The sequence below is a fragment of the Vibrio sp. S/42/10 genome (assembly GCF_029890535.1).
Taxonomy (GTDB): Bacteria; Pseudomonadota; Gammaproteobacteria; order Enterobacterales; family Vibrionaceae; genus Vibrio; species Vibrio cyclitrophicus.
The window spans coordinates 115,344-230,686 of the sequence record NZ_JAKMZC010000002.1 but is presented as its reverse complement, the minus strand read 5'-3'; the positions used below and the strand labels follow the sequence as shown (position 1 = coordinate 230,686).

Annotated in this window: 96 protein-coding genes and 3 pseudogenes (1 of these 99 only partly in view); 54 read left to right on the top strand and 45 right to left on the bottom strand. The window is 44.0% G+C overall.

The window, feature by feature from the left end:
* Window positions 1–82 precede the first annotated feature (82 nt).
* Entirely contained in the window at window positions 83–2,536 is a 2,454-nt protein-coding gene (locus L8S15_RS03370; RefSeq protein WP_280571999.1) for a glycogen/starch/alpha-glucan phosphorylase, read from the bottom strand.
* Between the two features lie 569 nt (window positions 2,537–3,105).
* On the opposite strand from L8S15_RS03370, the gene malT reads away from it, so the two are divergent.
* The 7 genes and pseudogenes from malT (at window position 3,106) to sstT (ending at window position 10,887) form a co-directional block, all read left to right on the top strand.
* Complete coding sequence (malT, locus tag L8S15_RS03365) at window positions 3,106–5,814, top strand: HTH-type transcriptional regulator MalT (protein WP_010431616.1); 2,709 nt, start codon at window positions 3,106–3,108, stop codon at window positions 5,812–5,814.
* 546 nt (window positions 5,815–6,360) lie between these two features.
* Window positions 6,361–7,281 (top strand): DUF368 domain-containing protein, encoded by a 921-nt coding sequence (locus L8S15_RS03360; protein ID WP_010431618.1) that lies wholly within the window; start codon window positions 6,361–6,363, stop codon window positions 7,279–7,281.
* Between the two features lie 204 nt (window positions 7,282–7,485).
* Window positions 7,486–7,926 (top strand): hypothetical protein, encoded by a 441-nt coding sequence (locus tag L8S15_RS03355; RefSeq protein ID WP_010431620.1) that lies wholly within the window; start codon window positions 7,486–7,488, stop codon window positions 7,924–7,926.
* On the top strand, window positions 7,923–8,519 hold the full coding sequence (locus L8S15_RS03350; RefSeq protein WP_010431623.1) for an SCO family protein: 597 nt from the start codon (window positions 7,923–7,925) through the stop codon (window positions 8,517–8,519). Before L8S15_RS03355 ends, L8S15_RS03350 begins: the two co-directional genes overlap by 4 nt.
* 87 nt (window positions 8,520–8,606) lie before the next feature.
* Window positions 8,607–9,065, top strand: a complete 459-nt coding sequence (locus L8S15_RS03345; protein ID WP_010431625.1) for a copper chaperone PCu(A)C — start codon at window positions 8,607–8,609, stop codon at window positions 9,063–9,065.
* Window positions 9,066–9,160: 95 nt separating this feature from the next.
* Window positions 9,161–9,291 (top strand): annotated as a pseudogene (locus L8S15_RS21825) (GTPase RsgA); the annotation flags it as partial.
* 381 nt (window positions 9,292–9,672) lie between these two features.
* Window positions 9,673–10,887, top strand: a complete 1,215-nt coding sequence (sstT, locus tag L8S15_RS03340; RefSeq protein WP_010431627.1) for a serine/threonine transporter SstT — start codon at window positions 9,673–9,675, stop codon at window positions 10,885–10,887.
* A gap of 191 nt (window positions 10,888–11,078) precedes the next feature.
* Here the strand turns inward: sstT and L8S15_RS03335 are convergent, their stop codons facing one another.
* From L8S15_RS03335 to L8S15_RS03325, 3 genes are all read right to left on the bottom strand, one after another.
* Window positions 11,079–12,329 carry a tetratricopeptide repeat protein gene (locus L8S15_RS03335; RefSeq protein ID WP_016784328.1) on the bottom strand — a complete coding sequence of 417 codons (1,251 nt, stop codon included), beginning with the start codon at window positions 12,327–12,329 and terminating at the stop codon, window positions 11,079–11,081.
* A 319-nt stretch (window positions 12,330–12,648) separates the two neighbouring features.
* A complete protein-coding gene (locus tag L8S15_RS03330) occupies window positions 12,649–13,251 on the bottom strand; it encodes a response regulator (RefSeq protein WP_016784329.1) in 603 nt (200 codons plus the stop codon).
* An 11-nt stretch (window positions 13,252–13,262) separates the two neighbouring features.
* Window positions 13,263–15,134: a sensor histidine kinase gene (locus tag L8S15_RS03325; protein ID WP_016787346.1), complete on the bottom strand. Its 1,872-nt coding sequence runs from the start codon at window positions 15,132–15,134 to the stop codon at window positions 13,263–13,265.
* 221 nt (window positions 15,135–15,355) lie between these two features.
* Here L8S15_RS03325 and dsrO point away from each other — a divergent pair, with 221 nt between their 5' ends.
* The 5 genes from dsrO (at window position 15,356) to L8S15_RS03300 (ending at window position 22,563) form a co-directional block, all read left to right on the top strand.
* Complete coding sequence (gene dsrO, locus L8S15_RS03320) at window positions 15,356–16,192, top strand: sulfate reduction electron transfer complex DsrMKJOP subunit DsrO (protein ID WP_280571997.1); 837 nt, start codon at window positions 15,356–15,358, stop codon at window positions 16,190–16,192.
* Window positions 16,189–17,337 carry an NrfD/PsrC family molybdoenzyme membrane anchor subunit gene (nrfD, locus tag L8S15_RS03315; RefSeq protein ID WP_016795950.1) on the top strand — a complete coding sequence of 383 codons (1,149 nt, stop codon included), beginning with the start codon at window positions 16,189–16,191 and terminating at the stop codon, window positions 17,335–17,337. Before dsrO ends, nrfD begins: the two co-directional genes overlap by 4 nt.
* A gap of 14 nt (window positions 17,338–17,351) precedes the next feature.
* Window positions 17,352–20,444 carry a tetrathionate reductase subunit A gene (locus L8S15_RS03310; RefSeq protein WP_016767383.1) on the top strand — a complete coding sequence of 1,031 codons (3,093 nt, stop codon included), beginning with the start codon at window positions 17,352–17,354 and terminating at the stop codon, window positions 20,442–20,444.
* 412 nt (window positions 20,445–20,856) lie between these two features.
* A complete protein-coding gene (locus tag L8S15_RS03305; protein ID WP_280571996.1) occupies window positions 20,857–21,492 on the top strand; it encodes a c-type cytochrome in 636 nt (211 codons plus the stop codon).
* A gap of 9 nt (window positions 21,493–21,501) precedes the next feature.
* Complete coding sequence (locus L8S15_RS03300) at window positions 21,502–22,563, top strand: c-type cytochrome (protein ID WP_016767382.1); 1,062 nt, start codon at window positions 21,502–21,504, stop codon at window positions 22,561–22,563.
* Between the two features lie 185 nt (window positions 22,564–22,748).
* On the opposite strand, the gene L8S15_RS03295 is transcribed toward L8S15_RS03300, so the two are convergent.
* Window positions 22,749–23,678, bottom strand: coding sequence for a LysR family transcriptional regulator (locus L8S15_RS03295; protein WP_016767381.1), 930 nt, complete (start codon window positions 23,676–23,678; stop codon window positions 22,749–22,751).
* Window positions 23,679–23,704: 26 nt separating this feature from the next.
* Window positions 23,705–24,145, bottom strand: a complete 441-nt coding sequence (locus tag L8S15_RS03290; RefSeq protein WP_010431662.1) for an Lrp/AsnC family transcriptional regulator — start codon at window positions 24,143–24,145, stop codon at window positions 23,705–23,707.
* A gap of 141 nt (window positions 24,146–24,286) precedes the next feature.
* Between L8S15_RS03290 and L8S15_RS03285 the strand changes: the two genes are divergently transcribed.
* A complete protein-coding gene (locus L8S15_RS03285) occupies window positions 24,287–24,871 on the top strand; it encodes a LysE family translocator (protein ID WP_280571995.1) in 585 nt (194 codons plus the stop codon).
* 52 nt (window positions 24,872–24,923) lie between these two features.
* Here L8S15_RS03285 and L8S15_RS03280 read toward each other — a convergent pair whose 3' ends face one another.
* Window positions 24,924–25,313 (bottom strand): DUF1294 domain-containing protein, encoded by a 390-nt coding sequence (locus L8S15_RS03280; protein ID WP_280571994.1) that lies wholly within the window; start codon window positions 25,311–25,313, stop codon window positions 24,924–24,926.
* Window positions 25,314–25,469: 156 nt separating this feature from the next.
* Between L8S15_RS03280 and L8S15_RS03275 the strand changes: the two genes are divergently transcribed.
* Both L8S15_RS03275 and pulA read left to right on the top strand, forming a co-directional pair.
* Window positions 25,470–27,260, top strand: a complete 1,791-nt coding sequence (locus tag L8S15_RS03275; protein ID WP_280571993.1) for an alpha-amylase family glycosyl hydrolase — start codon at window positions 25,470–25,472, stop codon at window positions 27,258–27,260.
* Between the two features lie 385 nt (window positions 27,261–27,645).
* A complete protein-coding gene (gene pulA, locus L8S15_RS03270; RefSeq protein ID WP_280572029.1) occupies window positions 27,646–31,287 on the top strand; it encodes a pullulanase-type alpha-1,6-glucosidase in 3,642 nt (1,213 codons plus the stop codon).
* A gap of 590 nt (window positions 31,288–31,877) precedes the next feature.
* On the opposite strand, the gene L8S15_RS03265 is transcribed toward pulA, so the two are convergent.
* Window positions 31,878–32,705 carry a MalM family protein gene (locus L8S15_RS03265; RefSeq protein ID WP_010431676.1) on the bottom strand — a complete coding sequence of 276 codons (828 nt, stop codon included), beginning with the start codon at window positions 32,703–32,705 and terminating at the stop codon, window positions 31,878–31,880.
* Window positions 32,706–32,867: 162 nt separating this feature from the next.
* Complete coding sequence (lamB, locus tag L8S15_RS03260) at window positions 32,868–34,076, bottom strand: maltoporin LamB (RefSeq protein WP_010431678.1); 1,209 nt, start codon at window positions 34,074–34,076, stop codon at window positions 32,868–32,870.
* Window positions 34,077–34,510: 434 nt separating this feature from the next.
* Here lamB and glgX point away from each other — a divergent pair, with 434 nt between their 5' ends.
* The 3 genes from glgX to L8S15_RS03245 all read left to right on the top strand — a co-directional run bounded on the left by glgX (window position 34,511) and on the right by L8S15_RS03245 (window position 39,343).
* Window positions 34,511–36,505 carry a glycogen debranching protein GlgX gene (glgX, locus tag L8S15_RS03255; RefSeq protein WP_016786361.1) on the top strand — a complete coding sequence of 665 codons (1,995 nt, stop codon included), beginning with the start codon at window positions 34,511–34,513 and terminating at the stop codon, window positions 36,503–36,505.
* Between the two features lie 230 nt (window positions 36,506–36,735).
* Window positions 36,736–38,478, top strand: coding sequence for a diguanylate cyclase (locus L8S15_RS03250; protein ID WP_280571992.1), 1,743 nt, complete (start codon window positions 36,736–36,738; stop codon window positions 38,476–38,478).
* 142 nt (window positions 38,479–38,620) lie between these two features.
* Window positions 38,621–39,343 carry a tRNA (adenine(22)-N(1))-methyltransferase TrmK gene (locus L8S15_RS03245; protein ID WP_010431701.1) on the top strand — a complete coding sequence of 241 codons (723 nt, stop codon included), beginning with the start codon at window positions 38,621–38,623 and terminating at the stop codon, window positions 39,341–39,343.
* Between the two features lie 110 nt (window positions 39,344–39,453).
* On the opposite strand, the gene L8S15_RS03240 is transcribed toward L8S15_RS03245, so the two are convergent.
* Window positions 39,454–40,398 (bottom strand): acyltransferase, encoded by a 945-nt coding sequence (locus L8S15_RS03240; RefSeq protein WP_016784343.1) that lies wholly within the window; start codon window positions 40,396–40,398, stop codon window positions 39,454–39,456.
* A gap of 330 nt (window positions 40,399–40,728) precedes the next feature.
* Here L8S15_RS03240 and L8S15_RS03235 point away from each other — a divergent pair, with 330 nt between their 5' ends.
* From L8S15_RS03235 to L8S15_RS03225, 3 genes are all read left to right on the top strand, one after another.
* Entirely contained in the window at window positions 40,729–41,538 is an 810-nt protein-coding gene (locus L8S15_RS03235) for a ferredoxin--NADP reductase (protein ID WP_016795957.1), read from the top strand.
* A gap of 79 nt (window positions 41,539–41,617) precedes the next feature.
* A complete protein-coding gene (locus tag L8S15_RS03230; protein ID WP_010431713.1) occupies window positions 41,618–41,950 on the top strand; it encodes a DUF1971 domain-containing protein in 333 nt (110 codons plus the stop codon).
* 221 nt (window positions 41,951–42,171) lie between these two features.
* Window positions 42,172–43,167 (top strand): 2-hydroxyacid dehydrogenase, encoded by a 996-nt coding sequence (locus L8S15_RS03225; protein ID WP_010431715.1) that lies wholly within the window; start codon window positions 42,172–42,174, stop codon window positions 43,165–43,167.
* 132 nt (window positions 43,168–43,299) lie between these two features.
* Here L8S15_RS03225 and L8S15_RS03220 read toward each other — a convergent pair whose 3' ends face one another.
* The 8 genes from L8S15_RS03220 to ltnD all read right to left on the bottom strand — a co-directional run bounded on the left by L8S15_RS03220 (window position 43,300) and on the right by ltnD (window position 52,636).
* Complete coding sequence (locus L8S15_RS03220) at window positions 43,300–44,172, bottom strand: patatin family protein (protein ID WP_010431719.1); 873 nt, start codon at window positions 44,170–44,172, stop codon at window positions 43,300–43,302.
* A gap of 182 nt (window positions 44,173–44,354) precedes the next feature.
* Entirely contained in the window at window positions 44,355–45,806 is a 1,452-nt protein-coding gene (locus tag L8S15_RS03215; RefSeq protein WP_010431722.1) for a catalase, read from the bottom strand.
* 287 nt (window positions 45,807–46,093) lie between these two features.
* Complete coding sequence (locus L8S15_RS03210; RefSeq protein WP_280571991.1) at window positions 46,094–47,281, bottom strand: glycerate kinase; 1,188 nt, start codon at window positions 47,279–47,281, stop codon at window positions 46,094–46,096.
* 113 nt (window positions 47,282–47,394) lie between these two features.
* Window positions 47,395–48,849: an SLC13 family permease gene (locus L8S15_RS03205; RefSeq protein ID WP_010431730.1), complete on the bottom strand. Its 1,455-nt coding sequence runs from the start codon at window positions 48,847–48,849 to the stop codon at window positions 47,395–47,397.
* A gap of 178 nt (window positions 48,850–49,027) precedes the next feature.
* Window positions 49,028–49,804 carry a 2-oxo-tetronate isomerase gene (otnI, locus tag L8S15_RS03200; RefSeq protein ID WP_280571990.1) on the bottom strand — a complete coding sequence of 259 codons (777 nt, stop codon included), beginning with the start codon at window positions 49,802–49,804 and terminating at the stop codon, window positions 49,028–49,030.
* The gene (locus tag L8S15_RS03195; protein ID WP_016784348.1) at window positions 49,804–50,451 is read right to left on the bottom strand and encodes an aldolase; all 648 of its coding nucleotides are present in this window, start codon (window positions 50,449–50,451) and stop codon (window positions 49,804–49,806) included. The genes otnI and L8S15_RS03195 overlap by 1 nt, the downstream gene beginning before the upstream one ends.
* An 11-nt stretch (window positions 50,452–50,462) precedes the next feature.
* Window positions 50,463–51,719, bottom strand: coding sequence for a 3-oxo-tetronate kinase (otnK, locus tag L8S15_RS03190; RefSeq protein WP_016797877.1), 1,257 nt, complete (start codon window positions 51,717–51,719; stop codon window positions 50,463–50,465).
* A 2-nt stretch (window positions 51,720–51,721) separates the two neighbouring features.
* Complete coding sequence (gene ltnD / locus L8S15_RS03185; protein WP_010431740.1) at window positions 51,722–52,636, bottom strand: L-threonate dehydrogenase; 915 nt, start codon at window positions 52,634–52,636, stop codon at window positions 51,722–51,724.
* Between the two features lie 280 nt (window positions 52,637–52,916).
* On the opposite strand from ltnD, the gene L8S15_RS03180 reads away from it, so the two are divergent.
* Both L8S15_RS03180 and L8S15_RS03175 read left to right on the top strand, forming a co-directional pair.
* A complete protein-coding gene (locus L8S15_RS03180; RefSeq protein WP_010431743.1) occupies window positions 52,917–53,675 on the top strand; it encodes a DeoR/GlpR family DNA-binding transcription regulator in 759 nt (252 codons plus the stop codon).
* A gap of 179 nt (window positions 53,676–53,854) precedes the next feature.
* Window positions 53,855–54,070 (top strand): hypothetical protein, encoded by a 216-nt coding sequence (locus L8S15_RS03175; RefSeq protein WP_016767370.1) that lies wholly within the window; start codon window positions 53,855–53,857, stop codon window positions 54,068–54,070.
* Between the two features lie 309 nt (window positions 54,071–54,379).
* On the opposite strand, the gene L8S15_RS03170 is transcribed toward L8S15_RS03175, so the two are convergent.
* From L8S15_RS03170 to L8S15_RS03160, 3 genes are all read right to left on the bottom strand, one after another.
* Window positions 54,380–54,718: a hypothetical protein gene (locus L8S15_RS03170; protein WP_010431750.1), complete on the bottom strand. Its 339-nt coding sequence runs from the start codon at window positions 54,716–54,718 to the stop codon at window positions 54,380–54,382.
* A gap of 198 nt (window positions 54,719–54,916) precedes the next feature.
* Entirely contained in the window at window positions 54,917–55,891 is a 975-nt protein-coding gene (locus L8S15_RS03165; protein ID WP_016797875.1) for a Gfo/Idh/MocA family oxidoreductase, read from the bottom strand.
* A 3-nt stretch (window positions 55,892–55,894) separates the two neighbouring features.
* Window positions 55,895–56,218 carry an antibiotic biosynthesis monooxygenase gene (locus L8S15_RS03160; RefSeq protein WP_010431757.1) on the bottom strand — a complete coding sequence of 108 codons (324 nt, stop codon included), beginning with the start codon at window positions 56,216–56,218 and terminating at the stop codon, window positions 55,895–55,897.
* A 106-nt stretch (window positions 56,219–56,324) separates the two neighbouring features.
* On the opposite strand from L8S15_RS03160, the gene L8S15_RS03155 reads away from it, so the two are divergent.
* Complete coding sequence (locus tag L8S15_RS03155; protein ID WP_016767368.1) at window positions 56,325–57,263, top strand: LysR substrate-binding domain-containing protein; 939 nt, start codon at window positions 56,325–56,327, stop codon at window positions 57,261–57,263.
* Between the two features lie 45 nt (window positions 57,264–57,308).
* Here the strand turns inward: L8S15_RS03155 and L8S15_RS03150 are convergent, their stop codons facing one another.
* The 4 genes from L8S15_RS03150 to L8S15_RS03135 form a co-directional block, all read right to left on the bottom strand.
* Window positions 57,309–58,535 carry a crosslink repair DNA glycosylase YcaQ family protein gene (locus tag L8S15_RS03150; RefSeq protein WP_280571989.1) on the bottom strand — a complete coding sequence of 409 codons (1,227 nt, stop codon included), beginning with the start codon at window positions 58,533–58,535 and terminating at the stop codon, window positions 57,309–57,311.
* A 34-nt stretch (window positions 58,536–58,569) separates the two neighbouring features.
* Window positions 58,570–59,217 carry a DsbA family oxidoreductase gene (locus tag L8S15_RS03145; RefSeq protein ID WP_010431765.1) on the bottom strand — a complete coding sequence of 216 codons (648 nt, stop codon included), beginning with the start codon at window positions 59,215–59,217 and terminating at the stop codon, window positions 58,570–58,572.
* A 180-nt stretch (window positions 59,218–59,397) separates the two neighbouring features.
* Window positions 59,398–60,195 (bottom strand): Cof-type HAD-IIB family hydrolase, encoded by a 798-nt coding sequence (locus tag L8S15_RS03140; protein ID WP_016797872.1) that lies wholly within the window; start codon window positions 60,193–60,195, stop codon window positions 59,398–59,400.
* Window positions 60,196–60,273: 78 nt separating this feature from the next.
* A complete protein-coding gene (locus L8S15_RS03135; protein ID WP_016789949.1) occupies window positions 60,274–60,846 on the bottom strand; it encodes a TetR/AcrR family transcriptional regulator in 573 nt (190 codons plus the stop codon).
* 140 nt (window positions 60,847–60,986) lie between these two features.
* Here L8S15_RS03135 and L8S15_RS03130 point away from each other — a divergent pair, with 140 nt between their 5' ends.
* From L8S15_RS03130 to arsB, 3 genes are all read left to right on the top strand, one after another.
* Window positions 60,987–61,511, top strand: a complete 525-nt coding sequence (locus tag L8S15_RS03130) for an HPP family protein (RefSeq protein ID WP_016789950.1) — start codon at window positions 60,987–60,989, stop codon at window positions 61,509–61,511.
* A 134-nt stretch (window positions 61,512–61,645) separates the two neighbouring features.
* Window positions 61,646–61,987 carry a winged helix-turn-helix domain-containing protein gene (locus L8S15_RS03125; protein WP_016767364.1) on the top strand — a complete coding sequence of 114 codons (342 nt, stop codon included), beginning with the start codon at window positions 61,646–61,648 and terminating at the stop codon, window positions 61,985–61,987.
* A 104-nt stretch (window positions 61,988–62,091) separates the two neighbouring features.
* Window positions 62,092–63,147, top strand: a complete 1,056-nt coding sequence (gene arsB / locus L8S15_RS03120; RefSeq protein ID WP_016797870.1) for an ACR3 family arsenite efflux transporter — start codon at window positions 62,092–62,094, stop codon at window positions 63,145–63,147.
* A gap of 90 nt (window positions 63,148–63,237) precedes the next feature.
* On the opposite strand, the gene L8S15_RS03115 is transcribed toward arsB, so the two are convergent.
* On the bottom strand, window positions 63,238–64,125 hold the full coding sequence (locus L8S15_RS03115; RefSeq protein ID WP_010431782.1) for a LysR family transcriptional regulator: 888 nt from the start codon (window positions 64,123–64,125) through the stop codon (window positions 63,238–63,240).
* A 126-nt stretch (window positions 64,126–64,251) separates the two neighbouring features.
* Between L8S15_RS03115 and L8S15_RS03110 the strand changes: the two genes are divergently transcribed.
* The 6 genes from L8S15_RS03110 to L8S15_RS03085 all read left to right on the top strand — a co-directional run bounded on the left by L8S15_RS03110 (window position 64,252) and on the right by L8S15_RS03085 (window position 71,617).
* Window positions 64,252–64,683: a PACE efflux transporter gene (locus tag L8S15_RS03110; RefSeq protein WP_010431783.1), complete on the top strand. Its 432-nt coding sequence runs from the start codon at window positions 64,252–64,254 to the stop codon at window positions 64,681–64,683.
* Window positions 64,684–65,180: 497 nt separating this feature from the next.
* The gene (locus tag L8S15_RS03105; protein WP_010431784.1) at window positions 65,181–66,032 is read left to right on the top strand and encodes an MIP/aquaporin family protein; all 852 of its coding nucleotides are present in this window, start codon (window positions 65,181–65,183) and stop codon (window positions 66,030–66,032) included.
* A gap of 59 nt (window positions 66,033–66,091) precedes the next feature.
* Window positions 66,092–67,618: a glycerol kinase GlpK gene (gene glpK / locus L8S15_RS03100; RefSeq protein ID WP_016767362.1), complete on the top strand. Its 1,527-nt coding sequence runs from the start codon at window positions 66,092–66,094 to the stop codon at window positions 67,616–67,618.
* A 276-nt stretch (window positions 67,619–67,894) separates the two neighbouring features.
* A complete protein-coding gene (locus tag L8S15_RS03095; protein WP_010431787.1) occupies window positions 67,895–68,680 on the top strand; it encodes a DeoR/GlpR family transcriptional regulator in 786 nt (261 codons plus the stop codon).
* Window positions 68,681–68,949: 269 nt separating this feature from the next.
* Window positions 68,950–70,509 (top strand): glycerol-3-phosphate dehydrogenase, encoded by a 1,560-nt coding sequence (glpD, locus tag L8S15_RS03090; RefSeq protein ID WP_016786363.1) that lies wholly within the window; start codon window positions 68,950–68,952, stop codon window positions 70,507–70,509.
* Window positions 70,510–70,807: 298 nt separating this feature from the next.
* Entirely contained in the window at window positions 70,808–71,617 is an 810-nt protein-coding gene (locus L8S15_RS03085; protein WP_010431792.1) for an SDR family NAD(P)-dependent oxidoreductase, read from the top strand.
* A gap of 103 nt (window positions 71,618–71,720) precedes the next feature.
* On the opposite strand, the gene L8S15_RS03080 is transcribed toward L8S15_RS03085, so the two are convergent.
* From L8S15_RS03080 to L8S15_RS03065, 4 genes are all read right to left on the bottom strand, one after another.
* Entirely contained in the window at window positions 71,721–72,617 is an 897-nt protein-coding gene (locus L8S15_RS03080; protein WP_010431794.1) for a LysR family transcriptional regulator, read from the bottom strand.
* Between the two features lie 163 nt (window positions 72,618–72,780).
* Window positions 72,781–73,017 (bottom strand): YdcH family protein, encoded by a 237-nt coding sequence (locus tag L8S15_RS03075; RefSeq protein WP_010431796.1) that lies wholly within the window; start codon window positions 73,015–73,017, stop codon window positions 72,781–72,783.
* A gap of 596 nt (window positions 73,018–73,613) precedes the next feature.
* Window positions 73,614–74,309 carry an aspartate/glutamate racemase family protein gene (locus tag L8S15_RS03070; RefSeq protein ID WP_010431798.1) on the bottom strand — a complete coding sequence of 232 codons (696 nt, stop codon included), beginning with the start codon at window positions 74,307–74,309 and terminating at the stop codon, window positions 73,614–73,616.
* 223 nt (window positions 74,310–74,532) lie between these two features.
* Window positions 74,533–75,516: an HAD family hydrolase gene (locus tag L8S15_RS03065; protein ID WP_022571084.1), complete on the bottom strand. Its 984-nt coding sequence runs from the start codon at window positions 75,514–75,516 to the stop codon at window positions 74,533–74,535.
* Window positions 75,517–75,757: 241 nt separating this feature from the next.
* Here L8S15_RS03065 and nfsA point away from each other — a divergent pair, with 241 nt between their 5' ends.
* Window positions 75,758–76,480: an oxygen-insensitive NADPH nitroreductase gene (gene nfsA, locus L8S15_RS03060; protein WP_010431802.1), complete on the top strand. Its 723-nt coding sequence runs from the start codon at window positions 75,758–75,760 to the stop codon at window positions 76,478–76,480.
* Between the two features lie 89 nt (window positions 76,481–76,569).
* Here the strand turns inward: nfsA and L8S15_RS03055 are convergent, their stop codons facing one another.
* Together L8S15_RS03055 and L8S15_RS03050 are read right to left on the bottom strand one after the other, a co-directional pair.
* On the bottom strand, window positions 76,570–78,102 hold the full coding sequence (locus L8S15_RS03055) for a phospholipase D family protein (protein WP_280571987.1): 1,533 nt from the start codon (window positions 78,100–78,102) through the stop codon (window positions 76,570–76,572).
* A 137-nt stretch (window positions 78,103–78,239) separates the two neighbouring features.
* Window positions 78,240–78,518: a hypothetical protein gene (locus tag L8S15_RS03050; RefSeq protein ID WP_016797867.1), complete on the bottom strand. Its 279-nt coding sequence runs from the start codon at window positions 78,516–78,518 to the stop codon at window positions 78,240–78,242.
* Window positions 78,519–78,611: 93 nt separating this feature from the next.
* On the opposite strand from L8S15_RS03050, the gene L8S15_RS03045 reads away from it, so the two are divergent.
* Together L8S15_RS03045 and L8S15_RS03040 are read left to right on the top strand one after the other, a co-directional pair.
* Entirely contained in the window at window positions 78,612–79,109 is a 498-nt protein-coding gene (locus L8S15_RS03045) for a hypothetical protein (RefSeq protein ID WP_010431818.1), read from the top strand.
* A gap of 204 nt (window positions 79,110–79,313) precedes the next feature.
* On the top strand, window positions 79,314–79,604 hold the full coding sequence (locus tag L8S15_RS03040) for a putative quinol monooxygenase (RefSeq protein WP_010431820.1): 291 nt from the start codon (window positions 79,314–79,316) through the stop codon (window positions 79,602–79,604).
* Window positions 79,605–79,730: 126 nt separating this feature from the next.
* Here the strand turns inward: L8S15_RS03040 and L8S15_RS03035 are convergent, their stop codons facing one another.
* Entirely contained in the window at window positions 79,731–80,612 is an 882-nt protein-coding gene (locus L8S15_RS03035; RefSeq protein WP_280571985.1) for a LysR family transcriptional regulator, read from the bottom strand.
* A 281-nt stretch (window positions 80,613–80,893) separates the two neighbouring features.
* On the opposite strand from L8S15_RS03035, the gene L8S15_RS03030 reads away from it, so the two are divergent.
* The 8 genes from L8S15_RS03030 (at window position 80,894) to L8S15_RS02995 (ending at window position 90,136) form a co-directional block, all read left to right on the top strand.
* Complete coding sequence (locus L8S15_RS03030; protein WP_010431827.1) at window positions 80,894–82,078, top strand: MFS transporter; 1,185 nt, start codon at window positions 80,894–80,896, stop codon at window positions 82,076–82,078.
* 387 nt (window positions 82,079–82,465) lie between these two features.
* Entirely contained in the window at window positions 82,466–83,224 is a 759-nt protein-coding gene (locus L8S15_RS03025; RefSeq protein WP_010431830.1) for a helix-turn-helix transcriptional regulator, read from the top strand.
* A 31-nt stretch (window positions 83,225–83,255) separates the two neighbouring features.
* Window positions 83,256–83,900: a response regulator transcription factor gene (locus tag L8S15_RS03020; RefSeq protein ID WP_010431833.1), complete on the top strand. Its 645-nt coding sequence runs from the start codon at window positions 83,256–83,258 to the stop codon at window positions 83,898–83,900.
* A gap of 122 nt (window positions 83,901–84,022) precedes the next feature.
* Window positions 84,023–84,694 (top strand): hypothetical protein, encoded by a 672-nt coding sequence (locus L8S15_RS03015; RefSeq protein ID WP_010431836.1) that lies wholly within the window; start codon window positions 84,023–84,025, stop codon window positions 84,692–84,694.
* A gap of 52 nt (window positions 84,695–84,746) precedes the next feature.
* Window positions 84,747–85,421 carry a fimbria/pilus periplasmic chaperone gene (locus tag L8S15_RS03010; protein ID WP_010431845.1) on the top strand — a complete coding sequence of 225 codons (675 nt, stop codon included), beginning with the start codon at window positions 84,747–84,749 and terminating at the stop codon, window positions 85,419–85,421.
* A 43-nt stretch (window positions 85,422–85,464) separates the two neighbouring features.
* Entirely contained in the window at window positions 85,465–87,903 is a 2,439-nt protein-coding gene (locus L8S15_RS03005) for a pilus assembly protein PapC (RefSeq protein ID WP_280571984.1), read from the top strand.
* Window positions 87,872–88,741, top strand: a complete 870-nt coding sequence (locus tag L8S15_RS03000; RefSeq protein ID WP_010431851.1) for a hypothetical protein — start codon at window positions 87,872–87,874, stop codon at window positions 88,739–88,741. Before L8S15_RS03005 ends, L8S15_RS03000 begins: the two co-directional genes overlap by 32 nt.
* A 36-nt stretch (window positions 88,742–88,777) precedes the next feature.
* Window positions 88,778–90,136, top strand: coding sequence for a diguanylate cyclase (locus tag L8S15_RS02995; protein ID WP_280571983.1), 1,359 nt, complete (start codon window positions 88,778–88,780; stop codon window positions 90,134–90,136).
* Window positions 90,137–90,299: 163 nt separating this feature from the next.
* Here L8S15_RS02995 and L8S15_RS02990 read toward each other — a convergent pair whose 3' ends face one another.
* The 5 genes from L8S15_RS02990 to L8S15_RS02970 form a co-directional block, all read right to left on the bottom strand.
* Window positions 90,300–90,860 (bottom strand): sugar O-acetyltransferase, encoded by a 561-nt coding sequence (locus L8S15_RS02990; RefSeq protein WP_016767351.1) that lies wholly within the window; start codon window positions 90,858–90,860, stop codon window positions 90,300–90,302.
* A gap of 203 nt (window positions 90,861–91,063) precedes the next feature.
* Window positions 91,064–92,062, bottom strand: a complete 999-nt coding sequence (locus tag L8S15_RS02985) for a LacI family DNA-binding transcriptional regulator (protein WP_280571982.1) — start codon at window positions 92,060–92,062, stop codon at window positions 91,064–91,066.
* 107 nt (window positions 92,063–92,169) lie between these two features.
* On the bottom strand, window positions 92,170–93,609 hold the full coding sequence (locus L8S15_RS02980) for a 6-phospho-beta-glucosidase (protein ID WP_010431861.1): 1,440 nt from the start codon (window positions 93,607–93,609) through the stop codon (window positions 92,170–92,172).
* 171 nt (window positions 93,610–93,780) lie between these two features.
* A complete protein-coding gene (locus L8S15_RS02975) occupies window positions 93,781–94,305 on the bottom strand; it encodes a hypothetical protein (RefSeq protein ID WP_280571981.1) in 525 nt (174 codons plus the stop codon).
* Between the two features lie 51 nt (window positions 94,306–94,356).
* Window positions 94,357–94,746 (bottom strand): VOC family protein, encoded by a 390-nt coding sequence (locus tag L8S15_RS02970; protein WP_010431863.1) that lies wholly within the window; start codon window positions 94,744–94,746, stop codon window positions 94,357–94,359.
* A gap of 254 nt (window positions 94,747–95,000) precedes the next feature.
* Between L8S15_RS02970 and L8S15_RS02965 the strand changes: the two genes are divergently transcribed.
* Window positions 95,001–95,843, top strand: coding sequence for a DMT family transporter (locus L8S15_RS02965; protein ID WP_010431864.1), 843 nt, complete (start codon window positions 95,001–95,003; stop codon window positions 95,841–95,843).
* 86 nt (window positions 95,844–95,929) lie between these two features.
* On the opposite strand, the gene L8S15_RS02960 is transcribed toward L8S15_RS02965, so the two are convergent.
* Complete coding sequence (locus L8S15_RS02960) at window positions 95,930–96,832, bottom strand: LysR family transcriptional regulator (protein ID WP_280571980.1); 903 nt, start codon at window positions 96,830–96,832, stop codon at window positions 95,930–95,932.
* A 197-nt stretch (window positions 96,833–97,029) separates the two neighbouring features.
* On the opposite strand from L8S15_RS02960, the pseudogene L8S15_RS02955 reads away from it, so the two are divergent.
* Window positions 97,030–99,102: pseudogene (locus L8S15_RS02955) on the top strand (alkyl sulfatase dimerization domain-containing protein).
* 324 nt (window positions 99,103–99,426) lie between these two features.
* Entirely contained in the window at window positions 99,427–100,245 is an 819-nt protein-coding gene (locus L8S15_RS02950) for an SDR family NAD(P)-dependent oxidoreductase (RefSeq protein WP_010431869.1), read from the top strand.
* Window positions 100,246–100,393: 148 nt separating this feature from the next.
* On the opposite strand, the pseudogene L8S15_RS02945 reads toward L8S15_RS02950, so the two are convergent.
* A pseudogene (locus L8S15_RS02945) lies at window positions 100,394–101,096 on the bottom strand (lipoate--protein ligase).
* A gap of 242 nt (window positions 101,097–101,338) precedes the next feature.
* On the opposite strand from L8S15_RS02945, the gene L8S15_RS02940 reads away from it, so the two are divergent.
* The 4 genes from L8S15_RS02940 to L8S15_RS02925 all read left to right on the top strand — a co-directional run bounded on the left by L8S15_RS02940 (window position 101,339) and on the right by L8S15_RS02925 (window position 105,469).
* Entirely contained in the window at window positions 101,339–102,238 is a 900-nt protein-coding gene (locus tag L8S15_RS02940) for a homocysteine S-methyltransferase family protein (protein WP_050613091.1), read from the top strand.
* A gap of 115 nt (window positions 102,239–102,353) precedes the next feature.
* The gene (locus L8S15_RS02935) at window positions 102,354–103,364 is read left to right on the top strand and encodes a Gfo/Idh/MocA family oxidoreductase (RefSeq protein WP_016787427.1); all 1,011 of its coding nucleotides are present in this window, start codon (window positions 102,354–102,356) and stop codon (window positions 103,362–103,364) included.
* Between the two features lie 10 nt (window positions 103,365–103,374).
* Window positions 103,375–104,883, top strand: coding sequence for an SgrR family transcriptional regulator (locus L8S15_RS02930; protein ID WP_280571979.1), 1,509 nt, complete (start codon window positions 103,375–103,377; stop codon window positions 104,881–104,883).
* Window positions 104,884–105,070: 187 nt separating this feature from the next.
* On the top strand, window positions 105,071–105,469 hold the full coding sequence (locus L8S15_RS02925; RefSeq protein ID WP_016784374.1) for a DUF1090 domain-containing protein: 399 nt from the start codon (window positions 105,071–105,073) through the stop codon (window positions 105,467–105,469).
* Window positions 105,470–105,579: 110 nt separating this feature from the next.
* Here the strand turns inward: L8S15_RS02925 and L8S15_RS02920 are convergent, their stop codons facing one another.
* The 5 genes from L8S15_RS02920 to L8S15_RS02900 all read right to left on the bottom strand — a co-directional run bounded on the left by L8S15_RS02920 (window position 105,580) and on the right by L8S15_RS02900 (window position 111,231).
* Window positions 105,580–106,695 carry an HDOD domain-containing protein gene (locus tag L8S15_RS02920; RefSeq protein ID WP_016784375.1) on the bottom strand — a complete coding sequence of 372 codons (1,116 nt, stop codon included), beginning with the start codon at window positions 106,693–106,695 and terminating at the stop codon, window positions 105,580–105,582.
* Between the two features lie 241 nt (window positions 106,696–106,936).
* Window positions 106,937–107,992, bottom strand: a complete 1,056-nt coding sequence (locus tag L8S15_RS02915; RefSeq protein WP_010431911.1) for an alcohol dehydrogenase family protein — start codon at window positions 107,990–107,992, stop codon at window positions 106,937–106,939.
* Complete coding sequence (locus tag L8S15_RS02910; RefSeq protein ID WP_010431914.1) at window positions 107,989–108,507, bottom strand: TetR/AcrR family transcriptional regulator; 519 nt, start codon at window positions 108,505–108,507, stop codon at window positions 107,989–107,991. The genes L8S15_RS02915 and L8S15_RS02910 overlap by 4 nt, the downstream gene beginning before the upstream one ends.
* 199 nt (window positions 108,508–108,706) lie before the next feature.
* Window positions 108,707–110,161 (bottom strand): glutathione synthase, encoded by a 1,455-nt coding sequence (locus tag L8S15_RS02905; RefSeq protein ID WP_016789960.1) that lies wholly within the window; start codon window positions 110,159–110,161, stop codon window positions 108,707–108,709.
* 122 nt (window positions 110,162–110,283) lie between these two features.
* Entirely contained in the window at window positions 110,284–111,231 is a 948-nt protein-coding gene (locus L8S15_RS02900; protein WP_010431921.1) for a LysR substrate-binding domain-containing protein, read from the bottom strand.
* A gap of 120 nt (window positions 111,232–111,351) precedes the next feature.
* Between L8S15_RS02900 and add the strand changes: the two genes are divergently transcribed.
* From add to L8S15_RS02885, 3 genes are all read left to right on the top strand, one after another.
* Window positions 111,352–112,350: an adenosine deaminase gene (gene add / locus L8S15_RS02895; RefSeq protein ID WP_010431924.1), complete on the top strand. Its 999-nt coding sequence runs from the start codon at window positions 111,352–111,354 to the stop codon at window positions 112,348–112,350.
* Window positions 112,351–112,503: 153 nt separating this feature from the next.
* Window positions 112,504–113,067 carry a sugar O-acetyltransferase gene (locus L8S15_RS02890; RefSeq protein WP_010431927.1) on the top strand — a complete coding sequence of 188 codons (564 nt, stop codon included), beginning with the start codon at window positions 112,504–112,506 and terminating at the stop codon, window positions 113,065–113,067.
* 188 nt (window positions 113,068–113,255) lie between these two features.
* On the top strand, window positions 113,256–115,343 hold the 5' portion of the coding sequence (locus L8S15_RS02885) for a hypothetical protein (protein ID WP_280571978.1). 162 nt of this gene lie beyond the right edge of the window; only the first 2,088 of its 2,250 coding nucleotides appear in the window; it begins with the start codon at window positions 113,256–113,258; its stop codon lies off the right edge, out of view.

Below are 115,343 nucleotides of genomic sequence, written 5' to 3'. Positions count from 1 at the left end.
TAAGCCGTTAATTTGAAACTACTGGCTTGTGCACAAGTCAATTGAGCCAAGGCAGAAACTGCCTTGGCTGCTTTTGGGTTTATTAACGGTTAACCGCTTCAAGTTTCCAAATATTATTCACGTAGTCGCGGATTGAGCGGTCTGATGTGAACTTACCAACCAATGCTGTGTTAAGAATTGCTTTCTTAGCCCAACCGGCTTGGTCTTTGTACTGCTTGCCCATGTCTTCATGTGCTTTCACATAAGATGCGAAGTCAGCAAGACATAGGTATGGGTCACCACCGTCTAGCAGGCTATCAAACGTTGCACGCAGGAGGCCTGGTTGACCTGGAGAGAACTCATCGCCTGTCAGTAGGTCTAGAGAAGCTTTCAGTAGTGGGTCAGCATTGTAGTAGTCGTAAGGGTTATAACCTTGAGCTTGCAACGCCACAACACCATCAACGTCTAGGCCGAAGATGTAGATATTTTCATCGCCAACTTCTTCACGAATCTCAACGTTTGCACCATCCATCGTACCGATAGTTAGAGCACCGTTTAGAGCCATCTTCATGTTGCCCGTACCTGATGCTTCTTTACCAGCTAATGAAATTTGCTGAGAAACGTCTGCTGCTGGAATGATGATTTCAGCCATGCTCACTCGGTAGTCAGGGATGAATACCACTTTCAACTTGTTGCCGATACGAGGATCGTTGTTAATCTTCTCTGCAATCTTGTTAACCGCAAAGATGATTTCTTTGGCTAGGTGATAACCTGGAGCTGCTTTCGCTGCGAAGAAACATACACGTGGCTCACACTCGAAACCAGGTTCGTTTAGAATACGGTGGTACAGAGATAGAATGTGTAGCAAGTCTAGGTGCTGACGCTTGTATTCGTGTAGACGCTTGATTTGCACGTCGAAGATAGCGTTAGTATCTAGCTCGATACCCATGTTTTCTTGAACCCAATCAGCAAGACGCTGTTTGTTTTCTTTCTTAACAGCCATGAATTCTTTTTGGAATTTCGCGTCTGTTGCAAACTTAGCGATGCCTTCTAGCTGCTCAAGTTTTGCAGGCCACTCAGTACCGATCTTACCTGTGATTAACGTAGATAGACCTGGGTTACAGAACTTCAACCAACGACGTGGCGTGATGCCGTTCGTTACGTTAGTCAATTTGCCAGGGAAGATTTCGTTGAACTCAGGGAACAAGTCTTTCTTAACCAGTTGTGAGTGAAGTGCAGCTACACCGTTTACTTTGTAAGAACCAATCACACATAGGTTTGCCATGCGAACCATACGGTGGAAACCTTCTTGAATGATAGAAAGCTTCGCTTGTTTCTCACCATCACCAGGCCACATCTTGCGAACTTCTTGCATGAAGCGGTGGTTAATTTCAAAAATAATTTCCATGTGACGTGGAAGAAGACGATTGATCAAAGATTCAGACCAAGTCTCTAGTGCTTCTGGAAGCAGTGTGTGGTTCGTGTACGCGAACGTGTGAGCACTGATTTCCCAAGCTTGGTCCCAAGTTAAACCTTTCTCATCGATCAGGATGCGCATCAATTCAGGGATAGCGATAGTTGGGTGCGTATCGTTCAGTTGAATCGTTTCTTGTTTAGGAAGGTCTTCTAGAGAGAAACCTGCTGCTTCGTGACGACGTAGAATATCGCGAACAGACGCTGCTGAGTGGAAGTACTGCTGCATTAGACGCAGAGTCTTACCTTTCTCGTGGTTGTCATTCGGGTAAAGTACTTTAGTGATGTTACCTGCATCGATTAGCGAGTGTTGCGCTTCGAAGTAGTCACCGTTGTTAAAGCTTGCTAGTGAGAATGGTGCAATTGCCTGACATTCCCAAAGACGCAGCGGGTAAACCGTGTTTGACTCGTAACCTACGATAGGTAGATCCCAAGGCATTGCTTTTACTTCCATACCCGGAACCCAAGTACGAACTTCTTTACCGTCGATGTATTCAACTTCTACATGACCGTAAAAACCAATGTGTTGTGCTAGTTCTGGACGAGCCACTTCCCATGGGTAACCTTCAACACCACGCCATGCGTCAGGTGCTTCTTGTTGACGACCGTCTTGGAAAGACTGTTTGAATAGACCATATTCGTAGTGAAGACCGTAGCCTACTGTTGGGTATTCTTGAGCGGCACAAGAATCCATGAAACAAGCAGCTAGACGACCAAGGCCACCATTACCTAGTGATGGATCGCGTTCTTCTTCTAGAAGATCCGTTAGGTTTTGACCTAGCTCTTCCATTGCATGAGTGATCTGTTCGTACAGACCCATGCTGATCAGGTTATTACCGGTTAAACGACCAATCAAAAACTCTAGTGAAAGGTAGTTAACGCTCTTCGCGTTCTTAATTTTTTCGTCATTTTCAGTTTCTAACAGATCAAATGTTGTGAGTTCTGCTAGCGCACGCCCCATTGCTAGGTACCATGCGCTGCTATCTGCGTTTTCAATCGTTGTTGCGTAGGTTGCAGATAAATGCTTCTTAACGCTTTCTTGGAACGACACTTTATCGAAAGTTTTTTGCTGAGTTGGTTTCATTTCAGAAATCTCGCTTTTAATAGTTCTAATTCATCTGTGACATATCGTGCATGGTCACCATTAACTAAACATCCTCCCGCCCGTACGACTAACTAGGAGTAGATGAGAGGGCGTAGGGGGCGTACCGACATGGGGTTAGTGATCTGACTCTCATGTTCTGACTTAGAACAAAAACTTGGAGTGACTGAGATCACAAGGTCCCGTTCGATAACTTAACTTCAATTGATGTGACTTTTATTTAACCCATTTGAAGTTATTGCCAAATCTGATATTTAGATCACGAAAAAATTTCTCTCGTCTCATCTTTTACATAAAATCTTGTACAGGGGAGGACAAGGTCACATTAAAAAAACGCCCCACTAAGTGAGATATGTCACAAATAAAGGGCGTAGAACATTAAAAACCTGCAGGAGTGCAAGGTTTCTGAGGAGGATCATAGTCGGTATCGTTTGGCATCACGTACTATGACTGAAGACTTAAGTAATCAGGCGAATGTCATTGGACATGTACTCAACGATAGATTGAGATAATCCATAGCATAAGCCACGGAATAGGTGAAAAACTTAAACATGTGGATCCCTTCGAAACTGACTCGTCCCGGCCGCCTACATAACGCAATCTTGCGACCGAGAGTTCTCGATCTGCTACAACATGCAGATTGCTATAAGCTAGTATTGTTTCGCTCTCCAGCGGGATACGGCAAAACCACCATGGCTGCGCAGTGGCTGGTAGATAAACCCAATGTAGGTTGGTACAGCATCGATGATAGTGACAACGATGCATTCCGGTTCATCAACTACCTCCTACAATCACTCAATAAAGCGACTCAAAATGCCTGTCCTAACGCCCAAAAATTGGCAGAAAAACGACAGTTTTCATCACTGCATTCTTTATTAAGTGAAGTGTTTGCTGAGATGTCTGAATTCCATCACGAATGTTTCCTGGTGCTGGATGACTATCACTTGGTTAATAATGATGACATTCATGAAGCGATGCGCTTTTTCCTCAAACACATGCCCGACAATTTAACGCTTGTGGTAACCAGTCGTGGTACACCACCACTTGGCACAGCAAACCTGCGCGTTCGTGACTTAATGATCGAATTAGGTAATGACTCGCTGGCGTTTGATACCGAAGAAACCACACGCTTTTTCAATCAACGTGTTGCCGATGGCATTGATGACACAACGGCAGACAGTATTTGTAGCTATGTAGAAGGTTGGCCTTCTGCACTGCAACTTATCGCGCTTCAAGCACAACACCAAAAACGCACACTTGCCCAATCAGCCGAGTCGTTCTCTCACTTTAACCATGCCCACCTTTGGGACTATTTGGTTGAAGAAGTGTTCGATCTATTAGACAAAGAAACTCGACACTTCTTAATGCAATGTTCTGTGCTTGATCACTTCAATGACGAATTAGTCTGCGCACTGACACAACGTGAAGACGCACTCGGAATGATTGAATCACTCAACCGTTTTGGCTTATTCATCTACCCGCTTGAGGGCGAAAAAAACTGGTACCGCTTCCATAATCTGTTTGGTGAATTTCTAGCACACGAACGTCAGGCGCGAATTCCTCAGCAAGAAGCTGAATTGCATCGAAGTGCCGCTAAAGCGTGGATCAAACAGAAAACGCCTCACCAAGCACTACGACATGCACAACGTGCTGAAGACCCGGACCTGATCATTCAAATTCTTACAGAGCACGGCTGGCCGATGTTCAACCAAGGTGAGTTGTCTTCGTTAGAAATGGCGATCAAGCAACTGACCACCGATCAGCTTTACAGCGAGCCTAAGCTATCAATGCTGCGCGCGTGGCTTGCACAAAGCCAGCACCGCTATGATCAAGTGGGTACTTTGTTGGAAGAGGCTGAAACTCAATATCAAGATCGAAACATCGAGCTCGATACTCAACAACAAGGCCAATACAATGCCTTGCGCGCCCAAGTCGCCATCAACAGTAATGAACCTGAAAAAGCATTAGAACTTGCTGAACTTTCGTTGAGTCAGTTAAACACAACAGTTTATCGTAGCCGCATTGTAGCAACCTCGGTTGTTGGTGAAGTGAATCACGTAATGGGCAACCTCAGTCGTGCGTTACCAATGATGCAACAAACAGAGAAACTCGCGCGCCAATATCAGGTTTACCATCAAGCCTTGTGGGCCATTCTGCAACAGAGTGAAATTTTGATTGCTCAAGGCTACGTTCAAGCGGCGTTCGAACTGCAAGACAGTGCGTTCAAATTGATCGAAGAGCATCAATTACAATACGTACCTCTACATGAGTTTCTATTGCGTGTACGTGCCCAGATATTCTGGTGTTGGAACCGATTAGATGAAGCAGAAGAGTGTTGCTACAAAGGTTTAGATATTCTTGGTCACCATTCACCAAGTAAGCACCTGCACAGCTATTCAATGCTGGCTCGTATTTCACTGAGCCGTGGAGAGATTGATAAAGCATCAAAGTTTATCGACCAAATTCAACACCTATTACGCCAATCCACCTACCATGTAGACTGGACGGCGAACGCTTCTCTTTCTCTGATCCTATTTTGGCAAGTAAAAGGCGATAAAGAAGCCATTCGTGATTGGTTAAATGTGGCGGTTCGACCTGAATCAGCGAGTAACCACTTCTGTCAGCTTCAATGGAGAAACATTGTTCGCGCTCATATCATCCTTGAGCAATACGAAGACGCAGAAGAAGCATTGGCATTCTTGAAGAGTGAAGCTCAACGCTCTCACCTTGTGACGGATACCAACCGAAACTTAATCGTGGAAGCGGTACTGCGCACCCAAATTAACGACGAAGACAGTGCTCGCGTACTTCTTGAAGAAGCCTTACACATGACTAACCAAACCGGTATGGTTGGTAACTTCTTAGTAGACGGTGGCACAATTGGTCATATCTTAGATAAGTTGAGCAACAAGCCGGGCTTAGGTGATTTAGAACGTCATCGTGCGCAGCAGATTATGAAAGATATCTCGACGACTCAGCGTAGCCGATCGGTTCACTTCGATGAAGACTTTGTTGAGAATTTGGTTAATCACCCTAATATCCCGGAGCTTGTGCGTACTAGCCCACTCACTCAACGTGAATGGCAGGTGCTTGGCCTGATCTATTCTGGATTCAGTAATGAACAGATCGCTCAAGAGCTCGATGTAGCAGGGACCACCATCAAAACACACATTCGAAATCTTTATCAAAAGCTCAATATTGCCAACCGTAAAGAAGCAATCAGTACTGCCGAGAACTTGCTGCAGTTAATGGGGTATTAAAGCGGATTCGAGATAAAGCATAAGCTAGTCACCCATAGTGGCTGGCTTTTTTTTCTTGGCATGAAGGAAATAGCAGGAAGAAATCACAGATAACCAAACGACAGATAAAAAAATAGCCAACCGCAATAATCGCGATTGGCTCTATATATTTGTGAACAAATCAATAGGTTCACTAACAACGTCAGTTGGCTAGGTGACCCTCGGCTTAAGAAGGGTCAAGTACTACAATGCAGTTAGCGTGCCAACTTTAAAAAGACGTTTTATAAGCCCTGCATCGCATAAAAACTGCTAATTCATCATGCGAATTGCAAAGTGCACTTGCATAATGCAACTAAGATGCAATATTGATAAGAGATCAGTTTCATCATTAAGCACTAGTGATAAAACACTAAGTGGTTGTATTCTAAATATTAGGCACATGTTCACTTCAACTTATTGCCTTACAATTTAAAAGGGGATAAAAGCCCTTTCATTGATGGCATATTCATACTTTTTTTACACTAAAGTTTGTATACTGCACAAAATCATCCTCAACTCTATGAAGCAATGAATTACTTAAGTACTTTTTTCAAAGGCATGGCAATGGGCGCAGCCGACGTTGTTCCTGGTGTGTCTGGCGGAACCATCGCATTCATCACAGGTATCTACGATACCTTGCTAGAAAGCATTCGAAGAATTAACCCTAGCGTGCTTGGCTTATGGAAACGTGAAGGCTTCAAGGCTGCGTTTAGCCATATCAATGGGTTTTTCCTAATTTCACTGTTCGCGGGCGTGTTCACCAGCATTGCAACATTCGCGAAACTCATCTCTTGGTTATTGGTTACACATCCAATCCCTTTATGGTCTTTCTTCTTTGGCCTTATCTTGGTATCTGTTTTCCATATTCTTAAACAAGTAGAGAAACGCGATGTAATTCGCTTCGTATTTTTACTGCTCGGTATTGCCTTCGCTTATAGTATTACCGTGCTTAAGCCACTGCAGATGGAACCTACTAGTATCAATGTTCTCATTGCGGGTGCGATTGCGATCTGTGCGATGATCCTACCAGGTATCTCAGGTAGCTTTATCCTGCTATTGATTGGGATGTATGGCCCAGTACTTGGCGCGGTCAAAGAGTTTCAAATTGATGTGCTTGCCCTATTTTTAGGTGGCTGTGTGATCGGTCTACTGACTTTCTCACACATTCTCTCTTGGTTATTGCGCTCATTCCGCGATTTCACGTTAGTATTCTTAACTGGCTTGATGATTGGTACGCTACCAAAGATCTGGCCTTGGAAAGAGACCATCAGCTGGCGTACAAACTCCAAAGGTGAGCAAGTTCCTTTGATTCAGGAAAATCTATCGCCTTTCGATTTCGAAGCGGTCACTTCTCAACCATCTCAACTGGTTATGGCGATTGTGATGATGCTTGTTGCCATTGCATTGGTTCTCGGGTTGGAAAAGTTTGCAGAGTGCAATGCTGACTAATCATTCAGCGAACCTTTGTTTAGCATGACAAACCGATGAGTGTAAGAAATACTAAACTCAACGACCCTCTTATATAGACAAAAGCGAAGCCTGTGGCTTCGCTTTTTTACTTCTACCATACGCACAAAATTGCTTTTTGATACAAGCACGTATTGACGGGTATGATAACATCGCCGCTCTTATAAAATTAAATGAGAACACGACATGCACCCGGCATTAAAGGTGGCAGCTCTTGGAGTCGCTCTCGTGGCAGGCTTTTATGGACCACAAGCGATCCAGCAATTTAAAACAACCATGGAACACACCTCAGCTGACGTTAACTTAGACGACTATTGCATGCTTTCAACAGCGTCGTGTAAGCAACAGGAGATTTCTATGTCTCTTGATAGCGAGACCGCCCAACCACTGGTTCCTACTAAAATGAAAGTAGTTTGGGAAGGAGCGGCATCTGAAACATTAATGTTGTCACTCACGGGCTTAGAAATGGACATGGGTTCAGCACGTTTTCAGTTAAAAAATATTGGTAATAATATCTACGAAGGGGATGTGATTTTACCTGTGTGCACCATGGATAAAATGACTTGGCTTGGCGAACTCACCGATGGTGTTGAAACCGTAAACCCTGCAATAAGGATGGCAAGATGAGTAAGAATTGGTCGTTAGCATTAGTGGTAGCGTTTGTACTTGGTTTTGGTGTCAAAAGCTATCTTGATGGGCAAAACGAAGCTCAAGAACAACACGCAGCAAAGCAAGAGTTTTCAATGACCACGCTTTTCGGTAAAGATAACCAGCCAACGGAAATCTTTGACCAAACCGATGACAGAATTCGCATCGTTTACTTTGGTTTCACTCGTTGCCCAGATGTCTGCCCGACTTCTTTAGCGATGCTAGCCGGTGCACTTAACCAAGTCTCTGACGAAGCAAAAGCCAAAATTCGGCCGATGTTTGTTTCACTTGATCCTGAACGTGATGCTGCAGAAGCATCGTACGAATACGCACAATACTTCCACCCAATGATGGAAGGGCTAAGTGGCCCATTGGATGTGACAACAACGCTTGCACACAATTACGGTGTTATTTTTAGAAAAACAAAGCTGGAAGGTTCAGAGTTGGAATACACCCTAGACCACAGCTCATATTTTTATTTTTTAAAGCCCGATGGCACACTGATTACCAAAGTGCCGCATACGTTAACGCCAGCGCCAATTGTTGAGGCCATCAACAAATTGACGCAGTAAAACGTAAAAACAAAGAACTTAATGAATAAAGTTCGATCAAAAAAGTCAGGTCCCAGACCAAAGAACATAAAAAATAAGGACAACAACATGAAGTTAAAAGCACTCGCTCTAGCAGGCTTATTGCTCACTCCTCTTGCTCACGCTAATAGCGATATTATGGTTCATGATGCGTACGCTCGTGCAACACCGCCTTCAGCAGTGAACAGCGCGGTATTCACGACTCTGATGAACCACAGCGATAAAGATCGCGCTATTGTTTCTGCAGCAACACCAGCAGCAGGAAAGGTAGAGCTTCATGATGTTATCGTTGATGGCGACGTAATGAAGATGCGCCAAGTTCAAGAGATCACAATCCCTGCGAATGGGGAAGCGATACTGAAACCAGGTAGCCTACACATCATGTTGTTCGACCTAAAAAGCAGCTTAAAAGAAGGTGATCAAATCGAGATGACATTAACCTTCGCCAACGGTGAAACACAAACCTTCGATGCACCAGTGAAGAAAGTGATGAGCGGCATGAAAAAGATGAACCACGACCATCATTAATCGCATTCACAGTTGATGGAATAATTTAAGCCACGATGACTTTTTGCCATCGTGGCTTTTTTAAACTGAGCTCGCTTTTTGATCTCGCCAAAAATCAATAGTTGTTGAAGGAACAAGCTAGAAATGGCGCTTCGTTAGCCGAACAACGCGCTAATAGAAATCCGCTTTCTAAGATATATAAACTGTACAATCAGAGAGCCGCAACCTTAAGAAAGCCTCCGATTAAGCCTTTTAGGTTAACGACTATAAGACGACTTAGCCCTACCCTGTTAATCAGGTGGGGCTTTTTTATTTCAATTTGGTATCTGTATAACTATTTCTGAATACAATGATTTTGCCAATAACAGTTTACATACTCCAACAACCAGAATATTGCCCCTTACAAACATAAACATGTAGACTTATAGACCAACATTAACACATTTATTTAACATTTAGCTCCAAAAACGCCACTGGACGCAAACAATCACCCTAAAAGTAAACTATTCCTAGACACTCTCTTAGATCTCGCTAATATTACCGCCCATTCCACTAGTGTATAGTTGGATTTGGTACAACTTTATAAAAAGATACATCACTATAATAATTTAACAATTGCAGGTATTTTATGCAAAACAACAACATACTCGCCCGCATCGCTCGTGGGAATCTAGTCCTACAGATCCTTGCTGGTATTGTTTTCGGTGTCGTTCTCGCCATGGTTTCTCCTTCAGCAGCTCAAGACGCAGGCCTACTCGGTAGTCTGTTTGTTGGTGCTCTGAAAGCTGTTGCCCCAATTTTAGTATTCATTCTTGTTGCAGCTTCTATCGCAAACCAAAAGAAAGGTCAGCATACTCATATGCGTCCAATCATTGTGCTTTACCTGATTGGTACTTTCTCTGCAGCCTTAACGGCAGTCGTTCTAAGCTTCATGTTCCCAACCACTTTGACACTGGTTGCTGGCGCTGAAGGTGCGAACCCTCCACAAGGTATTGCTGAAGTTCTTCATACTCTTCTATTCAAGCTTGTAGATAACCCAGTAAGCGCGCTAATGAACGCAAACTACATTGGTATTCTAGCTTGGGCAATCGGCCTTGGTCTTGCTCTGCACCACGCATCTGCAACAACTAAAGCGGTTTTCGAAGACCTAAGCCACAGTGTTTCGCACATTGTTCGCTTCATTATCCGTCTTGCACCATTCGGTATCTTTGGCCTTGTTTCGACTACTTTCGCAACAACGGGTTTCGATGCTCTAGCAAGCTACGGTCAATTGCTAGCTGTTCTACTAAGCTCAATGCTGATTATTGCGCTTGTGGTTAACCCACTACTTGTATTTATCAAGACAAAGCAGAACCCATACCCACTTGTACTTCAATGTATCCGTGAATCAGGCGTAACAGCATTCTTCACTCGTTCAAGTGCTGCAAACATTCCAGTTAACATGAACCTTTGTAAGAAGCTAAACCTAGATGAAGATACTTACTCTGTATCTATCCCTCTAGGCGCAACGATCAACATGGCGGGTGCTGCAATAACTATCACTGTGTTAACACTTGCAGCTGTGCACACTATGGGTATCGAGATTGATATCTTCACAGCAATCCTACTAAGCCTAGTTGCTGCGATTTCAGCGTGTGGTGCATCGGGTGTTGCTGGCGGTTCACTACTGCTTATCCCGCTAGCATGTGGCCTATTCGGTATTTCGAACGATGTAGCGATGCAGGTTGTAGCGGTTGGTTTCATTATTGGTGTGATTCAAGATTCTGCTGAAACAGCACTTAACAGCTCAACAGACGTTGTGTTCACTGCTGCTGTATGTAAAGCAGAGCAAAACAAAGCGTAATAAGCTCTAAGCTCTAAGCTCTAAGCTCTAAAGTAAATAGCACATAAACAAAAAGGGAAGCAGATGCTTCCCTTTTTTTGTTGTTCTTATCTTCCAGATTATCGTTAAAGCTTTAGCTAGTTGACCATTTTTATCACTCAATCTACACCTATCTTGTCGATGACTTCTTGAACAGATGCACTAGAGCTTGCTTAGTGGTTATTCTTCCAACTAGGCTCGACTGCAGACTGACTAAAGTCCAAAGAACCACTGTTAACGCTTGATGGCTTATCTGATGATGGCTGATTCACGTTAAGTTCTTGTTCTGTCATCGCACCATTATGGTTGGCTGTCGCCTGTTGTCCGTAATCCATATTAGAAACATGCTCACTCGAAGCCTCTGTCTTTGGGTGACCACTCTCTACACCTAACTCATCAATATCTTCATCTGAAGCTTCTTTTACTTTCTTAGGGATAGGCACATTACGCTTGTAGAGCTTATTGAGCGCTTTGACGATTGAATGCTTAGTTATCGCCTCTTGCGTTAGCTTGGTCATTATCGGCTTAGTCAGAGCCTGTAGACCCACGACCGCATCCACACCAAGATCGCCCCCAACTTTGTCTCGTAATTGTTTCGCATCTGAGTAGCCAAAGTGTGCTGATAAAAACAGCCAGATATAAGCAATTGCACTGCCATGTTCACCATGGTCTATCCAAGCTTCGCCGGCTCTAAACATGGCTTCTGCGCTGTTTTTTTCAGCTGCGGTTTCAAACCAGTACACAGCCTCACCATGATTAGGTTCTATACCAACGCCGTTCAAATAACATGTACCCAGTTTGATCTTGCCATCTAAACTGTTTTTTTCTGCTGCCTTGCGATACCACTCAACGGCACTTTCTGCTGAATAGTCTGAATTTTCTTTATCCAAACACCAGTCGCCCATAAACAGCATTGCTTCGGTATTTCCACCTGCAGCTGACTCTTCGATGTAAGTGTAACCTTTAGGGATATTCTTATCCGTACCGCGACCAAACACGAGCGCTTTACCCATCTCAAATTTCGCAACCAAATCATTATCCAGTGCGGATATCGCAAGCTGCCAAAAATTGGCTTTTTCTCTTAAAATCAGGTCTTCTTTGCGCTTCATACTGAGTCGCACAACGCCATACATACCGTTGATATTATCTAAATGAGCCGCTTTGTCATACCAATACAAAGCTTCTTTAATATTGTTACGTTCAGCCTCTTTCGCTAAATACAGAATCGATGGCGTATGGCCTGTTTCAGCCTTAAAGTGGCGTTCTTTTTGTTCTTGTATTCGAGCCTTTTCAATCGCCTTTCGGTAAGCAACTGCTCGCGCTTTTCGTTCTTGCTCTAACCGTTGCTTTCTTAGCGATAAAGAAATCAGCCAAACGGCCACAAGTATTAACGAAAGAGCCGTCGCACCAATTGCGATTCCCATTGTACTCATAAAATATATTAACCTAACTCGGCTGATACAAATCTCTATATCGAGGTGTCATCAACCATAGTGAATGTTTCGAATTATAGGGAAAAGCGTCGTTATTGACACGTTCCGCCCCAAAATGAACTTAGTTCAGTATCTCAGGAATACATAGCGATAAAAAGCCTGCAGAGACCTATCGTTATGCGCTCCCCAAATGGTGTGATCTTGCTTCAATATAGAGTGATATTGAAGAACCGAGTATCAGAAAAATCTGTAAAACGGTAGCAAGCTTGGTGTATTTCTCTTCGTAGCTTCACATACTGTCGTCACATCGTTAGTTCAGCTTTCCATAAACGTAAGCAAGCTCGGCAACTGTTTTCGCAGAGAATTTCTTCATCAAACTCGCTCGATGTACTTCCACCGTTCTCACTGCAATACAAAGTTCATCGGCAATTTTCTGGTTGCGCTTGCCATCAATGATCTGCTTGAGGATGTCTACTTCGCGCTCGGTTAACGAAGCATAAGCTTGGCGGTACACATTCATATGTAAGTGCTTTTCAGAAGCCTCCAAACCTTGTTTGATTGCCTCAGCTAACTCATTGCCTTTCACTGGCTTTTGGAAGAAATTCACCGCGCCGGCTTGTAAAGCTTCTACCGCCATTGGCACGTCGCCATGCCCTGTCAAATAGATCACCGACAGTGGGCTCTGCGCTTTCATCATTAATTCGTGAACTTGTTGTCCTCTCATTTCAGGCATTCGACTGTCTAACACCACGCACCCCGGCGCACTCAAATCCACTGAATCCAGAAAATTCAGACCATCTTCATAAGCTAACACCGTAAAATCATGCTCTTCCAATAGGAACACCAATGAGTCTCTCATCGATTCATCGTCATCAACCACATAAACCGGCAACATTTGATGAAGTTCAGACATAACAAGATTCCTTATGAATCATTTGAAAGAGAAAAAGGTAACGTCACTGAGACGTGACAGCCATGAGGAGTCAATGATTTGATGGCCATTTGGCCGCTGTGGTCTTCAATCACGTCTTGGCAAATCGCAAGCCCTAAACCCAAGCCGTTTTCTTTGCTACTCACAAAGGCTTGAGTGACTTGTTGTTCGGTGAAATCTAAACCCGTGCCGTTATCGATAACCGACAGCATCATTTTATCCGGTTGATACTCGGTAATCACTTTAATTGTTGGTGGCTCGCTGTTTTTGTTATCAATATCAGACGTAGCGCTTTGTTCACGATGCATCTGTGCATTACATGCGTCGGTCGCATTGTTGATCAGGTTTACAATCACTTGTTGTAGCCCCACCGAATCAACATACAGCTCAATAGGCTTACCTACGGCATGACGTTCAACGGTTATCTTGTGTTTCTGTAATCGAAATTGCAGCAATTCGATGGTGTCGGTGAGTAACTGTTCGATGTCAGTCTGGGACTTCTCAGATGAGCGTTTCTTTATCATGTTTCTTAGACGTTGAATGATCGCATCAGCCCTATCCACTTGCGACTGAATCTTCTCGAACACAGGTTCAATATCGGTCAATGGTTTGTTCTTCGAAATCCGTAACAAACCGCCTTCGCTGTAGTTACGAATGGCCGCCAAAGGTTGGTTGATCTCATGTGCGAGGCTGCTCCCCAACTCGCCCACGACTGCAATGCGTTGAGAGTGCTCGAGTTGCTCACTCTTACTTTTTAGCTTGTGCAACATGGCTTCCAACTGCTTTTTACTTCGACTGAATTTGTACTCCAACCAGAAGTGGTAAGCATTCAGTAACACCACAAGAATGAAGAACGCCCATGCCCATTGCTGATTGTACTTAAGCCAGATTAACGCCTCTTTCCACCAAGGTTGTTGTAGTGGGTGCATATCGAGTTGTTGATAAAGCTTGTCTATCGAAAGCAGACTTGTCGGTGATGTCCAACCCGATGCATTCGCTGCAATCGCGGGCGCACTGCTTTTGGGCATCGCAAATAGTACCTGACTCATCTGTTTGGCCAGAGTCGAAGAAGCCCGCTCTGTTTTGGCAAACGACCAGTTGGGGTACAACGGCGTAGACACTTGGCATCGGAATCCTTCTGGAGCTTGATTCTCGATAATTCGATATTGTCCCGCCACCAGCAAACCTTCACTGATCATGTTCTCAACTAAACAGCTTGGTACGACAGCCGCTTCAATGTGCCCTTCACGCAGTTGATACAAACTGGCGTCAATCGGAAAACCTAAAAATTGGGTGTTAGAGAAAAAATGGTTGGGATTAAGCCCTTGTTGCATCACTTGGTAACGCATTGTTAAATAGCCACCGAATGCATTTTCAGATACCGCCGCAATCGGCTTACCGCTCAATTGTTCTAGCGAGATATAAGGTGACATTCTTCTCACCACCAAGGCCGAACCAATACTTTGCGTATTGCTGGCTCCCGACTGTTCAAAGTTATGACTGGTCATGGTGGCCATCCAAGAGAGCGCATACTGGCGTCCTAAGCGAACCGCCTGACCGGGGTTGGTGATAACAAAGTCGACCTCAACACCTTTTACCGCGTCGGCCATCTCTTCCAAGTTGAAAGGCTTGAGAACAAAGTGTTTTCCGGGAATGCGCTCCGACAACCAATCCATTGTCGGCTGCCAACGCTGTTGAGCGGAAAGCTTGCCTCGAATAGCCAATACACCGACCTCAATAACCTGTTCCGACTCAACAGTGCCTGTCGTTGTAATCTCTTGCTCCGTTTGAGCGGCTAAACACATTCCTGCGGTTAAGCTCAACCAACAAAGGCTAACGATTGATATTAGGTTTCGGACTGTCACTAAAATCTCTTTCTCCACACTGACGGCATATCCACACTCAAATAACGCATTGATGACACGTTAAATAGAGCCTTGATACAAAGCATAACAGCTAGATTAGTAAAACCACATTTGTTCTAGATCAATTTTGATCTGGGTATGTGGAAATCCACAATACCCCGTGTACGGTCAAAAACTGACAATGAGCTCAACAGAAAGAATACCCATTTATAGGTACCACTATGGACTCATTGAAAAGACGGTTTCTCAGCCAATTCGGTAAAGTTTCCGCCGGTGCTGCGCTCATTCCCATTGCCGGAATCAACACCGCAGTCGCGAGCACAGCCATTCGCAATAACAACCAACCTGACCGCAAAGGCGAAATAGGTAAACGCTACGCGATGGCGATTGATTTACGTAAATGTGTTGGTTGTCAGGCATGTACTGTTGGCTGTAGCGTTGAAAACCAAGCGCCGATTGGCCAGTTCAGAACCACTGTAAAACAGTATGAAGTCTCCCTTGATAATGGTTCGACAGCTCAACAAAACGTGAAATCTTTCATGTTGCCTCGCCTTTGTAATCACTGTGACAACGCTCCCTGCATCAAGGTTTGTCCTGTTCAAGCGACCTTCCAACGTGAAGACGGCATTGTAATGGTCGACAACGAACGTTGTGTAGCTTGTGCTTACTGTGTTCAAGCTTGTCCTTACGACGCTCGATTCATCAATAACGACACCCTTACCGCAGACAAATGTACCTTCTGTGCGCACCGCCTTGAAGACGGCTTGCTGCCCGCTTGTGTCGAAACCTGTGTTGGTGGGGCGCGTGTCATTGGTGACCTCAAAGACCCAAACAGCGAGATCAACCGCCTGCTTAATGAAAATCGAGACGACATCAAGGTGCTCAAGCCAGAGCAGAATACCAACCCCCATGTTTTCTATATCGGCATGAACGAGCGTTTCGTTAGCCACATTGAAGGCCAACCTGCGATTTATGATCCAGCCGCCATCGATAACTCATCCTTTAGCAAACAAGACTCGGCAATCGCAGCACTAGGAAAACAAGGAGAGACAGCATGAATATCACTGAGGTGTTAGTTCCCGCTCAAGAGATCGCTTGGCTACCGTGGGCGGTTCAATATTTCTTCTACATTGGTTCAGCTTACGCGGCAGCTATTCTGTTTTTGATTGCACTGATCTTCAAAAACTCGACCAGTCATCAATTTCGTTCTGCCCTTGTGCTTGTGATGGCCATCGGCGCAATTGTTGGCCCACTGGCACTAACCGGTGACTTACACCAACCTGGCCGTGCGTGGCACTTCTACGCTCACATCACACCTTGGTCATGGATGTCATTAGGCTCTCTGTTTCTTCCTCTGTTCTCTGGTCTGGCTGTCGCGACAGCTTGGGTTTACCTGCGTGATGACATCGCACAGCTTAAAGAGAGTGAAAACCCGCTTCTAAAGCGTTTGTCTTGGCTAACACTAGGGCAATGGCAGGTTTCAGCAAAACTGATGATTGCACTCGCTGCTGCGACCGCTATTTCTGGCTTAAGCATCGCGCTTTACACAGGCGCCGAGATTGCAATTTTGGCGAGCCGCCCGCTTTGGCATCAACCGGCTTCACCGCTGCTTTGGTTCACGACCGCATTCTTTGCTGCAACGGGTTTAACGCTGTTGATTTGGGCTCTGCTGCCTTCAAACAAGCCAAGCTTAAAACCGACAGACCTCGCTCTAGTACAAAGAACCATTACCTTAACAGGTGGCCTTGCCATCATTCTTACCTCGATTTGGGCATCTAACCATGGTCACTTCAACCTGTATGAGAACGACGCTTGGGGCATCAATTTAGGCATCATGACTACCAGCATTTTGCTATGCATGATCTTAGTTTTGCCACTGCAACGTCTATCTCAAAGCAAGCTAGGAATTGTCTGCATAGCGCTAGCGACCATCGTTTCAGCATGGGCGGTGCGTTGGGTCACCATGATGGAAGTTCAAACCATTCCACGTTTTGATGTAGGCCCATTCCCTTATGAACTGCCTATGGGTAGCGCTGGGTTACTTGGCATTATTGGTATGTGTGGCCTTTGGTTAGCGCTTGCGCTGTTCGCTTCTGAAATCGTGTCTACTGGATCGACAAGAACAACTGGCTCTTCACAAAAGACAAAATCTAAGTCAAACCAAAACACACCGTCACCACTTAACCGCTCACATAGCTTGTAGTCTGAGGAATCATCATGGATAACAAACGTCGTCAATTTTTGAAAACAGGCCTTGCTGCCGGTGGTGTTGGAGCTTTTGCTGCAGGTTATGCGACAACCACAAAACACATGGTTCACGGTGCTATTGATGGCACCGCAGGTAAGAAAACCAATCACATCCATCACGGTAATTCGTTAGAGACAGAATACCGTGTCGATGAACAAGGTAAAATCACACCGAATCCAAACCAACGCGTTGCACCATCAATGTGTTTTGGCTGCTGGACATTGTGTGGCTTGCGTGTACGTATCGATAATCGCAATGACGAGATCTTGCGTATCTCAGGCAATCCGTACCATCCGCTATCAAGCGACCAACAGATCCCATTCAAAACACCGGTAAAAGACGCCTACATTGGCTTGTCTGGTGAGTCAGGCATCAATAACCGCTCGACAGCCTGCGCCCGTGGTAATGGCATGTTAGAGATTCAAAATAGCCCTTACCGAATCACTCAACCGCTCAAACGTGTCGGTAAACGTGGTGAAGGCAAGTGGGAACCGATCAGCTACGAACAACTCATCTCTGAGATCACCGAGGGTGGTGACTTATTCGGTGAAGGTGAAGTTGAGGGCTTGCAATCGATTCGCGACATCGAAACACCACTTGATCCGAACAACCCTGAATACGGTCCTAAAGCCAACCAGTTACTAGTGACTAATGCCGGTAATGAAGGTCGTGATGACATCTTGAAGCGCTTTGCGTTTAACAGCTACGGAACACGCAACTTTGGTCACCACGGCTCTTACTGTGGTTACGCATTCCGCGCAGGTTCTGGCGCGATCATGAATGATTTAGACAAGTTCTCGCACTTAAAACCCGACTTCAACAACGCAGAGTTCATTCTTTTCATCGGTATGTCTCCAGCTCAAGCGGGTAACCCGTTCAAGCGTCAAGCAAGACAACTGGCTGAAGCTCGTACTAATGGAAAACTGAGCTACACCATTGTGACTCCAAGCCTTCCAGCAGGATCATCAAGCCTTGCGGCGGGCGATCGTAACAACTGGCTACCGATCAAACCGGGCACTGATTCAGCATTAGTCCTGGGCATGATCCAATGGATCATCGAAAACCAGCGCTACAATCACGATTTCTTGTCTCGCCCAAGTGCACAAGCGATGCAAAAAGCAGGCACCACGCATTGGTGTAATGCTTCACACCTTGTGATCAGTGACGAAACACACCCACAAAATGGACGTATGCTCCGTGCATCGGATATTGGATTGCTAGAAACAGGCGAACCGATGTCTGACGATGACGGATTTATCACACTGGATGTGACAACGTCACTCATATCATCGCATGTTCAGGTGAATGAAGCGGCTCTGTTCGTTGATCAAGACGTAGAAATCGATGGTCAAACCGTTCGTGTTAAGTCTTCTCTACAAAGATTGAAGGAAGAAGCCTTCAAATATGACCTTGCTTACTACAGTGAGCAGTGTGAAATTCCACAAGATCAAATTATTGCGCTGGCGAAACGCTTTACCAGCTACGGAACAAAAGCAGTCGTCGATACCCACGGTGGCAACATGCACACCAATGGCTTCTACAACTCGTTCTCTATTCTGATGCTGAACGCGCTGATCGGTAACATCAATGCTAAAGGCGGGGCGATGGCGAAAGCGGGTGGCTACCCAACTTCTGTTGCAGGCCCACGTTACGATTTTACTAAGTTCAAAGGTAAGACTAAGCCTCAAGGTGTGTTCTTATCTCGCAGCAAATTCCCGTACCACAAGACCAGCGAATACAAACGTCGTGTTGCGGCCGGTGAATCACCTTACCCAACACGCGCTCCGTGGTACCCAATCTCTGCACCGCTTTTAACCGAGCATTTATCAGCTGCGATTGATGGCTACCCTTACCGCGCAAAAGCGTGGATCAACCACATGGCAAATCCACTTTATGGCGTTCCGGGTTTAGACAACCTATTAGGCGAGAAGCTTAAGGATCCAAAGCAACTGGGTTTGATCGTCTCTATTGATGCCTTCATCAATGAAACCACAGCATTATCGGATTACCTTGTGCCGGACACGGTTACCTACGAGAGTTGGGGCATGGCAACACCTTGGCATGGCGTTGCAACTAAAGCGATCACTGCTCGTTGGCCGATTGTTGAACCTAAAACTTCCCGCACTCAAGACGGACGTGCCATCAACCTAGAGAACTTCTTTATTGATGTGGCAAAAACACTGGGCTTAGGTGGCTTCGGCGACAACGTAATCAAAGACAATCAAGGTAACTGGCACGGTATTCATAGCGCTGAAGATTTCTATCTACGCTCTGCAGCTAACTTGGCATTCGTAAAAGGCGGCGTACCGAATGTAGACGCTGAAGATATCGTTTGGTCTGGTCTAGAGAGCCTAGTCCCTGTGATGAACAAAACGCTTAAACCTGAAGAGATGCTAAAAGTGGCGTATATTTTTGCGCGTGGCGGTCGTTTTGAAGACGCAACCAATGCGTATACCAATGAAACTATGAAGTACAAATGGACCAAGCCACTGGCTATTTGGAATGAAAAGCTTGGTACCTCTCGCAACACCATCAGTGGCGAGCAGTACATGGGTTGCCCGACATGGTATCCACAAAAGCTGGCAGATGGCACGCCATTAGCAGAGCAGTTCCCAGCAAAAGAGTGGCCATTTACTCTGACCAACTTTAAATCCAATATTCACAGTGCGGTATCTAACCTATCACCACGCTTAGAGTCGATCAAAGGCGTGAACCCGGTTTACATTCACCCACAAGACGCCTCTTCTGCAGGCATCAAAACCGGTGACGTATTTGCTATTGAAACACCGAGCTCAACCACACATGCGTTGGCGATGGTGATTGATGGCATCAAACCGGGCACATTAGGCTTTGAACATGGCTTTGGCCATAAAGAGCTCGGTGAACGTGCACACTGGATTGGAGACACACAACAACCAGTAAAAATGAAGTCAAACGATGGCGTTAACATCAATGATATTGGTTTAATTGATCCGACGAGAGAAGGCAAAGGTGTGATGCTGGATTGGGTGGTAGGCGCAGCAGCAAGACAAGCACTTCCGGCTAAGATCTACAAAGTCTAATCAGTGATCCAATACCTATCCCTATTCATTCCTGAATAGGAACGCAGCAGAGCAACTTCGTCATTTGAGGTTGCTCTTCTTTTCTAACCTATTCAACGCCAAACCATCAACCCTTCACATCACTTCCCTACATGTTTCTTACCTAGCCCCATCAAGCGTCTATGCTTATACAATCGGTGCCATAAAGAGCCTTAATAAGCAGTTACACCGAGGCGAACATGGCAGTTCCCTTGCACTTCGTTAACGGCAGTTGGATTCGCCTATCGAAATTCACACCAATACCATTATGGTGATTAAGGTTATTAATGTGAGACTTACCTCAAGTTCCAAGTGAATTAATGTGGAAATCCACAATAGCGCGAACATCCAATTATGTCGAAAATGCGTGCATTACAACCAATAGCGACGCCTCATGATTAAGCTGAACATAAAAACTCTAACGCTTTGCATCGCTGCTCTGGGAAGCCTTTCTTTATCCGGTTTTGCACAAGCAGCGCCTAATCCAATGCCAGAAGCCGCAGAAACCTGTAGCGGTTGCCACCAAGCCGACGGGAAAGGCATGCCTAACATCGCCCCTATGCTTGCAGGGCTCAATGCCGACTACCTCGAACATCAACTGGTCTTATTCTCAAGTGGCGAGCGTCAAAGCGCGATCATGAAAGGGATGGCGGATGGTGTGTCTGATCCTGCGATTCGTCGTGAAGTTGCCGAGTACTTTGCATCACTGCCTTCATACGAATTCAGCGATTTAGAACAGCGCGGCTCACAAGCTGATATTGATAACCCTTATCGTAAACTGGTATTCCAAGGCGATTGGGACCGCAACATTCCAGCTTGTGCAACCTGTCATGGGCCAAGTGGTATGGGCGTAGATAAGTTCCCACGCCTAGCGAGCCAGCACGCCGACTACATTCAAACTCAGCTCAACGCTTGGAAAAACGGCACTCGCAAGGGTGATGATTTGAACATGATGGGCAATATCGCGGACAAGTTGACCGACGATGAGATCAAAAACCTGTCTTACTACTTCGCATCTTTCCGATACTAAAGGGCTCGCATGAAAACATTACTCTTAATTACCGCAACCCTTGCTTCTGGAATCGCTTACGCCGAAGGTGAGTTACCCGATCGCCAAACCGAACTGCCAGCTGTTGAGAAACCACAAGATAACAAGTATCTGGTGCCACGAGACTTGGTCGATATTCCTGCAGGGGAGTTTGGCGACAAAGTTAAACTGGGTTATTCACTGTTTGTCGATTCACAACAGATGCGCGGTACGTTCGTCGGCAATGAACAAAACTGTGTCAACTGCCACATGCAAGCGGGCATGAAGGCGAATGCAGCACCTCTATGGGGAGCGTATATGGCCTACCCTGCTTACCGTAAGAAAAACGACAAGGTAAACAGCTACGCAGAACGTATCCAAGGCTGTTTCACTTATTCAATGAATGGCCTGCCACCAGCAGTAGGCTCAAAAGAGATGGTCGCGCTCACGGCTTATTCATACTGGCTCGCGATGGGCGGCATCTTAGACAAGAACGGCATGCAAGACACGCCGGTTCCTGAGATCAGCGATGCCGATTTACAAGTCGGAGGAAAAGCAGATAGCTTCCCTCTTCCTGAAGAACTGCTAAGCAAATACCCAATCGATGACCGCAGCAAGTTGGCAGGTCGTGGCTACCCTAAGATTGATAACCCTGAACAAGAACCGTCGATAGCGCGTGGTGAAAAGGTTTACCAAACCAGCTGCCAAACCTGTCATGGTCAAAATGGCGAAGGCATTAAAGGGGCGGATGGCCGATCATACCTACCACCTCTTTGGGGCGAGAATTCGTTCAACTGGGGCGCAGGTATGCACCGAGTGAACACCGCCGCGTACTTCATCTACGAAAACATGCCGCTTGGAAAAAGCCAACAGCTGTCAATTCAGGATGCGTGGGATGTGGCAGCGTTTGTAAACAGTCATGAACGCCCACAAGACCCTCGATACAAAGGCGATGTTGCCGGCAATGCTAAGCGTTACCACAGCCACCAAGGTTACTATGGCAAAGAAGTCGACGGTCATGTACTGGGTTCAAAAGCCTACCCAAGTGGTAAAGAAGTGATTAATGATCACTAATTCGTTTTAAAGAGCAGTAACCGGCTTTCGTGAGTAGTCATGCCTTTTAGTGAGACCGGATAGTTGCTTACACCAGCTATAGCTAAGCTTTACATTGTAAATTGGTTACAACTGGACGAATAAAAAGGAGCCAAATTGTTTAACGATCTGGCTCCTTTTTTGTGTTTGAACGATTAGAAAAATAACTAACCTTGCTGCATCTTCTCCCAAATCGTCGGAGAGCCAATATAGTCTTGAACCGTAGTGATGAATTCTTTAACCAGCTTGGTCTGCTTACGGTGCGGATAAACGGCATAAATAGCCGTATCAGCAGTAGAGATTGGATAGTCTGGAAGTAAAGTGACCAAGCCAAGTTCTTTCATTGAGGCATACAAGTTTGATTGGTCGAGGAAGCCGTACCCTAGGCCATCTCTTACACAAGAGACCATGGTGCGAACATCACTCACCTTATAGTTGCCACGAATCGTTAGGCTTTGGAAAGTGTTGCCATGCGGCTCTTCACTGATACGCAGATGATCGACCGTCATATCGCCATTGGTATAAATTACAGCAGGTAACGCGAGCAAATCTTGTGGCGTTTTAGGTTCGCCATGCTGCTTCACAAAGTCGTTCGAGGCAACCAACATAAAGTTACTGTCGGCAATCTTCTTCGCAATCAAATTCGATTCAACAAGCTTGCTGAAGCGAAATGCGATATCAAACTGCCCTGCGATAATGTTGGCGATCTTGTCGTCCAATGACAGCACGATCTGAACATCCGGGTACTTTCTCATGAACTGCGTGATGATAGGTTGCAGATATTGCTGACCAAAATAGATCGGTGAAGTAATTCGCAGCACACCTTTGGGTTCAGACTGATAGGAATCAGCAATACCTTGGATCTGATTGATGGTATCTTTCAGCACATAGGTTTGCGCGAGAATATCTTCCCCTGCTGACGTCAGCGAGAACGAGCGCGTGGAACGGTTGAGCAGCTGAACACCTAGGTCTTGCTCAAGCTTTTTTATTTGTTTTGAGAGTGATGAGTTGTCCATATCATGCAAGGTTGCCGCTTTGGTAAACGACCCTTGTTGAACCACATCTAAGAACAATAACAACTGATTAGTACTGGGCACTGCGCCTCTCCTGAAATAAAACTCGACTAGCGTTCATCTTTGGGGGTATCCATCACAACCATGGTCGTAATGGATTGAACCTGAGCGCATTCCCCAAGCACATCGGCATGAAACTTCTTATAGCCCGGCAGATCTTTGGTTTCTACCCTCAGCAAATATTCGTTAGCACCGGTAATGTTGTGGCACTCCACCACTTCTTTTTCCATGCTGACATGCTGTTCAAATTCTAGCTGAGCCGATTTGCTGTGGCTCGATAAACCAATCGAAACATAAGCAATAAAGCCGACACCCATCAGGCCATTATCCAGAACCGCGCGGTAACCTTGAATGATACCTTTACGTTCGAGATCTTGTACTCGCCTTAGGGTCGCTGAAGCTGACAGGCCAATTCGTTCTGAAAGCTCGATGTTGGAGATTCTGCCGTCCAATTTAAGCTCTTGCAATATCCTTTCGTCAAATCTATCCATAGGTACTTATTATTGTGCATTTAGTGATAATAGAGGAAATAAAAGCACATAATTGCCTCACTTTCCACCTACTATGTTTCTCAACACGTGAAAGTCATGACCGGTCAGTCACTTCGTTCATTTTATTGCTGGAGAACCATTATGCCTTTAGAACAACTTAGCGCACTTGCCTTGTTTGCGTTTGTCTCGACGTTCACGCCGGGTCCAAATAACATCATGCTCATGACATCAGGTGCCAATGTTGGCTTTGCCCGTACTATTCCGCACATGCTTGGGATAGCTCTGGGATTTGCAGCCATGTTGTTGTTGGTTGGCTTCGGCTTAATGGGCATTTTCAACGCTTACCCTGTCTCTCACCAGATATTGAAATACCTAAGCCTGACTTACCTTGTGTACCTAGCAATTAAGATTGCATTGAGCGGCAAAGCAAAAAGCACCGAGGCTTATAAGCCCATGACCTTCATTGGCGCGGCAAGTTTTCAGTGGGTAAACCCGAAAGGTTGGTCAATGGCACTGACTGCGATTTCAGTGTACAGCAGTGGCAGTTCATGGTGGGAGCTTGCAATCATCGCAGGTATCTTCACGCTAGCCAACTTGCCATCCGTGACCTTCTGGACAGCGGCAGGCAAGCAACTGCAACATTGGCTAACAACACCCATCCGCATCAAAAGCTTTAACTACGGTATGGCGGGCTTGCTTCTAGCATCGACGATTCCGATGTTGTAACCAGATAGCTTCTCTATGATGGTTGGTAAGTGATTACTGGCCATCAATTTCATTACAAGTATCCAATAATCTCGCTAAGCCAACGCCCAAATATCGCCTGCCCGCTCGAGGTTAGCGTCCATAAAAATGCTGCTACATTGATTACCACAGTCAGCCAATAAATCGCCCTAAACGGCTGCTTTTGCGTTTTGTGGCGTAGCTTATCTTGAGCGATCAACGCCCCTAACCAGCCACCAGCAACAGAAAAAATATGCAAAGTTTTCTCTGGCACGCGCCAATTGCCATTGATCGCGGCTCGTTTGTCCTTCGCGTATACAAAAAAAGTCACTATCCCGATAACTAAATACCAAACCAACAGCGCTTTAGAACTTTCTGAAAACAACACAGACACGGCCACCAACACCAAATAAGTGATGGCGATTTGAATAGATGAAGACAACATCAACTCCTTTTGGGTAACAGCTCACATACTGTGGCAATTACGCCCTGTAGATTTTGATAAGGATGAGTAAGGCATATTGTAATTCGGTTAGCCTGCAAAGAATAAACAGCCCTTTCATCCCTACATAACATGATGGAAGTTAAAGGAATTATAAATATGTACAACCAAAAGTACGCCATCTACCAAGTTTTTACGCGTTTATTTGGCAATAAAAACACCCAACATGTTCCATGGGGCACAATCGAGCAAAATGGCGTCGGTAAGTTCAGTGATTTTACCGACAAAGCGCTGTCAGAAATCCGCAAACTCGGTATGACTCATATTTGGTATACCGGGGTGCCACATCACGCCGCCATCAATGATTACAAGCACATCGGGATTTCAGACGATCACCCTAACGTAGTTAAGGGACGCGCAGGCTCGCCTTATGCGGTTAAAGATTACTACTCCGTCAATCCTGACCTCGCCAACAATCCTGAATATCGGTTAGAGGAGTTTGAAGCGTTAATTAAAAGAAGTCACGACAACGACTTGAAGGTGATCATCGATATCGTCCCTAATCACGTCGCGCGTCATTATGAGGGCCTAAATAACCCACAAGGCGTCAGTGACTTTGGTGCTCAAGATGACACAACGCTGGAATACCACAGAGACAATAACTTTTACTACATCCCCAACAGCACCTTTGAACTGCCAGATATCGAGCCCGCTTTTACCCCACTTGGTGGTGAGCAGCACCCTAACCTAAGTTCCCGGTTTATCGAGACGCCCGCCAAATGGACGGGTAACGGCTCACGTTTAGCCAAGCCTAGTTTCGATGATTGGTATGAAACGGTGAAAATCAATTATGGCGTGCAACCAGACGGTTCAAAAGACTTCCCTGAACTACCGAGTGACTATGCTCAACGAGATTACCGAGAGCATCATCATTTCTGGGAATCGGTCGCTGTGCCTAGCTCTTGGATTAAATTCCGAGACATCGCCTTGTTTTGGTTAAGCAAAGGTGTTGATGGATTCCGCTACGACATGGCTGAGATGGTTCCAGTCGAATTCTGGAGCTACCTCAATTCATCGATAAAGATGAAAAACCAAGATGCCTTTCTGATGGCAGAGGTTTATCAACCGGACTTGTACCGCGACTACATTCATCTCGGCAAGATGGACTACCTCTATGACAAGGTTGACCTGTACGATGGCCTCAAAGACATCATGCAAGGTAAGGCTTCAACGGCAATCATCCCTGAGATCCAACATCAGATGATGGATATTGAACACCACATGCTGCACTTCTTGGATAATCATGATGAGCAACGCATCGCTTCTCCTGGCTTTGTTGGCAATCCGAATATCGCGAAACCAGCAATGCTCGTCAGCGCGTTATTGAGCAGTTCTCCAACCATGATCTACTTTGGGCAAGAAGTCGGAGAACCCGGAGCAGAGAATGCAGGGTTTGGACAGCCCTCACGCACTTCTATATTCGATTACATCGGAGTCCCACAACATCAAAAATGGATGAATCATAGTGCCTTCGATGGCGAATTATTAGACGAAAACGAAAAGCAACTACGTCACTTCTATCAAAAGGTAATGAACTTTTCGCTTGAGCATTCTTCAATGACAGGTGAATACCGAGACTTACACCAGTGCAATAACTTGAGTGATTCAGTCTACGCATTCCTTCGCTATGATGACCAAGAGCTCACTATTGTTGCCGCAAATTTCAGCCAACACGCCACTGAGAGTATTCACTTGAAGGTCCCAAATGATGTCATCCAAAAGCTTAAAGTAACGGATGGCAATTACTTGCTAGATGAACATATTGAGGGCGTTCACCAACAAGTATTCAACGTTGAAAATAGCATCGGCATTTTTAATATCGAATTAAAACCGCTCGCATCTTTGGTTTGGGTATTATCGTTAGATGAAGACCCTATCGAACAATATTAGTTACCGAACAACTATTACATTACCAATTGATAATTAACTTAATTCCCAAGTTAAATTAACAACCTCTCAATTCGATACCTTCCTCACATTAATAAGGATGAGCTCTCATCCTTATTATCTACTCCTAGCTTCTACGCCTTAGGTTATTAATATCGAACATATGAGCTATTGATCCAATTAATTTCACTTAAACCAAATACAAAGCGTGATACTGACACTAGGTTTCCTATTTTTACGTATTAAAAATAACTTTACATATAGCCATCACAAATAGTTGACCATCGTTCGGACTAGGATATTCATCTTCATAAAAAGTGAAATATGGATATCAAACGTGAACAACATAAATATTAACAAGAACATCACTCTACAACGCACCTTCGACATTACAAAAAAGAGAAGCTTCAGACGGTCAACGTTAGCCAAAGCGATTCTACCTCTCTTCACCGCCACCCTTATCGCAGGCTGTGGCAGCGATAACGACAGAGACACGGATGCTGGCAACAGTGGCTTATACAAAGCAGGCGAAAACGAAGTCGTTGTGTATTACAAACGTGACGTTGCAGCTGCAAGCACTTCGGGTTCTACTTACGACGTCTGGGGACTTCACCTATGGAATGGCGAAGGCTGTACTAGCACGGACTTAGTAGCCATGGGTTTAAGCGAAACGGGTACTAACTGGGAAGCACCTTACGAATTTGATGGTATCAGTGATACCTACGGCGCTTACTATGTGTTGAAAGTCGATCCAGATGCTTCTGACCCACATAAATGCATGAATTTCATCTTACACAATGGCGACGAAAAAGCGTTTGGTAGTGCCAATTCTAAAATCGAGCTAACCAAGCTTGGCGATTCACAGGGCGTATTCGGGTTCCATGGCAGCAGCGAGTTGTATTACGACCCAATTTCAGAGCGTCCCGTCAATATCGATGGCCAAAAAGCGCATTGGTTGGACGCAGAGACCATCGCCTGGGAAGCCGCTGGTAACGCCGATTCTGTGAAACTGTTCTACGCACTCGATAACAGCATCACAATGAACGACGACAAAGAGATCGTGGGTGGCACTGCAATTGAACTAAGCAAAGATGGGGAATTGTCTTCTGAATTGAAAGAGCGTTTCCGCCACCTTGCAAGCTTACCTGCCCTTGCTATCGACGTTGACGACAACACATTACGCACCATCTTAAAATCTCAGATAATTTTTGTTGCCTATAATGCCAATGGCGATGTTATCTCTTCAACTGAGGTTCAAAAGCCAGGTGTGCTTGATGCGGTATTTGCTAGCGAAGATGCTGGTAATGCAATGGGTGAAGAGCTAGGTGCGATTGTTGAAGGCAGTGCGGCTACCTTCAAACTTTGGGCACCAACAGCGCAAGATGTAGAACTCGTCCTATACAGCGAAGATCTGCAAAGTTCACAAGTGTTCCCTATGACGGAGAGCACTGAGACAGGTATTTGGGCGACTGATGCTGTGTCTAATGCAGTCAACAGTTACTACCGTTACCAAGTGAAGGTCTACCATCCAACCACAGGTAACATTGAAACTCGCCTAGTAACCGACCCTTACTCACTCAGTTTGTCGAAAAACTCTGCATACTCTCAAGTTATCGACCTTAATGATGTGGCATTAATGCCTGAAGGCTGGGTTGGATATAAGCGCCCAACGGTAGAGAAAGACGAAGATCACGTACTCTACGAATCACACCTGCGTGACTTTAGCTTCAGCGATAAGCTCGGCACAAAGAGCCTAAACGGCAAGTACCTCGCTCTCACAGAAGCAGATCGTGAGTCGGTCAAACACCTACAAGCTCTGCAACAAGCAGGTTTAACCACGCTGCATATCTTACCGGCATTTGATATCGCTACCGTCGATGAAGATGAAGCGAGCCGTGTCGATATTACTGACACCGTTGGTAAACTATGTGATGTAAAACCTGCTGCCGCCTTGTGTGGAAACGAAGACGAAAATAAGGTCATCGAAGATGTACTCGATGGTTATGATCCTTCAACAGGCGATGCGCAAGCGCTAATGAACGACCTGCGTATGCTCGACAGCTTCAACTGGGGCTACGACCCATTCCATTACACGGTTCCTGAAGGAAGTTACGCGACAGATCCAAACGGTTCTCAGCGTATTCTCGAATTCCGTCAAATGGTGAAAGCCACGCACGACATGGATCTCAAGCTGATCATGGACGTGGTATACAACCATACCAATGCGTCTGGTGTGAACGATAAATCGGTACTGGATAAGATTGTACCTGGGTACTATCACCGCCTTAACGTCAACACAGGTGGCGTCGAAAACTCGACTTGTTGTGACAACACTGCGACTGAAAACCTAATGATGGGTAAGTTAATGGTCGATTCACTCAAGGTGTGGGCTGACGACTATAAAGTGGATGGTTTCCGTTTTGACTTAATGGGCCACCAGCCAAAAGACGTGATGGTAGAAGCTCTTGCTGAAGTTCGTAAAATCGACGAGAACACACTGTTCTACGGTGAAGGTTGGGATTTCGGCGAAGTAGCGGATAACGCACGCTTCGATCAAGCGAACCAAATCAACATGGCAGGCACTGAGATCGGTACATTCTCAGACCGTCTGCGTGACGCCGTGCGTGGCGGTAGCCCGTTCGATGGTGGCGTCAATTCAGAAGGCAACCACCCACTTCGCTTCAACCAAGGTTTCGGTAATGCCGCGATTGCCAATGAAGAAACCAAAGTTGATCAAGATTCAATCAACGGTCGTTTACACAACCAAGATCTTGTTCGCTTAGGCATGGCAGGTAACCTCGCAGAATATGTGCTGATTGATTATAAAGGCGATACCAAACTGGGTAAAAACGTGGATTACAACGGTGCGCCCGCTGGTTACACCAAAATGCCTTCAGAGAACATCTCTTATGTGTCGAAACATGATAACCAAACGCTTTGGGATAACAACGCATACAAAATCGCCACTGGCACTAGCTCAGCAGAGCGTGCGCGTATGCAGTCTGTATCGCTTTCTACCGTGATGTTAGGCCAAGGCATACCATTCATCCATATGGGTTCTGAACTGCTACGTTCAAAGTCTATGCAGCGTGATTCTTACGATTCTGGCGACTGGTACAACCGCGTAATGTTTGATGGTACTAACAACAACTGGAATGTTGGCTTACCACGTGAAGATAAAGATGGTGCTAACTGGGATCTAATCAAAACTATCATTGCTGACCCAACGGCTAAACCAGACGCAGACGACATTGAGCTGACTAAGCAGCAATTCCTTGAACTACTAAAAATTCGTAGTTCAAGCGAACTGTTCCGTTTAGACACAGCTGACGAAGTCATGAAGCGTGTCGACTTCCGCAATGTCGGTGAAGAACAAGTCGAAGGCCTAATCGTGATGTCTATCGATGATGGCGTGTCTGCGGGCGAAGATCTTGACCCAGCCAATGATGCGATTGTGGCAGTTGTAAACTCAACCAATGAATCTCAATCGTTCAAAATCACAGGTGCGAAAGGCTTTACACTTCACGGCGTTCAACAAAACTCCGCTGATAACACAGTGAAAGGCGCAAGCTTTGCCGCTGAAACCTTCACGGTACCTGCATTAACCACCGCTGTATTTGTACAAGTACAAGGTGACGCACAAGGTGTCGGCCTGCCAGTTGATAACTCTGATAAAGATGTGTCTAGCATTCCTCCATACGGTCAAACAACGGTTTACGTTCGTGGTGACATGAATGGATGGGGTGCAGCTGATAATTGGGCGATGAGCTTTGTTGCTAATGGGATTTACTCTGTAACAGGTACTTTGGAAGCGGGGGACTATGGCTTCAAGTTTGCCGATGCTGACTGGAAAACACCTAACTTCGGTTGTGATTCAGTTGAACTTGCTGATGGTTCAATCGACCTTGGTACTGATGGTAACTGCCAATTAAGCGTAGTAGAAGCTGGCGACTACACATTCACTCTAAATGCGATTCATGAGTTGGATGACAGCGTTGAGAAAGCGGTCGTTTCAGTAACCAAGAACTAAGTCTTAAAGCATAGAATTCTAATAACAAATAATAAAACCAGCGAAAGCTAGCCTTTTGGGAGACGTCAGTCTCCCTTTTTTTGTGCTAAATAAACTCCAATCCAAATGAACCACACGATTCTTACTATCCTTACATCGATCGATGCTCTTTGATGAAACGATGCACAAACTGTCTTGGGTCTTGGGTCTTGGGTCTTGGGTCTTGGCAGGCCCAATAGCGACTATGCCTAAAACCACAAGCATGATTGGAGATCCTAATGACTTATCGGTACTAAGATAAGTAAAGACCTGGTTATTAACTTATGAGGTTCAAAAATAATATAACGAGAGTCAATAGATAGTGTTATTCGATAGAGCATCGATAATTTAGCGTAAATAGCTTTAGCGTAAATAATTATGGCTACTATTGCTTTCAGCTATTTGGCAATGGGTAACAATGGCTGTTTTAGCCACTCTATCTAGCTTGGTTATTTCGGTCACCTCTCTCACCAAATTTATTTTCCACTCAAATTATATTTATCTAAAGCAATAAAAAAGGACCCAAACGGGTCCCTTATTATCATGTCATTCAGTATTTACAAACTGTTGAATTACTTTTTATTGACAGCTTTTACAAATACTTCTTGCGCGCCTTCAATACCTAATGCTTTTGCTTCATCTAATAAGCTAAGAGCTTTAGGAATATTGTCTTCAGTTACAGCTGTTTGAATCGCATTGTGATAGTAGGTTTGCGTTTCAGGTTGAATAGTATCGATTTTAGCAACAGCAGGTTTAGCATTAGATTCACTGTTTGATGAACCAATTGAGAAGAAGCTCGCTTTATCGATTGTAACTTCTATCTTACCAACGTTAGCATTTGGAATCGGGATATCTTTCACTTCAGGTAAATAATTACCACGGCCTTCCGCGTCCAAACGAGCAGGGTGGATCACATCAGTAAAGCCACCAAGATCGTTTTGATCTGTGTAGATAACTAAATAAACTGATTTTGCTGTTGTCGGTGGGTAAAAATCGTTCTCAGTAACGAGACGGTTCCCCAAGTGCAATCTTGGTTTCGCGTATTCGAAGCTATCTTTACCATAACGCTCTAGCTCACGACCATTTTCGTCATAGATGACCGCATTTGGAACAAAGGCAGTATCACCGATAATGCTCGTGATATTAATTGAATACTCACCGCGGTCTGCAGGCAATTCAATCGCTACTACAGGGCTGTTTATGCCTTGATAGTTTAATACTTGGCTATTTGGTGTCACGTCAAAAATTGCCGAGCTTGGTAGCTTCATAGGAGCAAATTGAAGACCAGTAATCGAGTTAACTTGTTCAGCTTGTGCAACTTGCACTTGTTCGACTACTTGTGCTGATTGGCAACCGGCCAATGCTACACAGCCACTCAACATCAGAGCTTTGAAATACATAACCCTTCCTTTTTTATTTTTTTAAGAAATTTACTAACTTTAATTACCACAAAGAGAACTATTCACCTAGGGAACGATCAACTTAATCGTACATTCCTTAAAAAAATAGCCGACGCAAGCCGGCTATGAATTAGGACAGTTTAGGATTTTAAGCTAAGTGGCTTACCACCAAGCTTCAACTTGGATACCAACAACGAAATCGTTGTCTGCGCCTTGGCCGGTAACAACACCGTTTTCATCTTTAACTTCACCGAATGAATCGTTTTCTAGATCCATCAGGTAGCTACCGTATACGCGAATTTCAGGACGAGCCCAGAAGCTGTCGCCCATTGCCCATGCTTGAGCAACAGTAAATTTAGCGCCGCCAAAGTCAACGTTGTCTACTTCACCAGCGTTATAGCCAGCTTCGAAGATAGTGCGCATTGTGTCGTTCCACTTATACATTGGACGAGCCACGATAGAGTATTGGCTTGAATCATGCTTATCAGTACCTAGGTCTGAACCTGCTAGGTATGCAAGTTGGTGACCCATTTCCCAAGATTCGCCTAGGTTCATTACACCCCAGTTAAGAATACGGTAACCAAAACCATCGTCTTGAGCACCAGAGCGATCATAGTACGCACCTGAACCCCAGAAATTAGCCATTTGAACGCCGTAACCAGCAGTACCTAGCTGAACAACTGTTTGGTTGAAACCATTGCTCATGTTTTGGTGGATAATACCTGTAGCAAGTAGACCATCATCACCATCGTATTTGCCATTCTTGTTTTCAGTACCGAAGTTGTAAACAACTCCAAGCTCTAAACTAGCATCTTCCCATAGCCCGATATTTGCTAGGCGAGCATCAGCCATGTAACCAGCACCATTATCATCTTCGCCATCTTGAATAATCGCTAAAGAAAGTTTTTGGTTACCAACTGAAATATTTTCAATACCGCCACCAGTACCTGATGTATTTAGGAAGTAGAAGTCAGTAATATGGATATCTTTACGTTGGTAGTATGTTTTACCAGCCCAAAGAGTCGCTTCTTCATCGAAAGATAGAACGCCTTTTGCTTTAACAGCGAACTGAGCGACGTTAAAGTCACCGTCTTCCCAGCCATTTGCGCCATCAGCACCAGAAGCGATCATTGATTCTAAACGCCAGGTTTGCTCACCAGTTTTTAGTTCTTCAGCTAAGCCAAACTCAGAATAGTTGTCGTTTTCATTACCTAGACGGCCAATACCATTCTTCATGAATGAAACGTCACCACCATCATTTCCGCTAATACCAGTACCAGCACGCATGTAGCCATTAAAATCTACAGCGAACGCAGAGCCAGCAGCTAACGTAGTTGCCACTGCAGCAGCAATCAAACTTACTTTTTTCATTCTTAACTCCATTAAGGACGATTTATTTTAGGTTTTTATATTTTTGCTCTCTTGCGGCAACCAAAGGCAGTAATGGTAGTCGTAAGATAGAGAGGTTTAGGGTTTCCCCTGATTCGTTTCAACGGGGTCAATATTAAGAGGGGATGACAAGTTTGACTTCCTCCGCCCCTAAGTTAATTAAGGGGGACTAGAGGGGAGTAGAAAATATACAGAATGGTGTTTTAAAGAGGTAGATCACTTAATATAGGAGGAGTAGACAGCACACAGATCTAATTATTCAACATAAGTGAGATCTAGCTCAAATATATAATTTGAACTTCATCGATGAATTATTTTTTTTACCGTAATTAATCTGTGAAGTTGCTTGACCTTATTGTGACAAAGCTTTTTACTTATAGTTCACTGATGTCGATAAACGAACAAGAAATCAAGCAATGACTAGAACGCTCGCTCGCCCTTATCCGCTAGGCGCAACGCTAGGTAACACTGGCTGTAACTTTTCTATTTTTTCTCCTGACTGTAAATCTCTATCTCTCGCGCTCTTTGATGAGAACGATGAATTCACCACTTACACGTTGGAAGATGAATACGCCGATATCAGATATGTGTTTATCGAAGGCATTAAAGCTGGACAAAAATACGGCTTCATTGCTGAAACTGACGATGGCCCAATCTTACTTTCAGACCCATACGCCAAATCAATCAGCGAACCGCTCGATTACGTCACTCCATATACCAATGAAAAAAGCTTTTCGATGGCGAAATGTGTTGTTGTCGATGATACCTTTGATTGGCAAGACGTCGAAAAGCCACGTATTAGCCGCGAAGAAACTGTTCTTTTTGAAACTCATGTAAAAGGCCTATCTAAACTTCATCCAGCGGTGGAGACTAACGCGAAAGGTCGTTATTTAGGGTTGATTAGCCCTGAAATGCTTGCGTTCTACAAACAGCAAAATATCAACTCTCTACAGCTTTTGCCCATTGCCGCATGCATGCATGAACCACACCTATTAGACATGGGTAAAGTGAACTATTGGGGTTACAACCCATACTTGTTTATGGTGCCTGACCCTCGCTACGCAGAGAAAGATGCCGTAAACGAGTTAAAGACTGCGATTCGCGAACTGCACCGCAATGGCATCGAAGTCATTCTAGACGTGGTGTACAACCACACAGCAGAGGGTGGAGAAGGCGGAACCACCTTCAACCTAAAAGCACTCGATAGCCGCTACTACATTAAACATGGCTGCCATTATGCGAATTTCACGGGTTGTGGAAACACAGTAGATCTCACCCACCAGCCCGCACTCAACTTAGTGATGGATACGCTTCGTTACTGGGTGAGTGAATTCAAAGTCGACGGCTTCCGTTTTGATTTGGCCGCGACGCTGGGACGTGAAGGCGATAATTACAACCCTGAAGCTGCTTTTTTCAAAGCCGTTGCTCAAGATCCTGTGCTCAAAGAGACCAAGTTGATTGCAGAACCGTGGGATATTGGCCCTAACGGTTATCAAGTAGGTAACTTTCCACTAGGCTGGAATGAATGTAACGACAAACTGCGTGATATCACACGTAGCTTCTGGCGCGGTGATCAAGGCTATCTAAAAGAGTTTGCGACGCGCTTAATGGGATCTCGCGATATCTACAGCGCAGCACACTGGCCATATAGACTAACCGTAAACTACATCACGTATCACGACGGCTTCACAATGCAAGATCTTGTCTCTTACAAACACAAGCACAATGAAGATAACGGCGAGAACAACCGAGATGGACACGGTGATAACCGCTCTGATAACTACGGTGTTGAAGGGGAAACCGAAAACCTATTGGTTGTTGCCACACGCGAAAAACAGAAACGTAACTTCATGGCGAGTCTGTTGTTTGCCTTTGGCATTCCACATATTCTGACAGCTGATGTGTTATCTCACACTCAAAAAGGCAACAACAACGCTTACTGTCAAGATAGTGTAACTAGCTGGATTAACTGGGAAGATTCTGAGCGAAAAACTTATTTCAAGACTTGGTTAGCTGAAATGATCTCTGCACGTCAACAATATATGGTGCCTTTTATTAAGGCGTTCAGTGGAGAAAAACGCAACTCGAACCGCATCTTCTGGAGCCGTGTCGATGGCACACTCATGGAGCATGATGATTGGAACCGTTTAAGCTCTGTTGCGCTGCACTTAGGTATTGGCAAAGACGGTGACGAATTGATTTATTTGATAAACCAAACCAACGCACCCGCTCGATTCTCGTTACCGACTGATCGCGACCAAAACTGGGTCACCATTTGTGATACCAACTTACGGAATGTAAAACCAGGTCATGCAGAAGGTGAAATGCTGCTATCGCCGACTTCGATGGCAATTTTGCACTACTCGCCAGATAACACTGATTTGATTGAAGTAAAAGCTAAGCTAGCTTAATAAAACGCCAAAAACCATAAAAGCCAGTTATATTTATAGCTGGTTTTTTTATTAGCTGAATATCACATAAATCATTCTTTTATATGGAATCATTTGCATTGATGTGATGGATGAAACTGTTTAGTATTGCCGTACTATAAAAATGAATCTATAACGTCTTGGATATCATGGCTTTACCTAAAACACTTATTCGGCTTTTCAAACCATACATACTCTTACTAACCGGAGGAATGCTTTATTTAGCTATCGCTCAACTAGAGAAAGTAGAAACTACAGCAACTAACCAATCATCATCAAATATTCGTATCGCTAGTTCCACTATTCGCTCAAATATCGAAGCCGTTTTCGGCAAGCTTTACTTTCTTGAGACCAGTTTAGGCTTACCTAAGGCATCCAGCTTTGATGACAAAAAATTTCGCGAAATCAGTGATAATATCCTAAAAAGAACACCCAATTTCTCAGATATCGTTCGATACAAACCGCAATCTCAAAATTATATTTCCACTCGAGATCTTCCACTTTCGAGCGAACAAATCGCCGTAATACAATGGCATTCAATAGACAACGTCGTTGAGGATTTCTACATTTCTTCCGTTTATCAAAAGCCTGATGGGCGTTGGGTATTTGCGGTAAAACACACGGTAGAAAGATTGAACGAGGAAATATGGATTGAATTTGACTTGTTGCACACCACGCAGGGTTTAAGAAGCCTTAAAACACTCAGCAATGGCTATGTTTTCGTTGTCGATCGAACAACTGAAAGACTGGTATTCCACCCAGATCCGAAACGTATTGGTTCTAAATCAATCAGCTATCATGCCGGTATCAGCAAGCAACTCTCACAAGGTGAAACTGGCGGGTTACACGAATACTACTACCAAGATAATTTTAAGATATCGGTTTTCGACGCTGACAACAGCTTAAATTGGGTTTTCATCGCGGGTACTGATCGCCACGACATATTAACCAGTTCACACCAATTTACGTTAACGGGCGTGGTGCTAGGCTCACTGCTTCTACTGTGGATTGGGGCAAACTATCTGGCTTACCGCTTAAATGTGTTGTTATCACGACTTAATAAAGTCGATGACCTCGCCAGCTTTAAGCGAGAGTTAAAATCGATACTGGATAGCTTTACGTACCATAAAGGCGTTCAGTTTTGCCTTTATCAGCCGGAAAATCATTCGTTTAGTACCATTGATTATCATGGGAACAAATCAACAGTACACTATGGTCAATCCCTTGCAGAGCGCTTTCCAGAAGACACCATGGTTTACCGAAACGGAAAGTACGCAGATCCATTGGCATGTAAACTCAAGATCCATCAACGTCATTACTGTATTCCTTTACACTCTCGCAAACAGTTGATTGCGATTCTCTATGTGAATGCGAGTTTGCCGATCAGCCAAAGTATTCTGCGTATGATCAGAGATTACACTGAAGTCTCTTTATCTAACTTGTTACTCAACCACCAATTGAGCCGCAAGGATCTGATGACGCAGCTAGATAACAAAAGTAGTTTCAATGTCGCATTAAAAAACTACGCAAGTGAGCCAGAGACCTATGTTGCTTTACTTGATATCGATAATTTTGACCACGTAAACCGCGCCTACGGTGAAGCGATTGGCGACAATATGATAAAGCTCACTGCAGAAACTCTACGTTCCTACTTCCCTAAACCAAGGAGCTTGTGCCTTGCTCGAGTTGGTGGGAAAGAGTTCGCCATCTTATTCAAAGCAAATGATGCTAAAGATGCCAAATTCCAATTGGATCAATGTCGAATTAGGATCTCAGAGAAAACTATCGCTACACCAGACATCACGCTTTCGTTAGGTGTTAGTGTAGGGTTTTCACGAATAGAAGGCGAAAGAGATTCAGCGTTAGCTTTAGCGGAACAGGCGAAACTTATCGCCCAACAACTCGGAAAGAACAGAGTAGAAGGCCATATAAGAGCAGTCGCAAAAGAATCTTAAAGAGCCTTGAAGTCACTCATTGTTTCAAGCATCGACTTCTTAAGCACCTAGGATTTATTTTCTAGGTGCTTTTGTTTTTATAGAAAGTCATTACAATGCGCCTTCGCCACGACAATACCCTATTCCTAACGACACGAACCTTATGAAGCTAAGTAACCGACTGCAAACACTCCATTCTCTTGTCAGCGATGATTACCAACACATTTGGGATTGTTGCTGTGATCATGGATTCTTGGGTGTTCAATTGTTGTCAGACAACAAAGCGCCTCTGATTCACTTTGTCGATATTGTTCCCTCTCTTATGCACGATCTTGAAGGAAAATTAACGCGTTACTTTCCTCAAGATAACAACGTTGAACAACACAAGCGGAGTCAGTGGAAAGTCTATTGTTTAGATGTCGCAGCCATTCCTCTGAATAAGCACACTGGCAAACACCTCGTTATTATTGCTGGTGTGGGTGGCGATCTGACTCAGAAGCTCGTCGACGACATTCATCACCAGCATCCAGACAAAGATATCGATTTTTTGCTTTGTCCAGTGCATCAGCAATTCGAACTAAGAAGCCATTTAAAAGCGCTCAAGTTCGGCCTTGTTGACGAAGTGTTGATTGAAGAGAACCGCCGTTACTACGAGATTTTATTGGTCAGTAACAACCAAGGCGAAAGCGAAAACATTCGACCACTTAGTGAGATATCAAACGTTGGTGACAAGATCTGGGCGCCAAGTTGTGAGCATCAGTTACAGATATCTCAGCAATACAAAGCCAAAACATTACAGCATTATTTACGCATTCATCAAGGCCAAGATCAGCAAGGTAAGCCTAGCGAAGTGAAGCACATCATTGATGCTTACCAAGCGATTTGACTGTAGTAAGTACTAACTCTATCGCTTACCTCTGATACAACCAATTCAATAAAAAAGCCGATAGTTCAATGAACTATCGGCTTTTTTGATGCTATTGGTTTAGTTTAAGCTTACTGCTCTTGTTTCTTATGAACCGCATCGGGCTCATCAAACGTTTCAACCTCACAGGGCGTATCAACCCCATAAACCGTATCAAGATAGTCGTCCTTCTCTTTCCACGTGTTATTCAACCAACTGTGGAAACGGCGTTTAAAGGCTTTATCTTCAAAGTAGTTACCGTTTACGTTCTCATCCATTGGGTGTAATTTAATACGCACGACCACCTTTTTCATCTTACCTTTCAGCATGTCTTCAAATGGAGAAGTATGATTCTCTGGATAAGCCAAAGTAACATCGACAATACCATCTAAGATCGGACCCATTGCAGACAAAGCAAACGCCACACCACCAGTTTTCGGCTTTAGTAGGTGTCGATAAGGTGTCTTCACTGTCGATAATTTCTCATGGTTGGCACGGGTTCCTTCAACAAAATTCACCAATGTCGTTGGCGCCAACTTGAACTTAGTACACGCCTTGTTAATTGCGTCAAAATCATCATTGCGACGTTCTGGGTTACGAATCAGAAACTCACGTGAATGGCGTCTCATAAAAGGCATATCTAGACCCCAACATGCCAGTCCGACAAAAGGAACGTATAACAATTCATGCTTGAGGAAGAACTTAGTCATCGGCATCTTATCTTTCAAGATAGAAGACAAAATCACAATATCCGCCCAGCTCAGGTGATTAGACATCATCAAGTACCACTGCTTGGTTGAAATGTCCTCCCCCCCTTCGACTTGCCATTCGATATCATTATTAACATTCAACATCCAAAGATTGAGCGAAGCCCAACACCAAAATGTGAAGTTAGCGAGACGAGTACATGACTTCTGCACAACAGGGATTGGAAGAATTAGTTTAATGAGGCCAAAGAAGCTTACGGTAAACGCAGTCATTGCAGTATTGATGGTCACGAACAACACGTTCAAGGCCATACGAAGATTATCAAGCATAAAACACGGCTATATTGAGATCGAAAGCCGCCATTATACGCATCTACAAATTATTCTCTTTAGTTATTGGTGGAATATCCTAAGGGTCGAACCACTCAACAGATCTCGGACATGGCTCGCTTAACTCTCAGAGCGCTAATAGAAAAAAAAACACAATAGAGTCTTTTGGACACCAAGATAATCTAGTCTTTCTGACTCAATCAAACCTATATCCCACTAAAGAATTAGTACTGATAAGCATTCTCATTATTGGCATGGTACATGCAACTCCAAAAAGTAAGATAGTTGAGTATCCTTAATGAGATAGCTTCTCTACGTAAAGGTGATGATATGACAGATATTCCTCATGGTTTGGTAACCGGAAAAGTCCTACACAAGATAGAGTGGACCGATCAATTGTTCTCACTCCAAGTCAGTGCACCAGTTTCATCCTACCAAGCTGGTCAATTCACAAAGTTGGGGTTACGCAACAGTGAAGGTGAATTTGTTCGACGCGCTTATTCAATGGTGAATGCGCCAGAACATGCAAAAGGTCATCAACATCTGGAGTTTTTGATTATTAAGGATCAAAACGGCCAGCTCTCTCCTCAACTCCATCAACTGAAGGTGGGTGATGATGTCTTTGTCGGCAAAGACCCAAGCGGCTTTATGACATTAGATGAGATCCCAGAGATCGCAGACGATCTCTGGATGCTATCGACAGGAACCGCGGTTGGTCCGTTTATCTCGATGCTCGAAAGTATGCAAATACAACAGCAGAAAGACGCAGGGTTAGGGCCAGAAAAGGGTAAATCGTTCAAAAACCTTGTGCTGATTCACGCAGTACGAACAGAGCAAGACCTGACTTATCGAGATCGTATCACTCAGCTTGTTCAACATTTTCAGGGGAAACTACAGTATGTGCCAATTATTTCTAGAGAATCAGTCACCGGAACATTGCGCGGACGAATCCCAAGCTTGTTACGTGGAGGCGACCTTGAGCGAGCCTCGTCTATCACTATCAACCAAAGACATAGTTTCTTCTATCTTTGCGGTAATCCCCAAATGGTTCGAGACACGAGCGAAGCACTGATCTCATTGGGATTACAAAAACACTTACGTAAAAAACCAGGTCAATTTAGTAGCGAAAACTACTGGTAATAAAGTTAACAAATATTGAGGGGCGATCGTGCACTTGATACGTCCATTACATAAAGTATGAAAGTCTGAGAGGTTTTATATGAGTCATTTACGCATTCCTTCACATTGGAAGATTCAACGTTCAACACCATTCTTCACTAAAGACAACGTGCCTGCCGCGTTAATCAGCCACCACAACACCGCAGAGGGTGTATTCGGTCAATTATGTGTTATGGAAGGTACGGTTACCTACCACGGTTTTGCAAACGCAGATGCGACAGAACCAGAAGTCACCGTGATCATCAATGCCGGACAATTTGCGACAAGCCCTCCGCAATATTGGCACCGTATTGAACTTAGTGACGATGCTCAGTTTAATATCAACTTCTGGTCAGAAAAAGAGACCAAGAAAATGTTTAATACCCGAAAATAAGATCAATTCAATCTGAATGAACTTATGAGCTAGCTACTTCGTAATATCGTTTTCAATGTTAAAAAAGCGAAGGTGAAATCTAATTAACCATAATAATTACAATGGCTAATGGTGATAGACAAGACAAAAAAACTCTAGCACACTGAATAAAGTTATTAATTTGAACCCGGTTTTAGATAATAAAATTTTGGGTCTTCACATTTTAGGTAAGAGAGGAAGCTATGCTCAACATTGCTTTTTTTAGCTCAAAGTCATACGACGAAAAATCATTCGAACTTGCGAAAGGTAAACTCGATGCTGAGTTTCATTTTCACGATTTTCGACTCACTACAACAACCGCAAAAATGGCGCACGACAACGAAGTTGTTTGTGCTTTTGTAAACGATGACCTGTCACGAGACGTGCTTAAAATTCTAGCGCAAGGTGGCACCAAACTGATTGCGATGCGTTGTGCAGGTTTTGATAAAGTCGATCTAGACGCAGCCAAGGAATTTGGTCTACAAGTGGTTCGCGTTCCTGCTTATTCACCAGAATCAGTAGCAGAACATACGGTCGGCATGATGATGTGTTTAAACCGCAAGCTGCACAAAGCGTATCAGCGTACTCGTGATGCAAACTTCTCTCTTGAGGGCTTGGTAGGCTTCAACTTCCACGGTAAAACTGTAGGTGTGATAGGCTCTGGAAAAATTGGCCTAGCGACCATGCGTATTCTGAAAGGTTTAGGCATGAACATCCTATGCTACGACCCATATCCGAATCCGTTGGCTGTCGAACTTGGGGCTAAATATGTTGAACTAGACGAGCTTTACCAAGAGTCTGATGTTATTTCTCTGCACTGCCCAATGAGCAAAGAAAACTACCATTTATTGGATGCGACTGCATTCGATAAAATGAAAGATGGCGTGATGATAGTCAACACAAGTCGTGGTGAATTGTTAGATTCAACAGCTGCAATCGAAGCGCTTAAACAGAGCAAGATTGGCGCGCTTGGCCTCGATGTTTACGACAACGAAAAAGAGTTGTTCTTCCAAGACAAATCGAACGATGTCATTGTGGATGATGTATTCCGCCGCCTGTCCGCTTGCCACAACGTACTGTTCACAGGTCACCAAGCTTTCTTGACTAAAGATGCGTTGTTCAACATTGCCAACACAACGCTCACCAGTGTTGATGCCTTCTTTACTGGTAACACCAGCGGTAATGAATTGGTCGAGTAATAGACTGGTTTAGTAACAGGCTGCTTTAATAAAATATTGTTTTAAAAATAGATTGTTTTCTAAAATATAAAGCCACGCTAGGTCTTAATGAATAGCGTGGCTTTTTAGCTTAGTCCATTATCGAAAACAGAACTAGACACAAAAGTGACAATCTTCAATATCCAAACCATACACGCCTTTTCGGATCGCGATATGCTCTTCCCCAGCTTGGATGCCCATCTCGTAACCTGCATCAAGTGTCACTTGATCCATGGTCAAACGCTTCACCGCGAAGGCTTCTGGCGGCGCAATCACTTTAATGGTCGCATCTTTGGGAGGGTTACGAATGAACTCCAAAGACTGGTTGTAGTTTTCGGCGCGCACAGCCATCGACTCAGCAATATTTGGGAATTTCTTTAACAGCTTTTTCAGCATCCACTGATACCTCTGCGGTTTCATTCGGTAGCTAAGAGGATGAGAAAGAATCACCGTAATGTCTCGTGCGCCGCGACGGTATGCTTCGCGAACCGGAATCGAATCCGCTACACCACCATCGGTATAACAACCACCCGAGAAACACGGTGTTTCGCGGTAAGCTATAGGTAAAGCTGTTGTTGCTTCAACCACATTAGAAAGGTTTTCTGGCTTGATATGATAGTAGTCTGCACTACCCGTATCGACATTTGTGACAGCTGCTATGAGTGGGAGGCTTGAAAACAGCTCACCACAATCGAGTGGATAACGTTGATTGGATTCGTTCCATAACCACTTCACGTCTACTAAGTTGCCACCTTTGGCAAAGCGCGCGGGGTTAAAAAACGTCTTATCGGTTGCCATCGTTGTAATAACATCATAACTACGCTTCGGTGCTTGAGATAAGTAACCCACCAAATTAGACACACCCGCAGATACGCCAATGGCAAAATCATAAGGACGGAAGTCGTCTTGCATAAAAGCATCCAACACTCCGGCAGCGAAAATACCTCTCATTGCACCACCTTCAACGATTAATGCGCTTTTACTCATCTCAAACCCAACTACTTTATAAATTGATAGGGACAGAATAATCCGCTCAGGCTTAGAAATATAATGGGATAAATTGATAACTTCGATAGGCAAAAGCTATCAATTAAAATAGAAAAAAGCTGCTAGGTGTTCACCCAACAGCTTTTAAAGTTTAAGCATCTAAATCGAATTAGATTAAACCGTTACGAATTAAACTCGCTTACGTCGATTTCAAGCAGTTTACCAATACCTTCACCATATGCAGGGTCAGCTTTGTAACAGTGTCTTAAGTGACGTAGTTGAATCTCTTTTGGTACACCGCCTAAGTTACGAGCGGTATTGTCAAACAGTATCGCTTGCTTCTCTGGTGTCATCAGACGGAATAGGTCACCGGGTTGCGAGAAGTAATCTTCATCTTCACGGTGATCCCAATGCGCTGCTGCGCCATCAAGATTCAATGCTGGTTCTGCAAAATCGGGTTGCTCTGCCCATTGGCCTTCATTGTTTGGTTCATAACCTAATGTGCTACCAAAGTTACCATCAACACGCATCGCACCATCACGGTGATAACTGTGTACAGGACAGCGAGGTGCGTTTACTGGGATATGCTGATGATTAACACCTAGACGGTACCGCTGTGCATCACCGTAAGCAAATAGGCGACCTTGAAGCATCTTATCTGGTGAGAAACTGATACCCGGAACTACGTTTGCTGGGTTGAACGCCGACTGCTCAACTTCTGCGAAGAAGTTTTGTGGATTACGGTTTAGCTCAAATTCGCCCACTTCAATTAATGGGTAATCAGCGTGAGGCCAAATCTTAGTTAAGTCGAATGGGTTGTAAGGAACCGTTGCCGCATCAGCTTCTGGCATAATTTGAACTTTCAACGTCCATTTCGGGAAATCTTGATTATCGATGCTGTCTAGCAAATCGCGTTGGTGGCTTTCACGATCATCACCGATCACTTGTGCCGCTTCTGCGTCAGACAAGTTCTTAATACCTTGCTGAGATTTGAAGTGGAATTTAACCCAGAAACGTTCGTTGTCAGCATTGATGAAGCTGAACGTGTGACTGCCGAAACCATGCATGTGGCGGTAAGTCGCAGGGATACCGCGATCACTCATCACGATAGTAATTTGGTGAAGTGCTTCAGGTAAAGAAGTCCAGAAATCCCAGTTGTTCTTCGCGCTGCGCATGTTAGTGCGAGGGTCACGTTTAACGGCGTGGTTTAAGTCTGGGAACTTAAGAGGATCACGAAGGAAGAATACTGGCGTGTTGTTACCCACCATATCCCAGTTACCTTCTTCAGTATAAAACTTCAACGCGAAACCGCGAATATCACGCTCCGCGTCCGCTGCGCCACGTTCGCCCGCTACCGTTGTAAATCGTGCAAACAGATCCGTCTTTTTACCAATTTCAGAGAATAGTTTAGCTTTGGTGTATTGAGTAATATCGTGAGTCACAGTGAAAGTGCCGTAAGCCCCTGAACCTTTCGCGTGCATACGACGCTCTGGAATCACCTCACGATCAAAATGCGCCATTTTTTCTAAAAACCAAACATCTTGAAGAAGTTGAGGACCGCGTTTACCCGCAGTTTGAACATTCTGGTTATGAGCAACAGGACAACCCGCAGCTGTAGTTAATTTTTTACTCATCATCTATTCCTTATTACCTTTTAGATGCACCATCTTTGTTGCATCTTTACTTCTGAATGGTGGCTATTCATCACACAAAACCACGCAGTAATTAAGGATATAGAATACGCCTGGGCTAAAGTAAAATATAATCGTTTGTATTTATCGTTATCATGGATAAAACCTATCAAATTAATGATCTAAATCATAATCATTCAATATTGACAATAATATTTACAATATAATAATCATGAACTTACAAAACACAGCAAACCAAAGCTAGGCGCAGCCTACCTCGTAGAAGCCCACTATTTTTGAGATATTTTGTGACCTAACCGTAAAGTCGCTGCGATATTTCTTGCCGTTCTTGTTAAGTTAAGCTCCGCCTCTTGTAATACTTTTTCTAAAGTTTGTGGCGATCTTACAGTTCCAAACAAGCTGCTCATTTCGCCGTAAAGCGCTTCTACTTCGGTGCCTAAAGATCCGGCAATTCCTATGGTTGGAATGCCCTGTAAGCTCGCACGTTTGGCAATGCCATAAGGTGTTTTTCCTTGCAGAGTTTGATTGTCCATCTGCCCTTCACCGGTAATCACAAGGTCGGCACCTTTCAACACATCATCGGCTTGCAAAACGTCCAGTACCATCTCGATACCGGGTTTAATTTGCATGTTGAATAGCAAACCAAGTCCCATCGGCGAGCCACCAGCCGCACCATAACCCATACGCTTTTGAACGGATTCACCGCCGTCTACACAACCTTGCGTTTCTGCGACTTGAGCAAAATTCGCAAGCGCCTTATCAAGCATTAAGACTTGTTCAGGTGTCGCTCCTTTTTGCGGACCAAATACATGGCTAGCACCGTTATCGCCACACAATGGATTATCAACATCGCATGCCACAATCAACTCGACATCTGCATAGCGCGAATCCAAACCTGTAAGATCTATTGATGCTAATTCTGCAAGTGCAGCACCACCTCGGCCAAGCTCTTGTCCAGTACTATCTTGCCCTTTACTAACTAACAAGCGTCCACCTAACGCTTGAACAATACCTGCACCACCATCGTTGGTCACACTGCCACCCAATCCTAAAATAATGCTCTCAGCACCTTGTTCAATGGCTTCTAAGATCAATTGCCCTGTACCAAATGAAGAAGCTATTAACGGGTTACGTTGCTCTGGTGTCAATAAATCCAAACCAGATGCGGCAGCAATTTCAATCAATGCCGTTTTGTTGGGGTTGCGATCGGATGGTTCAAGCATCGCCCATTCAGCATTAACCAATGCGCCCAATGGCCCTTCCACTTGATGTGTTCGCTTTTGCCCTGCTAAACCTTGTAGCAATACATCTACTGTACCTTCACCACCATCAGCCAAAGGCAAGGTCACGTAGTCAGCGTCAGGGAAGATTTCACGAAAACCCTTTTCAATACACGCCGCCACCGATACCGCAGATAGAGATTCTTTAAACGAGTCTGGTGCAATAACAATTTTCATACTGAGAGATCCAAAAGAATATTAGTTTTGATGAGTGCTCGATCCAAAAATGCCCCTATTGAAGATCAGCAAGCTAATCACTTAATAGGGGCAGTATATAAAGCTATGCAATATTAGTTAGTAACGGCTGTCTTTACTTGTGATTTCTCTTTACTTTTTAGCCACACAAACAGAGCACCTAACACAGCAATTGGTATCAGTGGATCAATCCACGTACCGCCTTTACCAAATACCAGGTTGAGAACCATGATGATGCTTGCACCAATCGCCCATGCGATAGTTGAAGACACAGACCAGATCTTGATTTGGTCTGCAAGTTCAGTAATACCTAACGTACGGTTAATGATATGAAAGTATGAATCATTCAAGTGAGAGAAGCCTACAGGACCTACTGCACAAGCAAGGGCCACGAACACAGGATCCAAACCTAACGTTTCAACAAGAGGTAATGTCATTGTCGCCGCAACCATCATGGACGCCGTTGCTGAACCTTGGATTAAGCGAAGCATAGATGCAATTGCTAATGGTACTAATAATGGTGGAATGCCACTGCTCGCGATCGCTTCTGCAACTTGAGGCCCAGCACCTGATGCTTTAAGTACAGCCCCCATTGCACCACCACAACCAGTCACTACTAATATTAGACCTGTAGTCGATAGCGCATCATCCATAGAGCTAACCATGTCTTTACGTTCGATGTGGCGAGTAAGACCGTATAGCGCCATAAGAACACCGATACCTACAGCAACCACTGGGTTACCAATCAACGAAATAACGTTGTGCATTGCAGTATCACCTTGACCAACAAGCGTATTGATTAGAATGAATGCGATTGGCAACAAAATTGGACCGAATGATAAAAAGTTACTTGGTAGCTCTCTGTCATCTGTTTCTTTTACTTTTTCAAGGTTTGCCCAATCAGCTTGGTTCGTAATCCATGTTTCACCGTTTGGTACGCGGTAGTACTCGTTACCTACTCGGCGAATATAAATCATAGAAAGAAGCATCATAGGGATAGAAACCATCAAACCCCACAACATGTACTCACCTAGATCTACACCTAGAATTCCAGCCACAGCAACTGGGCCCGGTGTTGGTGGCACAAGTGCGTGAGTGATAAGCAAGCCAAGTGCTAGAGTCACACCAAGGCCAACCGCTGACTTACCCGTATCTCGTGAGATTGCGCGAACAAGGGAATGCAAAATGATGTACGCAGAGTCACAAAAAACCGGGATAGCCACTAATACGCCAGTGAAACCTAGTGCTAAATCTTCACGGCCTTTACCACAAAGCTTAACAAAGGTTTTTGCCATACGAACCGCAGCCCCAGAACGCTCGAAACACGCGCCCATGATCACGCCAAACGCGATAATCAGGCCAATGCCGCCTAAAACACCACCGAAGCCTGCTTTAATTGCGTTGATCAATTCGGTTGGTGCCATTCCTGCAAACAGACCCATGATGATACTTGCAATAATCATAGCAAGTGCGACTGGGATTCTCGTTTTAATAATCATACCCATCATGGCTAAAATGCCAATTACGATGCCTATCAGTGCTCCATCCATTTTATATTCCTTTTGTCTCTTTCTTCATTTTTATGAAAATTGTAGGGTGGTGCATATAGGTGATATCGGGATCACCTATTGCACTTTATCGTTATGTGTTGGCTTACCTATAAGCCGTGTTATCTAAATCAGTTTTTACTTTTATGGTTCGTTACATATAAACGCCATTCACACCACGCTATAAATAACTTTTTACCCAGCCAAGCCCCTCTTCTGTCGTGCCTCTTGGGTTATATTCACAACCAATCCAACCTTGGTAACCTGAATCATCCAAAACACTAAATAAGTGTGGGTAGCTCAATTCGCCTTCCGATGGTTCATGCCTTTCTGGTACAGAAGCAATTTGGATATGGCCGGTATAAGCAGCAACTTCACGAATCAAAGTACTTAAATCACCATCCATAATTTGCGCGTGATAAAGGTCGAGTTGCAACTTCACATTTGGCCTATCGACCAACTTAATCAGTTCGACAGCATCACGTTGGTGAGCAACGAAGTAATTAGGAACATCACGGCTATTCAGCGGTTCAATCATCAATTCAATGTTTTGCTCAGCAAACTGGTCTGCCGCAAAACGAATGTTCGATATGAACGTCTCTACGTGTTGCTCTTTAGTAAAACGTTCATCCAGTAGACCAGACATAGCGTGTACTTTTTTACAGCCTAAAGCTTTGGCATACATAAGCGCATTGTCGACACTGGCTTTGAATTCATCTTCACGACCAGGAATAGCGGCAAAGCCACGCTCGCCTGCATCCCAATCACCTGGAGGCATATTAAAGAGCGCTTGTTCAAAACCAAATTTCTGCATTTTTTCTGAAAGCTCTTCGGCCTCAAATGCATAAGGGAATAGGTATTCAACTGCTTTGAAGCCCGCTTGGTGTGCCTTCTCAAAACGATCTAGAAATGGCACTTCTGTGAACAGCATTGTTAAGTTTGCAGCGAACTTAGCCATTATTTTCCTCTCCCTTTTAAATCCATCACTTCTTCGTCTGTTAGGTAACGGATGTCTTTATCTTTCAATAAGAACGCCAATTTAGCGGTCTCTTCCAGTTCTTCGGCGTTATCCACCGCATCTACAAAATCGGTACCAGTGACTACTGGGCCGTGGTTTGCTAACAAAAATGCTCGATAATCACCTGCTCGTTTTGCCAACTCTTCAGCAATTTTTGGGTCGCCGGGCCGTAGGTAAGGAATCACTGGCAACTCACCAATTCGCATCACGAAATACGGTGTGAAAGCCTTAATCGCGTTGTTACCATCCAACCCTTCAAGGCAAGACAGTGCAGTTAGATATGTAGAGTGCAGGTGCACAATCGCATTGCACTCTTCATTATTTCTATAAATCGCTAAGTGGAACGCGGCTTCTTTCGAAGGCTTCTTACCTGAAATGTGGTTACCATCAATATCAACAACCGACAATTCCTCAGCGATAAGGCGACCAAATGAAGAGCCTGTTGGTGTTGCTAGAAAATGCCCATTTGGCAATTTGATAGATAGGTTACCTGCGCCACCTGTAGCATAACCTCGCTCGAACATTGAACGAGCGAGCGTGACCATTTGCTCTCTTAACTGCTGCTCGTTCATCAAAACTTTACTCATTTGAATCTCGCTTATGAAAAGAATGATTGAGCTTTAGCGAAGAAGTTTTCATCACCAAAGTTGCCAGATTTAAGTGCCAATGAAAGATCACCTTCAACCGACCTCACCCAAGGCACACCTGGTGCGATTTGAGGGCCAATATGAAAACCTTTCACAGCCAAGCTTTGGGTCACTACACCAGAGGTTTCACCACCAGCGACAATGAAGTTCTTCACTCCGTTCTGCTGCAACTTAATCGCTAGCTGGCTAAAGAACTGTTCAACCGCATGACTAGAGGCATGCGCGCCATACTCTTCTTGAATAACTTTTAGTGCCGTTGCTTCAGCCGTCGCGTATACCAACGGTGCAAATTCACTTTGAATATGAGTCATCACCCAATCGAATACTTCATTGGCGTATTGATCATTGGTTAAGCAAGCCTTCACATCGATAGCAAAGTGAGGAGCAAGCTGTTTGTATAGCGCAACTTGTTGGTTAGTCATCACTGAACAAGAACCAGAGAATACAACCGTTGGTGCTTTGACTGGGCTACCTGCATGTTTTGCATCACTTTGGTCAGCAAGATGTTTCGTCCAATTTTTAGCAATACCAGCAGCTAGGCCTGAGCCACCTGTGATTAGTTTCAGAGATTTAGCCGCTTGACCTAACGTCACCAAGTGCTCTGCATTAAATGCGTCTACCACGGCGTAGCGACTACCTTGAGCTTTGAGTTCGTTAAGACGAGCGGTAACAGCATCAGAGCCCTGTTCAATCGTTTGAAAGTTAACTAAACCGGAAACACCTGCTGACTGTGCGTCCATCATTCGAACCACACTTGAATCCGTCATTGGTGTAACAGGGTGATAACGCATACCTGAATCACAGAGCAACTCACCAAAAACAAACAAGTGACCGTTGTAAACCGTACGACCATTTACTGGCAATGCAGGGCAAACCATCGTAAATGATTCCCCAAGTTCCGCTAAAAGCGCATCAGTGACAGGCCCAATATTGCCCTCAGCCGTGCTGTCGAAAGTGGAGCAATATTTGAAGTAAAACTGTTGGCAACCTTGTGCTTGTAGCCATTTAAGCCCGGCAACGGAGTCGGAAATAGCTTCATCAACGGGGCAAGAACGTGATTTAAGGCTGATCACGACCGCATCCGCTGCAACCTCAAAATCACCAGTAGGAATGCCATTTAATTGGATAGTGCGCATACCGTTTTCAACAAGGAAACCCGCGATATCTGTCGCACCAGTAAAGTCGTCTGCAATAACGCCTAATAACATGATTACTTCTCCACTTTTGGTGTGTTAACACCTGGTAGGTCAATGCCTTGAAACACTTTGATCACAGCGCTGTCGTCTTCTTGACCAAAGCCAGCATTACTCGCACTCACGAACATATTCAGTGCTGCACTTGATAGAGGAAGTGGGAATTTCAGGTCTTGAGCGGTATCCGATACCAAGTTCAAATCTTTTACGAAGATATCGACCATAGATTTTGGAGAGTAATCACCATCAACAACGTGCTTCATACGATTCTCGAACATCCAAGAGTTACCCGCTGCGTTAGTCACTACGTCATACATCAGATCTAGAGGGATGTTTGCGCGTGCCGCTAATGCCATCGCTTCCGCGCCAGCAGCAATGTGAACACCTGCAAGTAACTGGTGAATAATCTTCACAGTCGCGCCAAGTCCAACCGCTTCGCCAATGTTGTAGACTTTTGCTGCAGTTGCATCGAGTACAGGAGCCAGAGCTTCAAATGTACTTACTGCGCCTGAAGCCATAATGGTCATTTCACCGGCTTCTGCTTTTACTGCACCACCTGAAACGGGAGCATCAAGCATCACAAGACCGTACTCAGATAACTGAGCTTCGATTTGTTTTGCGTCTTCCGCGGAAATCGTCGCCGATACCATAATCGGTGTATTAGGTCTTAGTGCCGCCGCAAGACCAGTCTTAAACAGTACCGTGTTAACTTGAGCAGCATTCACAACTAATATCAAAACAGAATCAAGTTTGTCTGCAAACTCAACCGCACTTGTCGAGACCACTTTTGCACCATATTCACCCAAGGTTTCAAGCGCTTGCGGATTCAAATCGAAACCATATACATCAAGCCCTGCTCGCACACATGACTTCGCTGCGCCCATGCCCATAGAACCTAAACCGATAACACCAACAGATTGAACTTCATTCATAGCAAGATGCCTTTCACGTAATTGTTAAACTCTAAATTTGTTAATTCTTGTTTATGTTTGTGATTATATGTGAAGAAATCGAATGCGACTTAGTGACAAGTCACACTTTTAACAAAAGTTAACACTTATGAGTAATTTAACCCTTTCGAGGCATTTGATAATGGTAATTTCGGCGACTATCACAGTTCTAATTACTATTTAACAACAGATATTCACAGATATTCACAAAACAGAGAAAGATTGATAGGATGATGAAAAATAAGAACATAGAAGAAGAATCATGATTCCAGCGGAACGTCAGAGAACCATTTTGTCACTATTATCACACCAAGAAGTGATCAGTATTTCTGAGCTTGTAGAGCACCTAGAGGTCTCTCATATGACCATTCGTCGGGATATCGTAAAGCTAGAGACATCAGGGAAAGTGATTTCAGTTTCGGGCGGTGTTCAGCTGACTAAAGCACTTCACAGCGAATTGTCACACGACATAAAGGTAGAACAGCAAGCAAGCGAAAAAGCTCAAATAGGTCAACTAGCGGCTCAATTGGTTCCTAAGTATTCGACTATCTACTTAGACGCTGGAACAACCTCTTTGGAGATCGCCCACCAACTTGCAGGGCGAGATGATCTGCTTATCATCACCAATGACTTCGCAATTGCCGCGTACCTAATGAACAACACACAATCTGAGATTTACCATACTGGTGGCAAGATTGACCGTGAAAATCAATCGAGTATTGGGGGTAAAGTGGCTGAGTTTTTGGCAGGGATGAATATTGATATTGCGTTTATCTCTTCTTCATCTTGGAATCTAAAAGGGCTCTCGACACCTTGTGAAAATAAGGTGTTAGTCAAACAAGCCATTGTTCAAGCAGCTAATTCAAACTATCTGATTTCAGACTCAACCAAATACGGGCGCATCGCTACCTTCCACGCCTTAGATTTAAGCGCGCTTGATGGCGTGATCACCGATATTGATCTTTCGAGTAGTGTGATTGATGAACTTCAAGACAAAGGTATTAAGGTCATTAATTCGTAACGGATCCTCATCAATTTTCAGGCTCACCAACCAAACATTCAGAGCCTGAATAACCCAATTCCAAGAACATTTATTTATCCACTCGATAAAAATAATTTTTACAGTTAAGCGTGTTTATTCATTAATAATATTGTCGTTGGTCGGCATAATAGTCATGAGTCCATTCAACGAGTTAGGTTATGTTTTTCAAGCGCCTTTTGGCATTGGTTTTACCCGTTACTTTTGTATTTTCCGCGCACACCGAAACGTTTAGTGAGCGAATGGAACGCATCGAACAAGAAAATGCACTTGCGAAAACCATGACCGAAGCCCAGGTCAAATTGATACAAAAAGTTGTTCAAAGCGAAACCCTTACTGATTTCATCAATCGCTTGAGGCTCGAAGCACTTTCCTAACGCGTACAATAAAAAACATCACCACACACGCGATATAAAGCTTGCCTACCCATAGGCCGATATTGATCAACTGAGTTTCTTACTTAATTAGACGCTGATACTCAGTATCAGAGAGGTAAGGATCGTCAAAGGGGACAACGTTAATCCCCCACACAAACCAAACGACACTTCCTGCGAGTAGCCATAAGGCTGGTATTAAAAGTTGCTCGAACACACTTAGCAGTGTGTTCTTGTTAAGCGATATTTAAGCTTTTTTCATTTCACGACCTTTTGATCACAACACAGGGGGGCTCTAAAGCAGAAAAAGTATTAAAGCCTTTTATTCCACTTCCCTTGATGGTCTCGGTCGCAATTTTCTTGTGTATCGTAACTGATGTGCTTATCGATATTCTTCAGTTGAATCCCAACTTGATTGAACGCTTGTTGGATTGCCGCAGAGACACTCTGTTGACCTTCGCCATTTAAGAAGTTCGTTCTATCCTGGTTGGTATCGAATACACAGACAATTTTCAAACTTTGTGGGAATGAAGAGAAGTTGACCGAGTGAGTCACCCACAAAAAACCATCGAAGCCTTTCAGTGTATCTTCACAAACATCATTTAACACATCTCTGATTTGATTCTCGATCTTCTTGTCTGATTTACGCATGCGGCAAAGGTCCTATTTAACACCTTAAAAAATAAGGTTTTTCTGTCAATGTTGTCTTAACCGACATTGGACACTGTGGCAGTTTCAAATGCAAAGTATTTATTAGGAGAGTCGGCTAGAAGATATAGAGGAAACGCCTCCTGCTTGATCACTGACAAGGCTATCAAGCATGAGGCGAACATAGAATTGACTAAGACACTAACTCGCCGCGAGATCCCAATCGGTTAATAGCTTCATGATTACGCGCGAGTCTTGATGGGTCGCCATTGGCGCAGCAAGTTGTGTGTCACCTCGCTCAACTGCTTGGCGAATATTACGAACTTGATAGTGGAAACCGTCGCCTTGGGCTGCAACTTTCACTTCACGTGTCGACGTTTCATAGATCTCTACCGTAAACGAGTTTTCTTCGGCCGGTAACCATGGGTTAGTATCAAGAGTGATGCAGCCTTTGCTGCCTAGAATCGTGAAGCCATGCTTTAAGCCCTGGTCTTCTGCGGTATGGATTTGTGCGGTAAAGCGGTCATTAAAATGCATCATCGCCGACGATTCACAAATATTGCCATCTTGGCCTCGTCGACCGATTGCTGAGATCTGTACATCATCGAACACGCTCTCGCCAAATTGCTGCTGCGCAACAGAGTGAATCAGCGACATTGGGTAACAACCCAAGTTGTACAGTGCACCCTTGCTCGCAGGGTTAACGAACTGATCAATCGCCGCAACGTAGGAACCTTGAATAGAGCGCACTTCGCCAATCTCACCTGTCGCTAGCTCTTGATGAAGCTTGGCGATCAGTGGATGGTTTAGGTACATCAGACCTTCAGCGAAGAATACGCCCGCTTCTTTCACTGCTTGCAAAGCTTGCTCGGTTTTTTCCATATCAACCGACAGAGACTTTTCACACAAGATAGCTTTGCCTTTTTGAGCCGCTTTAATCACGTATTCGTGATGAACGTGGTTTGGAAGAGCAATGTAGATAATGTCGACCGACTCGTCATCAATCAAGGCTTCGTAGCTGTTGAAGGTTCGTGTTGGCTGGTACTGTGCAGCAAACTCATTGAGTGTTTTCTCTGTGCGTCCAGCGACGGCATACAATTCACTTTGAGCATCACCTTTAATCGCATCGGCCATTACACCTGAGATAAAACTGGTTCCTAGGATTCCCCATTTCATGTCTTAGATCTCCTGCTCTTGTGTTTTGATAGGTCCACGTTGTGTTTCAAATGCTTGCACCAATTCCGTAATATCACGCTCAATAAACGCTTGGGTATGAGGCATCACAAAGTGCTGATTAATAGCCTCGCGGTTTGCGTATTGCTCAAGCAAAATCACACGATCGCTTTGGCTTTGATCATAGGTCGCAATTGCTTGTAGGCAGCCAGGTTCGCTTTGCATGTCTAGGCAAAACTGCTCGATAGCTTCAACCGCAGCCTCACGTTCAATGTTGGTTTTGATCTTAAGTTCGGCAGTCACAAAGATGGTTTCGTTTGTTTGAGGCATTTCACGCTCTTATTTAAGTTAATTATCGGTTTGCCATTAATATAATTAACCCCTAATAATTGATAAACTCACCTTTTGTTTATTATTTATCAACTGAGAGTGTTTAATGGATAAGTTAACTAGCATGAAGGTCTTCGTTTACGTAGTGGAGCAAGGCAGCTTTCGCAGCGCCGCCAACCACTTCAACCTGTCGGCAACCATGATCAGTAAACATGTCCACCACCTTGAAACGAGCCTTAACTCTCAGCTGATTCATCGCACCACGCGTAAGCAATCTTTAACCGATTCAGGTCAGCTTTATTATCGAGAATGTAAACGAATTCTTGAAGACCTCAGCAATGCTGAAAACCTGATTCAAACCTTGGAAAACCAGCCTCAAGGCACGGTAAAAATAAACTGCCCGGTCACCTATGGAAACAAGGTACTTGCCCCGATAGTGGCTAAGTTCCTCGCAAATCACCCAACGATCAACGTCGAACTCGTGTTGAACAATGACCTTGTCGACCCTTATTCATCCGATATTGATTTGATTGTGCGAATCGGCGATCTATCTGACTCTAGTTTAGTCGCTAGATACTTAGGGGATTATGAGATGTGTTACTGCGCGGCTCCTGAGTACCTTAACCAACATGCAGAAATCCGTGTGTTGGAAGACCTTGCACAACACCCATCGCTTGGATTCAGCTATAGCAGTCGTCGTGATGTGAGTGGTCGAGATACACAAGCGCGGGGTGCGCAAAGCAGTGAATCGCAACTCCTAGCTCCTCAGAACCACCAAGCAACGCATAGCGCGGTGAATAAAGGGCAAGTACGTTTGATGTCGAACAATGGGGATGTGTTGCGATATGCTGCCCTTCAAGGCGTAGGCGTATTGTTACAGCCGACTATCTTAGTTGCCGAAGAAATTGAGCGTGGAATGCTATTGGAGATCTTGCCCGGCATGGCACCGTTACCCAAACCGATTCACTTACTCTACAAGACCAAGCAACTATCGTTGAAGAACAGAACCTTTGTCGAGTTCTTGTTAGCCGAGCTTTCTAAATAACTATAGTGATCTGAGTAACTAAGGTGGGCTGCGTTACTAATGGCTTTAAAGCAACGATGAACGCCAAACCATTTGCCAATGACTCATCAAGTGCTTACCAAGCTCAGAAGGAGTAGTGTTATGGACGACCATCTCATCACATTGGTTGAACACCATGAAGTGTTTAAGCTCATCGCATAAGGCGTGAATTAATAATTCATGGTTTTTGATTCGATCTTCAACAACCAAGTTACGAATATTGAGTAAGCCACTCTTCCTATCAACTTTGCAATCCATTCGTGCCACCAGCTCACCCTGCCACAGAATAGGCAAACTAAAGTAACCAAACTGACGCTTGGCCTCTGGCACATAGCACTCAAGGAGGTAGTCAAAGTTGAACAATGATTGCATTCGTTTACGTTGAATCAACAAATTATCAAATGGCGACAGTATCTTTAGTTTGGTTCTAGAAAGGGGTTGATTCAACAGGTCAAAGGCATCCGGCAGAGCATAGTAATCAGAACCTTGAACATCCACTTTCAGCACCTGATTATTTTCAAACATCTGTTGGAGTGTTTTCTGAATAAGAGGCTTTGTGTTCTTGAGTAGGTAGCTCATTTCCGACGCTATTCCAACTCCGTTAGCCTCTAAATAACGAGTTATCAGATGCTCGATGTACTCTTGTTCAGTCGGTTCAGAGGTATCAATTCCGCTCAGTAAAACTCGCTCGGTTAAGTCATACACTTTATGAAAGTTCACTCGGCTTGGCACCATTAAATCGCCTTGCATGAACAAGGTTTCCAATGCTTGCTTGGCCGGTTTACCGCCCCACCCACCGGGGTTTGGCCTATCCCCTTCAAAGTCTTTCGCCATCAACGGCCCTTCGCTCTCAATACGTTTGAGAACATGTGCCATCAGGGCATCGTCTTTTTTATACCAATGCTTAAGCTTACCGCTTGCGAATCCACTCTTGCGATGTAGGCTGAATCGGAAGTCACGCATGGGTAAATACGCGGCGGCGTGCGACCAATACTCAAACACCTCTCGACGCTCTAACAGCTTGTCGAGATGATCAAGCTGATAGTCTTGATTACGATTCCACAGCGTATGATGGTGAGCTCGCTGAATCACAGAGATGGTATCAATTTGCACATACCCAAGGTTTTCAATCGCAGACAGCGTATTCGCCAAGGAGCCGCCATTACGTTGCTTTTTAGGCGGCAGCTTCTTAGGTGGCAATTTCTGCGAAAGCAGTACCATTTTTTGCGCCTGAGCGAGTGACAGTGATTCCATGAGATTCAGACTCTAATTGATATCAATGATCGGCTTATGATTCAGCAATAAGTTCTTGAAGAATTTGCTTGTACGTTTCTACCGTCTGAGCACCTGTTACCGCACTTTTACGATTGAATACCACTGTTGGCACCGCTGAAATACCCATGCGTTGCCATTCAAACTCTTGAGCTTGGATTTTCTTCAAGTTATCGGTATTCTTTAGACGCTTCAATGCCTTATTAGAATCCAAGCCAACCGCTTCAAGTTCTTGAGCAATAACCTCAAGATCAGACAGATCTTTTTCTTCTGTAAAATGGGCATGAAAGAAACGTAGCTTTAACTCAGTCTGCTTGCCATACGCTAGCGCAAAGTCGAGAAGTACATGCAGATGACGTGAATTCACCATTCTCATACTTTCATAGAAGTTAAAGTCGAACCCAACCGCTTTACCACGATCCACGATCTGCTCACGTGAACGCTGACTCTCTTCTGCGCTAGAACCGTATTTTCTCATGATATGGTCTCGCATGTTTTCACCCTCTTGCGGCATATCAGGGTTCAGCTCAAACGGCTGCCATTCAAGTTCAATTTGACCTGCCAAGCTAAGCTCAGCAATGGCTTGTTCTAAGTTTTTGTAACCGACCACGCACCATGGGCACATTACGTCAGAAATAATATCGAGTTGAAGTTTATTGCTCATCGTCATTCCAAATGTCGTTAGTAAAGTGTATCCAATTCAAAGTGAATACCCATCTTTCTGATTAGACTACAACAAGCTGAACACTCGTTCAAATTTAACTCAATTCAACATTACCTAACAAAAAAGCCAACTCATACTACCGAGTTGGCTTTGATAAAAATATGATTGAGCTTTACCACATTACGCGAGCAGCTTCTCTAGCACTTGGAACACACCTGCATCGATGTTACTTGGCGCACCAAAACGAGCGATCTCTTTCAGCTTAGGGTGTGCGTTTTCCATCGCGTAAGAGTGGTAGCTCTCTTTAAGCATTTCCAAGTCATTTAGGTAATCACCAAAGCTCATGGTCTGCTCGTAAGTGAAGCCTAACGTGTTTTGTAGATGCTTAATCGCCGCACCTTTTGACGCTTCAGCGTTCATCACATCTAACCAAATTTTTGCACTCACAACCACTTGGTAGTTCTCACCAAACTTGGCATCAATAGCTGGGTTCACTTTCTCTTGTGAACCGTCGAAGTGACAGATAGCGACCTTGATGAAATCGTCTTCTACCGCTAGTAAGTCTTCTACTTGCTCACGGCGATGGTAATACTTAGAGATCTCCGCTAAAGCACGCTCATCTTTGGTTTCGATGTATGCCGACTTCTTACCACACAGCACAACGTGTGCACCTTCAATAGCACGCGCTTCTTTGATGATGTCTTTGATGGCATCAGTATCAAGTAAGCAGCTGTAGAGCTCTTGGCCTTTGTGCATCACTAATGTGCCGTTTTCAGCAACGAACATCATGCGATCTTTTAGCGGAGCAAATGTCTCCATCAAGCTGTAGTACTGTCGACCCGATGCCGCAGCAAAAATAATGTCTTGCGCTTCTAGCCGTTCATAAAGGTTGAAGAATTCTGGGTCTAACTTTCCGTGTTCATTTAGCAGAGTGCCGTCCATATCAGCAGCGATAAATTTGATGTTCTGTTGTGGCATTTCAGTATTTACCTATAAGTAAAAATTAAAGTGTAAATTATGATTTTTTGTTATCTTGTGTAACGGTTCTGCGTTCGATTATATCGCTAGAATAGCCAGTGAATGCAATGCTTTTCGGTAGGCTTGTCTGTTTGAGTCTGACTTTGAATCAAGCTGACCGAATTCACCTCTTACAATAAGTCCTTCGATAAAAGTCATAACCGATTCACTGCGTAATTCGAGTATTGCAGTGTCGACTTCTTCATTACCTCTTAACACATCACGAATGCTATTTTTGAGCCAAACCTTGTGCTGTCGCGAGAGCATCGCAATGTCATCTTCAGACTCTTTAAATTCAGCCAGCGCGTGCATGAACATACAGCCTTTAAAGTCAGGTTGTTCAAACCATGCAAGGTGCCAATCTAACAGCGCATCGAGTTGGTTTTGTAATCCAGAAGTTGATGATAGTGCCGCTTCTAAACTCGACTCGAAACGCTGATGACGCCTTTCTAACACGGCTTCAATCAGCTTGGTTTTCGATCCAAAGTGGCGGTACATGGATGTTTTGGAAACCGCTGCCTCATCTCTAATCATATCCACCCCAACAGCGGTATAACCAAACTGATTAAACAACGATTCTGCTACATCCAGAATCAGATCTTTTTTACTCATCGTTCATCAACCTCGACTCGCTCTGAAATCGTAGAGCTCAATTTCTCGTTGCAAGAAGTGTACAGATCTGTATCATCCAAATCAAACAGTACAGATCTGTACACTTTCAATAAAAAACAGAAAACGAAGAGGAAACGATTATGATCAGCAAACTATCTGGTGGTGGAGCCCTTCCTCCGAAAGCAAGCATAAGCCAGCTTGTTAAAGGTTTTATTGGCGGTACGCTCGGTATCTTAATCTTGTGCTTATTAGCAGAAAGCTCTGGGTTCCCGTGGTTAATGGCTCCATTTGGTGCGACGTGCGTACTGCTGTTTGCGGTGCCAACATCGCCGTTAGCTCAACCTAGAAACGTCATTGCGGGTCACTTTATTTCGGCTGCTGTGGGCTTAATCGCGTTATATGGCTTTGGGGATTCTTATTTGACCATGGCAATCGCTGTCGGCTCATCCATCATGCTAATGCAATACTTTCGTGCGGTTCACCCACCCGCTGGCGCTAATCCGATTGTGATAGCTTTAGCGGGTACCACGCATGTGGATTGGACGTTCTTATTCACTCCCGTATTAGTAGGCAGCATCGCTTTGATTGGTATCAGTGCGCTATTGAATAACAGCGATTCACAACAAAAGTGGCCGTTATACTGGTTTGGTTCATCCAAGTCTTAGTCCATTGAATTTCAATGATAAATATGGATTTTGACATCCAATTTAAAAGCAAATTGAAAGATCACATTGACCCTTATATAAAATGGGCTTACTATTAATCGTCTTTTAACGATTATAGAAAGCGAAACATCAATATGAACGAAACTTGCCCTACAACTGGTGGCTGTGCTCTACCAATCGGACATGGTGATGCCGAAGCTGAAACGCAAATGGCGGCTCTGGCCAAAGCGCTTGCTCACCCGGCAAGAGTTCGTATATTGAGTATCCTTTCAACGCTAGAAAAATCGGGGGGCTGCTTGAACAGCGACTTGGTTAGCGAATTAGGTTTGGCGCAATCAACAGTATCAGAGCACCTAAGAATCTTGAAAAGCTCTGGTTTCATCACTGCTGAATCGATACCACCGAAAATGTGCTACCGCATTAATCGAGATAAGATTCAGCAATTTGAGACGCTAATCGATACCATTTTAAAATAGATTCATCGCGCTTAGTTTGTCGAATACAGAACAAACTAAGCGTATTTTTTTGTTTTTAATATCGTTTTTCGACGATTAACGATATCAACTAAAGAGAAAATATCATGAAACCAAAGTTAGGTTTTCTAGATCGCTACTTAACACTGTGGATCTTTATTGCGATGGGGCTTGGTGTTCTGCTTGGCACCTTGTTCCCACAGATCGAACAGTGGAACGAATCTATGTCTGTTGGTACCACCAACATTCCGCTTGCGATTGGCCTTATCTTAATGATGTACCCGCCTCTTGCTAAGGTTAACTACAACCTGCTAGGCACCGTGGTCAAAGATAAGAAAGCCATCAAACTATCTCTGATCATGAACTGGCTTGTCGGCCCTATTCTGATGTTCGTGTTGGCACTGACTTTCTTGGGTGATCACCCCGGTTACATGGTGGGTGTCATTCTGATTGGTCTTGCTCGCTGTGTGGCGATGGTTCTGGTTTGGAATGACATCGGCGGCGGTAATAAAGAGTACGGCGCAGCGTTGGTTGCTCTAAACAGTGCATTCCAGGTAGTGAGCTACAGCTTTATGGCGTGGTTATTCATCAGCATTCTACCACCGGTATTCGGTTACGAAGGCATGTTGGTTGATATCTCGATGATCGATATTGCACACAGTGTACTTATCTATCTAGGTATCCCATTCCTAGCGGGCTTCTTAAGCCGTAAGATCCTAGTGTCGATGAAAGGCGAGCAGTGGTACAACGATGTGTTCATCCCACGTATATCTCCAATCACACTGATAGCTCTACTGGCGACTATCGTTCTGATGTTTAGCTTAAAAGGCGAGATGATTGTTGAACTGCCAATGGACGTATTGCTGATTGCGGTTCCACTGACTATCTACTTCACAGCGATGTTCTTCATCAGCTTCTTCATTGGTAAGAAGATGGGTATTGAATACGACAAGAACGCATCAATTGCATTCACAGCGACAGGTAACAACTTTGAGCTAGCGATTGCCGTTGCTATCTCCGTATTCGGTATCAACTCAGACCAAGCGTTTGCTGGTGTTATCGGTCCACTGATTGAAGTACCTGTGTTGATTTACCTAGTGAACGTGGCGCTTAAGATGAAAGGCAAATATTACAACGGTCAAACCGTAAAACCTAGCATCTAGCATCTAGCACTAACAAAAAACTGCATCACACAAAACAGAAAGGCTCACACGTTAAACGGTGAGCCTTTTCTTTATTCAGTTTCGTCCAGTTTACGTTTCGTCCAATAAGCCTTTCAGGGCCTGTTCAAGCCAAAGTAATGCAGGACCTTTCGAGCGTGTTTTAGACAAAACAAGATCAACGGGTGGCGACCATGTTTTGTGATCGAATGAGACATTAATCTCTACTAAACGTTGCTTATCCAACTCCTCTTCGACAAGGTGTTTGGGTAAATAAGCCCAACCAATATCACTGCCGAGCACCACCTCTTTGATAACAATAAAGCTGTTTGACCACCATACCTTTCCGGCAATCAGCGGAAACTGATCCATCACCTTACCTTTGTCTCCCCTCAACATTAACTGACGATGCGGAAGTAAGTCAGAGAGTTTCGCAACACCTGTTTTTGCGAGCGCATGACTTGGGTGACACACAGCAATAAACGGTAAGTGACCGATAAAACATGGCTCAGATCCGACGTCAAAAGCCAAGTTGGTAAACATTAATCCAATGTCAGCCCTCTCTTCGATAATCAACGGATTAACCTCTGTTGTGGTACACGCCACCAGTTCAACTTCAGTCGCAGGGAACTGTTTACTAAACTCACTTAGGATTTTAGATAGGTTCGGGACCAATAATGAATCATCTAATGCAATTTTAATGAGTCCTTCTTCACCGCTCCCCATCGCATTAACCGTCACATTCAGGTCTTCAACCTGAAGCACGATTGCTTTGACCTGTTTAAATAACTGCTCGCCCGCTTTGGTTAGTGAGGGCTTTCGAGTCGAACGATCAAAAAGCTTAACATTAAAATCTATTTCAAGATTACTGATGCCTTGGCTCACCGCCGATTGCACTTTTCCAAGTTGGCGAGCACTTGCAGAAAATGACCCTAATTCAACGGCATACACAAACATTTTTAGCTGTTCAATGTTGTACATTCGGTATCTCCCAACACTTACTATCACCATATTTGATGCTAACTATCTTTATATTATCACTTAAATAGATATTATCTAAACAAGTCATTAGCTCATAGAGGCTAGAAAATATAAAGAGAGTAAAAGATGTCACATAAAGAACGCATGTTACACATGGTGCTATTTGAATTAGCAGCTTTGATTTTGATGGCAGGGCTTGCAACTTACATAACTGGGGATGGCGCGGGGAAAATGGCAGGATTGGCACTCGCTATGTCTTTAATCGCAATGGCTTGGAACTATGTTTACAACTACGGCTACGACAAGGTATTCGGAGCAGACCGCAGTAAACGAACCAAGAAAACACGCGTACTACATGGACTAGGTTTCGAACTTGGCTTGATGACAGTAACTCTACCTGTCTTGATGTGGGTCCTGCAGCTCAATTTCTTAACTGTACTGATCATGGACATTGGCCTAGTGGTTTTCTTCGTGTTGTATGCAATTGGCTTTAACTGGGTGTATGACTCGGTTCGGGATTACTTTGTCGCTCAAGGAAAAGTCCGTGCACTAAGTTAATCAACCATTCGATCGCTCATGCTTAGTTCTTGAATGCTCAAGTGATTAACTGCTTAATGCTTAATGCTTAGAAAAGAAAACCAAAAAAACGAACTACCAAACCACATCGGGTTTGGTAGTTTATTCATTTAGACAATATCGCCTTGTTTGTTAACGCTTTTCTAACATATTGAGAACGCTACAAAGTCCACAAAATTTCAGTTTAATAATCCACCATCCACGAAGTACCGTCACAAATCCCAACAGAAGGCTCCTCGTACCAGTTGTGCATTCACTTACATACAGGTAGTTTTAGCGACCACGGAACATATCAATTCGAGCAATGACGTTCATGCGAGCTTCTTTTTCGAACAAAAGTGTTCGGATTAACATTTCAAGTGACTTTAATTAACAAATTTATGCTCAAACGCTCACTTTTAATGTTCGTTTGTTTTCGAGTTCGCAAATATATGCACAATGCACGTGCTAGATAAGCAAAAACTAACAAGGACTCGAACATGACAACAAACAAACACCCTTCTTTATTCGGGCAATGCCTAGCCGAATTTATCGGTACAGGCTTGCTCATATTCTTTGGCGTTGGCTGTGTGGCGGCACTGGTATTAACTGGTGCAACATTCGGACAATGGGAAGTCAGCATTATTTGGGGCTTCGGCGTAGCAATCGCCATTTACTGTACAGCTGGCGTTTCTGGCGCTCATATCAACCCTGCAGTGACTATTGCCTTAGCAATGTTCCACGGTTTTGATAAAGCGAAAGTTGTGCCTTACATCATTTCTCAGCTACTTGGTGCATTCTGCTCTGCGGCATTGGTTTACAGCCTGTACAGTAACCTATTCACCGACTACGAAATTGCACATAACTTCGTACGTAGCAGCCAAGATGCACTATCAACAGCCGGTATTTTCTCAACATACCCACATGCTTCACTTTCTTTCTTTGGCGCTTTTGCTGTGGAATTTGTGATTACTGCTGTTTTGATGTTCGCTATTTTAGCGTTAGGCGATGAGAACAACGGCGCATCACGCGGCGCAATGAACCCTCTACTAATTGGCGTACTGATCGCGGTTATCGGTGGTTCTTTAGGTCCACTAACTGGTTTTGCAATGAACCCTGCTCGTGACTTTGGACCAAAACTGTTCGCTTACTTTGCAGGCTGGGATTTCGCACTAACAGGTGCTCGTGATATCCCTTACTTCATCGTACCAATCCTTGCTCCAATTGCTGGTGCCTGTTTTGGTGGTTGGTTATACCCACGAGTTATCGGTGCTTACCTGCCAATTGAAGGCCAAGGCTGCACCATTCCAAACCAATGTGATACAGAAGAAGCTGAACAAGCTCAAGCTTAATCCCTAAGCGCCCCTACATTTACTAAAATATAAATAACAAGACAAAAAGGATTCTTACCATGACCGAGCAAAAATACATTGTTGCCCTAGACCAAGGCACCACAAGTTCTCGCGCTGTAATCCTCGATCACGATGCAAACATCGTTAGCTCTTCTCAAAGAGAATTCACTCAGATTTACCCGAAAGCGGGTTGGGTTGAACACGATCCAATGGAAATCTGGGCAACTCAAAGCTCTACATTGGTTGAAGCACTTGCTAAAGCCGGCATCCGCAGCGATGAGCTAGCGGGTATTGGTATCACTAACCAACGTGAAACCACCATTGTTTGGAACAAAGAAACAGGCAAACCGGTTTATAACGCAATCGTATGGCAGTGTCGCCGTACAGCAGACATCTGTGAAGACCTAAAAGCGCGTGGCTTAGAAGACTACGTACGTGACAATACTGGCTTAGTCCTTGACCCGTATTTCTCAGGTACAAAAGTAAAATGGATTCTAGACAACGTTGAAGGCGCTCGCGAAGACGCTGAAGCTGGCAAACTACTGTTTGGTACGGTTGATACTTGGTTGGTTTGGAAGATGACTCAAGGACGTGTTCACGTTACGGATTACACCAATGCGTCACGTACTATGTTATTTAACATCAACGACCTATGCTGGGATAACAAACTGCTAGACGAAATGGGTATTCCAGCGTCAATGATGCCTGAAGTAAAACGTTCTTCAGAAGTTTACGGCCAAACGAACCTTGGTGGTAAAGGTGGTACTCGTATTCCAATCGCAGGTATTGCAGGCGACCAGCAAGCCGCTCTTTACGGTCAAATGTGTGTAGAAGCAGGCCAAGCTAAGAACACTTACGGCACAGGTTGTTTCCTTCTAATGAACACCGGCCAAGAGAAAGTCACATCTAAGAACGGCCTGTTAACAACACTAGCATGTGGCCCTAACGGCGAACCAGCTTACGCACTTGAAGGTGCGGTATTTATGGGCGGCGCATCAATCCAATGGCTACGTGATGAAATGAAGCTACTGGCTGGCGCAGAAGATTCTGAGTACTTTGCAACGAAAGTAGACTCGTCAAATGGTGTGTATGTTGTTCCTGCCTTTACTGGTCTTGGCGCGCCATACTGGGACGCTTATGCTCGTGGTACGATTGTTGGCCTGACTCGTGGTGTGAACTCGAACCACATCATTCGTGCAACGCTGGAAGGCATTGCTTACCAAACTCGCGACGTATTAGACGCAATGCAAGCTGACTCTGGTATTAAGCTAGCCAACCTACGTGTTGATGGGGGCGCAGTAGCAAACAACTTCCTAATGCAATTCCAATCAGACGTATTGGATACTGAAGTTCACCGTCCTGAAGTAACAGAAGTAACGGCATTGGGTGCTGCTTACCTTGCGGGCCTAGCGGTTGGTTTCTGGGGCAGTATTGATGAGCTTCAAGATAAAGCCGTACTAAACCGTACGTTTATGCCACATCACGATGAAGAAAAACGCAACCGCCGTTACAAAGGTTGGAAACGCGCAATCAAGTGTGCGCAAGTTTGGTCTGAGCTTCACAATGAAGACGAAGGTCAAGACTAGTCCAAATGCCCAGACTAAAACTAAGATACGAATAAACGTACCCAACTAAACCGGTTATTCGAGTCTCAGTAAACGAAACCAAAAAGAGCACAATCTTGTGCTCTTTTTTGCGTTTCAGTGGTTATTTCTACATTTTGAGCTTCGTTTTTGCGGTTTAGACATGATTCCTTACCATCATTACTTCTCTCTGAGTATCAATTCGAGCACAATAGCGCGAGGTGATATTTAGAATTAAGTGCGCTAAAACACAGCAGCGTGCAGGGAGTGGTAAGTAAAGTGAAGCAAATACCAAGACACCAGCAGATAGTCGACCTGGTTAAAACACAAGGGTATGTGAGTACCGAAGAGTTGGTAGAGAAGTTTGATGTAAGTCCTCAAACCATCAGACGTGACCTAAATGAGCTCGCTGACAGCAACAAAATTCGTCGCTATCATGGCGGTGCAACCATTCCTTTAAGCTCAGAAAACACCTCTTACAACACGCGTAAAGCACTTAACTTTAACGAAAAAGACGTAATTGCGGATGAATTGGTTAAGCACATTCCAGATGGCGCAACTCTATTCGTCGATATCGGAACTACACCAGAATCCGTTGCCCGAGCACTTAACAAAAACCACAAACAGTTACGAGTCGTGACCAACAACATCAATGTAGCAAGTATCCTTCTGCCGAACCCTGAGATTAAGGTTATCTTGGCGGGCGGCGAAGTACGAAACCGCGATGGTGGTATTGTCGGTGAAGCGACACTCGATTTTGTAAAACAGTTCCGTCTCGACTTCGGTATCTTGGGCATCAGCGGCATCGACTTTGATGGTTCACTGCTTGACTTTGATTATCATGAAGTTCGCGTAAAACAAGCGATTATCGATAATAGCCGCAGTATTTTCTTAGCGGTCGATCACAGTAAATTTGGCCGTAACGCGATGGTTAAGCTTGGTAACATATCTCAAGCGCACATGGTATTTACCAACAAGCAACCACCAGAAGAGATTCTCAACATCCTTAAAGACTCTGCAATACCATTAGAAGTGATCGATACCGCTCGTCCTATGAGCGTATAAATCAAAAAATAACTCAGTGACGCCACTTTCTTAAATGAATCACGATTCTTTATAGAAAAGTTAATAAAGTAAAACTTGCTCGTTGTCACTGTCGCTTCTATGCTCGAATTAGACTTATTTGAACCTCTGCTTTCATAAGCAGAGGTTTTTTTATGCACAAATCACATAAAACGCTCATAAACGAAAATAATAAATGACCGCAAACGAAAGTTAATATAGGATTCAATTATGTTCTAAAATGCTCGTTCGCTCAGAAAGAGGTCAAAACCATGAGTGCTCAACAAAATAATTCAAAAAATAGTACATCTTCCACTTTAGACTTGATCGTGATCGGCGGCGGCATCAATGGTGCGGGCATCGCGGCAGATGCGGCAGGTCGAGGTCTTAACGTTGGTTTATACGAGGCGAATGATTTTGCTTCTGCTACGTCATCGGCGAGCTCAAAGCTAATTCACGGTGGCTTGCGTTACCTTGAACATTACGAGTTTCGTTTGGTTTCGGAAGCACTTGCTGAGCGTGAAGTTCTGCTAAGAAAAGCACCTCACGTTGCACAACCAATGCGCTTCCGTTTACCTCATCGACCATTTTTGCGCCCAGCTTGGATGATTCGCTGTGGCCTATTCCTTTACGATAACTTGGGTAAACGCACCACGCTTCCAGGAAGTAAGACAGTCAACTTAGCAAAATCAGGTCTATTGAAACCAGAAATGAAGACGGGCTTCGAATACTCAGATTGTTGGGTTGATGATGCGCGTATGGTATTGCTCAACGTTCTAGCGGCTAAAGAGAATAACGCAGAAGTGCGTAACTATTGCCGAGTTGAAAAAGCGCATCGTGAAGGTGGAATCTGGCATGTAACGATCCACGACGTAATGACGGATCAACGTTTCGAGCGCAAAGCGAAAGCGCTAGTGAACGCTGCCGGCCCTTGGGTTAAGCAATTCTTTGATGACGGGCTAAAACAGGCTTCTCCTCGAAATATTCGTTTGATTAAAGGTTCGCACATTGTCGTGCCACGCATTCATGACGAACCACAAGCCTACATTCTGCAGAACAAAGATAATCGCATTGTGTTTATGATCCCTTACCTAGATAAGTTCTCGATCATTGGCACTACCGATCTTGAGTACAAAGGCGACCCACGTAAAGTAGAGATTAACGATGAAGAAGTGGATTACCTAATTGATATTGTTAACCAGCACTTCGTACAACAGTTAGCGCGTGAAGATGTAGTTTGGACTTACAGTGGCGTAAGACCGCTTTGTGATGATGAATCGGATTCACCACAAGCGATCACTCGTGACTACACACTGGAATTAGATGCCGAGCTAGACCAAGCGCCACTACTTTCGATCTTCGGCGGCAAACTAACCACCTACCGTAAGCTAGGTGAAGCGGCGCTTAAGAAACTCAACCCTTACCTAACCAACATGGGCGCTCCGTGGACGGCTAACGATACCCTGCCAGGTGGTAACTTCAGCTGCAGCAGAGAACAGCTCGCTAAGATGATCCACACCAAGTACCCTTGGATATCAGAAGCACTGTTACTACGTTATGTGACTCAATTTGGTACTTACACTTGGAAGCTGCTGGAAGGTGCAACGAGCGAAGCTGATCTTGGTATCCAATTCTCAAGCGAAGCACACGGCGTTTATCAAGCTGAGATCGATTACTTGATCAATGAAGAGATGGCACTAACAGACGAAGACATTTTATGGCGCAGAACCAAGCTTGGTCTGTACTTAAGTGAAACAGAGCAGCATGCAGTTTCTAGCTACTTAAAAGAGAACCTTGAAAGCACTGTGGTGAACTTTTCTCAAGTCGGTTAGTTCTTCTAGCAAAACCATCTGCTCCTGAATATAAATAATGACAAAGCTTAGCGCTCCCCACGCTAAGCTTTTTTATTGTCTACTATTCCGATCTAAGAGCTCGATCAGATAAACCTCTCGATTGATCGTCTCCTTCACACTGACTGAGGCTTTGTTCATTCCCCTATTTTCAACAAAAACTAAATAGTGTTTTATTAATCTGCTGGATTATCAACTTTACAAAAGGTTGCTATTCTTTATCTCAACGAAACATTCAAAAACGCTCGCGATGTCAGCGCTTTAATAAGGAATCTATTCCATGCAAAAAGTTATCCTGATCACTGGCTCTACTGATGGTATCGGCTTCGAAACTGCAAAAGTACTCGTTCAACAAGGCCACCACGTTTTATTGCATGGACGTAACCCAAGCAAACTCAAAAACGTTGAGCAACAGCTTGTGACGCTCTCGACTGAAGCGAAAATTCAAAGCTACGTAGCAGACTTATCGGTTCTGGCAGAGGTCGATACGTTGGCCGACGAAGTGATTGCTGAGCACGATAAGATTGATGTACTGATTAACAACGCTGGCGTGTTCAACACTCCGAACCCAATAACTAAAGACGGGTTAGATGTTCGTTTTGCAGTGAATACGGTTTCGCCTTATCACCTAACCAAACGTCTATTGCCATTGCTCGGTTCATCTAGCCGAGTGGTGAACCTATCTTCAGCGGCACAAGCGGCAGTAAGTATTGAAGCTCTCGAAGGGAAAAAAACGCTTTCTGATGGTGATGCTTACGCACAAAGCAAACTGGCGATCACCATGTGGACTCGTAAAATGGCAAAAGAATTAGGTTCAACAGGGCCGATGGTTGTTGCAGTAAACCCGGCTTCCTTATTAGGCAGCAAGATGGTGAAAGATGCGTACGGCATTGCAGGCGGCGACCTAAGCATTGGCTCTGATATTCTAGTTCGCGCCTCATTGTCTGACGAGTTCGCACAAGCTGGCGGTCAATACTTCGATAACGACAACAATACCTTTGCTAACCCACACCCAGATGCAATTTATGGTGATAAATCACAGCAAGTTGTCGCTAAAATTGATGAGATCATCGCGGCTACGCTTTCTTAATGACAGCTACGCTCAATTGATTTTCTGATTCTAAGCAAAAAGCCCTGTTTTTCTAATGCATTAGTTTAGAAACACAGGGCTTTTTCTCTAAATCTATCTGACTCTACTTTTGTTCCCAATATGGCGGGTTACCATAATACTCAGAGAAATAATCAATGAAGGCTCTCACCTTTGGTGCAATCAACCTTGAACTTGGGTACACCGCCCAAATCGCAGGTTCTGACGTTAAAGAGTAGTCTTCCAATATTTTAATCAATTGACCGTTTTTCAGTTGCTCATACGCACACCAATTTGATGTCACCGTGATACCCAACCCACCAATAGCAGCATCACGCAGCGCTTCTCCATTATCAGCCCTGAGCGATCCAGATGCCTTAATCGTTTTAGGCCCGTTTTCGGTATTGAAGGTCCAGTTTTCTAAGCCAATCAAACTAATACACTGGTGGTCATTAAGATCTTGAGGCTTGGCAGGATTGCCGTATTTGATTAGATAATCTGGCGATGCGCACACAACACGTTTGTCTCTTGCGAGCTTTCGAGCAATGAGTGTCGAATCTTTCAGTTCAGAGATGCGAATCGCGATATCGAAACCACCTTCCACAAGATCGACCATGGAGTCTGACAGTCTCAAATCGACTTTTAGACCAGGGTAACGATCGAGAAATCCAGGCAATGCAGGAACAAGATGCAAACGCCCAAAAGACGCAGAGGCCGTAACGCGCAATGTTCCGATTGGTGAATCACAGCCCACACCGACTGCCGACTTGGCAGCATCAACACTCGATAACACCTCTTCAGCGTGAGGTAAAAACGCTTCACCTTCTTCTGTTAAAGACACCTTACGAGTCGTTCGGTGTACCAGGCGAACACCTAAATTATCTTCAAGTTTACTGATGTGCGAACTAGCAACCGCAGGAGACAAACCAAGCTCCTGGCCAGCCATACTGATGTTATGTGTGGAAGCTAAACGAACAAACAACTTAAGGTGTTCAATATTCATACGATTACCAATAAAATCTTAAAAATCCTTTGTTAATAGACCACATTACTTGCCAAAAACATAGCAATGTAATATTTATGAACGTTTCATTTTGGCCATATTATTGAACTAAAAAAACTCCCGAAGGAGTTTAACAATTTTAAAACGATGTTATCTCGATCAACTAAGCTACTAAGCGAGCATGCAGCGCGTCTTTAAGTACAGAACGATCATGTTTTAGCTGGTGCATCGAACCGTCATCAATGGGTGAATCTTTCAGCTCAAGCTTACGAATCTCTTTATCAAGGTTGTCGTATGTCTTCATATCTTCAGCAAATCCATCGTCAGTTTTAACAAGCTCAGCAATTTTATCTTTCATTTCAGGAAATTCGTGAACAAGAGAATGATTTTCACCTAGCATAGAAACCTCTTAAGTTGAGTAAAGTGATTGGTATTAAAAACATTTCATTATTAACCTTAGCAAGTGGTTTAAATAACAAATGAGATCCAGTACACAGCATAGAATATAGACAATTCTGATTCAAAAATGTACAGCACCCATCCACAAAACAGATGGATTAGTTTTGAATAAAAGAAAACCTCACGTAATCGTAAGGCTTTAAAGAGGTCTTTCTAATAAGTGGATAGCTAAAGAGGTGTTTCCAAAAAGGAGCTAGCTACTACACCCTCTCGTATCTATTTTATTCATGTGATCATGTGATGATGTGTCAGAGCCCGTCGATTGGCATCCTGCCACGAATAACAGCGTCACAGATAAGATAAGCCATTTCATAATAAATCCTCTTTTGTTCATGACTGAAGCATAGTGCTTATTAGCTTAGATACCTCAGCCATTAACTAAAGTCTTACGCATAAATAAAGCCTTGGTTAATGAACAAAGTATCTTCTCATTAATTAACGACCTGCTTTTGTACAAAAAACTTTCACTCATCCGAATAAAAATCACACAAAAACGACAATAAAGGCTGCATTGAGGTCGAAACGAGGGTCTAAAAACTAGTTTCCAAGCGCTAAACGGACCGCTGCGTCTGCATGGACTGACGTGGTATCGAGCAAAGGAACATCAGTGTGTTGTTGCTGAATCAGCAGGGCGATTTCAGTACACCCTAGAATAACGGCCTCAGCACCTTGCTGGCTTAGCTTCTCTATAATTTGACGGTATACATCACGAGACTCTTCTTTTACTTCGCCTCGACACAACTCTTGGTAAATGATGTTGTGCACTTGTTCTCGGTCGCTTTCATCAGGAATCACAACACCGATACCGAATTTATTGACTAGGCGAGCTTTATAGAAATCTTGCTCCATTGTGAAAGCCGTACCTAATAACCCTACTTTTTTAACACCTTGTTCAAGCAGTATTTGCGCGGTGGTATCAGCGATATGAAGGATAGGAATAGTAATCTTTTCTTCTATCTCAGGTACGACCTTATGCATGGTATTGGTACAAATAAGGATAAAGTCCGCTCCGCCTTTCTCAACCGATAAAGCCGCGTCCGACAAGATGTTAGCCGTCTCTGACCAACGTCCTTGGTGTTGTAGCCTTTCGATTTCATCAAAGTTCACGCTGTACATGCAAATTTTTGCAGAGTTAAGGCCACCAAGATTGGCTTTAACACCTTCATTAATGGATTTATAGTAACTCATTGTCGACTCCCAACTCATTCCGCCGAGCAAACCGATCGTTTTCATATTCCTGTCCCTTTAGATTCCGACTAACCCGATTAAATCGTTATGCGTTGCAAATTTATAGTACGTTCTTGCTTAAAGCGAGCCCATAACACCTTACTCCTTTCAAACCATTCTTTCCAAACCATTGCTTTCAAACCGTTTATTCCAAAAACCTCCGTTCATAAAAAAGGCTCGAATTAAGAACCCGAGCCTTTGTTGCTTTTGACCAACCAAAGTTTTGGCGTTAGTACACCTCACACCAATCTGACTTCATATCGATCAGTGTCCAGTCATCTCTTGAGCTCGCTTCGTCTAATGCTTTGTCGAGTTGCCCAACATGAGACTCTCGGTCGTACTTCCACTCACGTTCGCCATCAGTGTGATGAACAATCATAGCCATTGAGTTTGGTTGGCTGGTTGCCCATTGCATCATCGCTTGATCTCCGTCTGAGTTCCCGACAGCTAGAATAGGCTTTTTACCTATAATATGCTGAATATTCGATACTTTTCCAGCTTTGTCATCGATGGTCAAAATGGAAGAGTCTTTAGTGACCGTCGGTTTACCATCGTTATAGTTGTAATTGTATTTAAGCGCGCTGCCGATAATCTGTTCAGAAGGAATGTTGTAAGCCTGAGGAGCCCATGCTCTCATAAAATCAACGCCTCCTCCCGATACAATGTAAGTTTTAAAGTCATGCTCTTGTAGGTAAATCAGCATCTCTTTCATTGGCTGGTAAGTCAGGTCTGTGTAAGCTTTATTGAAACGTGCATCTTTTGCTACCGCTAACCACTGCTCAACATCTTTTTGGTATTGCTCAACTGTCATGCCAGAATGTGTCGCTAAAATGATTTTGAGTAACCCTTCTTCACCACTGCCAAGAACGCTCTCAATATCCCCTTCTAGTACAAACTTAAACGGTACTTCCGTTTTCCATTCAGGATGCTCAGAAGCCAACTCTTTTACACGATCTAGTGCAAAGGCTAATTGGAAGTAGTAAGGCTGTTCTGACCAAAGCGTACCATCGTTATCGAACACAGCGATTCGATCTTCAATCGCCACAAACGCCTCGGACTCTGTTTGGGTGGCTTGCCCAACAAAATCTACGATAGCGGATTTGCTTTCACCATCCTTCCAAGAAGGCAGCAACAAAGGATCACAATCTTTAGCAAAAGATGAAAAGGAAAAGCTCGATAAAATCACAACTGACAAAAGGGATATTTTCTTCATAGCAACTACCATGTTGTTGAATTGATTATAGGGTTCACTTTCATTCATCCTAGTTTGTCTATCGCGATTTTCCACTTATGGATACTATAACCGATGTTTATGTTGCGATTTGAACAGCAGAAGTAATGCTTCAGCATTAAAATTTTCAGCTCACACAAGATTGCTTTGTGGTTTACCCCAACGACAAATCTCGTTATGGTGATTTGCCATATCATCATAAAACAAGGACTGCCTGAAAATTATGAACAGCACGATTGAGACCATTTTGGGGCACCGCTCCATTCGCCAGTACACGGGCCAACCAATAGAAAAGCAACAACTCGACATGATTGTTCAAGCAGGCCTTGCTGCATCGTCGTCGAGCTTACTACAGGCTGTTTCCATCATTAGAGTCACAGACAACGAGAAGCGCAAGCTGCTAGCGGAATACGCAGGTAACCAAGCTTACGTAGAAAATGCAGCCGAGTTTTTGGTGTTCTGTATCGACTATCAACGTCACGCTAAAATTAACCCTGAAGTGAAAACCGACTTTACTGAGCTGACTCTGATTGGTGCGGTCGACTCTGGCATCATGGCGCAAAACTGCATGTTGGCTGCAGAGTCTCTAGGTTTGGGTGGTGTATATATCGGTGGACTGCGTAACAGCGCACAACAAGTCGATGAACTGTTAGAACTACCACAACACACCGCCGTGTTGTTCGGGATGTGTTTAGGTCACCCGGCACAGCAACCAGAGGTTAAGCCTCGCCTTCCTGCTCACGTAGTAATGCACGAAAACCAATACCAACCGCTAAGCCTAGACGAAATTGCCAGCTACGATGATTCGATGCAGAGCTACTACGCAAGCCGTTCAAGTAACCAAAAGCAGAGCAGTTGGTCACAACAGATCACACAAAAGTTATCTGGTGAGTCTCGACCACACATCCTTCCTTACTTGAACAGTAAAGGACTGACCAAGCGATAAACTGCTCACACTCGATATTCAGAAAGCACAATAAAAAATGTCAGCGCAATATACGCTGACATTTTTTTGTTTATACGGTACTGGTTTTGCTACAGATATTTCTCAATCGGTAGCAATTGTAGAAAACCGGATTGCATTCTTTCCCACTTACCTGTCTCAGGTTCGCTGTCCCAACTTTGCTCACCGGAATACCAATACACATCACCGTCTTCCAGTTCTAGGCGCCAGCTATTATCTTCATTCATTGCTTGTTCAATGGTTTCTGCTAGTTTTTCGGCAATGACTTTATTTTCGATGATTAAAACCGATTCCGTGTTGAGATACGTAGAGCGCAAATTGAAGTTAAATGATCCAATGCTCGCAATACTACGGTCAAATACTACCGATTTAGCATGTAAGCCATAGGCCGTCTCCGGAGCACATTTAGACACATCTTGGGTAGATGCTTCACAAAGATTAGATTCTGGTTTTAGCTCAAACAGGTCGATACCATGATCTAACATGTCGTAGCGGCGACCCGCATAAGCAGAATGATTAGTCACCAGATCATTAGACGCCATAGAATTGGTAAGCGCCTTTATTTCAACGTTGTTGCTACTCAGAGATTGCCACTCATCAAGTTGTCCATCATCAAACACTAGGTAGGCAGACTCTAGCAAGATTTCGTGTTCAGACTTACGTGCTAGATCCGCAAGTAACACAGCCGTTGCTTTAGGTAAATTAGTATCATCTGAGTCGATAGGGACTGGGGGATCGTAAACAAAACGGGCATTGACCCAAGTCATTTGACTCAAGACACTTTTTAACAATTCAGTGCTCGATTTACCGTCTTCTGGCAATTTAGGGTAGTTCAGATAATGCGGAGCAGCGATGTCGTTCATCAATGAAATATCAGGCTGTTCTTCACCACCTAACATATCAACAGGGTAAGACCAACGGCTATTCCAATACTCAATAAAACTCGCTTGGATAGTGGTTACCACAGAGCCCATGACCATCACGTCGCGATCTCGAAAATTGATTTCGTCAGAGAGGTCAAAATATTCATCGCCGATATTACGCCCACCAACGACAGACAAAGTGCTATCTACAGTAAACGACTTGTTATGCATGCGACGGTTTAACCGAGAAAAGTCCCCAAAAAAACTCAACCATTTGCTGAAGCCACGACGTGTTGGCGTTGGATTAAAGATGCGAATCTCAATGTTAGGATGCGCATCCAATGCCGATAACAAACCTTCACGTTCATTGAGGTTAATATCATCAAGCATCACTCGAACTTTAACACCACGGTCAGCAGCGGCTAACAAACGACTGGCTAGGTAGCTACCCGATTCATCAGAATTCCAAATGTAGTATTGAATATCGATGGTATGTTCAGCCGATTCAACCAGTGCCAATCGCTGAGCTAGCGCATCCCAGCCAGATTCTTGTAAGCTAACGGCCGTCGTTCCTTGCTCAACAGACTCAGGTTGATAATCCGCAGCTAAGACCGACAAGACACTGGATGAGGGGAAGGTTTGCGGTTCTGTTGGATGATCAATGCCTTCAGGGAGAGAAGAGCACCCACCTAGAATAGCAATTAAAATTAGGGTTAAACTAATGCGTTGGAGCACGGGCATGTATTGAACTTCCTTTCAACGATGGCTTTCAGGGTGCGCAGCCATTCCTATTTACCTATTGATTATTGCTGCTATTACCTGAAATTTATAGGTAATTATCAAGGATAAATTGAAAGCCCAGCAATTAAAGCAACAAATCACTTCAAATGAGTCAGCCCTAAACAGTATAAGCCTAGTGGTTTTTCGACCATTTCGACGGTAATTGCAGTTCTGTCTTGATTACAGTTCAGTGCTAAAGCGTAGCCATGCAAATAGTCCACTAGCAAATGAAGCGCATTTTCAGTTTGCTCTGAGGTCAGATTTAAAGGGTGTACTACTGCTTCAAAACGTTCGCTAAACACTTCTACAGGACCAAGAGATTTCATTGTCAATAAGGTTTCTAACAACCCTCGATACTCATTCAACACCGGAAACATTGTTCACGCTACATAACGTTTATCGTCCCTACACAAGCCTCCCCTAAAGTAGTACCCTTTATCATATTTCATCCTTAATGGTATCTGGATCTCATGAAGCTTTTAGTCGATCGAACAGGCGAACAATTTTTAGAAATTCTAAATGAATCTGGAGATACACTAACGGTTCAATTCATTAGCAACGAAGGTAATCGTAAGGGTAAACCCTTCCAAGATCGCTTGAGCGGGTTGTTCCTCACCGGTTGGAAACCTCGTACTACCTCAACCGCTATCGGCTTAGAACGCTTTAAACAAGGAAAGCTTGAAGACCCAAAAGTAAGTTTTGCATTGCATCAACTGTATCCGTTGGGTCGAGATGTAAAGTTACCTGGTGGACAGATAGCGACAATCGCGAGTTACGCCAACACGCATGCCGACGGCTACTATATGTTTGTGCGTCTCAAAGATGAACTCACTCGACTAAAGATTACCCCAGAATGGGAACTACAACCTTCATTCCAGAGGTTGGCGTTACCTTATTACCCAGCCCCAAGAACGAAAGAAGAACTCGATATCATTGATGATTTTGATGCATGGGCGGGCGGATTTTAACGATTATTAGCTTGTCTGGCATCATAAGTTAAACCGTTATTATCAAATTATTTTTGATAATAATTCAAATACACCACTATTTATCGTTTCTAATATTCCTACTATTATTTATTCATCGACACAGGCACTCCGTCAAACAGAGAGTTGCTCAGTGAACAAAGAACAATCCACTATTAAGTGAATGAAATAATAAAGGTAACGAACATGACTCAACTGACTATCATCGCAAACATCGTCGCTAACGAAGACAAAATTGAATTGGTTAAAGCCGAGCTATTAAAACTGATTGATATAACTCGTACGGAAGAAGGTTGCATCAACTACGACCTTCACCAAGACAATGAAAACCCAGCGCATTTCACTTTCTATGAAAACTGGACGTCTCGTGAACTGTGGCAACAGCACATGGGTAATGCCCATCTTGCTGAGTACATGGCAGCAACGGAAGGTTGTGTTGCGTCATTCACGCTCAATGAAATGACTAAAATCGCTTAAATACTGATTCCAAGTTATCTGCTACTGGATAACACGCTTACAATCAATTGATTTTGATTTAAAAGCCCCGCTGCACGTCAGCGGGGCTTTTTCATTTAAGCGTATATCGTCGTCAATCAGCCTTAGTTAGAGCTTTAACCTTGGCTGTATAAAATCAATAAACGCCGAGATACGCTTAGAGACGGATGACGACTTATAGTAAACCGCATTCACTCGCTCTCGATCTGTGTTGGCAAGTTTGTCTTGCTCCAAAATAGGGACTAGGCGCCCTGCTGCTATATCGTCCTGCACCATAAAACCCGATAAACAAGCAATCCCATTTCCAGCTAATGCCAGTTGACGCACGATTTCACCATTACTGGCTGTTACAGTAGGCGGGATATAACTTTGGTTTGGCAAAGGCCAGTGATTAAGCACTTTGTTTCCTGCAAATCCCACAACTTGATGCGAACTCAAATCTTCAGGTTTGGTGGGCAACCCACGCTTAGCGAGATAATCAGGCGACGCTACAATATGAAGCAAACTTTTCCCTAACGGGCGGGCGTGCAGTGTTGAATCGGACAACTTACCGATTCGAATCGCAACATCAGTTCTCTTTTCCAGAAGATCAACGAAGCCCTCGTTGGAAGTGAGTTCCAATTCAATATCTGGGTAAGCCTCTTTAAATGACTGCACCAAAGGCACTAGCTGATGGAATACGAATGGACTGGCGGCATCAACTCTTAAACGACCTTTTGGCAACTCACCGCGCGACACAATTTCTTCTTCTGCGCTCTGGATCACCTGTAACCCCAACCTTACTGAATCAACAAACTGCCGCCCTTCCTCTGTCAATTCCACTCGTCTCGTTGTTCGGTTGAATATTGAGACGCCGAGTTGCGACTCAACCTTACTCACCGAACGAGACACCTTGGCAACCTGTATATCCAACGCCTCTGCCGCCGCAGAAAAGCCACCAGCATCGACGACGGTGAGTACCATTTCTAAATCATCTGAACGGGTTAGCATGATGCTCCTTCACTACTTTCATGTTGTTTAATGTCCTCTCGTTTGTGCTCATCACAGCTCAAATCATCTGTGTCTTTTCGATCTTATTAACTTAATCCAATGATCGGCTAACTCTCTAATTATTGCAAATAACACAAAGGTTATTTGTTAATGATGACATTTTTAACAAATATATTTTACTAGATAATCCCCGCCATCAGACGAAGCGCTCTTATCGCAGTAGCAAGCTGCCCCATGTTATCGCGCTCAATAATCAACACAGAACAGTAAGAGAGATGATTATGCCACTAGCACTATTTGCATTGACGCTCAGCGCCTTTGCCATCGGAACCACAGAATTTGTCATCGTGGGTTTGATCCCCACGATGGCGAGCGACTTGAATGTATCTCTGCCATCAGCAGGCCTATTAGTCAGTTTATACGCACTTGGTGTTGCCATTGGCGCGCCAGTATTAACGGCGTTGACCGGAAAATGGAACCGTAAGCTGGTACTGCTAGGCGTGATGGCCTTGTTTGTCGTCGGCAACTTACTGGCATGGCAAGCACCAGGCTACAACACATTGATCGCTGCTCGTATTTTGACAGGCCTTGCCCATGGTGTGTTCTTCTCGATTGGATCAACCATCGCGACCGGTTTAGTTTCAAAAGATAAAGCAGCCAGTGCCATTGCGATCATGTTTACGGGTTTAACTGTTGCATTGGTAACCGGTGTACCACTGGGCACCTACATCGGCCAAACTTTTGGTTGGCAAGCGACCTTCTTGATCGTTGCTATTCTTGGCCTGGTAGCCCTTATTGGAAGCGCCTTCTTAGTTCCAAACAACCTTAAACAACCGCCAACCGCTAAGATTTCAACGCAATTAAAGGTTCTAACTCAGCCTAGATTACTGTTGGTTTACGCCATCACAGCACTCGGTTACGGCGGTACATTCACAGCCTTTACCTTTCTCGCTCCAATACTAGAAAACGTATCAGGGTTTGATTCAAGTTCTATCAGTTTAATCATGCTCGTTTACGGTGTATCAGTCGCGGTTGGTAACATCTGGGGCGGTAAGATGGCCGACAAAATGGGCCCAATAAAAGCACTGACCGTTATATTCTCTGGCTTAGCGTCAGTACTGGTAATCTTCAACTTTACCGCGGTAAACCCTTATGCATCGGTCGCAACCATACTTGTGTGGGGTGCATTTGCTTTCGGTAACGTTCCGGGACTACAGGTTTATGTAGTGAAACTGGCTGAGAAATACACACCTGACGCAGTCGATGTGGCATCAGGGCTCAACATTGCAGCTTTCAACGTAGGTATTGCATTAGGCTCATGGGGAGGTGGTTTGATTGTCGCAAAATCTGGATTAATGAACACACCTTGGATTGGGGCTATGATTGTCTTAATCGCGCTAGTGTTGACCCGAATTAGTGGTGCTCTAGACAATAAAAAACCAGCATTCCAAGCGACGAACCAATAACTCTAACCAAATAGCAACGATGAAATCTTACATCGTTGCTATTTTCTATCTTGTCTTATCGCAAATAAGAATCGAACAACATAAATAACACATCCTCGATTGAATTAAATTAAGAGATTATTAATTATAATTTGAGTAATAATTTATTATGAATCTTTTTTTGAATTTAAATACCCTTCCATATCGCCCTTCTAATATTGATTCAAATCAATTAATTGCTCAATAAGCATCCATTATTATAAAAAGTGGATTGTTTGTGGATTACTTCACCCAATTGGGTGATGATAAACCTATCATTTAATGACTAATATCAACCTTAGATAAACTCAAATGAAGCACCAAAATATATTCGAGTTATCGCTTGCAATAGGTTAAATGGATTGAGTTATGCAGATATCAGAATTGAAGATTCCACTAGAAAATGGACTTAATAAATCCCCGTCTGAATTCGAAGAAGCGATAAGAAATGGATTAACTACACTTGGAATTGAGCATGTCACATTAGTTATCTCATCAAAACCAGACTTCCCAGCCTTCAAATATATTGATGGTTTGTCAGATGGAGTCTCGCTGACAGAGGTAATCACAGACAATCTAGATGATTATCTCATGTTGATTTCAAAGAGCCGTAAAGGAAAAATTCATCACAAGCTAGATGACATAATGGACAATAGAATATTGGGTCATGACAAGCTCCCTGTCGCCCAAGATTATCTGAATTTCTATAGTATTTCTGAAAATCTACTTTACGAACATGGAATATCAATAATGTTTCATAGTGTCGATGAACTCCGGATTGATGAATTACGCCAGTTAAAATCAATATGTGACATTGCCATCGCTTGGGCAAATTCATGGGTCGCCCACCGTACTATGGTCTCACATTGGCGTAAATATTCTGAGCCAAAAACGGCCAACACGAGCCCGTCTTTGACTAAGTCAGAACTTGATGTGCTTGATCTACTGACTAAAGGATTGAACGGTACTGAGATCGCACAAACCCGTGATGTATCAAAAGAAACGGTTCGCAGTCAGATCAAGAGTATCCTGCACAAAACACAATGTAAAAACCAAAACCAACTGATCTCTCGATTTGGACAAGGGCAGTGGCTCATCAGCCCACCAATACGCTCTGCTTACACCTAATTCGCTTCTGCCGCCAAGGAAGGCTCAAAGTATGCAAAATAATCGACCAGCACCTTACACATGCTTGATCACTCGCAGCAACACCTTGTCGCGAGTGATCAGAGATTTATTGAAACTTTCTTTCCCACTCAATCAATTTCAAGTTATCGAATCTTATTCTGAACTTGACCCTGAGTATAAAGGCGTTGTGCTTTTAGACAGAAGTACGATACCGATGCCAGACAAGTGTGGTGTTTCAATTATCAATAGAAAAGATAAGTGGATCGCCATCAATATTAAATGCAGCGCTTGTTACGATTACCTAAAATTTGGCTTTTTTGGCCAAATAGAAGTGAATCATTTTGAATTTATTCCAAAAGCCATTAAATCTGTTCAAGAGGGAGAGCTTTGGTTCCCTAGACATATTATGGAAAGCTTTATTATTGACCTTTGTATCAGTAGCGTTTCTAAGAAATCCTATTCCATCACAGAAAAAGTAACATCAAAGTTTTTTTTAACAAAGAAAGAGCAAAGAGTCTTTGAATTAATGATTCAAGGTTTTTCAAACATACAAATAGCAAACGACACAAATGTCAGTATAAACACAGTAAAAACACACGCTTACAATGTGATGTCCAAGTTGAATGTACATTCTCGACATGAACTATTTGCTAAAGCTCATGAATTAACCGTTTAAAATTAGCACTCTTTTCATACTTATTTATTCAATATATCACCCCTCGTTGCGAGGTGTATTTTTTAAATCCTAATTACTATGTATTTGTTGTCGGGAATAACAAGAGTAATGAGGGAACAATTATGAAAAAATTAATATTAGCGGTAGCAGTAGCCGGTGTGATGTTCAGTGTAAATAGTTTCGCTGTTGGTGGTGGTCCAGGTGGAACCAAGTTAGAAGCTAATGTGGTTCAATTTGGAGGAGCAACCAATGCTCTTCTGACCAATGCAACGAACACTGATGGCGCACACATTCGCATGGAAGGCACGATTCCACAACGTTGTGTGCTCAACTTGAAATCAGCACAAGCCGGAGAGTTTGTTAATGGTGATATCCACCTAACGAACATGCTGGCAGATAGCAAAAATTTGGTCTCAGGGCTAACAGCCAGTAAACCAATTGCAAGTCTTCGTGCCTGGTGTAACTACGGGAAATCAATGGAAGTCGATATGACTGCCACACCTTTCAAAATGACTCGTTTCGGCATGGCCATTGGTAAAGAACGTATCGATTACACATTACAAGCAAATCAAACCGACATTTTCGATACAAGCAATGCAAGTGATGGTTTGTTTGGTCATACGACAGGTAACTTCCAAGTTAAATGGAGTGGTGAACACCAAAAAGCAAGAATTGCAGAAGTTCCTCTTAGTATCACAACAGAGGGTGCAGCTTTAGCAAGAGCCGGTAATTATCGCTCTACAGTGTATGTGAAACTCCAAGCGAAAACTTGTCACCACATGTGTGGATTTTAGCTCATAAATTAGAGCCCACAAACGTGGGCTCATTTTACCAAGGAAGGGTTTTATGAAAAACATTACTTTATTTATCAGTCTGCTACTCTTCCACGCCGTCGCTTTCAGCTACGAAATTACCCCTATGTATCAAGAAATGAACGAATTTGGAGGAAAGGCTCTCTCAAGCTATACGATCAATAACCCTCAAGACCGTTCACTCCCAATTGAAGTTGTAGTGTATGACGTAAGTTACGATGAAACCGGAGAGGTACTAACACTTAATGAAGACAGTTTTCTCATTTTGCCTCCTCAAATAATGGTAGACCCACAAAGTTCTCAAAAGATTCGGGTGCGCTATATCCCTAGCGATACTCTCACAATGACCAAACTGTACCGCATTGAATTCAACGAACTAGAAGTCGAAGGGCCTGAAGATAGTGACAGTAAAATAAGAACACTGCTTAGTTTTTCGACCTTAGCTTTTGTATCTCCGAACTCAATAAAGCCCACTATGAAGTCCTCGATTAAAGATAGAAACATAGTGGTAGAAAACACAAGCCAAGTTCTAGTGAACTTGCTTCATTCCGTATTCGAACTTCAAACTAACGGCGAGAAAAAAGACCTACCGTGGAGCCAGATTGACACTAAGACAAGTGGTTACTTAATGCCTGGTGCCACCGCTTATTATCCTATTCCAAACGAATTCAAAAAAGTCACTGGTATTGCCATAAAACAAAATAATTAACACTGAACCACCTGCTTCTACACGAGCTTTATTGGGAGGTAACATGAGCCGATATTACACAGTTCTTCTGTGCGTCTCTCTATGCTTGCTAGCCCAACCTCACGCCTATTCCGCGGATTGGTTATTTCCATTCCCAATCAACTATTTAGGCTCAACAGTGGGCGATATTGATGCGTTCTCTGATGGTAAAACGATCTCCAAGGTTCATACCATTCAACTGAATACACTGATTGGTTCAGCGCTTACAAGTGAAGTATCAGGTAAATTATCTTCGTACAAAGATACCTTTATTTCAGTGGAAACATTGAAAGAGTGGGGTGTGTTGCTCTCCTTTTCATCCTCTGACATGTCTATCTCATTATCTTTCGTTCAAGATGCACGAAAAGAGCAAGCGCTAAGTTTCAGCGCACCTTACTCTCCTCCTATTTATTCCACATCAGCCTTTTTCACCAACATCAATAACTTTAACTTTGGCCTATCTGATACACGAGGAGTTGAGACTCAAAATGAAGAACAAAAGTGGAATATAGAGTGGATCTCCACAGGAAACTTTGCTGGTGCGCGGGGAGTTAACTATAAACTGTCAGGCTATTTTGATGATGGCACCAGTGAGGAACAAACTTTTTATCGTGGCGATATATCGGCCTTTATCGACCGTGCAGAAACCCCTTATCGAGTCACTTTTGGCGACCAAGTTAACAGTACTTCAGGCCACCTACCTAGCCAACAATTTGGCGGAATCGGGTTTGAACGTAATTACTCAGCATTACAACCGAATCGCAGTATTCAGGTAGGAGGCACTCAAGCCTTAGTGCTTGAAGAGTCTGCCGACATCGAACTGTACATTAATGGTTCCTACGTGACAGAGTTTCGACTTCCACCTGGACGTTATATGCTCGATAACTTGCCACTGTCTTCAGGTAGTAATGACGTTCGTTTAGATATTGAATATCAATCGGGAAGACGAGACTCCATTCTCTACAGCGTATTCTACAACTCTAAACTGCTCAAAGAGGGAATATCCGACTTTGGCGTGTATTTGGGTGCTCCTTCAGAAATAAAAGACAGTCACTATAGGTACGATACCGAAAGCTTAATCACCAGTGCCTATTATGACTATGGCTTAACCGAATACTTAACGCTTGGGTTGAATGGCTTTTATCATAAAGATGGATTCATACTAGGGGGGATCTCCACTTTTGGCACCCCCACCGGTAATATTGGCTTTCGACTATCAGGCAGCCAGTCGAGTGAATATGATGAAACCGGTTATATCGCAAGCATCGATTATGCCGCCTCGCTCTGGGATCAAAACAATTACAGCGCCCCCAACTTACGTATCGCGCTTGAATCTTACGATACCTATTCCTATCAACCTTGGACGGAAGAAGGAACGACAGGCCATTCAGCAGCAGTCAGCTATACCTTAGGCATTACCGATGATGTTTACTTATCGCTCTCATATAACCTTGATAAGCAGAGTGGTTACGATACGGAATGGAGTGCAGAAGCCTCAACGTCTTGGTCTTACTCCAATGTAGTGGTCGGTTTAGGTGTTACTCATGAAGAAGACCCAAATGAGGGCATTTCGAACACAGAGGGTATTGTATCTGTTGATTGGACATGGAGTTCTGATGACGGGCAATACACCGCAGATGCCGGATACGCCAGCGATACTGAGATCTTACGAGCAAGCTTTAGTAAGCCGAGTAAAAATCAAGTTGGCCAATATGGCTATTCTCTATCTGCTGATGTCGAATCGAATCAAGGACAGTATCAATTACGTGGTGACTACATAGGCAACCGGGTTCGATATGATGGAGACATCAATTATTACAACTCGAACAGTACCGAAGACACCGTGGTCACCTCGTTTAGACCCAGTACAGCATTCACAATTAGTGACAGCAATCTCTCTTGGTCACGCCCAATATATGGTGCGGCGGCTGTGGTGCAAGTTCATGAAAGTTTAGAGTCGGACGCCCTAATAAACAGCGATGAAGACGCGTACGCAGAAGCGATTTCTCAGCAAGGTTACCCCAATGCTATCAGCCTCTCTACAGCCCACATCACTCAGAGCTTTACTGTAGATGCGCCAAACGCACCTGTTGGTTATGACATCGGCAATTATCTGTACAACATCACCCCAGGCGCTTATACCAGTCATCTCATCACCGTTGGGTCCAATAAATCTAAAACCATAATAGGCAAATTACTATTAGCTAACGGTCAACCGCTTGCGTTAACTCAAGGCTATTTAACCGATCTCGATGACACATCTTATCCATTCTTCACCAACAAAGGCGGAAGATTCGTTATTGAAGGAATAGGCAGCGGTGATTATCGAATCGAAACGATCAACTCCAACGCAACGGGGATCATCAGCATCCCTGAATCAGACGATAACCTGTTGAGACTTTCTGATATTCAACTAGAACAAGGAGCAAACAATGTTCAAAGTAACTCCAATGAAAAAAACTAATTGGCTGCTCACATTATGCATTCTCTGGCTGCCTTCACCATTACTAGCACAGAGTTGCAACGGAGTATGGAGCTTAACCCAACTTAACAATGGTCCGATTGAGTTTGATAAATCGGGATTTGCGAAAATTCAATACGAGCTCAAAAAGCTACGCTCTCAAAGCGGCGAATGTTCATTAAGGTCGGTTCGACTAAAAATTCTCAATACGTTGGACAAAAATGGACCTTATTTCGTCAACCAAAGCCAAACAATGCTTACTTATGATCCCAAAGAGCGAGAGTACTTGCTATACGCAAAATACAATTCTCCGGTCCGTTTTTACTTGGTCGATCCGAGAGCAAAAATTAACTACGCTGCAAAATACACTGTGCCTTTTATTGCCAAGCTCAAGTATGAAGACAACCCTGTATCAACACTAACAAGTACCGCAACTTACAAGATAAAGTCTTTCGTTACTTTTGATTGGTCTGGCCATGGAAGCAACATTCACCGCTCAGCAACAGGATACAGTTGGCAACTCGGTGAACTTCATAGTGGTAAGCGTTATCAAGCAGATTTTATGATCCGTTCTAATTCTCTAACAGAGCTTTGGGTTAAATCTCGACACGGCAAACTGATCAATACCCAGAACCCGGATTGGACGATTACCTATCAACTGACCGTGAATGGGATAGAAGTGTCCAGATTGCACCGCATGACTCCCATAAAAAACTATAGTCGCGGCCAGCACACCATTCCTTTTTTACTCTCGATCACTGACAACACCAACCTGTCACGAGCGGGAAGTTACCGCGATGAATTATATATCCAAGTAAAAGCAATAGATCCTATTTTCTGAAGTAGCGCTGTGACATTTTAACAAAGGTACACCAATATGAATGCTATCAATTTAGCAATGAAACAAAGACATTGGGTCATGGCCTGCTTCGCTTTGGTCATCCTTTGTATTCATATTGGTGAAATCCGTAGAACCATCCATTTTGTTGAGAAAGATCAAACTCACCGAAGCGATCTCATTCAAACGCTGGTTCAAAGTAATGTCGTGCGAACACTGAATATTTTAGGTACTTCTTTAAACTCAGAAGCAACAAATGCCAACAGACCCAATGTGGGTGGCGTTTATTATCAGCCTACGCGACCTTTCTCAAATTCTGACATTCAAGGCATCGCAGAACGATTCAATATCAGTACATCGTCACCTCAATTTCTTGCCATGAAAAACGGAAAAACGACACTTTGGGGATTTAATTTCAATCATCCAAAACCTCATATCAATTTAATAGCAGGGTTCGTGTCGCAGCGGACATCCCTATACCACGAGGCGAATGTCGATCTGCAACATTACTTCCCAGAAATCAACGGCACGGCCAACACGCTTCTTTTTATAAGAGACAATCAACATCAATACTTTATGCCTTCTGGAGAAAAGATAAATCTAGACTTATCGAACACGCACGCCTTACAACCTCCAGAAGACACCGCTTTCTATGTAAACAAAGTGGAACTACTGGACGTCATATTTTTCCAATTAAACAATGACAATTCTCGATACTTTCATCTTGTTGAAGTTCCGTTACCACAACTTCGTGCGACCCTTTTTATCTTTGATAATATGACCAGTTCTGTGGCTGAAATAAAGGGAGTGATTCAAAGCTTTGTTGAGGTCATCGCATTGTTAGGGATAGGCTATGTGTTACTGATCGCTTTTTCTCATTATCAATATCGAACCTCAATTGCTTTGGAATCAGATGCATTAACAGGGTTGAAGAACCGCTCTTACTTAGAAAGTGCAAACTCACGCATTCGCGATGCTGGAACGAGCAAAAACAACCGATGTATCGGAGTTATTGCCATTGATCTCGACCATTTTAAACTGATCAACGACAACTACGGACACCATATCGGCGACAACGTGTTAGTTCGGGTAAGCGAGATATTATTAGAAAATGTAAGAAACAACGATGAGTGTTATCGTATCGGTGGAGATGAATTCATCGTCATTCTCAAAACAGAAAGTCAGTCCGATATCATCAAGTTAGCAGATAGAATTCGAGATAAAATCGCCTACGACCCACAGCTCAGAAGTATGATTAAAGGAGGAGTATCAGCTTCGCTTGGGCTTGTGGATTTATCGACTGGGCAATCGATTGAAGAGGCCATTATTTCCGCTGACGAGATGTTGTATCAAGCGAAAAACCAAGGGCGCAATTTGGTTCAAAGCTCCCTTATCTGAAAGAAAACGAATTTTCCTGTTCGCTGCAACCGCAACCGCAACCGCAATTGTGAACAGGAAAAGAATAGCCAATCAACCAACGAAGAAAGCTGGGCTTACAAAAATAACATTAGTTTACTACAACTCAGAGATCGAAAGCCGCTCAAAAATGCAGTGGCGTCAATTAATCATTATCAATCGATTTTAGTACTTTACATGGGTTACCTACGGCAACCACATTCGCTGGGATGTTTTTAGTTACCACACTGCCCGCACCAATCACGCTGCTCTTGCCAATGGTTACTCCTGGGCAAACAATCACACCACCGCCAAGCCAAACATTATCACCAACGTTAATCGGAGTGCCGAACTCCACGCCCTCTTCAACGCGGCCTTTCACATCGAGTGGGTGACCTGCGGTAAGAATTTGAACGTTCGGACCAAGCAGTACATTGTCACCAATGGTCACTTCAGCGACATCCAAAATCACACAGTTAAAGTTAGCGTAGAAGTTCTTACCCAGCTTGATGTTCGAGCCGTAGTCACAACGAAATGGGGGTTCTAAATGCGCGTTCTCACAGCCCGGAATAAGCTCTTGGGTTGCCGCTTTCCACTCGGGTGTATCAGGAATACTATTGTTGAGTTTTTGAAGCACCTTACGACATTCGATACGTTCTGAATAAAGCGCCTTATCCCAAGCTTGATAAGGTTCACCTGCTAACATCTTTTGCTTTTCTGTTCTCACGTTACTTACCTGTTTTCACATAACTTAGCTATTTTCATATTACTAAACTGCTTTTACATTACTTAACTAATGATGGTCAATTCATCGACCAAAAAACGCAATATCGCACATCTAAATAACAGTGAATAAAGAGTCTTTTCGCTTGATTTAATAGATGCGCAGCTCATCATTTTTTGTAGGTGGAATATGAAATTCAATCAGTACTAATTTAGCTTCGCTATCGAATCACGCAACACCAAGTTTCCAGTAGTACAAACCGATTCAGCTTGTTCGATAGCTCCAACAATTTTCAAGATAGCCTTTAGGGTCATTTGTTCTAACGGCACACTTACAGACGTGAGGCTTGGCGTTAAAAACTTACCCACTTTGCTGTTATCAAAACCGACGATAGAAACATCTTGGGGTAATGAATAACCTAGCTCGGTTAATGCCTTAATAGCCCCAATCGCCATATCATCGTTTCCGGATAAAATAGCGGTGAACGTGGCTTTGTTTTTTGCTAAAACCTGAGCGGCGTGATAACCGCTCTCCATCGTCCATTCGCCCTGAATAACTTTAGACTCATCCAATGTAATACCATGTTTAGTTAACACGTCTTGATAGGCTTGGTAACGCAGCGCACCGGTCGAAGAACCTGCTTTGCCACGAATCACGGCAATATCGGTATGCCCCTGTTCGATGATGTGTTCAACCATCAAACGAGCGCTCTGATAATGGTCTGTGGTAATGGCATTATTGGGCTTCGACGGCATTTCTCGGTTGAGCACCAGAATCGGTGTGTCAGTGCTTTCTATGAGCTTAGCAATCTCATTTTCGGTTAAGCACTGCGGATAAATGATGATGCCCGCACACTTCATATCTAGCAGGAAATTGATCGCCTTTATTTCGTCTTCAGCGCTGTGTTTGCCATCGGTGATCACCAATTGGTGATTCGATTTTTCACTATAAGACGCAGCGTGATACATCAAGGAGGAAAAGTACGGGCCATTGAACAACTCATTGGTGATAACGAAACCGATGAAGTTAGTCTTCTTAGTCGCCAATTGCTGAGCCAACAAATTCGGTCGATAACCCGTTTCTTGTATCGCATCGAATACCTTTTTCACCACATCTGGGCGCACAATGTTCTTCCCATTTAAGACACGAGAAACTGTCGATTTAGATACGCCTGCACGGTTCGCGACATCAAGCATGGTTACCATTGGCTTCTTTTCCTTTATAAAAAATTAGCCGACATAAGCCGGCTAATTCATTGTTAACTAACTATTATGCAGTTTACAAACCACATAACAGTAAGGCGAATCGCATTCTAAATAGTGGCACCGTTAGATGCAATCACACCTTTATACCACTCAAACGACTTCTTGCGTTTGCGTTCCAATGAACCAGATTGGTCATTGTGCTTATCTACGTAAATGAATCCGTAGCGTTTTTTCATCTCACCTGTGGTAAACGACACCAAATCGATACAGCCCCAAGGGGTATAACCCATGAGATCAACGCCATCAATCGCAACCGCTTTTTTCATCTCTTTGATGTGGTCGCAAAGGTAAGCAATACGATAGTCATCATTAATGCTGCCATCTTCTTCAATGGTATCAACAGCGCCAAAACCATTCTCAACGATGAACAATGGCACTTCATAACGTTCATACAGAGAAGCTAAACAGAAACGTAAACCCGTTGGATCAATTGGCCAGCCCCAATCGCTAGACTGGATGAACGGGTTATCGACCGAGTTTTCATGACCGCCGTCCATTGCCTCTTCTGTGGATTGATGAGAAGAAGAATCTAAAGTATTCGACATGTAGTAGCTAAAGCCTAAATAGTCCGCTTTACCCTCTTTTAAGATCTGTTCATCTTCTGGCTGCATATCAATGTTGAAGCCCTTGATTGCCCAATCGCGTTTTGCGTAACTTGGGTAGTGGCCGCGAACCATCACATCCGAGAAGAAGTAACGATCACGCATCGCTTGCTGCGCCAGCATAATGTCTTCCGGCTTTGACGAGCGAGGGTAAAAAGGCACCATCGCACACATCGCACCGATTTGCAGATCTGGGTTGATCTCGTGACCTTTCTTAACCACCAAAGCACTCGCCACAAACTGGTGGTGAACCGCTTGATACATGGCTTGTTGAGGCTTTTCGCATTGTGGAAACTTCACGCCAGAGCACAACCAACCGAAGATGTCTGCCGAGGTGTTCATCTGGTTGTTGATCTCATTAAACGTCATCCAATACTTCACTTTGTGCTGGTAGCGATCCATCACTGTGGTCGAGTACTTAACGAAGAAGTCGATCACTTTACGGTTCATCCAACCGCCGTATTCTTTGGCTAGGTGATAAGGCATTTCAAAATGGCTCAGTGTTACCACTGGCTGAATGCCGTATTTCAGTAGTTCATCAAACAGATCATCGTAAAACGCTAAACCCGCTTCACAGGGTTCTGATTCATCGCCATTTGGGAAAATGCGTGTCCACGCAATACTGGTTCTGAAACACTTAAAACCCATCTCAGCGAATAACTTAATGTCTTCTTTGTAACGATGGTAGAAATCCACTGCGACTTGGTTTGGATAATTTTCGCCATCAATCACACCATCGGTAATTCGACGTTGTACACCATGAGCGCCTGCTGTTAATACATCAACAACACTGACACCTTTACCATTCGCATCCCAGCCACCTTCTAGCTGATGCGCCGCAACTGCACCGCCCCATAAAAAATCGTTTGGAAATTCGTTGTTCATACCATTACTCGCTACAAGTTATTCGTGAAACAGATCAGGATTAGAGAGCCTATTGCAGCCCTGAAACCGATTTCAACATAGAACAAAGATACACCCTGAAACCGGTTTCAACAATAATTAATGGATCTTTTTTTGATCGAACTAAAGACTAATCAAAAGTCAGCGTTACAATCAATGCTGCTCAAAATACTGATCATGCTGTGATTTGCCAAATTGGTCTTGAGTTCCTGGGTAGAACTGAACGAGCGTCTGATCCTCTAGTGTGAGGTGAATCCAACCCTCCTTAACTCTCAGCCAATTGGTGCCGCTGGTCTCATAGACGACAGGAAAGTTGCCCCAGCCTGACTCTGATACCTGCAGCTCTTTAAAGCGGTTAATCGGGGTTAGCTTATTGCTGTCGAAATTTGCGTCGGCATAGACTGATAATGGCTCGATGGCATCGATTAGCTTAAACGTATAACAGCTCACAGAGGCTGAAGTGCGATCAAACCACTGGTAAGGTTGCGCACCGATTAAATCGTAGACCGTACAATCATTGAATTGAATCGCCCACTCTTGGTGAGCTTTAAAGCCAAGGTAACCAATGGGTTGTGACGAGTCAGGCTTCGCACCTGGCTTCTTCTCATACACCAGAGCTGAGGTAACACATCCCATAAGCCCAAGACTAAAAAGGAAAGTCAAAGTACGCTTCATCATTGTAATACCTCAGTTCCGTTAGTGAATTAAACGCTATTCAAGCGCCTTCTATTAAACGGTAAGCTCCAAGCGATTACCATCCGGATCGAGTACACAGCTCTCATAATAGCCATCACCTGTTCTTCTTGGGCCATCTAAGCGCTCATAGCCATCTTCGACCAAACTTTGAGTCAGTGCATCGACCGCTTGTTCAGACCCTAGTGAAATCGCCATATGAATGAAGCCTGTGAACTGATCATAGATGTCGTCTTTCGATTCAGGGACAGAATCCATTTCCATAATCTCTAAACGACTTCCAGTTTCAAATGAGAGGAAGTAGGAAGAAAACCCTTTAGTTGGGTTGTGATATTTTGAGTTCGATGTCGCGCCAAAATAATCTTCATAAAATAGCTTCAGAACTTCAAGTTGTTTGGTCCAAATTGCGATGTGTTCAATCTTCATTTTGTTTGCCTAAGTTTGATGTCTAACGCTAGATTACTCATCAAATAAGGAACTATAAACAGAACGAAATTCATCGAAATTGTTCCTGATTAACGGACTCGATTTTATGTCCATAACTGCACAGTATTGGTATCTATGTTTGTGTAATAGTTATCTTTCCTCCATAGTCGGGTTTTACACATTCTGAGATATAAGCCGTGAACTTTCTAAAATTAATAACTCTCGCTGCGATATGGGGCGGTTCGTTTCTGTTCATGAGAATTGCCGCTAATCCATTGGGCCCAGCAGTGTTAATTGAAGCAAGAGTACTGTTTGCAGCAATCACGCTAATGTTGGTGTCTTTGTATTTAAGAAAAAAGCTGACGTTCAACACTCATGCTAAACACTTCTTTATTCTTGGGCTGTTTAATACCGCAGTTCCCTTTTTACTGTTCGCTTATGCCGCGCAAACACTTAACGCTTCGACCCTAGCCATCTTGAATTCTACCGCGCCAATATGGGCGGCAATCATTGGTGCGATATGGACTAAAACAGCACTCGAGGCGAGAGTTCTAGTAGGACTTGGGATTGGGGTAGCGGGAGTAGGAGTACTCGTTGGTTGGGATGCGATAAACATTGGCCATGAGGCTGTACTTCCGATTTGTGCTGCGGTGATGGCCGCGTTTAGCTACGGAATAGCTTCAAACTATACCAAACAAGCACCTAAAGTTGAGGCATTCAATAATGCTCATGGCAGCATGTGGGCTGCGGTATTGATCGTGTTGCCGTTCATCTTTTTCATTCCTATGAGAGAGGCTCCGGATCTAACTATTACCACATCGGTTATCTTACTGGGCGCGGTGTGTACTGGACTTGCTTACCTGCTTTACTTCAATCTAGTTTCTGAACTCGGCGCACCTTCAGCCCTGTCCGTTACCTTCATCATTCCGGTATTTGGTATTCTCTGGGGTAACTTATTCTTAGGTGAAGCAATTGGCATCAATACGATTACTGGTTCAATTCTGGTAATCACTGGCACCATGTTAGTGACAGGTATGACACCTTCTAAGATGATAGAGAGCGCAAAACAAAAACGTGCTGCGAGAGCTGCTCGCTAATCAGTGACCAATGAACCCATAACACCTCAACAATGCATGCTTGAACCGCTATAAAAGCTAATCGACAACAGATAATTGATCCACGGCTAATCAGCCATGTATTGTTGAATCTTGTTCCTCAACCACTGATGAGCAAGGTTCGACTCCGTTCTTTTATGCCAAATCATATATTGCTGCATCGGCAACACCTCAAACGGTTGCTCAAGTACTTGAAGTTGGAATCGCTCTGCAAGTTGGTTAGCGAAGTCACGAGAAGTACTACCAACACAATCAGAGCCAGAAACTAACACACACATCATCATCAATGAATCACACTCAGAACTCACTTTTCTCGGTTTGATAGCCTGCTTAGTAAAGTAATCTGCAGTGTACAGACGAGAGCGACGCATCCTAAAAGTCACATGCTTTTCATCGTAATATTGAGCTTCAGTGACTGAACCATCAATTCTTGGATGCCCCTGGCGAGCGATCAACACCAACCTATCCTCAATGACTTGCTGATTCATGTACCCATTAACTTGTGGGTAGTGGATATCGATCGCTAAATCTGCTTGCTGCATACTTAAACTCTGAAGCAAATCTTCTTCGTTATTCGGTACCATATTGAACTCAATAGAGATATTTCCAAGAGTATTATCTTTTTCTACAAGAGGTTGAAGCTTGGTTAAACCTATCTCATTAACCAGAATTCGAAACACATGATGTTGTTGATTATCGAACTGTTGCAATGAACTTACAGCGCTTGAGATTCCGTCTAACGCAGGTTCAATTCTAAGTGCTAATTGCGTTGCAGCATTCGTGGGACTGATCCCTCGCCCCTCTCTGATGAAAAGATCGGTGCCTAACTGAGACTGCAATCGCTTGAGTGCGCCACTCACACCCGGCTGTGTCATACCCAGAGACTCAGATGCCAAAGTTATCGACTTCAACCGATACACTTCTAAAAACACATTCAGCAAGTTTAAATCTAACTTTTCAACGTCACTCACAAACGAACTCCTTATTAACAAACCTTTCTATCTGGCTACTGGCTAGAAAATCACACTCTAAATTCTGTTTATCACTAAAGCTTAGCTTATACATAACATTTCGTGATGTATTAACTAAAGTTTACTTTATTTTTTGCTATGTTTGACGGCCATATAATCCTCTCAACGAAACAATTCCCCGAATTGAAGAGGCTCTAATGACAACTTCACGCACTTTCAAAAATGCTTCACTGTTCCTTGCAATCTCTCTAGCGTTTCCTGCTATTGCTGCAAATCATGACCATGCACACTTTAGTGACATTGGCGACCAAGGTGGCAAAGACGCGACTAAAATGACAACACAAGCCAACCAAGAATTTGCGAAAACGCTCAACTTCTCAGACACCCGAGCGTTCGACAATAACAACAGAGGTCTAATCGCAAGCTTCGACCAAGAAACAGGCGACATCATCCGTAACAGTTTCAACTTTATCGAACCAAGTGTCACAAACGCAGACAAAGCACCTGATTCAGTTAATCCATCATTATGGCGCCAAGCAGTACTAAACCAAGCAGCTGAAGGTTTGTATGAAGTTGTTCCAGGTAAGGTTTACCAAGTACGAGGTGCAGACTTAGCGTCTATTTCTTTCATCCGCAGTGACAATGGTTGGATCGCCTATGACGTTCTTCTCACCAAAGAAGCAGCCGCTAAATCACTCAAATTCTTCAAGAGCAATGTGCCTGATGGCGGTGAACTGCCTGTTGTCGCAATGATCTACTCACACTCACACGCTGATCACTTTGGTGGCGCAAGAGCGATTAAAGACGCTTACCCAGATGTGAAAGTGTACGGTTCGAAAAATATTACCAAAGAAATCGTAGACGAGAACGTATTGGCAGGTAATGCGATGTCTCGACGTACTGCTTATCAATACGGTGCTACGTTGAACCGACATGAACACGGTATTGTTGATGCGGCATTATCGAAAGGCCTATCAACAGGTAGCATTACTTACGTACTGCCAGACTACGAGCTGAACCATAACGAAGAAATTGAAACGCTAGTTATTGACGGCTTAGAAATGCAATTCATGGATGCATCAGGCACCGAAGCGGCATCAGAAATGGTCACTTACATCCCAAGCATGAAAGCTCTTTGGACAGGCGAACTGACCTACCAAGGCATGCATAACCTGTACACGCTGCGCGGTGCAAAAGTACGTGATGGTTTGAAGTGGTCTAAGAAAATCAACGAGATGCTAGTGACATGGGGCTAAGAAACAGAGGTGCTGTTTGCTTCTCATTCAGCGCCAGTTTGGGGAGAGCAAGAGATCTCTGATTACCTAAAAATGCAGCGTGACGCGTACGGCTTTACTCATAACCAAACACTGCGCCTAGCGAATAATGGGGTGGTTTTACAAGACATCGGTGACGAGATCTACAAAGTGATGCCAGACAGTATTCAACAATCTTGGCACACCAATGGTTACCATGGCACTTACTCGCACAACGCTCGCGCTGTGTATAACATGTATCTTGGCTACTTTGATATGAACCCAGCCAACCTAAACCCGCTGCCGATAGAACCAGAATCGGTGAAGTTTGTTGAGTACATGGGCGGTAGCGACGCTGTGATTGAAAAAGCACAGCAAGATTTCCAAGAAGGTGAATACCGCTTCGTTGCAACAGCACTGAATAAGGTGATTCAAGCTGAACCGGAGAACAAAGTTGCACGTGGCTTATTGGCCGATACTTACGAGCAATTGGGTTATCAATCAGAAGGTGCAGGTTGGAGAAACATCTACCTAACGGGCGCTCAAGAGCTTCGTATTGGCACACAGCCGGGCGCACCAAAAACAGCATCACCGGATGTATTGGCTAACATGACCATTGAGAACTTGTTGGATTACTTAGCGGTAAAAGTGGATTCATTGAAGGCTCAAAACACGCCATTTACGATGAACATTCAGTTACCTGATGTGAAAGAGTTCTACTACGTTGAAATGTCTAACGGTAACCTGAACAACATTCAAGTATCAGACCTACAAGATGCAGATACTACACTGATCATCAACAAATCAGATGTGTCTGACATCGTACTGAAGAGAACGACACTCAATAAGCTGATGGAAGCAAGGCAAGCAGGTGTGAAAGGCGACAAGTCGTCTCTTAACAAACTATTGTCTTCTCTCACTGAAGCTGATACCTCTTTTGAGATTGTGCCTCGCCCGAACAAAGGTGAAGAAGTCGACGCTGAGCTATACCAAGATTCAGCTGTACACGCTCATTAAGGTCTAAATAACAGCATTATAATAACGTCAACGAAGCCAATATAGGCTATCACAAGGCTAATACCGACCAAGCCTCAGCTAATTCATTTAGTTGAGGCTTTCTTATCAAAGAATAAAGCAGTGCTTCATTTCCTATACTTTCCAATCAACTATCATAAAGTAGCAGCACCCAGGCGGTCTCTTTATGGGCCTCTGTATTGTCATATTTCTCACTTACAACACAATTCATACCCTTTCTTAGTCCCAGCATGTGAACCAATAGAAATTTTGTGCGGTCAAACTTTGTTATAAAAGTTGCACGGACAACGTTTCAAAGGAAGAAAGATGCAAAAAAAAATCATGATCACAGGCGCGACAGATGGTATAGGTTTAGAGACAGCAAGAATGTTGGCTCAGCAAGGACACCATATCCTGATTCATGGACGCAACCCTGCGAAACTGAATAAGGTAAAAACCAGTTTATCCAGGCTCTCTAAAAACGCAGTCATCGAAAGTTATATTGCTGATCTATCTTCCCTGGCAGATGTAAAGGAACTCGCACAGCAGATCAACTCAGCGCACAAACAACTTGATGTACTGATTAACAACGCTGGCGTTTATAAGGTAGATAAGATCACAACTCAGGATAATCTAGACGTTCGATTCGTCGTTAACACGATTGCCCCCTACCTACTCACACAATTACTACTTCCACTTTTTGATTCCTCTGGTCGCATCGTCAACTTATCTTCAGCAGCACAGGCCCCTGTAGATCTTGATCTGATGACCAGCTCAAACGCAGGAGAGTTAGATGGCCCTATTTATGCGCAAAGCAAGTTAGCCCTCACAATGTGGTCTATCAGCCTCGCTCACAAAATCGGAGCTAACGGACCATCGATTATTCCTGTCAATCCAGCTTCATTCCTTGGCAGTAAATTAGTCAAAGATGCCTACGGGTTGGAAGGAAATGACCTAGGTATTGGTGCTGACATTTTATCTAGAGCGGCATTGTCTGATGAGTTTTCCAACGCTTCTGGGAAGTATTTTGATAATGACTCAGGGCTATTTAAAGACCCTCACTCTGATGCTTTAGACACAGACAAAAACCACAAACTGGTGACCACCATAGACCAGTTGATTGCAGAACACCTCTACTCTCGCTAGCCAGATACAAGGAGTGTTCCATATTTAGGAGCGCTCCAAAACCCCAAACTCACCGATATCTTGACGAGAGAACTTCATCGATTGTTTAGGTAAAATTGAAATGGTTCCTCTCCCAACAAATTGGCATAGCGTTAACGAAATAACGGCATTACGCATGCTTGATGAAAGCTTGGCTTAATTGCTGAAAGAGTGAGTCTACGTTGGGGAGGGTCGTCAAATGCGCGGACAACGGAGTATGAACCTGCGCATCCACCACAGTTGGATTCCCGCAAATTTGATTATAAAAATTCACGGGCTCAACGATGTTCTCTAGGTCTACATCTAACAAGATACAAGCTTGAGAAAGTACGATTTGGCCACCCCCTTGTTTAAGCAATACACGTTGCGCAGTACCCACTATTTTTTGTTTATTGATATTGAGGTTGTAGTCACCATCACAATAAGAGCCAGGGGTTGCGTGTACATCCACACCAATGCCCAGCTCTTTAAAAAACTGGGTTAAGACATCGCATAAATGTCGATACGCTGTTTGGATGTTGTAGGCTTCATCACGAGGCCAATGGTAAATGTGCGACAGATTAATGATCCCCGGCAGTTGGGGAACGGGAGCGCCACCCGTTTTTCGAGAAGTGAGTTGCCAGCCTTGTTCCGCGAGTTGCTTTCTAGACTCTATCGTCACTGGCCACTTTTTACCTGCGGGTAAAACGAGCGTTGGCGTTTTTGCTTGCCACAGCATTAAGGCTTGTCCAATCTCACCCGCCTGTATTTGCTGCAATAATTCAGCTTCTTTTTTCAAACGCACGATCAACATCAATGTGCGGGTAACGTACGAGTTTATTCGTTAACTTCAATGCACTTTTCCTCTACAGATTGTGGTGACTTAGTATTTAGCGTTCTGGGATGGTTGATGAGATAAACATACCTTTGAAACCCAATGCAGCATAGCACCAATTACCCCTCCAGCCCTTTTTCCTTTAATTATTGAGATGTATTGATTTAGCTAAACTACTTCCACTTTGATGGCTTCTGTCTGACAAGGTTGTCTGATATGGTGGCGGCAGAACTTCAGCAACTGTTTTAGATAGTATTAAATATGAAAACACTAACCATACTTGATGGCGGCATGGGCCGAGAACTCAAAGAAATTGGCGCGCCATTCTCTCAACCGCTTTGGAGCGCTCAAGCTCTGATTGAAGCCCCTGATCTTGTTAGCCAAGCGCATCAAAATTTTGTCGATGCTGGCGCTGAAATCCTGATCACCAATAGTTACGCATGTGTACCTTTTCATTTGGGTGAATCGCTCTTCGAGCAACGAGGTTTTGAACTAGCAGCGCTATCTGGCGAACTGGCGAAGGCGGTTGCTGATAATGCTCCTCACACAGTGAAAGTTGCGGGCGCGATTCCACCGCCGTTTGGCAGCTACCGACCAGATTTGTTCAAGGTAGAAGAAGCAGCACCAATCATTCAAACGCTTTACGATGCTCAAGATCCAAACATCGACCTTTGGATAGCGGAAACGATTTGTAGCCTGCAAGAATTCGACTCAATTCACGCGGTACTCAAGCACTCACATAAGCCGTGTTACTACGCATTCAGTTTGGAAGATACCAAGGGCGATTTTGCGAACATTCGCTCTGGAGAGAGCGTAGCGGATGCCATTAAACTTGCCTGCCAATCAAACGCGAAAGGCATTATGTTTAACTGTTCAGTGCCTGAAGTGATGGATCAAGCGATCATTGAGGCGAAGAAAGTGATTGATGAGCTAGGTAGTGGTTTAGAAATTGGTGTCTACGCCAATAACTTTGCACCTATCAGCAGCGAACATAAAGCAAACGACATGCTTCAAGAAATGCGTGAACTGGATGGTCAAGGTTATCTAACTTACGCCAAACGTTGGCACGCACTGGGCGCGAATATCGTCGGTGGCTGTTGTGGCATCGGTCCAAAACACATTCAAGTTTTGGCGGATTGGAAACGTTCCATACAGAGCTAATAATAACATCACGACAACAATCTAGATAAATAGAGAACAGGTTGAGAAATCTGTTCTCTATTTGTATGTGGCGTCTCTGAGTACACTGATACAAAACAACGATTTGGAGCAACTGATGAACGACACGCAACGAAAAATTAAATGGGGCATCGCAGGGCTAGGCAACATCGCCAATCGATTCGCAACCTCTGTAACAGAGCACTGTCTGCGTGGTGAACTTTATGCGGTTGCCGCGAGAGACCATAAACGCGCAGCCACGTTCGCGAATAAATTTGGTTGCGCTAAGGCTTATGACTCTTATGAGGAGATGGCGAATGATCCAGCAGTAGAAGCGGTTTACATCGCCACCGTTCACCCATACCACCAGCCACTTGCCGAGTTATTTCTAAAGAACAATAAGCACGTATTGGTCGAGAAGCCAGCTTTCACTAACCTTGCTGATTGGCTTGAGATGAAAGCTCTCGCGAAACAAAATGGCGTGATGCTGCTAGAAGCGATGAAGACCGTGGTGTTTCCCGCGTATCGTGAGCTCCAATCATTCTTGGTCGACAACAACATTCAGATAGACTCAATCGAAGCCAGCTTTGGTAACCATCACGACTATGACCCAGAGTTATTTATCTTCAACCCAGAGTTATCAGGTGGAGCAACGCTCGATGTTGGGGTCTACGGGCTTTGGTTCTTCTACGACCTGTGTCGAACTCTGAGTGTTAACCCTTCAAAACCTCAAGTAGAGGTGTCATGCCTGTATGAGGGGGCGAATGTTGATACCGATGCGTGCTTTACCTTCTCTGGTGGTATGAACGGTAAGATATCGGCATCAACGGTGCAAAACCTTCCCCGATCAGCACACTTGACTGGGCCCGACACTAAGATCACCATTCACGAAAAATGGTGGAATCCGGCCTTTATTGAGATTGAACATCAAGGGCAGAAGTCGACCATCAACAAACGAGTGACGGGCAATGGATTCGAGTTTGAAATTGACCATTTTTCAGAGTTAGTCCTTCAAGGCAAAACTGAGTCCGATATCCTAAACCCAGAGATAACCTTTCAAGTGCTCGATACGATGGAAAAAGCACTCATTGACTCTGGCTATAAACATTTAACTCAACCTCGTCGTTAGGAAAAGCAAATTGGGCAACCTTAAGCGCAAGCTTGAACTGTATGAAAAGATATTTCAGGCTTTTGGGCCAGGAGTATCACACTGTCAGATCAACCAACTGGCCACGCTGCTGCATGTAAGTGAACGTCACGTTCAAACCTTACTCAAAGTAATGACAGCACAAGGTTGGATTGAGTGGCAAGCAAGCTCAGGCCGAAGCAAGAAAGCACAACTGATGTGTCTGGTTGAGCCCATTGAGGCGTGTTACCAATACGCACAAACCCAAGCCGATACGGGCAACATAGAACAAGTGTTTAGCACCTTAAGCTTCAACGGCCGCAATGCAGGCGCAGAACTGCAAGCCTTTCTAAACAGCGCTAATCAATCTGCGCAGAACGTCGCGTACATTCCCTTTCACCGAGAACTCGAAGCACTTCATCCTCAACGAGTGCTTAGACGCACCGAACGTTTCTTAGTGATGCAAGTTTGCCAGCGCCTAACCACCGTTCAACACGGCAAACTCAGCGGCGATTTGGCGTATCATTGGCACCCTAATCAAGACGCTACGCAATGGCACTTTCAAATTCGCAATGGCGTTCAGTTCCATAACGGCAGAACACTCGAACCTCAAGACATAGCACGCAATCTTAACTCGCTAATTCAAAGCAAAATATGGCGTCGCTGCTATCAGCATATTGATGAGGTTTCTGCTTCGGCTGGTAATGTGGTTGTCGTGAAGTTGAATCAACCGGATTGGCATTTACCGCGCTTACTTGCCAGAGTTGAAGCCTCCGTATTTGATCACTCATCACCGACTGATAGGCTGATTGGATCTGGCGCGTTCTCACTAGACATATTCTCAAGCAAGATGTTGAGATTAAGCCGTAATAGCACGTATTCACACAGCACTCCGATTCTCAATCGAGTCGAGTTGTGGGTCTATCCGGAATGGGCACAGAGCAAAGCTTGCGCTCAAAATCAGGTGTGCGTAAAACTGCCCGAAAAGACGGTCACTGTGTGTGGCGATGACCATTCTTCCCAACCGGATTTCGGCTCAACCTTCTTCAAGATTCAAAGCCCGATGTTGTCGAAAACCGTTCGTGAATTCACTGTTGAAGACACCTCTGAATGCCAAACCCTTTTCGAGCAATTGTCAGTATCCGGCGACAGCAAAACCAACGTGAAATATGGACACTACCTAACTACCAAAGATGTCGCGCTATGCAGCATTATTGATGAGAACGACACCTTCACTTCGTGGTTAAGCTTTTTCACTCGCTTTCCCTTTGAGGACTTAGCACTGCCTACTGAGATGATAGACAGAATCGAACAAGGCTTAACCTCAATAACAAACCAGCCCAACTTTGAGTTAGCGATGAATGCACTGTTGGAACTCAAGCATTGGTTGAATGACTCTGGGGTTGTGGTTGAGCTCAAGCAAGAGGCGTTCAACTTAGAGGTTTCTGAAAAGATACACGGCGCGCAAGTAAATGGATTCGGTTGGTGCGAACTCGACCAATTGTGGATTAGCCACTTCTGAGTAAGACCTGAAAGAAATCATTGGGCACAAAGACTTATCTTTAACATTCAGCTGCCAATAGCGTCATTATCAGGTGCTAAAGTAATATAGACATGAGGCTAGGCTAAATTAGTCTCAACCAAGGTAAGCTTGAGAACAGTAAAAACAAAATAAGCTCAAGCTAAATAAACCAGTGAGAAGGTAAACCATGACTCGACACTTAAAAGGCCCATTATTGTTTCTTTGCGCGCTCTCTTTTAACAGCATGGCGAGTACCCAATGCGATGCGCTTATAGGCTGTGAAAAGAAATTCTGTGAGATCGAATATCAAATAAAGAAGGCTGAGCAGTACGACAATCAGTACAAAGTGGAGCGATTAACCACAGCGTTGAAAGCGGCGAAAGAGAACTGCACCAATGAAGGTTTGAAGGATGATCTGCGTGAGAAGATTGAATCCAATGAACAAGATTTAGCTGAATACCAAGCCGACTTAGAAGAAGCAAAACAAGACGATAGAGCGGATAAGATTCGAAAATATGAGGGTAAGATCGAAAAAGAACTGCGTAAAACCGATAAATTGAAGCAAGAACTGACTGAGATCCCTTAATCGAAGCTAGATACAGAAATGGTCTCACTGCTTTACTGCTTAGTTAGACCATTTAGAAAATACCGCTTTATGGCAACCTCAAGAACCAATCTAGCCAACGCCAGTCGTTATTATCCCACCAGCGCCAATTCAGACTCTTTATAGATACGGTTGGCCACGTTGTATGCCGCAGGCAAAGTTAGGGTCTCTTTGCATCTGCGCTTAAACTGCTCGACTTCAATCGTTTGTTCTTCTAGTAAATAAAACAACTCACTCAAGTAGTTAGCTTCAAACACAGCTTGACCAAGTGGCGTGCATTCATATCGGCTCGACTCTTGGTAACCAATCACCGTCAGCACAGATTCTGGCAACTCCCAGAACTTAGCTATGGTATAAGTCAGACGAATAGAGTAGCTGTTCATCAGGCGCTTCAACGCTAACGAGTTAGGCGGAACAGAAGGATCTACATGCTTGAAGGCTTCAACCATCATTTGGAAAATGATCATCTTGCCTAAGTTGCGAATCAACCCAACAAAGTACGCCGCCGCTTGATCTTCTTGAGATGAAGAATCTTTCATCAACTCCTTAGAAAAAGACGCGGTTTGAACGCTGTGATTCCAAATTTTCTCACCGAAATGACGCCAGTAAATATTGTTGCCCGGCGTGAAGTTCTTCATGTAGCTATTCACAACCCCTTCAACAAGTCCTTGAGAACCCATATTTAGGAATGCTGTTTTTAGGTCGGTTACCTGTTTTTCACTGCGTTTGTAGAAAGCACTGTTAGCCAGTTTAATTACATCGGCAGCCATACTCGGCTCTCGCTCAATTACTTTCAACAGAGCATCTACATCAAATTCGTCACTCTGTAATTCTGCCATTAATGTGGTCACAGAGGCTGGCATCACTGGCAATTCATTAAGCAAGGCTTTTGGAGAGCGAATCAAACGTTCGATCTGACAAGCAACAAAGTCACTAAACGGATCTGACTCCGTTCGCAGGCGAGACTCTCCAAATAAGTAATCAAGAAACTCAGCATCGTGCAAGCTTATTGCTTTATCAACAATGAGTGATGGTTCATGAGCCGATGAGGACGGAACAAAAATAGAAGAATGAGATGGTGCAGTGCTTTGCTCAAGAACGGAATCAGAAGAAACGCTTTGTTGAGAGACACTCTTTGATGAATCATTTTGCTTACTTTGATTAGAAACAAAAGGGGAAAATAGTGCCTGCAATACCCTTTTAAACATCAATACGGCTCCTAGATGGATATAAAACAGATCGGGATATATAACAGCAGTGATTATTGCACAGATAACTCATAAACCACACAGTGATAAATCAATCACTTATTTTTTAGCTGTATAAGATCAGATACTCACAAGCCTTAAAACCAGACCCACCTCTATTTCACCTTCTCCCAAACGAAAAGAACGAGCAGGTAACATGTACTCGTTCTTGCCTATATTTGAACCGTGAATCTCTATAACGTTAGCGTTGAGCCACTTCCAGAACAATCTTGCCGACGTGCTTTTTTTTCAAGAATTCCTCTTGTGCTGTATGAATATCAACAAGGGAATACGACTCCGCAACTATCGCGCTAATCTGTTGTTGTTCAATTCGATTAACTAAGTTTTGAAACACTTCAGGCTCCAGCACAGTACAACCGAAGAAGCTTAAATCTTTCAAATACAAAGTTCGTACATCGAGCTCGACCATAGCGCCACCAATTGCGCCAGATACGGCATAACGGCCATGGGGTTTCAGTACTTCAAGGAACTGAGGCCACTTGTCACCGGCAACCAAGTCGATAACCACATTGACGCTGTTTGCGCCTAACGCTTTAACCAGATCAGCATCACGAGCAACCACTTCATCAGCACCCAATTCAAGTAACTGTTGGTTTTTACTTGGGCTAGTAATGGCAATAACATAAGCGCCACGAGCTTTGGCTAGTTGAATAGCAGCCGAGCCCACACCACCCGATGCGCCAGAAATAAGCACGCGATCACCTTCGATTACGTTGGCACGGGTTAGCATATTTTCTGCGGTCGAGTAAGAGCACGGGAAAGACGCTAGCTCAACATCCGACATGGTGCTGTTCACCGCATAAGCGTGTTTCGCCGCCACTTTGGTGTATTCAGCAAAACCACCATCGCATTCCGAACCGAAATACCATGGTTGTGGTAAATCTCGTCCGTACACTTCAGTCAAACAAGGTTCGATAAGAACACGCTCTCCAATGCGATCAGCAGAGACTTCATTGCCGACCGCCACGATGAAACCACATACATCAGCACCTTGGATGCGAGGGAACTGCAACGCTTCACCCGACCAACTTGCGTCGTCTGAGTCATCACTTTTTGAGTACCAGCCGATTCGAGTGTTGATATCCGTATTGTTCACGCCCGCAGACATCACTTTGATCAACACTTCATTAGGTTCTATTTCAGGAACAGCGATATCTTCACGGTAACCAAGCATTTCTGCTCCGCCGTGTCCTAACATCTCTACGCCTTTCATTGTTTTTGGTAATTCGAATTTCATCGTGTTTCCTTGAGTAATTTTGTCACCATATTCTGTGCTGATGTAACGGCTTCTTCGCCTAATACTGGCCACGCGCTTGATACACCTTCATGAAGTAGAAAAAGCTCTGAAGCAAGATCATCTCGTTGACTCTGCTTACCCAGAAGTGTTTTTACTTCTCGTTTATGTTCAGTAACAGCTTGGTTAATTATCTCGTTGTCAGGAAAAGCCGCCATCGCATTCATCGACATACAACCGTGCGGCGCATACTCTTCCATCCACTGTTGTAACTTGTTGAAGATATCAAGCATCGACTCAAGGCCACCTGCAGGTACATTTTCTAATAGAAAATTTAGGTAACGGTGATGACGGTGCTCTAAGGCGCCCACTATCATCGCCTCTTTCGATGGAAAATGTTTATAGAGCGTACGTAGGCTGACATTACACGCCGTTTTTAGTTGAGCCACACTCGGCTCAGCAAAACCTTGTTGGCTAAACGCCACTTCAAGACTTGCTGCAATCTGTTCTCTTAACATAGTGCTCTCTTAATACTGAATACCAATCGTAGTAAGTAACAGGGATAGGTAGAATAACTGCTCTACCCATATGGTAGAGCGAACATTCTACCCATGTCAATGAGATCTTTTTGTTGTCCTGTAAAACAAAAAATCCCGTATCCAATTAGTAGATGCGGGATTTCAATTATCAAAACCACTAGATTATTGCTTAGTCAAATTAGGATTCAATCAGTGTTAAAGAATCTAAAATGCCTTTTCCACTGTGGATCCCGCCTTCATTTTCGCTGGCTGGCTTACTGCGGATTAAATAGCCCGCGTAGCCGTCAAGTTCGGTCACTGGCCTACCTTGGTAGTAAGCGGTAAATAGACCGACTTCGCTGACTAGGTCTGTCACGAGTGTTTGTTGAGTGTCTCTCACCGCAATAGTTGGCATATCTCGCTCATGTGGGTACAAGCGCTGCATGAGTGTCCACGCGTCGTACTCTTCTGGCTTAAGTCGACTAAGTTGCTCGCTGATATCGTCACCGAACACACAATGGCCGCCGCCCTCACCTTGGTTTTTCAGCACCCATTCTTGCTTATCAGCTTGTGTGTTAAACCATTCAATCGACTCGCTGGTGATTGGTTTCATATCTGCTAAAACACTTTTCACCAATTTAGCTTCTTCTAGCGTTAACCCCCAACGAGCGTATTCTGATACAGGCATCATGGTTAGGAGCATCTGCATGGTTTTACTGGTTGCTAGCTGTTGGCTGAAGGTAGCATTCACAGCGACATGGTGTTGTTCGATGAACAAACGCGTCTGACTTAGCGTGTCGCAACAAACGGATTCATTAAGCTCAGGCGCCCAGTAGTCTGAATACTGATAACCCGCTCTTAGGTACACAACATCGACTGCACCAACATCTTGCAAAAGCAGACGTTGGTTATCGCCCGTTGAGAGCTGAGAGCTCAATTGATCGAAGGTACGGCGAACCGTGCGAACACCCTGTTTTTGTAACTCAACTTCAAGTAGGTGTTGGTCATAAACATTGTCTTCGTTCTTCTGTACCACCATCAAGGAAATCGGTTTGCCTTGTTCATTGAATTCCGCTTTAACTTGCTTTGCAGCACTAGCGATACCATAAGCCAACTGGGTTAAGCCTTGGTTTTCAGCCGGTGTTGCTGACGGTTCTTCCAACCAATGGTTATAAACGTTTGGCCATTGGTTTTGCATGAATGAGTGAAATTCTGTTGCACGTTGACCAAACGGAGCCATCCCTGCAGCAATACCATTAAACTCAATCACTTTTGCACCGTGTTGGCGATCGTCCATAAAATCAGTACGCATCAACAACAGTGGCTGACGGGCAGGATTCAAGCGCTCATCCACACTGCCATGGGCTTGTTGATGCAACTCCATCAAGTGACCAAAGAACGGATCGGCTTGAGCCATATCGCTCAATGATGACTGTAAAAAATCATGATCTTCCGACACGTTACTGATCAACTTAGTGATAAGCGGAGTGACTCGGCGCAAGTGATCATAAACCTCGCGCTCCATTGTCATTGGCGCAATACTGAAAGGACAATGCCTCGCGGTATTGTCAGACTGACGAAAAGCGACACCGTGCATGATTGCCCACTCACACGCGTCTTCAATAATTTGTTGCGGAATCAATGACGTTAGCATTGGATTCATTTTGGTTTCTCACTATTAACTCAGATTAAGCACTCTACTAAGACGATGCCCATTCTAGAAAGACGAATAAAAACGAAAAATATTTCATTTCTTTGAGTGTTCGAGTTAATGATTCACATCTGGGTATCTTGGGTCTTATTGACTATCAGGTCTCGAAGCCATTTGTGACTTGGTTCAGAGTCAAAGTAACGGTGCCAAAGCAGAAACAAGCCACCGGGAACTAACTCAATAGGAATCGGCTTCATCACCAACTCACCACTCTCAATATAGTCACGAACCGAGTTGTACGGATAACACATCAGTAAATCGCTTTGTTTACACAGTTTTACTGCGCTGGTGATGTCCGACACGTTGGCGGCTTTATTGATTTGGAGCTGTTTGGCTTGCAAAATTTCAAGTAGCAGCCAGTCGCCAACACCACCGGTCACTAACTGAATATGACGATATTTAAGGAAGGCTTGCAGGTTCCACTCTTCTTGAAGCACTGGATGATCATTTCGCATCAAACATACAGAGTAATCTTGCAGCAATTCGACATGGTTTAGCTCGGCAGGGATATTTTGAATATGGGTACTCGCCCTTTCATCGAGCTCAAAAATCCCAATCCCAAAATCGACCTCACGCTTTAATAAGCGCTTAAAGGTTTCGCTACTCCAAGTCGTGCTGTTTACCGTAATATTCGGCGCATCTGACAGCGCGTTAGGCATGAATTTAGGGTAAATTGCGGTATAAGCGGTTTCGACAAGATCGATATTAAAAGTCCGTTCACTGTCTTTTGGCTCGAAAATATCCGGTACAGTTAGCTGCTCAACTTGCAAAAGAATTTGATGAATCTTAGGCGCAAGAGAAGTCGCTTTCGGGGTTGGAAACAGACCTTTTGACTCGCGTTCAAAAAGAGGATCATCAAACAAAGCTCTGAGCTTGGTGAGCTGTTTACTTACCGCAGACTGACTTAAAAAGAGTCGCTCTGCCGTTTTACTCACACTGCGCTCTTCAATCAGAACATGTAAGCAAAGCAGCAAATTCATATCGCATTTAAGTAAGCTTTTAACATCTACCATGATATTCCCTAAATTCAGGTTAATGATGATTATTTGTCACTTTAAATCATATCATTGTCTTGGTAAATTTAGTGTATGTGAGTTAACACGCTCAAATAATAATAGAATTAAGGATTACTCATGGATTTTCTAGCACTACCAAAGATTGATTTGCACTGCCACCTAGACGGAAGTGTTCGCCCAGATACGATTATTGACCTAGCAAAACAGTACAATATCGAACTACCTGAAGATCGCGACGCGGTTGTTCAATCTCTAACGGTGCCAGAAGATTGCAAAAACCTAGATGAGTATCTAGCTTGTTTCAGCCTACCATTGCAAGTAATGCAGACTGAAGAAGCAATTGAACGTATCTCTTTTGAGCTTTACGAAGACGCTGCACTAGAAAACGTTAAGTACCTAGAAGTTCGTTTTGCACCGATTCTGCACGTAAACAAAGGTCTATCTCTCGATGCAATCATCGCTAGTGCAGTTAAAGGCATGAAGCGTGCTGAAGAGAAATACGACATCAAGGGCAACTACATCATGTCTGTACTTCGTATGTTCCCTAAAGACTCTATCAAAGACGTAATCGACGCAGGCCACCCTTACCTAGGTAAAGGTGTAGTGGCGTTTGATATCGCTGGCGGTGAAAAGCCAGGCTTCTGTGCTGAATTCCCAGAATACACGCAATACGCTCTTGATAAAGGGTACCGTATTACCGTGCACGCTGGTGAGCAATGGCATGGTCAAAACGTTTACGATGCAGTGACAATGCTTGATGCTGAGCGTATCGGCCACGGTGTTCACATCCAAGGAAACGAAGACGCATACAACATCGTTAAAGAGAAGCAGGTTGCGCTTGAAACTTGCCCAACAAGTAACGTTCAAACCAAATGTATTCACAAATTTAGCGACCACCCAATTGCTGAATTCAAGAAAGACGGCATCGTTGTCACTATCAACACAGATAACCGCACTGTGTCGAACACCACTATGACCAACGAAGTGAAGCGTGTGTGTGAAACTTTCGGTCTAACAAAAGAAGACTACGCAGAGATCTACAAATACTCTGTGGAGAGCGCTTTTGCTTCAGACGAAGTGAAACAACACCTAATGGGTTTCGTTAAGCAAATCTAATTTAACAAAGCGCGCCTTTTGCTGAATAGCTGGGCTCACTTAGCATTAGTGCTTAAAGGCACAAAACAGGAAGAGAAAGGCTTAGGCTTTTCTCTTTTTTTATGTCTGTATCTCCGTATTCTAATACCCATGTTGACTAGTGAGATGCAAACAATGAAAACAGAACTCCAAAAAATGCTATCCGGTGAAATTTTTGATGGCGCAGACCATGAGATAGACCACATGCGCACTCACGCGAGCAAGGCTCTGTCAGACTTCAATCAATGTTCAGACGATACTCAGCAGCCAAGCCTTCAAGCTAATCTATTTGGGAAAGTAGGCAGCAGCGTTGTCCGACCTCCTTTTCATTGCGAGTTTGGTAAAACCATTGAGATCGGTGACAACACCTTTATCAACATGAATGTTGTCATGCTTGACGGCGCCAATATCAGAATTGGTAACAATGTATTGGTGGGGCCAAGTGCTCAATTTTACACAGCCTCTCACTCATTGGATCACCTCAGTCGCCGTAAGTGGGAAACGTTTTGTCTACCTATTACAGTCGAAGATGATGTCTGGATTGGCGGAAACTCGGTGATTAACCAAGGCGTGACGATTGGTGCTCGCTCTGTTATCGCAGCGAACTCTGTGGTCAATAGTGATGTGCCACCAGACTGCTTATACGGAGGCACGCCAGCCAAGTTGATTCGACATTTGAATACTGAGCAAAGACGATAGCTAACTGCTCTCGGAGCAAACAAAGCCACAGCGAACGCTGTGGCTTTTCTTCTATATGATTGTTTAATGATGATAATGCCCTTCCCCCCTATCAAAATTCGTAATTTAGCTACACTTAGATAGAAATAAACTCATGATAATTTTTTCGAACAGATGTAGCTCCAACGTCACCATGATTGGGAAAGCCAATGACAAAACACCAAGCTTTGTTGCTCTCCACAGCGACCTTCTGCTCTATTTTCATATGTAACTCTAGCTACGCTGGCTATGCGATCGTATTACCAGGCCAGCATGAACAAGGGATTAACCTGCAAGGCTCTGCTGTATCAGCAGACAACGTGGTTGATTGGGAGATCGATAATAGTGACTTAGTGTTTGGCGCTTTCGGCAATAAACGTGATAACGAAAAAGTTAAAACTATCGGCTATATGTACAACCAAAAGTTAGAGCTGAATTCAGGAGAGTTGGAAAACGAAATTAGAAACACGGCAGAGAAAAACGGGATAGATTACGAAGATTTTTTTCTACACTTTGCAGAAGACACCATTCTAGCTGAACTCGATACTACACACGGTGACAATACGCTATTAAACCGTAAGCCTATGATCATTGGCTATACCGAAAACGAAAAGCATGCGGGTTATGCACTTTATCAGCAGCCGCCTTGGAATGCAGATGTATTTGAACATTTCGACAAAGGGGGCGCACTCTACATTTACCATTCGGAGAAATTCGATAGCTTAACATTCGAATTTTCGCGCTTTGCGCAAGGCGGAGAATTCCATATTGAATACCCCATATCGATGAATGATCTAGGCCAATCTACGGCATGGGCTCACTTAGAAATAACTAATGATCACACACACAATATGACTCAAAGCCAAGCGGTAAGCTGGCGAGTGCCCTCTGATTGGGTCAGAGCAACAACTCATGATAGCAGCGGCCAGAGTTACGGTGGTGGGCAATATTTTGGTTCTACATTGGTGAGAGATGGCGGCCGTTTATACGTTGTCAGAATCCGTTGGCAAGGCAACTCAAGTGATATCCGACCTCGCTTGAATCGAGTTCAATTGAAAGACAGCTTCCAAAAAATCGCTGCCAAAGACCTTCTATCTCAGATCACAAATACGAATTCAAGATCTCACAACGAAACAAAGCAATGGCGAAAGGTTCGTGGTTTTGACCAATCGGCGGATCTCAATCAAGACAACTATTTATCCCCTTATGAATATGAAAACAGGAACAACAAATCAGCCACGGCTCGCTTTCGTTGGGAATCTCGCGTGATCCCATTCGGGCGAATGTGGAACCAAAACTCATCATGGGCGCTGACCAATTTGGCCAATCCAAACCTGTTAATGATTCTACAAAATTACTATTCCAAAACCTGGGAGGAACAAGGGCTGGCTGGGGCCTACAACGACGATACCAATAAACTCATTGGCCGCAATCAATTTGAGGTTTATTCCGGAGGAACCGTCTGTGAGCTTGGGTTTATCGTAGGATCTGTCGAGGCTGACAATGTCTACAAAGAGCAATTCTCTGCTTTTCTGAATGGTCTGCAGATTAACCAAGATAGACCCTCAATAGGTCTCAACATTGGAGCAGCAAACCTTTATGGTCGAAATGGACAGGCACACTTGATTAAAGCTGGAGACCTATACTTTCGGGAGCAATACTTATTCCCCTCTACCGGTTTTAGCGGCTTTAACGGGTTGTCTAAGTTTTGGGATAACTCAGCACTTGCCTATGCTGGCTCTAACGTTATATTTCAGGCCACCACTCGCTTTGGACGAGTTCAGTTCCTAGGTAACAATCAGGACAATTGGCAACAAGATCAATATTCTAACCTCGTAATCTATTACCTCAACGCTCAACCGACACATAGCTATTTTAATCAATGGAGTGGCAGTTATGTGTATGGAAGTGGTAACACAACTAAAGATAATTATTGGAAAAGTGGTGTACCAAAAAATATCGCCTACCAACCAACGGAGTTACTTAAGATAGAACTCGGCAATCCAACTAACCAGATTCCTACTCATTTGAAACCGATTCCTTTGATGATATCGACCTTAAACCCTACCCCCAACGACTACACCATAATTGGCGATTCAACTAACAACCACATCATGCACCCAGCGCTGCCAAACGGTATGGTTCGACTGTTACCAACCTATACCTATTTCGCTTATCGAACAGATGAAAACGCAGTGGAAGGCGGCCCACAAGAAATGGTGGTCGCACGTGAGTTTGAGCATGGTCGCGTACTCTTC

Excerpts from the sequence above, each read along its gene's own strand:
- L8S15_RS03130 (WP_016789950.1), top strand. The coding sequence starts at position 60,987 with ATGATCAGCAAACTATCTGGTGGTGGAGCCCTTCCTCCGAAAGCAAGC.
- dsrO (WP_280571997.1), top strand. The coding sequence starts at position 15,356 with ATGGACTCATTGAAAAGACGGTTTCTCAGCCAATTCGGTAAAGTTTCC.
- L8S15_RS03175 (WP_016767370.1), top strand. The coding sequence starts at position 53,855 with ATGTTTTTCAAGCGCCTTTTGGCATTGGTTTTACCCGTTACTTTTGTA.
- L8S15_RS03040 (WP_010431820.1), top strand. The coding sequence starts at position 79,314 with ATGACTCAACTGACTATCATCGCAAACATCGTCGCTAACGAAGACAAA.
- L8S15_RS02995 (WP_280571983.1), top strand. The coding sequence starts at position 88,778 with ATGAATGCTATCAATTTAGCAATGAAACAAAGACATTGGGTCATGGCC.
- glpD (WP_016786363.1), top strand. The coding sequence starts at position 68,950 with ATGAGTGCTCAACAAAATAATTCAAAAAATAGTACATCTTCCACTTTA.
- L8S15_RS03250 (WP_280571992.1), top strand. The coding sequence starts at position 36,736 with ATGCTTTATTTAGCTATCGCTCAACTAGAGAAAGTAGAAACTACAGCA.
- L8S15_RS02985 (WP_280571982.1), bottom strand. The coding sequence starts at position 92,062 with ATGGTAACCATGCTTGATGTCGCGAACCGTGCAGGCGTATCTAAATCG.
- lamB (WP_010431678.1), bottom strand. The coding sequence starts at position 34,076 with ATGAAAAAAGTAAGTTTGATTGCTGCTGCAGTGGCAACTACGTTAGCT.
- add (WP_010431924.1), top strand. The coding sequence starts at position 111,352 with ATGGATTTTCTAGCACTACCAAAGATTGATTTGCACTGCCACCTAGAC.
- L8S15_RS03280 (WP_280571994.1), bottom strand. The coding sequence starts at position 25,313 with ATGTTGTCTTCATCTATTCAAATCGCCATCACTTATTTGGTGTTGGTG.
- L8S15_RS03005 (WP_280571984.1), top strand. The coding sequence starts at position 85,465 with ATGAGCCGATATTACACAGTTCTTCTGTGCGTCTCTCTATGCTTGCTA.
- L8S15_RS02940 (WP_050613091.1), top strand. The coding sequence starts at position 101,339 with ATGAAAACACTAACCATACTTGATGGCGGCATGGGCCGAGAACTCAAA.
- L8S15_RS03350 (WP_010431623.1), top strand. The coding sequence starts at position 7,923 with ATGAGTAAGAATTGGTCGTTAGCATTAGTGGTAGCGTTTGTACTTGGT.
- L8S15_RS03045 (WP_010431818.1), top strand. The coding sequence starts at position 78,612 with ATGAAGCTTTTAGTCGATCGAACAGGCGAACAATTTTTAGAAATTCTA.
- L8S15_RS03245 (WP_010431701.1), top strand. The coding sequence starts at position 38,621 with ATGAAGCTAAGTAACCGACTGCAAACACTCCATTCTCTTGTCAGCGAT.
- L8S15_RS03030 (WP_010431827.1), top strand. The coding sequence starts at position 80,894 with ATGCCACTAGCACTATTTGCATTGACGCTCAGCGCCTTTGCCATCGGA.
- arsB (WP_016797870.1), top strand. The coding sequence starts at position 62,092 with ATGAAACCAAAGTTAGGTTTTCTAGATCGCTACTTAACACTGTGGATC.
- L8S15_RS03110 (WP_010431783.1), top strand. The coding sequence starts at position 64,252 with ATGTCACATAAAGAACGCATGTTACACATGGTGCTATTTGAATTAGCA.
- L8S15_RS03035 (WP_280571985.1), bottom strand. The coding sequence starts at position 80,612 with ATGCTAACCCGTTCAGATGATTTAGAAATGGTACTCACCGTCGTCGAT.
- L8S15_RS03345 (WP_010431625.1), top strand. The coding sequence starts at position 8,607 with ATGAAGTTAAAAGCACTCGCTCTAGCAGGCTTATTGCTCACTCCTCTT.
- L8S15_RS03145 (WP_010431765.1), bottom strand. The coding sequence starts at position 59,217 with ATGAGCAATAAACTTCAACTCGATATTATTTCTGACGTAATGTGCCCA.
- L8S15_RS03195 (WP_016784348.1), bottom strand. The coding sequence starts at position 50,451 with ATGAGTAAAGTTTTGATGAACGAGCAGCAGTTAAGAGAGCAAATGGTC.
- L8S15_RS03115 (WP_010431782.1), bottom strand. The coding sequence starts at position 64,125 with ATGTACAACATTGAACAGCTAAAAATGTTTGTGTATGCCGTTGAATTA.
- L8S15_RS03210 (WP_280571991.1), bottom strand. The coding sequence starts at position 47,281 with ATGAAAATTGTTATTGCACCAGACTCGTTTAAAGAATCTCTATCTGCG.
- otnK (WP_016797877.1), bottom strand. The coding sequence starts at position 51,719 with ATGTTATTAGGCGTTATTGCAGACGACTTTACTGGTGCGACAGATATC.
- L8S15_RS03310 (WP_016767383.1), top strand. The coding sequence starts at position 17,352 with ATGGATAACAAACGTCGTCAATTTTTGAAAACAGGCCTTGCTGCCGGT.
- L8S15_RS02905 (WP_016789960.1), bottom strand. The coding sequence starts at position 110,161 with ATGCTAACGTCATTGATTCCGCAACAAATTATTGAAGACGCGTGTGAG.
- L8S15_RS03125 (WP_016767364.1), top strand. The coding sequence starts at position 61,646 with ATGAACGAAACTTGCCCTACAACTGGTGGCTGTGCTCTACCAATCGGA.
- L8S15_RS03305 (WP_280571996.1), top strand. The coding sequence starts at position 20,857 with ATGATTAAGCTGAACATAAAAACTCTAACGCTTTGCATCGCTGCTCTG.
- L8S15_RS03150 (WP_280571989.1), bottom strand. The coding sequence starts at position 58,535 with ATGGAATCACTGTCACTCGCTCAGGCGCAAAAAATGGTACTGCTTTCG.
- L8S15_RS02970 (WP_010431863.1), bottom strand. The coding sequence starts at position 94,746 with ATGAAGATTGAACACATCGCAATTTGGACCAAACAACTTGAAGTTCTG.
- L8S15_RS03065 (WP_022571084.1), bottom strand. The coding sequence starts at position 75,516 with ATGAAGAAAATATCCCTTTTGTCAGTTGTGATTTTATCGAGCTTTTCC.
- L8S15_RS02935 (WP_016787427.1), top strand. The coding sequence starts at position 102,354 with ATGAACGACACGCAACGAAAAATTAAATGGGGCATCGCAGGGCTAGGC.
- L8S15_RS03230 (WP_010431713.1), top strand. The coding sequence starts at position 41,618 with ATGAGTCATTTACGCATTCCTTCACATTGGAAGATTCAACGTTCAACA.
- L8S15_RS03285 (WP_280571995.1), top strand. The coding sequence starts at position 24,287 with ATGCCTTTAGAACAACTTAGCGCACTTGCCTTGTTTGCGTTTGTCTCG.
- L8S15_RS03170 (WP_010431750.1), bottom strand. The coding sequence starts at position 54,718 with ATGCGTAAATCAGACAAGAAGATCGAGAATCAAATCAGAGATGTGTTA.
- L8S15_RS03070 (WP_010431798.1), bottom strand. The coding sequence starts at position 74,309 with ATGAAAACGATCGGTTTGCTCGGCGGAATGAGTTGGGAGTCGACAATG.
- L8S15_RS03010 (WP_010431845.1), top strand. The coding sequence starts at position 84,747 with ATGAAAAACATTACTTTATTTATCAGTCTGCTACTCTTCCACGCCGTC.
- L8S15_RS03355 (WP_010431620.1), top strand. The coding sequence starts at position 7,486 with ATGCACCCGGCATTAAAGGTGGCAGCTCTTGGAGTCGCTCTCGTGGCA.
- L8S15_RS03215 (WP_010431722.1), bottom strand. The coding sequence starts at position 45,806 with ATGAGTAAAAAATTAACTACAGCTGCGGGTTGTCCTGTTGCTCATAAC.
- L8S15_RS03140 (WP_016797872.1), bottom strand. The coding sequence starts at position 60,195 with ATGCCACAACAGAACATCAAATTTATCGCTGCTGATATGGACGGCACT.
- L8S15_RS03265 (WP_010431676.1), bottom strand. The coding sequence starts at position 32,705 with ATGTATTTCAAAGCTCTGATGTTGAGTGGCTGTGTAGCATTGGCCGGT.
- otnI (WP_280571990.1), bottom strand. The coding sequence starts at position 49,804 with ATGGCTAAGTTCGCTGCAAACTTAACAATGCTGTTCACAGAAGTGCCA.
- L8S15_RS03075 (WP_010431796.1), bottom strand. The coding sequence starts at position 73,017 with ATGCTAGGTGAAAATCATTCTCTTGTTCACGAATTTCCTGAAATGAAA.
- glpK (WP_016767362.1), top strand. The coding sequence starts at position 66,092 with ATGACCGAGCAAAAATACATTGTTGCCCTAGACCAAGGCACCACAAGT.
- L8S15_RS03050 (WP_016797867.1), bottom strand. The coding sequence starts at position 78,518 with ATGTTTCCGGTGTTGAATGAGTATCGAGGGTTGTTAGAAACCTTATTG.
- L8S15_RS02980 (WP_010431861.1), bottom strand. The coding sequence starts at position 93,609 with ATGAACAACGAATTTCCAAACGATTTTTTATGGGGCGGTGCAGTTGCG.
- L8S15_RS03290 (WP_010431662.1), bottom strand. The coding sequence starts at position 24,145 with ATGGATAGATTTGACGAAAGGATATTGCAAGAGCTTAAATTGGACGGC.
- L8S15_RS03370 (WP_280571999.1), bottom strand. The coding sequence starts at position 2,536 with ATGAAACCAACTCAGCAAAAAACTTTCGATAAAGTGTCGTTCCAAGAA.
- sstT (WP_010431627.1), top strand. The coding sequence starts at position 9,673 with ATGCAAAACAACAACATACTCGCCCGCATCGCTCGTGGGAATCTAGTC.
- L8S15_RS02910 (WP_010431914.1), bottom strand. The coding sequence starts at position 108,507 with ATGTTAAGAGAACAGATTGCAGCAAGTCTTGAAGTGGCGTTTAGCCAA.
- L8S15_RS03335 (WP_016784328.1), bottom strand. The coding sequence starts at position 12,329 with ATGGGAATCGCAATTGGTGCGACGGCTCTTTCGTTAATACTTGTGGCC.
- L8S15_RS02890 (WP_010431927.1), top strand. The coding sequence starts at position 112,504 with ATGAAAACAGAACTCCAAAAAATGCTATCCGGTGAAATTTTTGATGGC.
- malT (WP_010431616.1), top strand. The coding sequence starts at position 3,106 with ATGTGGATCCCTTCGAAACTGACTCGTCCCGGCCGCCTACATAACGCA.
- nfsA (WP_010431802.1), top strand. The coding sequence starts at position 75,758 with ATGAACAGCACGATTGAGACCATTTTGGGGCACCGCTCCATTCGCCAG.
- L8S15_RS03300 (WP_016767382.1), top strand. The coding sequence starts at position 21,502 with ATGAAAACATTACTCTTAATTACCGCAACCCTTGCTTCTGGAATCGCT.
- nrfD (WP_016795950.1), top strand. The coding sequence starts at position 16,189 with ATGAATATCACTGAGGTGTTAGTTCCCGCTCAAGAGATCGCTTGGCTA.
- L8S15_RS03360 (WP_010431618.1), top strand. The coding sequence starts at position 6,361 with ATGAATTACTTAAGTACTTTTTTCAAAGGCATGGCAATGGGCGCAGCC.
- L8S15_RS03165 (WP_016797875.1), bottom strand. The coding sequence starts at position 55,891 with ATGAAATGGGGAATCCTAGGAACCAGTTTTATCTCAGGTGTAATGGCC.
- L8S15_RS03225 (WP_010431715.1), top strand. The coding sequence starts at position 42,172 with ATGCTCAACATTGCTTTTTTTAGCTCAAAGTCATACGACGAAAAATCA.
- L8S15_RS03025 (WP_010431830.1), top strand. The coding sequence starts at position 82,466 with ATGCAGATATCAGAATTGAAGATTCCACTAGAAAATGGACTTAATAAA.
- L8S15_RS03155 (WP_016767368.1), top strand. The coding sequence starts at position 56,325 with ATGGATAAGTTAACTAGCATGAAGGTCTTCGTTTACGTAGTGGAGCAA.
- L8S15_RS03275 (WP_280571993.1), top strand. The coding sequence starts at position 25,470 with ATGTACAACCAAAAGTACGCCATCTACCAAGTTTTTACGCGTTTATTT.
- ltnD (WP_010431740.1), bottom strand. The coding sequence starts at position 52,636 with ATGAATGAAGTTCAATCTGTTGGTGTTATCGGTTTAGGTTCTATGGGC.
- L8S15_RS02965 (WP_010431864.1), top strand. The coding sequence starts at position 95,001 with ATGAGAATTGCCGCTAATCCATTGGGCCCAGCAGTGTTAATTGAAGCA.
- L8S15_RS02950 (WP_010431869.1), top strand. The coding sequence starts at position 99,427 with ATGCAAAAAAAAATCATGATCACAGGCGCGACAGATGGTATAGGTTTA.
- L8S15_RS03135 (WP_016789949.1), bottom strand. The coding sequence starts at position 60,846 with ATGAGTAAAAAAGATCTGATTCTGGATGTAGCAGAATCGTTGTTTAAT.
- L8S15_RS03160 (WP_010431757.1), bottom strand. The coding sequence starts at position 56,218 with ATGCCTCAAACAAACGAAACCATCTTTGTGACTGCCGAACTTAAGATC.
- L8S15_RS03020 (WP_010431833.1), top strand. The coding sequence starts at position 83,256 with ATGCAAAATAATCGACCAGCACCTTACACATGCTTGATCACTCGCAGC.
- L8S15_RS03085 (WP_010431792.1), top strand. The coding sequence starts at position 70,808 with ATGCAAAAAGTTATCCTGATCACTGGCTCTACTGATGGTATCGGCTTC.
- L8S15_RS03000 (WP_010431851.1), top strand. The coding sequence starts at position 87,872 with ATGTTCAAAGTAACTCCAATGAAAAAAACTAATTGGCTGCTCACATTA.
- L8S15_RS03080 (WP_010431794.1), bottom strand. The coding sequence starts at position 72,617 with ATGAATATTGAACACCTTAAGTTGTTTGTTCGTTTAGCTTCCACACAT.
- L8S15_RS03240 (WP_016784343.1), bottom strand. The coding sequence starts at position 40,398 with ATGCTTGATAATCTTCGTATGGCCTTGAACGTGTTGTTCGTGACCATC.
- L8S15_RS03235 (WP_016795957.1), top strand. The coding sequence starts at position 40,729 with ATGACAGATATTCCTCATGGTTTGGTAACCGGAAAAGTCCTACACAAG.
- L8S15_RS03105 (WP_010431784.1), top strand. The coding sequence starts at position 65,181 with ATGACAACAAACAAACACCCTTCTTTATTCGGGCAATGCCTAGCCGAA.
- L8S15_RS02920 (WP_016784375.1), bottom strand. The coding sequence starts at position 106,695 with ATGTTTAAAAGGGTATTGCAGGCACTATTTTCCCCTTTTGTTTCTAAT.
- L8S15_RS03220 (WP_010431719.1), bottom strand. The coding sequence starts at position 44,172 with ATGAGTAAAAGCGCATTAATCGTTGAAGGTGGTGCAATGAGAGGTATT.
- L8S15_RS02925 (WP_016784374.1), top strand. The coding sequence starts at position 105,071 with ATGACTCGACACTTAAAAGGCCCATTATTGTTTCTTTGCGCGCTCTCT.
- L8S15_RS03055 (WP_280571987.1), bottom strand. The coding sequence starts at position 78,102 with ATGCCCGTGCTCCAACGCATTAGTTTAACCCTAATTTTAATTGCTATT.
- L8S15_RS03015 (WP_010431836.1), top strand. The coding sequence starts at position 84,023 with ATGAAAAAATTAATATTAGCGGTAGCAGTAGCCGGTGTGATGTTCAGT.
- glgX (WP_016786361.1), top strand. The coding sequence starts at position 34,511 with ATGACTAGAACGCTCGCTCGCCCTTATCCGCTAGGCGCAACGCTAGGT.
- L8S15_RS03180 (WP_010431743.1), top strand. The coding sequence starts at position 52,917 with ATGATTCCAGCGGAACGTCAGAGAACCATTTTGTCACTATTATCACAC.
- L8S15_RS03330 (WP_016784329.1), bottom strand. The coding sequence starts at position 13,251 with ATGTCTGAACTTCATCAAATGTTGCCGGTTTATGTGGTTGATGACGAT.
- L8S15_RS02900 (WP_010431921.1), bottom strand. The coding sequence starts at position 111,231 with ATGGTAGATGTTAAAAGCTTACTTAAATGCGATATGAATTTGCTGCTT.
- L8S15_RS03205 (WP_010431730.1), bottom strand. The coding sequence starts at position 48,849 with ATGGATGGAGCACTGATAGGCATCGTAATTGGCATTTTAGCCATGATG.
- L8S15_RS02915 (WP_010431911.1), bottom strand. The coding sequence starts at position 107,992 with ATGAAATTCGAATTACCAAAAACAATGAAAGGCGTAGAGATGTTAGGA.
- L8S15_RS02975 (WP_280571981.1), bottom strand. The coding sequence starts at position 94,305 with ATGATGAAGCGTACTTTGACTTTCCTTTTTAGTCTTGGGCTTATGGGA.